The organism is Pseudomonas sivasensis (assembly GCF_052938085.1).
Genome location: NZ_CP176442.1, coordinates 4437491 through 4550383 on the forward strand (window position 1 = coordinate 4437491; position 112893 = coordinate 4550383).

Consider the following 112893-nt stretch of genomic DNA (forward strand, 5'->3'; position numbering starts at 1 on the left):
CAGATGTAGTGGTGGATCACCCACTGGAACTGCGCAAGGTGCTGGATAACGCACTGTGCAGTTGCTAATGGCTCACCGGCCTTAGTGATTGATAACGATCCAAATGTGGGAGGGGCGGTTCGACGATTCGACTTGCCCCCGATTGCAGTGTGTCAGTCACTGCATTTGCTGACTGATACACCAGTATCGGGGGCAAGCCCCTCCCACAGGGGATCTTCAGTGTTTTCCAGCTCGCTGTTTGTAACCTGCTGAATTCTGTCGAGGCTTTTTATGTTTGATTACTCTGCACGTCCAGAACTGCTCAAAGACCGGGTCATCCTGGTGACCGGCGCCGGTCGCGGGATTGGCGCGGCGGCGGCAAAAACCTATGCCGCCCATGGCGCTACCGTGCTGTTGTTAGGCAAAACCGAAGCCAATCTGGCCCAGGTCTACGACGAAATCGAAGCGGCCGGCAACCCGCAGCCAGTGGTGATCCCATTCAACCTGGAGACCGCCCTGCCCCATCAATACGATGAGCTGGCAGCCATGATCGAAAAAGAATTCGGCCACCTCGACGGCCTGCTGCACAACGCCTCGATCATCGGCCCGCGCACGCCCATCGAGCAGCTCTCCGGTGAGAACTTCATGCGGGTGATGCACATCAACGTCAACGCAATGTTCATGCTCACCAGCACCTTGTTGCCGCTGCTCAAGCTGTCCCAGGATGCGTCGGTGGTGTTCACCTCCAGCAGCGTAGGCCGCAAGGGCCGCGCGTATTGGGGCGCTTATGGGGTGTCGAAGTTTGCCACTGAAGGCTTGATGCAGACCTTGGCGGATGAGCTTGAAGATGTGGCAGCGGTGCGGGCCAACAGCATCAACCCTGGCGGCACTCGTACCAGCATGCGGGCCCAGGCGTATCCGGGGGAGAACCCGATGGAAAGGCCGGCGCCGGAAGAGATCATGCCGGTGTACCTGTACCTGATGGGGCCGGACAGTGCCGGCATCAATGGGCAGGCGTTTGATGCGCAGTAACATCTGACACCCAACTCGCTGTGTGAGTTGGCTTTTGTAGTGAGCGGGCTTGCCCCGCGCCGGGCTGCGAAGCGGCCCCAAAACCTGCCAGCGCGATCTCTCTGTCAGATCGCGCTGGCTGTACTGGGGGCTGCTTCGCAGCCCCGCGCGGGGCAAGCCCGCTCATCACAGGTCTCGCCCCACATTGGGTTTACTTAGTTCTTCACCACTTCCTCAAGGGTGAAGCGCCCCAGCGGGTTTTGCAGGAAATTGCTCACGTTCTTGCGTGAGATGTTGATGTAGGGGCTGTAGTACAAGTCGATCCAGTTCACATCCTGTTTCGCCAGTTTTTGCAGCTCGACATACATCTGCTCACGCTTGACCGGGTCCGCCTCAATCCGCGCCGCAGCCACCAGGTCCTTGACCTTGTCGTTCTTGTAGCGGGTCATGTAGTTCTGGTTGGTGTCGTGGCCCAGCACAAAGGTGGTCTTCTGGTCCGGGTCGAGGATGTCGTTGGTCCAGTACATCACGGAAATATCGTACTCACCGTCCACCAGCATCTGCCAGCTTTGAGTCGGGTCTACCTTCTGCAGGTTGGCGGTGACGCCGACTTTGGCCAACTGGTCCTTGATGATCACCGCGATCTGCTCGTCAGCCTCATTGCCGGCGTTGACCACATAGTTCAGCTTCAAGTCCTTGGCACCGGCAGCAGCCAGTAATTTCTTGGCTTCGGCCGGGTCGTACGGGCGTTGCAGGTTGTTGGCGTAGTGGTACAGCGAACCTTTTGGAATGTAGGAATAGGCCACGGTGCCCTGACCGTAGGTGGCGGTCTTGACCAGCGATTGTTTGTCGATGGCCATGTCCAGCGCCTGACGGACTTCCGGCTTGGCCAGCAGGCCATGGGCGTGGTTGATCAACAGGTGATCTTCACGGGTGGAAGGGTCGGCGTGGATCACCACGTTCTTGTCTTTCTTCAGCTCTTCAACCCGGGAGAACGGCACGAAGATCGCCGTGTCCAGCTCGTTGTTCTGCACCATGCGCATGCGCGTGTTGTCGTCGGTCACCGAGACCCACTCCACGCCATCCAGGCTCACATTCTTGGCCTGCCAGAAGTTCGGGTTCTTCTTCAGGATCACCCGATCGCCCTTGCGCCACTCCTCCACGGTAAACGCGCCGGATGTCACCGGGTTTTCCGAGTAGGCGTCTTCGCCCATCTTGGTCATGGCTTTTTCCGACAGGATCGAAACCGTCGGGGAAGCCAGTTGCGAGAGGAACGCCACGGCAGGCGTCTTCAAGGTGACGACCAGGGTTTTCGGGTCAGCGGCGTTGGCCGTGTTGATCAGGTTGAAAGGGTCCGCCCACAGCGAGGCTTTGTTATCGCGGATGCGCAGCAGGCTGAACGCCGCATCTTCAGCGGTGATCGGCGAGCCGTCAGAGAATTTCGCATCGCGCAGTTTGAAGGTGTAAGTCAGGCCATCCTTGGAAATCTCCCAGCTTTCGGCCAGGCCCGGTTCCATCTTGGTGCCCAGGTTATCCACGCGCACCAGGGTGTCGTAGACGTTGGCGAACACCCAGGTGTCGCGGTTTTGCGCGCTTTTGATCGGGTCGAACGTGGTGCTGTCTTCACGGCAGCCAATAGTCAGGACGCCAGCGGCCTGGGCCAACCCAGCGGTCAGCGACCAAGCCGTAAGCGTAGCGGCGGCGAGCAACTTCAAGTGACGGGATTGCATGTCATAACTCCTTGTTCATGAATGGCAGGAAAGGGTCAAACCAAAGGTGATTCAAGCACGCAACTGTATCGATGCTCGTGCAGGAAATGAGTAGGCGGCGACGCCACGGAACACATGGCTCGCGCATACCGGCAACGTGGATGAAAGGCACAGCCGGTGGGCAAATTCAGTGGGCTCGGTGGCTCACCGGGCAAAGGTTCTGCAGGCAATGGCCGATGCGGATCGATCTCCGGAATCGCCTGGATCAACGCCGCCGTATAGGGATGACGCGGCGCGCTGAACACTGCCTCAACGGGCCCTTCCTCGACGATCTTGCCCAAGTACATCACCGCCACGCGGTCGCACAGGCGCCGCACGATGGCCAAGTCATGGGCGATAAACAGGATGGCCAGGTTCATGCGCTGTTGCAGTTCCAACAGCAGATTGATGATCTGCCCCTGGATCGACACATCCAGCGCCGCCACGCACTCATCGGCGATGATCAGGCGCGGCTCCACCGCCAAAGCGCGAGCAATGCCGACGCGCTGGCATTGACCGCCACTGAGGGAGCCGGGTTTTCGACTGGCCAGTTCGGGGCGCAAGCCGACCAGCTCAAGCAGTTCGTTGACGCGCGCCGGGATGCGCTCTGCCGGGACTTTGCGCTGCACCCGAAGCACCTCGGCGATGGTTTCGCCGATGGTCTGGCGCGGGTTCAACGCGGCGTAGGGATCCTGAAAGATCATCGCCGTTTCATGGCGCAAACGCGCGATGTCGATCGCGCTGCCATGGGCCATGTCGATGCCATCGAACAACACCTGCCCGGCGCTGATCGGGTTGAGGCGCAGGATCGCCCGGCCAAGGGTGCTTTTACCGCTGCCGGACTCGCCCACCAACCCGAGGGTTTCGCCGGCCGCCAGGTTCAGCGACACACCGTTCACCGCCCTCACCCACTGCGTGTTCAGGCCAAAAAAACCGCTGCCGGACGCCGCAAAGCGCACCTCCAGGTCCTTGATCTGCAACAGGCTCATGGTCGCGCTCCCAGCGGATAGTGACAGGCTACGCGGGCACCTTCTGGCAGCACCTCGGTACATAAGGCACCGACCTGCGGGCAGCGCGGATTGAAGCGGCAGCCGCCGGGCAAGGCATCCAGCAACGGCGGCTGGCCGGGAATGGTGCGCAACAAGGCGTGGCCACTGCTGTGGGCCGGCTGGCAGTCAATCAGGCCAGCGGTGTACGGATGTTGCGGATGGGCCAGCAGGTCGTACTTACTGCCGTGTTCGCACAGGCGCCCCGCGTACATCACCGCGATGGAATCGCAGGTTTGCGCCACCACGCCCAAGTCGTGGGTGATCATGATGATCGACAAGCCACGCTGGTCGCGCAGGTCCAACAACAGACGCAGGATTTGCGCCTGGACGGTTACATCCAGGGCGGTGGTCGGCTCGTCGGCGATCAGTACCCTTGGGTTGCAGGCCAAGGCCACGGCGATCATGGCGCGCTGGCGCATGCCGCCGGAAAACTCGTGAGGATAGTTGTCGACGCGCGCCTGTGGATCGGGAATACCCACTTGGCGCAGTACGTCGACGGCGTGTCGTCGGGCGTCTTTTTTCGACGCGCCCTGGTGCAGGCGAATACCCTCGGCGATCTGCTCGCCGATGCGCATCAGCGGGTCGAGGTGGCTGCTGGGGTTCTGGAAAATCATGCCCAATTGCCCGCCGCGTATCGCACGCATGCCCGCGTCATCCAGTGACAGCAGATCCTGACCGGCCAGGCACACGGCACCGCCCTGCACGCGCAGATCAGGCGACGGCAGCAGCCGCATCAGGCCTCGGCAGGCCATGGTCTTGCCCGAGCCGCTTTCGCCCACCAAACCAAGGATTTCGCCTTCGGCCAGGTCGAAGGAGACGCGGTCGACCAAGGTGACATCGCGCCCCGCGTTATTGGCGATTACGCTGAGGTCTCGTACCTGAAGCAGACTCATGACCGATCCCCTAACACTTGCGCCACACCATCAGCCAACAGGCTGAAACCCATGGCTAGGGTCACGATGGCTAACCCCGGAAAGGTGCAGATCCACCAGGCCGTGGTAATAAACGCCTGCCCTTCGGCGACCATCGTCCCCCATTCGGCTGTCGGCGGTTGCACCCCAAGGCCCAGGTAGCTCACGGCGGCACCGTTGAGCAGCACCAGCACCGCATCGGACATGGAAAACACAATCGAGCCAAACATCGCATTCGGCAGCAAATGCCGGAACAGGATGCGCCCGTGACCAAAACCCAGGCTCTTGGCGGCCAGGGCAAAGTCGCTTTCCTTGAGCACCAGGATCTGCGAACGGATCAGCCTCGCATACGAGACCCAACCCACCAGCGCCATGGCGATGTAAAAGCTCTTCAGGCCCGGGCCGAGGATGGCCATGATCGCCAGCATCAGCACCAGGAACGGGAACGCCAGGATCACATCGATCACACGCATGCAGAAACTGTCGAAACGACCGCCGATGTAACCCGAGACCGCGCCCATAAAGGTGCCGATCATGAAGGGGAAAATGACCCCGATGATGGCCAACTGCAGGTCAATACGTGCGCCCCAGATGACCCTGGACAGAATGTCACGACCGTAGTTATCGGTGCCGAATGGATGGGCCAGGCTGGGACCGATCAAACTGATATCGGTGTTCTGTGCAATCGGATCAAAAGGCGCGATCCATGGCGCAAACAGCGCAAGGGTCAACCACACCAACAGTATCAATAGCCCCCACGCGGCCGTCAGCCGGCCATTGCGAAAACCAAAGCGCAGGCGCAAGCGCCATGGGGCAATCAGCGTGCGGCTGCTCATTGCATTTTCACCCGCGGGTCGAGGGCCACCGTCGCCACATCCGCGATGAAGTTGACCACCACCGTCGCGCAGGCCAACACCATGGCCACGCCCTGCACCACCATGTAGTCGCGGGTAAAAATGCCGCGCACCAATAACTGACCAATGCCAGGAATGGCGAACAGGCTTTCGATGACCACTGTGCCGCTGATCAGCCAGCCAATATTCACTGCCAGCAGGTTGACCGCTGGCACCAGGGAATTGGGCAACACATGGCGGCGAAACACGGCGGCTTCGGACAGTCCGCGCGCACGGGCGGCGGTAACATGGTCCGCCTGCAACTCCATCAACATGCTCGCCCGCAGGTTGCGCACCAGTACTGCCGACAGCGCCAGGGCAATAGTCAGGCACGGCAGGACCATATGGTGTGCCTTGTCCAGCCAGGTGCGACCGTAGCCGGACACCGGGAACAAGCCCCATTTCACACTCAGCAGCAGGATCAGCATCAAGCCCAGCCAGAACGCCGGCATGCCCAGGCCCACCGTGGTGAATACGCGGATCAGGTTGTCGGCCCAGCCGCCTTTATTGCGCGCAGCCCAGGTTGCCAGGGGCACCGCGATCAGCAGCGCCAGCACCACGCTGCCGAGTACCAGCACCAGGGTCGGCTCGATACGGGTGACGATCAGCTTCAGCGCGTCGACCTTGTACAGCAGCGATTGACCGAGGTCGCCCTTCAGGAGGTTCTTCAGAAAATAGAAATATTGCAGCCACAACGGCTGATCGAGGCCGTACTGGGCGCGGATTTTCAGCAACGCGTCCGGTGTGCTGCGCGAGCCGAGCAACGCACGCGCCGGGTCGCCGGGGATCGAGCGCACCAGCACAAAGGTAATCAGGCTGATGCCAAACAGCACCGGCAGCAATTGCAGCGGCCGGGACAGCACAAAACGGTAGCGCGCCAAGTTCATCCGTCAGCCTCGGTGGCGAGCAAGAAAGTCCAGCAGCACCGGGAAATACGCCTGGGGTTCTTCGTAGAACGGCATATGGCTGCTGTTGGGGAATACGTGCAGTTCGGCGTGTCTGGCCGCCATCTTCATGCGCATGGCACAGGCCGGGGTGAGTTCGTCGTGCTGGCCGGTGGTGATCAAGATCGGCATCTTGAAATCGGCCATCTCGGGGATGCGGTTCCAGTCCTTGAGGTTGCCGACATAGAGGAATTCGTTAGGGCCCTGCATGGTTTCGTAGGGGCCCATGTTCCAGTCGCCGAGGGAGCGTTTGACCGGCTCGGGCCATTCGTCCAGACGGCACACGTGGCGATAGTTGAGCAAGGTGATCGCGGCCTGGTACTGCGGGTGATCGAGAGTGCCCATGGCTTCATGGCGCTGCATCATGGCCACGGTTTCGCTGCCTAAGGCGCCGCGCAGGCGCTCCAGCTCCTGGGACAGGTGCGGAATGTCGCCGACAGTGTTTTCCAGGATCAGGCTTTTCAGCGCGTCGGGATAATGGATGGCGTATTCAATGCCCAGCCAGCCGCCCCATGAATGCCCGAGCAAGTGCACACGGCCCAGCCCCAGTGCCTGGCGCACGGATTCGACTTCTTCGACATAACGGCGTATTTCCCACAGGGAAACATCGGTCGGTCTGGCTGATGCCCCCGTTCCAAGCTGGTCGAATGCAACCACTCGCAGGTTATGCTCTTTGAGCCAGCCATGGGCGTCGCGCAAGTAGTCACACGGCAGGCCTGGCCCGCCGTTGAGGCACAACAGCACCTCATCGCCTTCGCCAAAGCTGTAGACCACGAGGTTATGGCCGTCGACTTGCACGTTGTACTGCTGGTCGGGGGCAATTTCACGCCACATGCATACATTCCTTGTGTTGTATCGGCCTGGCGAGTAGCGGCCGCTTGTCAGGCCAACACTACCGAGGATGCCGCGCGTCCATAACCTAGTAGTTCTTATAGGTTTGGCCTGGCAGTCCTTCGCCGGGGCGTGGCATTCTACTTGCCGCATGTCGAGATTCAAATGAATTCGGGAGCAGAACGGATGCTGACCAAGCTGACTGCCTTCAACAATCGTCTGATGCCGGGCAGGAGCCTGGATGAGCAGATGGACAACGCGTTTATCCTCGCTCAACAGTTAGGCTTCGATGCGCTGGTGTACGACTACTCCCCCGTGCCGATCGACCAGGACGGCGCATTGATCACCCCCTCGGTGCTGGAACTGCGCAATACACCACCCGACTGGCACGCATTATGGTGCAGCAAAGGGTTTTACCAGATCGACCCGGTGCAACACCTGGCCCTGAGCACGGTATCGCCGTTCGTATGGTCCTACGAAGCCAAGGCCGACACCCCATTGCAAAAAATCATCGATCCGTGCCACGCGCCGGTTTCATCCTACCTGCATGATCAGCAGCTGACCTGCGGCGTCAGCGTACCGATCCACCTGCCCCGTGGTGGCTTTGCTTCGCTGACCGGCCTGCGTATCGGTAGCGCGCACACGGTGTTGCAGGACGCGCAGCAAACTTTGTCGGATTTCAGTGTGATTTCCCATGCGTTGCAGGAAGCAGCCTACCCGCTGTTCAGCAAGGAACTGCGCACCTACCCCCATATTCACCTGACCAAACGCGAACGCGAGTGCCTGAAATGGGCCGCCGAAGGCCTGACCGCTGCTGAAATCGCCACGCAGTTGAGCCGTTCGCTGGCGGTGGTCACGCTGCACCTGGCTTCGGCGATGCACAAGCTGGGCGCCAAAAACCGAGTCCAGGCGGTGGTTCGGGCTACCCATTACCGCCTGCTGGAAGACTGATCCATCGGCAAAACCTAGCTGTTTTGCTAGTTACCTAAATTTCGCGCGCAGACTATCGTGTCCCTGGGCCTTTTTTCAGAGCAGGGTACGAAATGGAATTCATCGAAAAAATTCGCGAAGGGTATGCGGCCTTTGGCGCCTACCAGACCTGGTATCGCGTCACTGGCGACCTGTCCAGCGGCCGTACACCACTGGTCGTCATCCACGGCGGCCCCGGCTGTACCCATGATTATGTCGACGCCTTCAAGGACGTCGCAGCCAGCGGCCACGCGGTCATCCACTACGACCAACTGGGCAATGGCCGCTCCACGCATTTGCCTGAGAAAGATCCGTCCTTCTGGACCGTCGACTTGTTCCTCAAAGAACTGGATAACCTGCTGGATCACCTGCAGATCAGCGACAACTACGCGATCCTCGGCCAGTCCTGGGGCGGCATGCTCGGCAGTGAACATGCAATCTTGCAACCCAAGGGTTTGCGCGCGTTCATCCCGGCCAACTCCCCGACCTGCATGCGCACTTGGGTCAGCGAGGCCAATCGCCTGCGCCAATTGCTGCCGGAAGGCGTGCACGAAACCCTGCTCAAGCACGAAGCCGCTGGCACCTATCAGGACCCGGAATACCTCGCCGCCTCGCGGGTGTTCTATGACCAGCACGTATGCCGCGTGAACCCCTGGCCGGAGGAAGTGGCGCGCACTTTCGCCCAGGTCGATTCAGACCCTACGGTTTATCACGCCATGAGCGGCCCGACCGAGTTCCACGTGATCGGCAGTCTGAAGGACTGGAAATCCATTGGCCGCCTCTCGGCGATCAAGGTGCCGACCCTGGTGATCTCGGGCCGACATGACGAGGCCACCCCACTGGTGGTCAAGCCGTTTCTGGATGAGATCGCGGATGTACGCTGGGCGCTGTTCGAAGACTCCAGCCACATGCCCCACGTAGAAGAACGCCAGGCCTGCATGGGGACCGTGGTGAAGTTTTTGGATGAGGCCTGTTCAGTGCCGCACCCCGTTCGCAAGGCTGGTTGAGTTCCAAATGTGGGAGGGGGCTTGCTCCCGATCGCTGTGTGTCAGCCACTGTTTTTGTGACTGACCCATCGCTATCGGGAGCAAGCCCCCTCCCACATTTTTAGACCTCTGTGGTTTCAGCGTGGGCAGCTTTCCTTGGCACCTCCGCTACCAATGGAATCTCCTTGCCCTCGGCATCAAACAACTTGCCGCCCCTGAAGTAATCTCCATCCCGCAGCGCCGCGACATCGTGGAAGCACAAACTGCGCTCGGTCCCCGCCACGAACACCGACTGCTGATCCGAATTACCCGCCGTGAAGTGGTTAAACGCCAGGTTCAGCAGGATCGCCATGATCGCCGACGAGCTGATGCCCGAGTGGAAAATGGTCGCAAACCAGCTAGGGAATTGATCGTAGAAACTCGGCGCTGCAATCGGAATCATGCCAAAACCGATGGAGGTGGCGACGATGATCAGGTTCATGTTGTTGCGGTAATCCACTTTCGACAGCGTGCGAATACCACTGGCCGCCACGGTGCCGAACAGCACAATCCCGGCACCGCCCAGCACCGAGGTGGGCACCGCGGCGATCACCCGCCCCATGAATGGCAGCAGGCCGAGGATCACCAGGAACAGGCCACCGGTGGCAACCACGAAGCGACTCTTCACCCCGGTCACCGCCACCAGGCCGACGTTCTGGGCGAACGCACTCTGGGTGAACGAACCGAAGATCGGCGCGAACATACTCGACAGCATGTCGGCGCGCAGGCCATTACCGAGGCGTTTGGAGTCGACTTTGGTGTCGATGATTTCGCCCACGGCCAAAATGTCGGCCGAGGTTTCCACCAGGGTCACCATCACCACGATGCACATGGAAATGATCGCCGCGATGTGGAAGGTCGGCATGCCGAAATGGAAGGGCGTAGGGAAACCAAACATCGGGCCCTGGGTCACGCCGGAAAAGTCCGCCATGCCGAGGAACACCGCAATCACCGTGCCGATGACCATCGCCAGCAGGATCGACAGGCGCGAGATGGTTGCGCTGCCAATCTTGCTCAATAGCAGCACCAATACCAAGGTCAACGCCGCCAGGCCGATATTGGGCATGCTGCCGAAATCCGCAGCGCGGCTGTTACCGCCCATGGCCCAGCGCGCCGCCACGGGCATCAGCGTCAGGCCGATGGTGGTGATCACGATGCCAGTCACCAATGGCGGGAAGAACTTGGTAATCCGCGAGAACACTGGCGTGATCAGTAGCCCGATAAACGACGCGGCCATCACCGCCCCAAGAATCGCCGGCACCCCGCCAGCGCCGTCGCTGCCGACAATCGCCACCATCGTTGCCACACCGGCAAATGACACGCCCTGCACCAGCGGCAACTGACAGCCAAAGAACGGCAGGCCAAGGGTTTGCAACAGGGTGGCCAAGCCACCAGCGAACAGCGACGCGGCGATCAGCAGACCAATATCTGCCGGTGACAACCCGGCCGCCTGACCGACGATCAACGGTACCGCGACGATGCCGCCGTACATGGTGAGCACATGCTGCAGGCCGTAAGCCATGTTGGCGGCGACGCCGAGATTCTCATCTTCTGGCCGCTGCGGTGACGCCTTCGGGATAGTCATGGTGAGGGGTTCTCTGTTTTTGTTGTGCGGCCACTGTATGCAATGTTAGGACTAGATGTCCATAGAGTTGTATACAATCAATCGAACAAGATACCCTCCGCCGGCGTTACAAAAACAATCCGGCCGTGATGAGCCAGAACGCCAAAGGACCAGGACCATGAAAAAGGTATTACAGGGCGCCACCGTTGCACTCACCCTTCTCGGCGGCGGGGAGGCTGTCGCGGTGGAATGGATGAACAACAGCGTAGGCTTTCGCTACGGCCAGCAGTTCACCGACCCGAACAACCCCGATGAATTCAGCAAGCGCATCTACAGCTTCACCCACGCCAGCGGCTACCAGTACGGCAGCAATTTCCTGAACCTGGATGTGTTCCTGTCCGACAGCCGCGACCCGCGCAAGGGCACTGATCACGGTGGCAGCGAGGTGTACGCCGTGTATCGGCATCAGCTGTACGCCTCACGCGTATTTGATGTGCCGCTGGGCACCGGGCTGATCAAGGATTACGCGCTGACCTTGGGCTTTGATGCCAACCGCAACAACAACTTCGCCTCGGCCAAAAAGCGTGCGCTGGTGCTCGGCCCGACCTTGAAGTTCAACACCGTGGGCGTGCTGGACCTGAGCCTGATGTACTACAAGGAAAAGAATCACACCGGCATCACCGGCGCGCAGGAGTCGAACCACACCTTCGACGACACCTACATGCTTAACCTGACTTGGATGCGCCCATTCGAAATAGCCAACCACGCGGCAAAATTCCAGGGTTTTATCAATTACGTCGGGGAAAAAGGCGAGGACTACCATGGCCGTGACACTGCGCCGGAAGCCTTGATGCGCACCGCGTTGATGGTGGCGGTACGACCGGGTAAGAGCGTAAAGCCGAACCTGTACCTCGGCGTGGGTTACGAGTACTGGCACAACAAATTCGGTGTGGACGGCGGCCGGGGTAGCCGCACGTCAACACCGACGGTGAATATGGAGATCACGTTTTAGCCACTGACCCAGCCGAGTCAAAATGTGGGAGGGGCTTGCCCCCTCTCACAGTGATCGCACTGTCAGCCTAAACGCGCGACAGCTTCGAAGCCGTGTGCTTCGGCCGCGCCAGCCAGTAGCCCAACACCGCAAGTGGCGCGGTCGCCAGCATCACGATCACGGTGATCAGCAGCGGTTGGTCGATCATCGAAGACACCAGCAGGCTGCTGAGAAAACACAGGCCCAGTTGCAAGGTGTTTTGCAACGCGGCCGCCTTGCCGGAATTTTCCGCAAACGGCATCAGTGCATTCGCCACCACGATCGGATAACTCGCACCGTTGACCAACGCCATCAGACAGAACGGAATCAGCAAGGTGGTGAGGGTCGGCACGGTCATGGTCGCAACCAGATACAGCGCCACCATGCTGATGCAGTAGGCCGCCAGTAACCAAGGCAACAGCGTCTTGCCCTGGAAACGCTGCAAGGCGCTGCGGCAGCTGTAGCCGCCCACCAGAAACGCCAGTGTCGGCAACACGTAACTCAGGCCGATGTCATTCGGGCTGTAGCCCATGTCGCCAAGGATGAACGGCGAAGCCGTCAGCCAGGCAAAGAAACTGGCGGAGCAGGCAGCGAAGATCATCACGTTGCCGGTGAACACCCGGGAGGTGAGCAACTGCCCATAACCGAGGCGTGTCGGAGTTTCTGCCTGCCGTTTCGGCACGCTGCGCAGGAACAAGGTCGGCAGCAGCAACAGCAGTGATACGCCCAGCAAGACCCCAAAGATCGCCTGCCAACCGAAGTGATTCAGCACCATCGCGCCCAACAGCGGCGCCAGGGCAGGCGACAGCGACATCAGCGGCATGATGCTGGCGAACACCCGGTGAGCCTTGTCGGCCGGGTAGCGGTCAATGACCAGCGCCTGCCAGCTCACAGCAGCGGAGCACACGCCAATGGCCTGCATAAAGCGCAAGGCCAGCAACTGCGACGCGGTCTCGACCCAGAACATTCCGGCGCAGCCCAGCACAAACAGACTCAAGCCTGCGAGCAAGATCGGCTTGCGCCCCAGGCGATCGGACAACGGGCCCCACAGCAACTGCCCCAGCGCAAAGCCGGCGAGGAAAATACTCAAGCTGGCCCCCACCGCGCCAGCGCCAATCTGCAACTGCTCGCCCATGGCGCCGAACGCTGGCAAGTACATATCCATGGCCAGATAACCGAGCATGCTCAGCCCCGCCAGGTACCAGGTAAAACCAAAAGAATTTTTCATTGAAGCCTTGTAGATCTTGCCATCAAACTATTTGCTGACTGGCGGCCATTATGAGGCTGACAGATTTTGTGTGAAGCGATAATAATTGGACACTCTTATCAATAATTTTGAAGGCAGTCACCATGTGGTCTGAATACTCCCTGGATGTAGTCGATGCGGTGGCACGCCATGGCAGTTTCAGCGCTGCCGCCCAGGAATTGCACCGCGTGCCGTCGGCCATCAGCTACACGGTGCGTCAACTGGAAGAATGGTTGGCAGTGCCACTATTTGTGCGGCGCCATCGCGACGTAGAGCTGACCCCGGCGGGCCGTCTATTTATAGACGAAGCCCGAGGTGTGATGAAAAAGATGCTCGGCACGCGGCGTCTGTGTCAGCAAGTGGCGAACGGTTGGAGCGGTCAGTTGAAGGTGGCCGTGGACTCCATCGTCAAGCCCCAGCGTTGCCGGCAGTTGGTGCTGGATTTCTATCGACAGTTCCCCGAGGTGGAATTGTTGCTGGAATACGAGGTGTACAACGGCGTGTGGGACGCCCTTGCCGATGAGCGCACCGACATTGTGATCGGCGCCACCAGCGCGGTGCCGGTGGCCAGTCACTTCACCTTTCGCGACATGGGGTTGTTGAACTGGTTGTGTGTGGTCAGCGCCAAGCATCCACTGGCGGCGGTGCAAGGGCTGCTCAGCGATGACCAACTGCGCCCGTTCGCTTCACTGTGCATGACCGACACTTCACGCAACCTCCCCAAGCGCGACACCTGGACGCTGGATAACCAACGTCGGCTGGTGGTGCCGAACTGGGCGTCCGCCATCGATTGCCTGCGTGATGGTCTGTGCGTCGGCATGGCGCCAGCGCATCAGGTGTTGCCGTGGATCGAACGCGGTGAACTGGTGGCGCTGCAATTGACCCGGCCCTTCCCCGCCAGCCCGTCGTGCGTGGCCTGGGCACAGAACAAACTGTCCCCGGCCATGGCGTGGTTGCTGGAGTATCTGGGGGATAAAGAGACAATGAACCAGGAATGGCTCAATGGGCCTGATCCAATAAACGGGTGATGGCTCGCACGATCATTTCGACCTCCTTGGCATCCAGGGTCAACGGCGGCAACAGGCGAATGACCTTACCCCGCGTCACATTAATCAGTAGCCCATGCTCCTGGGCAGCGCGCTGGGCCAGTTCGCGGTAAGGGCTGGTCAGCTCGATGCCGATCATCAAGCCTTGCCCGCGAATCGCCATTACCTGCGGGTGTTCGTCCAATTCCATCCGCAACCGCGCCAGCAAGCGCTCGCCCTGCTGCGCAGCGTTCTGCAACAGGCCTTGCTCTTCGATAATGTCCAACACGGTGCAGCCCACGCGACACGCCAGCGGGTTACCGCCGAAAGTGCTGCCGTGGCTGCCCGGCGTGAATAACTGGGCCACCACCGCCCTTGCAAGGCAGGCGCCGATGGGCACACCGTTGCCCAGGCCTTTGGCCAAGGTCATCACGTCCGGCAGGATGCCTTCATGCTGGAAAGCAAACCAGGCGCCGGTACGACCGATGCCGGTCTGGATTTCATCCAGCATCATCAGCCAACCGTGGCGCGTGCAGTGATCGCGCAGCGCTTGCAGGTAACCCGGCGGCGCCGGCAGCACGCCGCTTTCGCCCTGGATCGGCTCCAGCAAGACCGCCGCGATCCGCGTACCAAACGTTTTGGTGAGCGCTTCGATGGCCGCCAGATCACCAAACCGGACCTTGAGAAAATCCCCCGGCAAGCGCTGAAAACCAAGGCGCACCGACGGCCCATCACTGGCGGCCATGGTGCCAAGCGTGCGGCCGTGGAAGGCATTCTCCATGACCACCACCAACGGCTCTTCGATGCCTTTTTTCCAACCATGCAACCGCGCCAGTTTCAGCGCGGTCTCGTTGGCTTCGGCGCCGGAGTTGTTGAAAAAAACGCGGTCCAGGCCGGACAGTTGCGTCAAGCGCTGGGCCAGCCGTTGCTGCCAATCAATGCTGTAGAGGTTGGAGGTATGCAGCAACAGGCCAGCTTGCTCGCTGATAGCCGTCACCAGTTTCGGGTGGGAGTGGCCGACATTGGTCACCGCCACACCCGCTACCGCGTCCAGGTATTCACGGCCCTGCTGATCCCATAGGCGTGTGCCCAGGCCACGGGTAAAACTCAAGGCCAAGGGTTGGTAGGTGGTCATCAGGCAGGCGGCGGTCATGGTGGCAGGCTCCGGTTGTGGTGATGGAAGTATCGTTAGCCACCTCAGCTGGATAAACTGTGCTTTCCTGCAATGACTTTAAATCAGGGATTGATAATGGACCTGTTCCAGGCAATGTCGGTGTACGTGAAAGTGGTGGAAACCGGCAGCATGACCGCTGCGGCACAGGCCTGTGGGATGTCGACCACCATGGTCGGTAACCATTTGCGCGCCTTGGAGCAACGCCTGGGCGTCAGCCTGCTCAAGCGCACCACGCGCAAGCAGAGCCTGACGGAATTCGGTGGCCAGTATTACCAGCGCTGCCTGGAAGTGCTGGGACTGGTCGCCGACTCCGAACAATTGGCAGAACAGGCCCACAGTGACGTTCCCAAAGGCACCCTGCGCATCACCGCGCCACCCGCCTTCGGCACCGAACGCCTGGCGCCGGCCTTGAGCGAATTCTCGCAACGCTACCCGCTGATCAAACTGTACGTGGTACTCAGCAATCAGCGCATGGACATGGTCGACAGCGGCTTTGACGTGGCGATCCGCCTGGGCGAACTGGAGCCGTCGAGCCTGATCGCCCGCCCCATGCAGGACTACACCATCACCCTGTGCGCCTCACCGCAATACCTGGAACGGCGTGGCACGCCACAGACGCCTGAAGACCTGCAGCACCACGACTGCCTGGCCTTCGCCTACCCATCCACCGACGACTGGCGCAATGCCGACAAGCTCTGGCGCATGACCGGCGCAGAGGGCGAAGTGGAAATCCCGGTGTCCGGTTCGCTGACCATCAACAGCTCCCAAGCCCTGCGCCAGGCGGCAGTGCAAGGCATGGGCATCGTCATGCTGCCCGACGCCCTGGTACAGCCCGACCTGCAGAGCAGCAAGTTGGTGGCATTACTGACCACTTACCAACTGCCCAGCCGTCCCATGCACTTGCTGTATGGCCAGGACCGCTATCGCCTGCCAAAGCTGCGCGCCTTTGTCGATTTCGCCATGGAGAAATGGGCGCGCTAGAAGCCCACACCCAACTCCCTCAGCCGAGCCGCCGTCTGTTCGGCTGACACATGGTGAATGCCTTGCCAGCCGAGGGCGATGGCCGCGTCGATATTGCCGGCAACATCATCGATAAATACGACTTCTCCTGGCTGGATATCCGGCAAATGGGCACGAACTTGACTAAGGCTGGCGTGGTAGATCGCCGGATCGGGCTTGATCAGCTTCAACTCGCCAGACACCACAATGTCGCGAAAACACTGCAGGAATGGATAGTGGGCACGGGCATAGGGAAAGGTTTCGGCTGACCAGTTGGTAAGCCCAAACAAGGGCATGTTGGCTGCATGCAGCGCCCTGAGAATCGCCACGCCTTCGGGCAACGGGCCACGCAGCATTTCATGCCAGCGGTCGTAGTACGCCGTGATCAGGGTTTTGTGGTGCGGGAATTGATTGATCAGGACGTGCGTGGCTTCGGCCAGCGGCCGACCCGCGTCCTGCTCGGTGTTCCAGGCCTGGGTGCAGATATTCTCGAGAAACCATTGCCGCTCATCATCATCGGCAATCAGCTTGCGGTACAGGTGTTGCGGGTTCCAATCGAACAACACACCGCCGAAATCAAACACTACTGCGCGAATCGTCATGGGGTCCTCCCGTGTGTGAAACGACATAACCATCACAGTCTGGCATGCCTGCGACCTGCAAGAGCATGTAAGAGCGAGTAGGAACGCTCTGAGAATTCGACCAGGCCCGGCGATGGGAAACAGCGGAGCTCCCGTGCAGTAAGCGGTTTTAACTGACTTGTGCGAGTTCAACTTCACACAGACAGTCACACTCGTTCTCTGCGATTGAGGGCGCTTTCACCTTAGTGTCGGTCGGACAATTCAAGGAGCTGGCGTTTGGAGGGAATCGTTCAACTTCGCAGTAGACATACGTGGAGAAACTTCAATGACAGGCATGATTTCCTCAGTGATTTCCCCTTGCGCGCACAGCCTTCATGCGCTGCAAAGCTACCGTGCCCAGGGCGCGAATGATCCCGCAGCCGATCTGGTCGGCCAAGTAAAAAACCAAACAGGCATCGTGACGAGCCATCTTGCCCCCTTGCAAGGCATCGCGGTAATCACCAACTCCATCATTGGCGTACGCCCGGTCGAAACCGTGGCAACAGGCCTGATAGAAGCCGGGCACCCCACCAAGGACTTCCATATCAAAGGGAAAAGCGCCAACTGGGGCCCCCAGGCAGGTTTTATCTGTACGGATCAGGCGCTCAGCAAGCTTGAGCAATTTGCTGAAAAAACGCCGGCCAAAGTGGCCAAGGCCAATGAGCAAATCCAGGCGTGCATCCAGGAAGGCCATGCAGTTGCAACCCCTGTGAAACTCTCGGGCCAGCGCATTGATGAGCTGCTCAAGCTCGGCCAGATAACCCAACTGGCAGCCCATGGACCTGACGGCACATTGCAGTTGAGCGCCTGCGGGCCCAGTCAACAGTCGTATACATTCGAAGGCCATCGCACGTCGCCTTCAAGTGACAGCTACCTCATCACTCATCAGGGCAAGCCCCTCGAAGTGCTGGCCAAGCAATCAGAAGGCAAACCGTTGACCGCCGATTACGACCTGCACATGATCGCGCCCCACATCAGCGACTTTGGTCCACAGGACAAACTCCCCGTGCCGGACGTGGCCCACCGTGTCTTCAGGGATCGAGTTGAGCGCTACAAGCAGGTTCCGAAAGAGCTACGCGCAGACTTTGAAAGTGCGGCGCACTTCTACCAGAAAGAAAATCCCCACCTCGGCAATGCGACACCGCGAATAGAGCAGATGATAGAACTCATCAATCAAACGTTGATAGGCGAGGGAGAGCGCGTGGTTCATCACAATGCGGACTCGGGCAGCCCGGCGACGGAAGTGGCCGACAATTACCCGGCGACGTTTTTCCTGCCGGCAAAACTGGGCCGATTCAATGAAATCAGCATCATCCGCGACAGTAGGGAAATGGCAGAACTGATAAAGACCGCCAAGGACAGCGGTTATCACGTACCGCTGAATCCACTCTGGGAGAAAGAAGTGACCACTGTCAGGCGGTCCGACTTTACCCTGGCAAAAAACCGTCTTTCTTGAATCAAGAAAGCGCTGACAGCGGCCTGATAACCCGGTTATCAAGGCCGCTGTCAATCACATCACTTACGCCTGGACCAGACCGTTGATCTTCACGGTCGGGTTCACGTCAGCGTCGTAGTCCACGCCATCCACTTCAAAGCCGAACAAGCGCAGGAACTCCGCCTTGTAGCCGGCAAAATCGCTGATCTCGTTGACGTTTTCGTCAGTAACCTGATCCCACAGTGCCGCAACGGCGTCCTGGACCTTAGGCTCCAACTCAGCCAGATCGGCACGCAGGCGGCCGTCGGCGTCAAGTTTCGGCTCGCTGCCGTACAGGCTGTCCTTGAACAAACCGTAGACCTGCTCGATGCAGCCTTCGTGGGTGCCCTGCTCTTTCATCACGCGGAACAGCAGCGACAAGTACAACGGCATGATCGGGATCGCCGAACTGGCCTGGGTCACCACGGCCTTGAGCACCGACACGCGGGCGTCGCCCTTCAGTGCGGCCAGGTTGTCGCGCAGGGTCAGGACTTTCTTGTCGAGGTCTTTCTTGGCTTCGCCGATGGAGCCGTTCCAGTAGATATCCTGGGTCAGCTTCTCGCCGAGGTAGGTGAACGCGGTGGTCTTGGCGCCTTCGGCCAACACGTCTGCATCACGCAGGGCGTCGATCCACAGCTGCCAGTCGGCGCCACCCATGACATTCACGGTGCCGTCGATTTCTTCCTGGGTTGCAGGCTCAAGGGTGGTGTCGACCACAACGCCTTTGTCGGTATTGATACCGCGCAGGGTCACAGCCTTGCCAATTGGCTTGAGGGTGGAGTTATAGACTTCACCGGTTTTAGGATCGGTACGGCGTGGCGCCGCCAGGCTGTAGACCACGAGGTCGATCTTGCCCAGGTCTTTCTTGATGGTTTCGATGGTCAGCCGCTTGATCTCGTCAGAGAACGCGTCGCCGTTGATGCTCTTGGCGTACAGGCCTTTTTCGACGGCAAACTTCTCGAACGCAGCACTGTTGTACCAGCCAGCGGAGCTGAGCTTGCCTTCTTCGCCTTCTTTCTCAAAAAACACGCCCAGGGTGTCGGCGCCGCAGCCAAACGCAGCACTGATACGCGCGGCCAAGCCGTAGCCGGTGGAAGCACCGAGGACCAGCACCTTCTTGGGGCCGCCTTCGATGACGCCGTTTTTAGTGACGTAGTCGATCTGCTCTTTGACGTTCGCTTCACAGCCAACAGGGTGAGCGGTCACACAGATAAAGCCACGAACCCGCGGTTTGATGATCATAAAAATTTCTGCCTCTTCCAAGGTGCCGAAGGCCAATGGTGGCCATTCAACTTCAATCGTACCGGTCTATGACGCCTGAAAAACCGAAGCGTCACGATAGACGTAAATCTTCCGTTTACAAAATTCAATCCACACAAGGCTGGCAAGGCTTAGAAACGATGTAAAGCCTGCACAAGGTCGCACGCCGTTGCGGTGTTGCCGTCGCTGCTCAACGCCGTGATCCCAGGGTTTTGCGGGATGGCCGTTACCCTGCGTCGGGTTTTCTACAAAAACTGGAAGCTGATTCGGTAAGTTCTGCGGCATGATGGGGGTGGACGGTATTTGCGCTGGGCCCCGCGCCTGAGGTAAATATTCGGCTCGTGCGACCGTTTACGGCGCCCACCATTCTCAAGCTATCGCGCCTCGTAGGGTGCGGTGGCTGTGCTTTCAAGGAATCAGAATGCCCCAACGCCAAGTCATCAATGCCTCCGTCAGCCCCAAGGGCAGCCTCGAAACCCTGTCCCAACGTGAAGTCCAGCAACTGAGCGAAGCCGGTACCGGCAGTATCTACACCCTGTTCCGCCAGTGCGCCCTGGCGATCCTCAACACCGGCGCGCATATCGATAACGCCAAGACCATCCTCGACGCCTACAAAGACTTTGAAGTGCGCATCCACCAGCAGGACCGTGGCGTGCGCCTGGAACTGTTGAACGCGCCTGCCGACGCGTTTGTCGATGGTGAAATGATCGCCAGTACCCGTGAGATGTTGTTCAGCGCACTGCGCGACATCGTCTACACCGAGAACGAACTGGACAGCCAGCGCATCGACCTGAGCAACTCCCAAGGCATCACCGACTACGTGTTCCATCTGTTGCGCAACGCCCGCACGCTGCGCCCGGGCGTGGAACCGAAGATCGTGGTGTGCTGGGGTGGGCACTCGATCAATACCGAAGAATACAAATACACCAAGAAAGTCGGCCACGAACTGGGCCTGCGCAGCCTCGACGTATGCACCGGTTGCGGCCCCGGCGTGATGAAAGGCCCGATGAAGGGCGCGACCATTTCCCACGCCAAGCAACGCATCACCGGCGGCCGCTACCTGGGCCTGACCGAGCCGGGCATCATCGCCGCCGAAGCGCCGAACCCGATCGTCAACGAGCTGGTGATCCTGCCGGACATCGAAAAACGCCTGGAGGCCTTTGTGCGTGTCGGCCACGGCATCATCATCTTCCCAGGCGGTGCCGGCACGGCTGAAGAGTTCCTGTACCTGCTTGGCATCCTGATGCACCCGGACAACCGCGACGTGCCCTTCCCGGTCATTCTCACCGGGCCGAAACAGGCTGCGCCGTACTTGCAGCAACTGCATGCCTTCGTCGGTGCCACCCTGGGCGAAGCAGCGCAGGCGCACTACCAGATCATCATCGACGACCCGGCCGAAGTGGCCCGCCAAATGACCGTCGGCCTCAAGGCGGTGAAACAATTCCGCCGCGAACGCAACGACGCGTTCCACTTCAACTGGCTGCTGAAAATCGACGAAGGCTTCCAGCGCCCGTTCGACCCGACCCACGAAAACATGGCCGGCCTGCAACTGAGCCACGCACTTCCACCCCACGAACTGGCGGCCAACCTGCGCCGCGCCTTCTCGGGGATCGTGGCCGGCAACGTGAAGGACAAAGGCATCCGCCTGATCGAGGAGCATGGGCCGTACGAGATCCACGGCGACCCGGCCATCATGAAGCCGCTGGATGAGCTGTTGCAGGCGTTCGTCGCCCAGCACCGCATGAAGTTGCCGGGCGGTGCGGCGTACGTGCCTTGTTATCGCGTAGTGCAGTGAGATAAAGGGGCTGGCCGGTCGGTCATCGTTTTTATCGCCTTGGCCCGTCGGCAAGGTTGTGAACACACCGCCACCTTTGACCTCAGTGCGGTCAAGGTGGCGGGCATCAAGCGCCTGACCTGAACCCGCGCGTTGCGGCGAAGGGCAGGCTTTGGTAAAAACCACCTCTGCCCCTGATCGAGAGAAAGCCCCACGTGCGCTCGTTTCTTCTTGCTGCCCTGGCCTTGTCGCCGTCCCTCGCCCTGGCCGATATCGCCTGGCCTGAGCTACCGAAAACCTGCTTCGTCAGCGGCCGTTCGGCCACCAGTACGGATGTCGACACTGGCTGCGCGGCGTTTCTGATCAATGTGAAGGGCAAGGCAGCGGGTACACCGATCAAGCTGGATATTCCCCAGTACGCGATGCACGTCGACGAAGCCACCGGCAAGGAAACACCGGTGATCATCATCCAGGCGGAAGAGAACGGTGAGGTTAAAGCCGTGGGTTACAAGGAGCTGGGCACCGATCAACTCGGCGCCGCGCTGTTACGGGAAGTCAGGCTCTTGGGTACGAAAAAGCCCTCTTAGGACGAGGCTCAGCGAATCCACCCACCAACCTGCCAGTGGTATCCATCATTGCGCTGCACCCAATGCGGATGCACATAACGATAGCCCTGGCGCACGGGCTCCCAATGGCCGTGTACCGCAACATAGCGCCCACCTTCCCAGCGCCAGTAACCACGCGACCATATGTAACCTTCGCGTACCGCAGGCTCGACCTCGATCACCTGCACCGGTGGCGGTTGTGGCGCAACCACCTCGACATACTCACGTTGTGGCGGTCGACGCTCATGCACGACACGCTCTTGCACACACCCGGATGCCGCAACGACCATGGCCGCCAATGCTGCGTAACGTAGCAACATATAACCCCCTCGGGCGCTGACGCCCAACACTTGCACAAGTAAAAAATGCCCCCGTATTTGAGCCACGCTCCTGCTAAGGCCTGGGTACTTTTTTAACAGGTGATGTCTGTCGGATTGCTGAACTGTTCTCACGGCCATGAAAAAGCCCGCTGACCGTCACCGGTTCAGCGGGCTTTTTTACAGTTGGACCTGAATCAGCGCCCTACCTGTTTTTACAGCGCCAGATCAGACGCCGGCTTGCTCGGCTCAGCCGCAGGCTTGGCAGCCTCGGTCGCCTTGGGAGCAGCCATTGCCGGGATCACCGGCGGTGTAGGCAGTTGCAGGATATTGGCGGTGTAGGCCCATTCCTTGGCAACGGCTTCAGGACTGTCGTTCAGCTTGGTGCCGTAGCTTGGCACGATCTGATGCAGCTTTTCCTGCCAGGCCGGAGTAGCCACCTTGTCCTTGAACACTTTCTGCAGCACGGTCAGCATGATCGGAGCCGCGGTGGACGCGCCTGGCGATGCACCCAGCAGGCCTGCGATGGTGTTGTCGGCGGAGCTGACCACTTCGGTGCCGAGTTTCAGGACGCCGCCCTGCTCTTCGTCACGCTTGATGATCTGCACGCGCTGACCGGCTTGCCACAGGCGCCAGTCGGATTGCTTGGCGTTCGGGAAGTACTCTTGCAGCGCCTTGAAGCGGTCGTCATCGGACAGCATCAGTTGGCCAGCAAGGTACTCAACCAGTGGGTATTCACGAATACCGACTTTGGTCATTGGCCAGATGTTGTGGGTGGTGGTGCTGGTCAGCAGGTCCAGGTACGAGCCTTCTTTCAGGAACTTGGTCGAGAAGGTGGCAAATGGGCCAAACAGAATTACGCGCTTGCCATCCAGCACGCGGGTGTCCAGGTGCGGAACCGACATCGGTGGCGCGCCAACCGAAGCCTTACCGTAGGCCTTGGCCAGGTGCTGCTCGGCAACGGTTGGGTTATCGGTCACGAGGAACGAACCACCCACCGGGAAGCCAGCGTATTCCTTGGCTTCAGGAATGCCCGACTTTTGCAGCAGGTGCAGTGCACCGCCGCCGGCGCCGATGAACACGAACTTGGCGTCGGTTTCAGTCTTGGTGCCATCTTTCAGGTTTTTGTAGCTGACACGCCACGAACCGTCGGCGTTCTTGGTGATGTCCTGCACTTCGCTCGACAGTTTCAGGTCGAACTTAGGTGTGGTTTGCAGGTGAGCAACGAACTGGCGGGTGATCTCGCCGAAGTTCATGTCGGTACCCAGCGGGCTCCAGGTGGCCGCGATTTTCTGGTTCGGGTCACGCCCTTCCATCATCAGCGGGACCCATTTGGCGATCTGCGCCGGGTCTTCGGAGTACTGCATGCCGGCGAACAGCGGGCTCGCTTTCAGGGCTTCGTAGCGCTTCTTGAGGAACTTGATGTTGTCATCGCCCCACACAAAGCTCATGTGCGGAGTGGTGTTGATGAACGAACGCGGGTTCTTCAGCACGCCCTGCTGGACCTGCCAGGACCAGAACTGACGGGAGATCTGGAACGCTTCGTTGATCTCGACCGCTTTCGGGATCTCAACGTTGCCGTTCTTGTCTTCCGGGGTGTAGTTCAGCTCGGCCAGGGCCGAGTGACCGGTACCGGCGTTGTTCCAGCCGTTGGAGCTTTCTTCGGCCACGCCGTCGAGGCGCTCGACCATTTCCATCGACCAGTCCGGTTCCAGCTCGTTAAGCCAGACACCGAGGGTTGCACTCATGATGCCGCCGCCGATCAGCAGCACATCGACTTTCTTTGCCTCTTCCGCATGAACGGACGTGATCCCCAGCGACAAAGCCAGCCCCAGCAGGGCAGTGTTTACTTTTTTAAACATCAGTAGCACCTATGATAAAACGCCATCCGCCCCACTGCCCCTGATCATGGGCAACCCTCAATCACGCTACGCCAGGCAACGTACCGCGGGGTTTGCACACTCACATGAAGGCCACAGGGTGGGCACACAAAGCCGACGTATCGACCTCACTTTTATGTCCCTTCTGCGCTGACTTTTTATCTTTATTGGCTTCAGCAACCTGGGCGACAGTCAACCGCTGGGACGTATACGGATGTACGTACCAAGGAAAGACTAGACCAAGACGGCGCGCAGAATATCACGCCCGGCGTCGGATATGGACTCACCGGTCGAACGGCCATCAGTAGGCCAGCTTTTAAGATCTGTCTCATGTGCCTCCAAATCCCAGCATTGCACTATGGATTGGCTTACCCAAGGGGGGTAAGCAGACAACCATCCATCTCGTAAAGGGCATTGCAATGCTGAACAAACTGAGCCAAATCACTCTCGCATGCGGCGCTTGCTGGCTGCTGGCCGGTACCGCACAAGCTGCGGACGGGCAGATCCAATTCACCGGTTCCGTGACCGACAACGCGTGCACCATCAAAACCGGCGACGAGAGCAAGTCCGTGACACTCGATCCGGTGCGCATCGCTGACTTCGGGAAAACAGTGGGCGCCACCGCCAAGCCGAAAGCGTTCTCGATCAGCCTGGACAACTGCAGCACCGCGACCAAGAAAAACGTCGCGATTACCTTCAGCGGCCAGGAAGACGCCAGCGACTCCACCTTGCTGGGCCTGACCGGTGAAAACCAGGTCACAGGTATCGCGATCAAGATCGCTGACGCGCGTACCGGAAACGCGGTTCCACTGAATACCGCGACCGCCGACTACGACCTGCGAGCGATGTCCAACACCTTCAACTTCACCGCCGCCTATGTGCGCACCGCCGCCGATGTGACTACGGGCACGGGCGACGATGCAGTGACCACGTCTGGCATCGGCACCGGTCAAGTCAACGCCCTGGCCAGCTTCGACGTTACCTACAAGTAATTGCTCGTCAACACCGTGGGCCTGGCGCCGCCGCGCCGGCCTACGGACTTTTAAAGGTCTCCCATCATGCGTTTGAAACTGTATTTTTTGCTCGCGCTCTTACCGCTCTGGCATGTCGCAGCAGCGGACGCCGCCGTGACCGTAGGCGCCACGCGCCTGATCTACAACGGCGCCTCCAACGAAGCCAATCTGAATGTGAGCAACCGCGAAGACACCTCGCCTTACCTGGTGCAGTCCTGGGTCAGCCGTTTCGGCGGCACCAGCGAAGAAAGCGTCGACAGCTTTATCGTCACCCCGCCGCTGTTCCGGCTCGACGCCAACAAGGAAAACATCCTGCGTGTGATCTTTGCCGGTGGCGCCGATGTGCCACAAGACCGTGAAAGCCTGTTCCTGATGAACGTCAAGGCGATCCCGGCCATGAGTGACGACCAGAAAGGCAAGAACGTGCTGCAGATCGCCCTCAAGACCACCATCAAGCTGTTCTACCGCCCCGCTGGCCTTAAAGGCGAACTCAAGGACGCGGTGGCGCAAGTGAACTGGAAGGCCAATGCCGGCGCGCTGATGTTCAACAACACGTCCAAATTCCATGTTGTGGTCAGCGAGCTGAAGCTCAACGGCCAGCCGATCACCCAGGCACCGGATGTGCTGCGCCCCGGCCAACAGCAGGAACTAGCGATCCAGGCCAAGCCCGGTGATGAAGTGCAAATGAGCTACATCGATGACTACGGCAGCGTCGTGACCGCCCCCGTCGTCCGCCTTCACTGATACCCAAGCGCCAACCTCGAAACGCCATTTCAGGAACGCCCATGCCCCGTTCACTCCCATTCATGCGCCGTTGCGCCATGAAGGCTTTCGGCTGCCCGCTCGCGGCGGCCTTGGCCTTGCATTTGGCCCCTGCACAGGCTGGCTACGAGTTCGATGCGTCGTTCCTCGAGATCGGCGGCGGGCAGAGTTCGGCCGCCGTGAAACAACAGGTCAGCGCCATGAGCGAAGGCCAGTTGCCGGGGATTTACCGGGTAGACGTGTTGGTCAATGAGCATTCGGTCGAGCAGCGCGATGTACGCTTTATTCGCGCCAACGGTACGTCGGACCGCTCCTCCACCGGGCTTTTCCCGTGCCTGGATACCGACTTTTTTCGTAGCCAAGGGGTTGCCGATACCGCCCTGCAAAACCGCAGCGACGCCGACGCTACCTGCATCGCGTTCGACCAGGGCCTGGCCGGGATGGTCTACGACTACGACTTCAACCGCCAAGTGTTGTCGATTGAGATTCCCCAAGCGTACCTGGGCAGCATCCCGTTTGAAGTACGCCGCCGGCAGTGGAGTGACGGCGAGCAAGTGGCGTTCACCAACTACAGCTTTTCCGGGAGTACGGTGGAGTCCGACACCGGCAGCCGCCAAGACCAGTTCGGCAGCCTGCGCAGCGGTATAAACGCCGGAGCCTGGCGGCTGCGCAATTTCTCCACCTGGCAGAAAGGCACAGGCGACACCGGGCGTTGGGAGTCGATGGAAACCTACGCCCAGCGCAACATGGGCAACATGATGGCGATTGCCACAGTGGGCGACTCCACCACCGAAGGTGACCTGTTCGACGCCATCCCCTATCGCGGGCTGGGCATTGCCTCGGACATGGACATGCTGCCCGACCAGGCCCGCCAATTCGCGCCAGTGATTCGTGGCATCGCCAACGGCCGCTCGCGGGTGATCATCCGCCAGCGCGGTTACGTGATCCATGAGCAGTGGGTGCCCTCGGGGCCGTTCGCGTTGACCGACCTGTACCCCACCGCCAGCAATGGCGACATTGAAGTCACCGTGGAAGGCCCCGATGGCCAGCGCCAGGTGTTTACCCAGTCGTTTTCGTCGGTGCCTTACATGCTGCGTGAGGGCCAACAGAGTTACTCGGTATTCGCCGGCCAGTACCGCCCGGCGCAAGCGACCACGCAGCAGGACACCCCGCGTTTTATCCAGGCGTCCCTGCGGCGCGGCCTGGCCGGCGGCACCACGCTGTTCGGCGGCAGCCTGCTGAGTGATCAGTACAGCGCCGGCCTGCTAGGGTTCGCCCACGACTTCGCCGGTTTCGGTGCGATTTCAGTGGACATGACCCACGCGCGCAGCGAAGCCATGGGCCCGGCAAAAACCACCGCCAGCGGCCAGTCGTTTCGCTTTCGCTACTCCAAAGCCCTGGCGGCCACCGACACCAACTTCAGCCTGATCGGTTATCGCTATTCCACCGGCGGCTACTACTCGTTCAACGAGGCGCTCAACAGCCGCACCAACGAGCAGTCGCTGGAGATGTACCGCAGCGGCCATATGAAGAGCAACTTCACCGCCAACGTGTCCCAGCAACTGGGCGGCTACGGCGGTGTGTATGCCAACGTGACGAAAACCAACTACTGGGACAAGAGCAATGCCGACACCTCGATTCAACTGGGCTACAGCGCCAGCGTCGGGGACATTTCCTATACTCTCGGCTTGAGCGCTAACAAAGGGGACAGCAGCAATGACCGCACGCTGTCCCTGAGCATCAGCATGCCGCTGGGCGGTACACGCAACCAGCGTGTATCGGTCAACGCGAACCAGAGCGCGCGGGGCACGGCCTCGCGCACGGCGACGTTGAGCGGCAATGCGCTGGAGGACGACACCCTGGCCTACAGCGCTGGCGTGTCGCAGCAAGTCAACGCTAATGACCGCGTGATGGGCAGCACGTTTACCGCGCGCTATGACGCACCCAACGCCATCGTGCACGGTGGCTATAACGAGACCTCCGGTAGCCGGCAGCTGGACATGGGCATCGAGGGCTCGGTGGTCGCCTATGACCGCAATCTGATTTTCAGTCAGCCTCTGGGCGAAACCAACGTGATCGTGGCCACACCCGGCGCCGCAGACGTGGGAATCGCCAACAAGCGGGGTGTGCGCACCAATGCCAATGGCTACACGGTGGTGCCGTCTGCCCTGCCCTACCGCAAGAACCGTATGTCGCTGGACACCCAGTCGATGCCGGCTGACGTCGACATCGCCCAACTGGTGCAGGAGGTCACGCCGAATCGCGGTGCCTTTGTGCTGGCGGACTTCGAGACCCGCAAAGGCCAACGCATTCTGTTCCGCATCATCGATGCACGCGGCGAAGCGGCACCGTTTGCCGCCAAGGCCGAACTGTTCGCCCCGGATGGGCGCTCTTTGGGTAGCACACTGGTGGCCGACAAGGGCCGTGCGTACCTGAGCGGCGTACCGGCGCAGTCACGCCTGTTGATCAGCGTGGATAACCAGCCGTGGTGCAGCCGCGAATTGAAACTGGACGATAAAGGGCCTGCCGAGGGTGGGATTACACAACTGAACATTCAATGTGAGCGCGCGGCCGGTGGGTCGGGTGCCAAGGATTCGTAAGTAATGATCATGAAAATCAAGCCTGGAAACTGCTTGCTGAAGCTCATGACACTGGTGGTGCTGGGTTGGCTGTCGCCTCAAGCACAGGCTTTCATCAGTGGAAGCATAAAATGCTCTCTCTCGGGCTATCCATCCAACGGTTACGAATTCGCCGCCGGAGCCGAGATGAAAGTCCCATTCAGCGGTACCTGCACAGCGGTACGTACCTACCCGTCTGGCGCAGGTACCAATTTGGAAATCACGGCGATTTCCGGAACGTCCCCCGCTAACCTGCAGGTCCTGGACCCCTATAGCAACACCTATATGCTTCAACTGCCGCTGGGCAGTTGGGGAGCCGCATGCTTGGGTGGGACTTGCGCGCCCATACTCGCCGGACGCTCGGTTTCTTACGTGTACTACGTAGTGGGAACCGCCCCGAGTACGCCGGGCCGGCGCACCGCGAGAGTGAAGCTTGGCGTGACCTCTACAGGTGGTTGGCAGGCCTATGCGGAATGGTTCCATGAGTGGCTATTCATCTACAACGTCCGCGCCGTCAGTTGCAGCTTGAGTTCTCCGAGCGCCGTCAACTTGAAATTCGGCACTATCAGCAGCGCTAATCTCAGCGCCGTTTCGCAGTCGACCAGCGTGTCACTCAATTGCCCGTCGTCGATGCGCGCCAACGTGACCTTGACGCCGAGCCAGTCAGTGGTCAACGCCAATACCGGAGTATCACGCACCACGCTTGCGGGGCTGAACATGCAGGCTATCTGGACCGACAGCGGCAACCCGGTGGTTTTTACCAGCCCGCGCGCGATGCAACTGAGGGCCGGCAGCAACAGCGTGAATTTGAGTTTCAAGCCGCAACTGGAGGCTGGGAAATCGCCTGCCGGTGCGTTCCAGAGCCAATACACCCTGAACATCAATTACCAATGAGGCTTTCATGAAAACGTCATTGCTCGCCCTGGTACTGCTCGGCACTGCCGCCCAGGCCGCCGACACCGTGAATATCACCGTAAGCGGCACCCTCACCCGACCGCCCTGCGTACTGACTTCTGGCACCTCCCTCACGGCAGCATTCGGTAATGTGCGCACCGACCAGGTCGCCACCACCGATACCGTAGCGGTTCCCGTGAAAATGACCTGCCCGGCTGGCTCATCGCTGAACGTAAGCTTCGCTTCCAGCAAAGGCACGCACACCGACACCGTGGCCAAGACCACGGCCGACAACCTCGGCGTTTCGCTGTTGTGGGCAGACAATACGGTGGCCAACCTCAAAGGCACCGCCAAGGCCTACAGCAACCTGAGCGGCAACGTCGACATCAGCCTCAAGGCGAAGCTGATCGCACAAGGCACCCTGACGCCGGGCGCGTTCACCTCGTCGATCGTCATGACCATCAACTACCTATGAAAGCGCTTATCTGGATACTGCTGGCGGTGACCGGCACGGCGGTTGCGCAACCGGCGGATGAGGCGAAGATCGATGTCAGCGGCAAGTTGATCGCGCCGCCCTGCACACCACGCTTTCCCACCTCGCAACAGTTGAAACTGGGTGACGCCAACCTCAACCAGTTGGTCGATGACAGCGTCGCCGCTACCGACGTACCGCTGATCTTCGATTGCCAAGCTGACAGCCAGGTGAGCCTGACGTTTTCAGCGGGGTTGGGCAGCGCTGACAACCAGACCCTGCTCACCAATCGCGTTGGTCTGGGACTGCGCCTGGGGCTGCTGAATAAAAGCGCGAAGGCCGATTTCAGTCTGGGAGAAACCAGCAACTGGACGGTGGAAAAAGAACCATTGGAACTGACCCTACGAGTCAAACCGGTGACCGTGGGCGAACTGCCCGAAGCGGGCAGCTACAGCGCAACGCTGTTGATGCAGATGACGTACCGCTAACCCCCCTACTGAAACTGCCGGGCCTCGATGCAATAGGTCAGCAGCGCCTGATCACTGTCCACATCCAGCTTGCGCATGGCCGAGATCTTCTGTGCGCTGACGGTCTTGTTGCTGCGGCTCAATTGCCTGGCAATGTCGCTGACACTCATCCCCGTGACGAATAAACGCAGCACCTCCATCTCCCGTGGCGACAAGCTCTGGAACCGCTCCTGCACCTGAAACCCGTTGCCCACCACCGACGTCGCCGCCGGCATCGGTGCCCGGTAACTGCGCTGGGCACTGATGGCGCCCAGGGCTTTCTCGATTTCACCGTGCAGGTGGTTCTTCTGGATCACGCCGGCCACGCCCAACTCCTGCAAACGCGTGAGGATCAGGCTGTTGGAGATCATGGTCAGCACCAACACTTGGGTCTCGGGGAAGTGGCGCAGGATGTACTCGATCAACTTCAGGCCATCGCCATAAGTGTCATCGCCGGGCATGTTGAAATCGGTGATCAGCACTTGCGGCCGATGGCTGCGCAACTGCTCGATCAACTGCGTCGAACTGACCGCCTCGCCCACCAGGCGGTAGCGGGCGTCGCGCTGCACGATTTCGCGCACGCCCACCAACACGATGGGATGGTCATCGGCTATGACGACGTTCATGTCTCGCATGGTTCAGCTCTCTTGTAGGGGGCGTTCATCAGGTGGATGACTCGGCCAGCAGGCACTGCGCGACGGCCGTCAAGCGCGCGCACAACACACGGATCTGCGTGGTGGCATGGCTGTCCAACGGGCCATCGTAGAGGGTGTTTTCCCATGTCTGACAGGCGTTGGACAACAGCCCGGCGCGCACGCTGGCCAGCGCGCCGTTGAGGCTGTGCAGGCGTTGGCGCACCCGATCGGAGTCGCCGGCGTCCAGGCCCTGTTCGATGAGTTGCACGTCGACCAGCAGGGTCTCGCCCATCAGTTTGCGCATGGACGGCGACAGCTCGATCCAGCCTTCCCGGTCGCGGTCCGGCGCCGGTGTCGTCAGGGCCGTGGCGCGCCTGCAGTGCGCCATCAACGCCTGGCGCAACATGCTCAGGCTCAGCGGTTTGACCACCCAGGCATTCATGCCCACCGCGAGGCAGCGTTCGCCTTCCTCGCGCAACGCATTGGCGGTGACGCCGATAATCGGCACCTGCACGCCCTGTTCGCGCAAGGCGCGGGCCAGGTCGTAACCATTGAGGCGCGGCATGTTGATGTCGGTGATCACCAGATCAAAAGGCTGCGAGCCCCAGATCTGCAACGCATGCTCGCCGTCCCGCGCCACGGTGGCCTGGGCCCCGAGCGCTTCGAGCTGCTCCTGCAATACTGCCTGGCTGACCGGGTTGTCTTCGGCCACCAGCACCCGCACGTTCAGGCACGGCGCATCCAGACAGGGCGAGGCCAGCGCCGGGCTGGTGGCTGAGGGCACGGGAGTGAGAATCGGCAAGGTAATGAACAGCGAAAAACTGCTGCCAAGGCCCGGTTCGCTGACCACGCGCATGCTGCCGCCCATCAATTCACTGAGACGCGAGCAGATCGACAGCCCAAGGCCCGCGCCATTGCCATCCTGGCCGCCAGCCACTTGGTAGAACGGTTTGAAGAGCTGTTCCACGGCCTTTTCCGGAATGCCCACGCCGGTGTCGGTGACTTGCCACTGCAAGGCGACTTCCTGCTCGAACAGCTGTTGCACGGTGAGGCGCAAACGCACGCGGCCGGAGTCGGTGAACTTGATCGCATTGCCCAACAGGTTGTGCAGGATCTGCCGAATGCGCCCGGCATCGCCGCGCAGTTGCTGCGGCACCTGCGGGTCGATCTCTGCGTCGATCTGCAAGCCTTTGTTGCGCGCCGTGGCGGTGAACGCCAGCACCGACTCGTCCACCAGTTGATGGGGATCGAAGGCAGCCGCCTCCACCGCCATTTGCCCGGACTCGATCTTCGACACGTCGAGCACGTTGCTGATCAACTGGAACAGCACAGTGGACGAGCCCTGGATGATTTCCAGGTACTGACGCTGGCGCTCGCTCATGTCGGTCAGGGCCATCAGCTCTAGATTGCCCAGCACGCCATATAAGGGGGTGCGGATCTCATGGCTCATGGTCGCGAGGAACACCGTCTTGGCCTCGTTGGCGGCGGTGGCTTCCTGGCGGGCCTGGTTCAGTAATTGGGCTTCGTCCACATGCCGCGTGATGTCGTTGCAGCCGCAAAGAAATACGTCGTCGCCCTCGTAGCGCGCGGCCACCACCACAACCTGCAAATAACGGCCGTCCACCGCCAGGCACATTTCGCCGGGGGTGTCGGCGCCGTCGTTGGCCTTGAGTACCGCCAGCAAGGACGCGGTGCCGCCCAACTGCAGGGCGCGTTGGTTCTCCAGCAGCAGTTGCGTGTCGCTGCGCCGCACCACGCACAGCCCGGCCGGGGCGTTGTGGAGCATGATGCGGTTGAACGCTTCGCTCTCGAACAGCCGCTCCTGAGCGCGCTGCGCCGGGCTGACGATGCGCGTCTTGTACCAATGATTGATCCACCAACCCAGCAGCATGGCGGCGAGGAACGTGAGGCCGAGACCGAGCAGCGGCCATTTGGCGTAGCGCAGGAAGTCCTGATAGGTGATGGCGTACAAGCCGGTCCAGCGTTCACCGCCCGCGCTGGTCATCTTGAAGCGCAAGCCCTGGCGGCTGAAGCTCAAGCCCATCGGCGCCATCTGTTCGTCGCCGAGGCTGCCGAGCAACACGTCGCCCTCGGGCGCGATCAGGGTGAACTGGTTGTAGACCGACAGTCGCAACACCCGCTCGAACTCATCGACCTGGGACGTATCCACCACCGCCGCCAAGGCCAGCAAGCCCTGGCCTTGAGCAGCCGGCAACACAGCGCCGGGCACATCAAGACCGATCATTGCGACCACGCTGCGGCTGTCGTGATACAGCTGCGACGGCGCGCGCATCCAGCGCACGCGACTGTCATTGAGCAAGGCGGCCTGGCGCTGTTGCAATTCATGCAAGCGCCCGACCACCTCGCGGTACTGTCCGGGCAACAACGGCTGATGCTGGCGTAGGCCGCCAATACCGGGCACGGCGAGGCTGGTGAGGTTGTCAGGGGTGAGCACGAACAGCTGTGGCGATGCATAAAACGAGCTGGCCCAATATCCGCCGTAGTAGTCGGTCAATTGCACGCCAAATGCCAGCGCGCGCCGTGTGTCATCCGCCGATAAGCCGGGATCGTGGGACAAGGTGAACGGCAGCGAGAGCGCAAACCCCTTGGCCTGCAACACCACCTGCCCTGCGTCGCGCTGCACCTCCACCACCGACGTCGATTGCACCGCCGGCAACGGCGCCGAGTTGCGCTGGCTGTAGCCGCTGGCCACATTGCGCAGAAACGCCTCATGCTCATGGATGATTTCCACCACACGGGCAAAGTGAAACTGGATCTTTTCCTGTTCGGCTTCCAACAAACGCGACACTGCCCAATAGCAACTGCTGGACAGCAGCAAGGCGAGCCCGGTGAGCAACAACAGGGCTTTGTTCAGGCGTTGAGAGCTTTGCGCCAGCTTGTCCAGGCGCAGACTTGCATGTTTCATCGTCAGTACCGCGAAAAGCCTGGAATCAGGACGTAGGGCCTATGCTTCATCCGGCATTGACCGATAACACCCGGCTGACCGGATGACCCTTCCTCTGGGCTTCTTGACTGTGTGACCCCGGCCGTTCAGATAAGTGCTGGCGCAGGGCCATCCTCGATCAACAGCGCGCTGAATTTTTCGGCAGCGACGCCGTGGGAAATCAAGAAGCCTTGCACCTGGTCGCAGCGAAAACGCCTCAGCACCGCCAGCTCAGCCTGGGTTTCGGCGCCTTCGGCGATGGTCGTCAGGCCGAGTTTGCGGCCCAGTTCGATGATGCTTTGCAAGGCCGACGCCAGGTGTTCGTTGTCTGCACAACCGTGCACCAGTGAGCGGTCGATCTTGACCTCGTTGAACGGCGTAGACACCAGGTTGAAGTAAGAACTGAAGCCCTTGCCAAAATCATCCTGGGCCAGACCGAAGCCCATCAGGCGCAGGCGACATGCTCCAGCGTAGTAGTTGCTGGCCAACTGTGTGGTGGAGCTTTCCATCAGTTCGAAGGTGATTTGCCGGGGCTCCGCGTCGCGCTGCAGTACTTGGGCCAGCAAGCGATCGACCAGGTCGCACTGGTCGAGCAGATGGGTTGGCAGGTTGATCGACACCGGCAGCCGGTAGCCGAGCTGCGCCCACTGGGCCTGGGCGGTCAGGGTCTGGGCGAGGATGCAGGACAGCAGTTGGGTTTCCAGGCCCTGGCGTTCGATCTCGCCGAGAAACTCGGCGGGCATCAGCAGGCCCTCCTGCGGGTGGACCCAGCGAGCCAGGGCTTCGGCGCCGACAATACGCCCGTCGTGCAGGGATTTCTTGGGCTGGAACCAGGCCTGGATCTCACCGTTGGTCAATGCGCGGGCCAGGGTGTCCCGCGCCAGGTTGACGCCGCGATGGCAACACGGCGTGCGCGCCTGTTCGGCCAGCCGGTCGAGGCAATCGCGCAGGCTGCGCACCTGCGGATCGCTGATCGGTTTGGACAGTAATCCAGCCACCGTCAGGCCCAAGTTGCCCGCGACCTCCCCGGCCCCCACCAACATGCGCCGCGAAGCCACACTCATCAGCGCCAACGCGGGCGGGGCCTGCAGGCCGGCCAGTTGCTGGATCAGTTGCACACCGTCCATCCCCGGCATCATCAGGTCGCTGAGCAACAGGTCGTAATGCTGGCTGGCCAGGCGCTGCAACGCGGTGGCGCCATCCCAGACCGCGTCGACGTCAAACCCGCCGATGGCCTGGAACACGTTGATCAGGTACTCATGCTGAAAGGGATGGTCTTCCACGATGAGCACGCGATAGGCACTCAAGGCTCGCTCCTTTGAAAGCGCTGCAGGCACTGATAGAGCGCGCGCAGGGTAAACGGCTTGACCAGGCAGTGGTCCATGCCGGCGCTGAGGCAACGCTCGGCTTCGTCGAGCATCGCGTTGGCCGTGGCGCCGATGATCGGCAGCGAACAGCCCAAGCGGCGAAGTTGTTCGGTGAGTTCGTAGCCGTTCATGCGCGGCATGTTGACGTCGGTGAGAACCATGTCGAACGGGCGTTCGCCCCACAACGACAGCGCTTCGATACCGTCGCCGGCGAGCACCACGGTGCAGCCGAGTTCTTCCAACTGGTCGCGCAGGATCAACTGGTTGATCAGGTTGTCTTCAGCCACCAGCAGACGCAGGTTCAGGCTGACCTCGGCGGGCGCCTCGCGGGGGATGGGCGACAGGTGTTCCTCGATGCCCTGGGCGCGGCTGACGGCACGATTGAGCGCGTGCAGGTTGTTCAAGCCGATCTGCCAACACGCGCCCGGTCCCAGCGAGACGCCATGCTCATCAGCCGATGCAACTACCCGTGGGCCCGACCAGCGAAGCCGCGCAGCATCGACCGCGCCAGGATAAAGCTCGACCAGCACCGCGCCGGGGTCTGTGGCGACGGATTCGGGCACGCCCAATTGCGCCCGCGCACCCCAGCGCCGCAACCAGCCGCCGATGCTCTCGGCCAGTTCGCGTACCGGTGACACCACATAGACCCGCTCGCCCAACAACGGCAAGGCCCAGGGTTGATCGTCGGTGACCTGCTCCAACGGCAAGTTGAAGGTAAAACTGCTGCCCAGGCCCGGCTCGCTGACCACACGCAACGTGCCGTTCATCAAGTGCACCAGGCGCTTGCAGATCGACAGCCCGAGCCCGCTGCCCGCCACCACATTGGCGTTGCCGCTGGCCTGGAAAAACGGCTCGAACAAATCGGGCTGATCGTGCGCCGCAATGCCTTTGCCGGTGTCGACCACCTGCCACTGCAACATGCTGCGCTCGCCCTCACGGCTTTCCAGGCGCAAACGCAGGACGATGCGCCCGCTCTCGGTGAATTTGAGCGCGTTGTTGAGCAGGTTGTTGAGGATCTGCCGAATCCGTGTGACATCGCCGCGCACGCGTTCGGGGGTGTGCGGGTCGAGGCAACTGAACAATTGCAGGCACTTGCTCTGGGCGGCACCGGCGTAGCCTTGAATCACTTCCTGCACCAGTTCCAGCGGAGAAAACACCGTGAGTTCCAGGGACAACTGCCCGGCTTCGATCTTGGAGACATCCAACACGTCGCAGATCAATTGCAGCAGGTTCGCGGAGGAACCTTCGATGGCATTCAAGTAGCCGCGCTGCTGGTTGTTGAGCTCGGTGCGGGCAAGCAACTCCAAGGTGGCCAGCACGCCATACAACGGCGTGCGGATCTCGTGGCTCATGGTTGCGAGGAACAGGGTCTTAGCCTCGTTGGCCGCATCCGCCAGGGTTCGCGCCTGCTCCAGCGCCAACTCGACCTGTTTGCGCTCGCTGATGTCGCTGAAGGCACAGATCAACACTTCTTCACGTTGGTAACGGGTGGGCGCAAAGCTCAGGAACAGGTGGCGACCATCGGCCATCTGCAACTCGTCGGTGCTGCCGTGTTCGGCATCATGGAAGGCACGGCGAACCCAGTCGAGACACAGTTGCCGGCGCTCCTGGCCCTTGCCCAGCCATTGGCGCGACAACGGGTTTTCCAGCACCACTTCGCCGTCACTGCGCCGCAGCACGCACAAGGCCACCGGGGCGATCCGAATGACCGCGCTGCTGAACGCTTCGCTCTCCACCAACGCTTCGATGCGATTGGCCGCCGGGATGATCAGGCGCTGGTCGATGCGCCGGACCAGTCGCACCATCAGCAGGCTCGCCAGAGCGCACAGCAGCAAGCAGACCAGCAACGGCAGCGCCAGGCTGGGCAACAGCGAGCTCAACTCCAGGCTGTAGACGATCTGCCAGTGCGAATAGCCCAAGTGCTTGCGGATCGCCAGGCGGTCGGGCAACCAGCGGCTGCCTTCCCAGCCGAAACTGGCGGTGGAGTGATACTGGCGCAACACCTGCGCCGCCGCCGGTTGATGGGGCGCGCTGCTGAAAATCAGTTGGCCCGCACCGTCGAGCAACATGAAGTCGCCGGCCTTCTCATGCTGCAAGGCGTTGATCAGGTCCGGTCCGTCTACCTCTAATCCAAGCCAGCCCGATGAAGGACTGCGCTCGTCCAGGCGCGTAAAAATGTACAGCGATGAATCCAGGCGACTCTGCTCGGTCAGCCACAACTCATCGCTGACCGACACCTTGCCGGTATCCACCGCCATCAAGCGTTTCAACACCGACTCCGGTACGGCTCCCGGCGCTTCGCCCACGGTAAACAGGCGCTCGACCAGCGGCGTGGCACGCTGCGGCACGTAAATCAGGTTGACCTGGTTGGCCTGCAAGTAATCGAGCATGCGTCGGGTCAGCCACAGGCTCCAGATATTGCCTGCTTCACCGAGGGTGATATGCACTTCTTCGGCCGGCACTTCATTGAGATTGCCCACAGGCGGCGTCTTATGGCTGACGGTGGACAGGCCGAGGCTCTTCAACAGCGTCTGGCGGCTGACGAAAAAACTCTGTGCGTCGGAAATCGCCTCGTTCATATAACTGCGCCGCAGCGAAATTTCCTCGCTGAATGCCGCACGCAGATAACTGTAAGCCCCCACATAAACGCCGAGCACCAACGCAAAGGCAAACAAACGCAACAACTTGCGGGCTGCCTTGGGCGTCGAGAAGGTTGAATCGAGGGGTTGCAGGAAATGTTTGAGTTTCATCGCCCAAAGGTTAGGGATGAGCAGGAGCCGGGTGAATAAGACGGATCTCAAAGGCCGGCGCCGCGATGGGATGGAACTCAGGCGTAATCCGCTGTTCTAGACTCCTTCGTGGCCGCCTCGTTAGGATCGGCGGCTCGTCTTTCCCTACTGCACAGAGCGATCCATGTCTATCCAGCAAACACCCGGGCACGTATTGCCCGCGCGCAGCGCCGCCAAAATGGAAGCCGCCATGGCCGTGGGCGCTTTCGCGATCGGTACCGGCGAATTCGCGATCATGGGCCTGATGCCCGACATCGCCCAGAACCTGGGGTTGAGCGAACCTCAGGTCGGCCACGCCATCAGCGCCTATGCGCTGGGCGTGATGGTCGGCGCGCCGCTGCTGGCGATCCTCGGCGCCAAGCTGCTGCGCAAACATATGTTGTTGCTGTTGATGGGCTTGTACGCGCTGGGCAACTTCGCCACGGCATTCACGCCCACCTTCGGTTCGCTGGTGGCGTTCCGCTTTATCAGTGGCCTGCCCCACGGCGCCTATTTCGGCATCGCCGCCGTAGTCGCCTCCAGCATGGTGCCGAACGACAAACGCGCCGGTGCCGTCGCCCGCGTCATGATGGGCCTGACCTTGGCCATGCTGCTCGGCAACCCCATCGCCACCTTCCTCGGCCAACACCTGGGCTGGCGCTCGGCGTTCGTGCTGGTCAGCGTGATTGCGCTGTGCACCATCGCCCTCGTCTGGCAATTCGTGCCGCACCGCCATGACGAAGAACGCAGCGACCCACGCAAGGAACTGCGTGCCTTCACCAAACCCCAGGTGTGGATGGCACTGTCCATCGGCGCAATCGGGTTTGCCGGGATGTTCTGCGTGTTCAGCTACCTGGCACCGACCATGCTCGAAGTGACCAAAGTCTCGCCACAGTGGATTCCCTTCGGCCTCGCCGCGTTTGGCGTGGGCGGGATCATCGGCAATATCGCCGGCGGCAAGCTGTTTGATCGCATGCAGTTTCGCGCGGTGGGTTGGATCCTGGTGTGGTCGATTGGCGTATTGCTGTTCTTTCCGTTCGCAGCGGCATCGCTGTGGGGCGTGCTGCTGAGCATGGGCCTGGTCGGCACCATGGTGGCGTTGGCTGCACCGTTGCAGATCCGCCTGATGGACATTGCCCACGAAGCGCCAAGCCTGGCGGCAGCGTCCAACCATGCGGCATTCAACTTGGCGAACGCGCTGGGCCCGTGGTTTGGCGGCATGGCGATCACGGCCGGGTTGGGTTGGACCAGCACCGGCTATATCGGCGCAGTCACAGCGTTGGCCGGGTTGGGGATCTATCTGATTGCACGACGGATGAAAGGCGGGGAATAAACGAATAGAACCCGTTGAAATCAGGCATCAACGCCAGGAAACGCTCAGAAAACCCTACGTGAAAAATATTTCATTTCCAGACAGGTTACGTTCAGGTTGGATCCAATAGATCGTGCATGTAACATATCTGTAATACTTTTCCGAATGACAAGGATGTGTTTTGAGCTTTCCCGATAGAAATGTGCTTGAGAATTTTCCCGCAACGCTCAATCACGGCAACGCGACGGTGTTCACCACACACACCAGCGACGACGGAGTCCACCAAGCGATTCAGGACCTGATCGACACTCGCCATCAACTCAAAAACCGCATCAGCGCGCCGTTGAAAGGCATGGAGAACGATCTGTTCGCCAAGTCCCAGCCGTTGGACAGCCTGCGTCCAAAACTGCGCGTCACCTTCGGGCGCTCCAAACGCGACGGCACATTCGACTGGCCCGTTGAGGAAGTCATCAACACCCTGGGCGCGCAGAAGCGCGGCGCACCGGTCGCCGGACTGCGTGGTTTCGGTTACAGAAAATCTGCGCTTGGCCTAATCCAGGAATTCTTCATCTTCACCGAGATGCTCGACGGCTACCTCAGCGGCCTGGAATGGCTCAAGCAGGAACGCGGCGTCCTAAGCCTGATCACTGCGTCATTCAAACTGCTGCGCGCCCTGCACAGCAAACACATCATCCACATGGACTTCTGGGCCAACAATGTGATGGTTGACCCGCAACACCCCACGTGCGCCAAGGCGATTGACCTGGAGAACTGCTTCCTCACCCAGACTGACTACCTCACCGAAGTGCTGGCCTTTCAATTCGGCTTCTATTATCGACGCGAGGTCTTCCGCTTTGTGATCGAGCAGGATTACGACCGCATGGTGATGGAAGAACTGGTCAACTATCCCGGTATCGACCGTGCGCGTTTTGACGAGATGTACACACTCAGCAAGCACGAAAACATCAGCCGCCGGGCACGGCGTGAGATTTTCCATAAAGGCACTGTCGAAGTGGGCTGACACAGCCCTGCCTGTAGTAGCAGGCTTGCACAGGGCCGGGCGAGAAAGTGCGGGAAATTTCCTGAGGGATTTAGCGGTCTGAGCTGCACAGCCGCCTCAATCTGTATTTACTGATTCCCAAACTGTGTCGAAGGGCCCACTGTGAAATTCATTTGTGCAATCACGCTTCTATTGCTCGCCCAGGCTGCCTATGCGGCCGAGTCCCCCGCGAACCCTGATCCCTACGGCGGCCCTGATAAACGCCCAGAGAACAGTGAAAATGTCACAACGTACTTGAACGAAGATGGCTCCTCCACTACCTCGGCAGTGATGGTTTATGGCGATGGCCATAAGGAACACTGCATTATCCAAATGGCACCGCCTGCAGCGACACATCGGCTACCCAAAGTCACCAGCAAGACGTGTACAAGGATTCGCTCGTACTTTAAATAGCGGGCTCGCTGACAACGCTCAGCTTGGTAAAGGCAAGCCAGGCGCTGCGGGTTGGGTCATGCCTGGCCGACAGCTGAGATACATCCCTGATAATCTGCGCGCCATTCGCCTCGTTGGCTCAGATTTCCATGTTGTTACAAATCGCTCTACTTACCCGCCGTTTTTCCGTTGTTCTGATGATGGATTGGAACAACTAATCCTACAGACCCTACAAAACAAGCACCACAGCACCCACGCCACCCACCCGTACCACTTTCGTACCAATACTACTCCCCCGCACTTCCCCCCTTGCCCGCTTTTTCGCTGGCTTTCGCAAATCCGAGAGCTGCTACTGCTATTCTTGATTTTTTTCAAATCGAGCCGCAAACCATGGCAAGCGAGTACTCACTCACGGACGTGCTGGAACGGCTTTATCAAAATCAATTGGCACTGGAAGCGGCTGTGATGGGAGCTGCCTCTTTGGGCTGAGCAGCAAAACGCTTTTGAGGTAGGTGAGAATGTTCGAGGGGCACTTCACACGATTGGTGAAAACGCGGGCCATATCAAGCAAGGCCTGGCTCCATTGGGAAGGGCAGACCTCACCTAAATGTCAGTTATCGGCCAAAAACGCACAACCATTGGTTAAGGGGCAGCACAGTCACGCTTAAAGGTACCGACAATTTCTAAGGTCAGCTTGAAAACTAAAAAAACACACTACTAAAAACTAGCAACCGCAAAAATCAATTAGACATGGATGACTTCATGAAAAAAACTCAACCCAGCAAAGCAATAGAAAACACATCCAATCTAACCATAAGCAAATCAGCACATTCTGCTGAAGACCTGTGGAAAAGTGACCCTGAAATAATACGGCAATTCTTGAACGTTCGTCACGAATACGAACAACTCTGTGCAGAAGTTGAATATATACTTAAGAAAAAAATCACCCACAATAAAGTTGAGACTTCATTTATTGGCTCTCGCGCCAAAACGCTGAACAGCTTTGTTGAAAAATTGCAACGCAAAAGCTACGGAAATCCACTAAATGAATTGACCGATTTAGCTGGTGCTCGCGTAGTATGCTTATACAGCAGTGACTTAGCAGTTGTGGCGGAGATCATTAGAAACGAGTTTACGATAATTGAAGAAATAAACAAACTAGCAGAGTTTGATCCTAATCAATTCGGATATAGTGCAATGCACTTTATAGTAAAATTGGGAAAAACCTCCTCCGGAGCTAGATATGACGACTTAAGAAACTACGCATGTGAAATTCAAGTACGCACAGTAGTACAAGATGCGTGGGCAATTATCCAGCATCATATGGCATACAAGAAGGAGTCTCAGATTCCGTCCCAACTGCATAGAAAGCTGAATAGCCTGGCAGGCTTGTTTGAGACCGTGGATGATCAATTTAACTCAATTAGAAGCCAGCGCGATAGTTACCTCTTGTCGATAAGAGAGAGCGCAAATACACAGAAAGACTTTTTAGAGAACGAATTAAATTATGACAGCCTATTGGAGTACCTTAAATGGGCATTTCCAGACCGAAACCCTGGCGAAGCTGGCGCCGCGATTGTGTTGGATGCGTTAAAAACGCTTAATTACAAATCTCTTCGAAACGTCAATGATGCATTAGAAGCAACGAAGGAGGAAAGAGAGCAGGTAATGAGTGAAATGATGATCCATATTCCCGAGAAGAGAATGCCAATGGACGCAAATTTTGAAATTGCAATTGCAGTCTCAATACTAGATGAACAAGGTATGGACGCAATACCCTGGGGACCAACGTGGCAAGAAGTTTTAAAAAGATATCAGCGCTATAAAACGCCGAAATAATAAAAGCCCTGCACATTCATGACTCACTCTATCGGAAAGGGTATCGAAAAAAACGATACCCGATGTAATAATTGTTTAAATATCTTGTCGATTTCCTTACCGAATGATATGAAAAATTTAGCGAATTACAAATTTACAGGACTGAAAACTACATACCAATGTATTTCGCTTTCCGCCAAATTAACTCTATAATTTTTATCAAAATAGCTTTACTTCTCCCCCCCTCATCACGCCGCTGATGGATCGGACTGACTCTTCTTTTACCTCCCGCAAATAAAGGCCCAAATGCCTCGCCACCACCCCGCGTACCAGTTGCGTACCAGCTTTGTTTGACTCCCTCCTTGTCCCATCCCCTCTGCCGACCGCTTTAGCAAATTTGAAGCAGCGGTTCTCGGCTCCAATCCTGGCACTGTCTATCGTCGGCTCAAGCGAGTTTTGTGAGAGCTAAAACCGCGTGCATGGAAGGCGGGAAAACCTCCTCGTCTATGCTTGTCCCGTTTTCAGGTTGACCCCTGGGAAAAAGGTAATATTGGTAATATTCTGTTTTAACGTCGAATAAACCTAATAAATTCAGTATGTTAAGAAGAATCTACAAAGGTAATAATAGGGTAGGAAAAAGGTTAGAAAATTACCTTTAGTGGTAGTAATTTCACCCACCTGAGAACCCCTTTAAAATCAATCCCTTGTCAATATATTACCTCCCTCCTTACCAAATATTACCTTCGAAGGTAATACGCCCAAGCCACGTTCTATAAGGGCTGCAGTCCATTTTTTACACCGGCTTACCAAAATTACCTTTTTCCCAGCCTCGAGCTGAAATCAGCCCCCAAATGCCCTGCTATGCTTCCTGCTTTCCGAACGGAGTCGAACCATGGCCAACGAATATTCCCTTTCCGTCGTCCTCGAAATAATGTACGAGAATCAGCTCGGCCTCGAAGCTGCACTGATGGAATTGGTGCTGTTGGTCGAACAGCAGGGACACGAGACCGTTGGAGAGAATGCTCGAGTTGCACTTGAACGAATTGGGGAGAATGCGGGGTTTATCCATCAGGGTTTGGCAAGATTAAGAAATCTGGAAAAAGACTAGCTTGTATCACGCCTCTCAATGGCAAAAAACGTCATACGGCATAAGTATCCGAAAGAATCGGCCCATTGCTGCCCCAACCATTAAGTTCGATTATCGAACGATCAAAGTGCGGTATAGCAGACACATATGAAACACTGGACTGAGCCAAACGGGATACTTTTAATTCAAGTTCCAATTGATTGGCAGTACCTTAACTCGGGCCTTAGCGACTATGAACAAAAGTCGCCTTACGGTTTTCGGCCTTATGAAGACTCCATAGGCTGCTTTCAGTTAAGTTGCTATCCGCTATGTGAGCTAGCCCCTAACATCGCCAAAGCCAATCCTAACGGAGTCAGAAAACTAAGCTGGAAGGAGTCCAGGGAAGATGATACCAACTTTTGCACTCACCTGTACTTCGGCGCTTATCATGATCAAGCATTAATTGGGAAATATATCTACGATGCGTGCCTTGAAGGCGACAAGAGGATTACCGAGCAGCTTGCTATCGTTAAGAACATCTTAAACTCAGTTGTGATAGTCCCAGAGAGCGATCGTAAGCTGGCTGCTAATCTTGACAAGCTTGATCGATTCACTGGCTCCCTCGCGGCTTCATATGACCTTCTCTACACAGCAATAGACGCAGGGACATGCATTGAAATCATTGCGATTACAGCAAATCAAATAGACGCGCACTTAAGATTAAGCCTGGTAATTGCTAAACAGTTAGAGAGCAATACAGACGATATCGAAATTAGATACCTTTTCCAAGCTGACGGTGAAAAGGGAATAATGGAGAGAACGGTCTTCGAAGATGCTTTAAAATCTCAAGTGATCGATCTAGAGACCTTTAATCTTTTAAACGACCTATACAACCTTAGAAATCGTGTTATTCACCGATACATAATCTCAGACATTAGATCACGTGACCTCGTAGAGATCGCTGAAAAATATTTGAATGCTTCGGAAAATACACGATTAATCCTTCGCACCTTAGAGCAAAAACAAGCGAACGTTCCGTATGGATTGTACGGAACGAAACTTGGAAAAACATCTATCACAAAGGATACTATAAAACGATTATATGCAAGTACAAATGACAAGCATCTTCTCCAAAAATATAAAAAGAAGATTTAGCGACAGAAAATTTTAAAAATATTCAAAAAATCACACTCAGCCCGCTGCGCGCTCGCCTCCTAACACTAAACAAATCCCCACTACTTCCTCTTTCTTATCAGCAACCACGTCACCTTTCAACGATGAAAAGGTTTGAAAAGACATCAAAAAAGTGAGAAATTGGCGACCTCGTTTATCATGGATAGTAATCCGAAGGAAATTTAGATGATTGTGACAGCAGCAATGACTACCGCAGCCATTCGGAGCCTAACACCTCTAATCGGTGCAGCTTATAAGGGAGCGAGCAAAAGCCTTAAGGCCAATTTCTCTAACTGGTCAAACGTTAGCAACCTAGAAGATGTAGCAAAAAATCTTTTACAGGTTGGTATAGTTAAAACTATTTGGTCCTCTGGAAAAAGCAAATTCATCAAAGACTTTTACTACCCTTCAAGAATTAACAACGTAAACCAGGACGTTGGAATTGATCACATAGATCAACTCCCCAATGGAAACATTGTTATACAGGGGATAGTTGGCCAGGGAAAGTCAATGTTCATGCGGCATCTTGCATGTTCTGCAATATCCGAGACTGGACGATCTTATATACCTGTATTTATAGAGCTCCAGAAAATAAATCAGAAAAAAGGTTTAAAACAACTAATATTTGAAAATCTTGACCTTCTCGGAATTACAGTTACAGAGGAAAGCTTCAAATATTTAGCGTCGAAAGGTTATCTAGCGCTCCTACTAGATGGTTTTGATGAGATTGTCGACACATGCATTAACGACGCCATTGAATCACTAGATGAATTGCAGAGACGCTACCCAAAACTCAAAATTATAGTTTCATCTCGCCCTGGAAGCGGCATCCAACAGATGGTAGGGTTCGACGTTTTAGATTTAACACCTTTAAATGAAGATGATTACGAGCCATTTTTGAAATGTCTGCAATTGGATTCTGTGAAAAGAGAATCATTGATAGCTGCTACTGTTTCAGCGCCAGAGTCAGTAAAAGAGATCATCAGCACCCCATTAATGCTAACGTTGGTGGTATGGGTTTATGAGTCAGAGCAGGAAATACCTTCTACCCTTAGAGATTTTTTTGAGAAGTTATTTCACGTCGTATTTACTAGGCATGACAGCTTAAAGGTTGGATTCACTAGACAGCATTACAGCGGCTTATCAGAAACAAAACTTCTTCGACTCTTCGAAGCCTTCTGCTTTATGATTGTTCAGGAAAGCTTTGGAAGAAGTTTAACCAGATCCGAATTCAACACTGCTTTCACCAATGCACTTGAGTATTCGGATGACACAAACTGCGATGTGGACAGCTTTAGAAAAGACATTGTAAAAGTCGCATGTCTGATGTTAGATGATGGTCTTGACCTAACAACCTTCTTGCACAAAAGCATATTAGACTATTACGCTGCAGCATTCATACTTCATAGCGAAGAAGATCTGTCCGCATTATTCTATGCAGATGCTTTTGAAGCATACAGCCAATGGCAGCATGTACTGTTTTTTTTAGCAGACGCTGATAAATATAGATATTCCAAATACTATATACTTGAACACTTCCAAGCTAGTGCTGATGAATTCAACAAAATAAAAATAGCGAAAAATGACCAGAGCCTATTACGCTTATTTAATCAAAAACTTGGAAACTTCCACTACCTCATTAACAATGAAGGTGAGATGATGGGATGGTCTGGGCGTCCGGCTTCAGCATCTCAACTGGATGTGTTAATTGAACGCAGGCTGGTTTTTGCTGGCCAGAGCATATTCAAAGAAAACATGCCAGAAAGCCAACTATCTCAAACACTCAATTTAGCAACACCTAGGGGAAAACCAGACCTTAAAGGAAGAAATTATTATAATATTGATATAAACCAAGTCATCAGTATATTCGGCACTGATGAAATTTGGGATGAGCTCGGCATTCTTGATTTAGAATTACACAGAAAAATAGAGGACGCTCGACTTGCAGTAGCACTTCAGACTAAAAAGAAAAAAATATTTGGCAAAAAAATACGAACCGGAAATTAGTATAAAAGCAAAAACTGAACTAATGCTAACACTGTCCGACGCATTTTTTACACCTTCTTTACCGGCAACCTACTAGTACCTCAAGTCCCAAACCCTCGTTATCGGGTTCTTAAACTGATAACGAGGTTCGATTCCTTTTACCCGTTCTACTATTTTGAAGGCCTTCAGCGGTGTCGAACCTGTGTCAGGCGAAACTGGTGACGGTTACACGATTTGTGTGTAAACGCCGGTCAGTTTCCCCTGTACTTCTTCCCAACCGATTTTTTAAGCTCCTCCTAAATCGACGCGCAAAATGCGGCTCAGTTGTAGTCAATCCATGCAATTGGATGTGTAACCAAGAAGCCAGTCGGGCCGGGGGCTTTCAGGCATATCGATGCTGTTCCTAGTGGACGCCAATCTCTCACCTGGTGCGAGCCATTCAGAAAATGAAAACTCAGCAAAACATCTGTTTTCAGAGGCCCTCCCCTTGTAAACCGCGGCCCTCAGGAAACTGCTACCGATACCCTCCGCCCTGAGACCTCTGCGAAGTGCCTTCACTTCTTCGCAAAACCTTGCACATCGTGCAATTGCCAAAAACGGCATAGCCCACCCAGCGGTCCTTGGCGGGGGCATCGTTTCATCTCCACCGTTGTTTGCAAAAAAAAGGGACCCAGATCCCGTCGGCGGGAGGGGGATAAGTGCTTTTTCGTGTGTTTTTTTTGACTCATGAGACTTTTCGCGATTGCCCAGCCAAACTGAGCGCGGGTTGCCATGAAGGCGACATTGCGAGGAGTAGCTATGGTTAACAATGAGGTAGTTGGATTCTTATCCGCCCAACTGAGTGATAAACACCAGACAGAAGATCTTCGTGTCGCTGCCGCAGATGGTTTGGGTTATAGCGGCTTTTCAAACGGGCGAAATGCTCTACTCAAGATTGCCCAGGATGAGAATGAGTCGACGGTCTTGCGCCAAGCAGCCATGCGAGCCCTGGGCAAGTCGCTGCACTGCAAGTGACTCCACCAAGTCAAAATTTTGAGGATCTAGATAATGAGCGCCAAACAGAAAGGCCTGCTGGCCATCGTGCCCTCCGAGGCAATCCAAAGACTGAATATTGATTTCTATATTAGCTACACGTCCAAGAAGCCGCTAGAGGACCTAACCTTCCGTTATATCTACCTTACGAGCAAACAAGATGGCTTCGGTCGCGAATTGAACGCCGGTTTAATCTGCACAGTTGAAAGCGTAAATATCTCAAAATACGAGGACACCTGGAAATATACTTTTGAACTAGGTGAAGCCTTGTCCAGGATTAAGAACCCAGGAAACTTGTTTTTCGAAGTTGAGAAAAAACACAATTGGGAAATTTTCGAATGGGACTTTGAGAAATACTTTACCGAGAGAGACTCGGGGGTCGATGATTACTGTAAAACAACTCGAAAAAGACCCTCACTAGACATCCCTCTGACGATTGAAGATGCGATCAGTCAGCTGGCTGGCACCTACGGAATAGAACGTTCCAAATTAACAATATCGATCACAGGGTAACTTCCGGTTAAGCTAGAAAGTAACTGTAACAGCCGCAAGCTATCCGGCTGTTACTTTAAAAAGTAATCAGCTTTAACTTAGTCGAGAGAAACAGCGCCGATGCACCGGCCTGGGTGAAGGCTGCTGCATTACTCGGCGTTGGTATTGGCCCGTGTGTATGAACTGCCAGCTGGACGTTCATCTCCTGCACCAGGTTGAGCAGATCGCACAATACCTGGAGCACGTTGACCTCTTCCGACCCCAACCAAGTCTTTGGTGCCTGCAGGCGCTGACTGATCCCGGCCACGCTCTTGTGCATTCCCTGAATCCTTTCCTCCATATCGCCGCCCACCGTGGCGTTATGCTTCTGCCCCACCACCAGGTTCAAGTCACGCCCGGTCGCCTGGTGCAGATCGTCCACCGCAGCCAGACTCGCAGATCCGCCCGAAAGTAGCTTGAGCGCGCCCAGCGCCTCGATCTTCTTGATCCCACCCACCGACTCAGTTGAATGGTCGTCCACCGTCCTGGTGTGGCTCTGGAAGCTCTCAGTGTTCGCCATCGCCTCCACTTCACGCTCGATCGCTTTGTCCTGGATCTTGCCGTCGGTTTGGCGCAGCCAGTTGCCGTCGGCGTCGACGCGCTGCTGGCAGGCCTCACTGTGCTGCCACACTTGGTCACCCTTCGGCACCCGGGGCAGGCTCAAGCCGTGGGGCAGGATCTGCGTGATAAAGGGCTTGTGTGGCAGCCCATAGGCAAAGCTGACCACCACAGTGGTGCCCTCCTCCGGGAAGCCGAACATGCCAGCCTCTTGCCCGCCCATTGGTGCCGGCAACGGCAGGCCAGTCAGTATCGGCAGCGCGGGATCTGGCTCGCCGTCAGGCAGCAGCACTTCCACGTCGACGCCAAAGCGCGGCCGGAAGTCGTCGCACAGGCCAGGTGCGGCCGGCGCATCAGGCACGGCTACTACTCGGCCAAAGCGTGGCAAGTGGTAGCCACCGGTGAGTTCGGGGAATTGCCGCTCTACGCTGCGACGGATTGCGTCGTCCATTTGATCGCCATTTGGTTGCCGGCGAGGGTCACACTGGTGATCCTCTCGCCCTGGTTGATGGTGGCGCCTGGGCGCAGTCCTGGAAGGGCCGCGATCATTGCGCTCTGGTTGCCCTGGTAGCCGTCGAACAGTTCGACGGGCAGATCCAGCGGCGGGCGGATGCCAAAGAAGCTGTCAGCCCAACTGCCCACAAACACATCACCGTCGCCCTGCTGCTGCCAGATGAAGTCGGGGATGCTGAACACGCTGGCCAGGCTATCCATGGCCAGGTAGCCGGCGGCCAGGCTGTAGAAAAACGGAGCCTTGACCTTGGCGTAGGCCTTGTCCGGCACCCGGAAACGCAAGCCGGTCTTGTCGCTGACCTCAGCCAGCACGCCCTGCAGGTCGACGTGGCGCAGGTTCAGCGGCAGAGGCTGCGATAGGATCGCCGCCAGTTCACGGCAGACCAGGATCTGCTGCACGCTGTTGATGGCCGTGGAGCGCTCTACAAAGCCAATGAAGTGACGCTGCAGCGTGCCGTCGTTGTAGCCGACATCGAGCGTCACCAGGCCTTTGACTGCTGCGTCTGCCTGGATAGTGAAGGTCGCCCGGCCGGGGTTTTTGATATCCAGCCGCACTTCGCCCTTGATCATCGGATACGGCGTGCCGCTGATGGTAAGTACCTGGTGCAGTTTCATGGTGTCGGAGCCAGCCAGTTATCCACCTTTTTCAAGGTTCGTTCGAAGCCGCTCAGTTCGTCGGGGCTACCGGTGCCGTCAGCACCGCCGGCGCCGACGGCCGATCCCGGGCCAGACTGCGACGTGACGCTGTTGCCGGCGCGGCGACTCTCCACCCGCTCAGGGTTGGACAACTTCTCTGACAGGGTGAACTGCACCAGCCATTGATTGAGGGTGTCGTCTTCCCGGGCGCTCACGCCGTCGGAGAACTGCACTTCGCGGATACCGAACGCGGCGGCGGTGTCGTTAACGATGCGGTACATGTGGAGCTGACCACCGCCGGCCGTGGCTTCCGCCAGGCGCATAAGGCTGCGCAGTTGCGGCGCGTCAACAAACGGAATAGCAAGACTCACGGTTAGGGTTTTGGGCTTGAACCCCTTGTGCGCGGTCTGGCTGTTGCTGGTCTGCCCCGACAGGTCGTCGCTTTCGATACGCAGATTGGCTGTGATTTTCAGGCGTTTGCCCAGGACCTGCTGGCCATCAAGTAGAAGCGTCATAGGCCCACCAGCTCTCGAACAAAGCTCAAACCATCCCGCGAGCCCACCAGCAGCACGCCGGCGCACAGCACCCATTCGTGACCAGGTGCATCGCCCTGCAGCAACGCACGGCGTAATTCGTTGTTGTCGCCTGGCCCCAAGATCCGCGCGCGCATGCTGTGGTCGGCGTTGCCGTCGGCCAGCAGGGCTTTCAGATCATTCAGCTGTTTGTCGCGGTCCTGCTGCTGGGCTGCTTTACGACCGGCCAATGCGGCCAGGTCGCCCATGGGCGAGCTGTCGGCCGCGTAGCTCTCCAGGACGGCGATCTGCCCGCCCATGGATTGCTTGGCCGCTTTGACCACCGTGCAGCGCTCAAGGGGCAGCGCAGACCAACGCGGCAAGGGCCCTGCGCTGGGGATCTCCCACTTTTCGGCCTCAAGGCGCGACAGGCTGCGCGCCCGACGTTCGGCGCGCACCAGGTCAGGGATCGGTAGCAGCGCATTGAAGCGCGCCAGGGTTTCGGCGAACTGATCCAGGCGCGTGCCCAAGAACATCAGCGACAGTGCATATTGAGGGCCGGCTGGTCGGCCGCTGTCACTGGTGTCGACCAGTTTGGCGGCCAGCTGCTGCAGCAAGTTCGGCGCCGACAGAAACCGCTGGTGGCCACGGCCCTGCCCTACCCCGCTTTGAAATGGCGTCACCGCCAAGCACGCCGGCGCCTCGCCCATCTGCCCGGCCAGTGCCGCACGGCCGGCCGCGATCGCGCCTTTCGCGGCACCACCCACCGGCCCCGGGTTAGTGCTGGTCATGCCATCCAGTCCCACCAGGCGTTGGCTGGTGCTGGCCAACTCACTACCAGCCAGTTCCTGGGCCGCTGCCAGGTCGCCCATCCATTGGGTGGACTGCTCGGGCCAACGCATCGTCACCGGTGCCCAGGTCACGTGCGGGCATCCCAGGCCACGGCCTGCAGCGCGGCCAAATCCTCGGCAGCCAATGCTTGATCCAGGGCTTGTTTGAGCGCGTTGGCTTTCTGCAGCTGCACCTGCCTGAACGCTGTGAGGTCGTCACCCACCTGGCGGATCTGCTCCACGGTGTGGGGTCGGTAGTCTTTGGCGCCGGCCTCGTCACGGCATGCGTAGAGCGTGTCCCGGCCAGCCAGGATCACGCCGATCAGGTTTAGTTGATCATCGGTCTGGCTGCCGTAGCGGTGCATTGCGCCCAGGGCGTTCGATCCGAAGCCGCCGACCAGGGCTTTTTCGCACTGCACATTGATACGTTCGGTTTGCTCCTGGTGTATCCGGGCCAGCGTGGTGGGGATGTCGTCCACCCATTCGCCCTGGCGCCACACTTGACCAGGTGCGGGCACGCTCAGGGTGTAGCCACTCGGCAGGTCACCGCTACGCTCGATCACCAGGGCCTCGCCGGTGCGGGTGTTGTACACCGTCAGCCCTTGGTAGGAACTGATCAGCTCCCACCGTTTGCCAGTCCAGCGCGGCACCTGGTGCTTGCCAGCGATCGGGGGCACATCCTCCACACACCCGCCGGGAATCAGCCATTCGCCTTCCTGCAATGGGCAAGGATCTGCCAGCGCAGTGCCGATCAGAATGCCGATGCGGTCAGTTTGATAGACAGTCTTGGTTGTCATGAAAACCTCAATACTTGATGCAATACAGGGCCGCGACATTGCGCGGTCGGGCTTCGTTGCCGCCGTCCTGGCTCAGCGTGACGGTGTGGCTGTGGGTGCCTGACGCCGCTGCAGTTGCCGTGATGGTGTGGGTGTGTTCGCCGGCACTGTCCACGGCGACCTTTGCCGTGCCCTCGGAGCCTGTCCGACCAGGTGGCATATCGAGCACCCGGTGGTCGGCACTGGAACCCTGACGGTTGATGTTGAACGTGTGGCTATGCGCACCGGCCGCTTCGGCTGTACCCGTCACCACGTGGCCGTGGTTACCGGCATCGCCGGTGGTGGCAGTGTGGGTGTGCTGTAGGTTCTGGCTGCCCTGTCCGCTGCCCAACCCACGGCCGGAATCAACACCTCGACTGTCGTCCAGACCACGGATGAACTCGCCGCGCATGTCGGGCAAATTGAACGTCTTGACCCCATCCCCAGCGCCGAACGTCGTGCCGATGGCCGTAAACAGCTCGGCAAATGTGGTACGGCTTACAGCGGCGCCGTTGGCTTTGAGCCAGCCATAAGGGGCAGTGCTGCGGGCAAACGCCGCAATCATCCCAGCGAGCGGGTTCACGACTTGAACCATGGCCGCGTTCACGGCCGCTGTGGTCGCCAGGATCTCGCTGTCGTTGACGGTTGGGTCGTCGCTCTTGGCGTTGGGCAACACGCCCAGGCCCACGTCTTCCTTGGTCGTTGCCCGGGCCCGCAAGTGGCCATAGTCGCCGGCGCGAAAGGCGAACATGCCAACCAGTGGCCCGGTGACGGGCTCCACCGAGCGGGCATCCGTAATGCTTGAGCTACTGGGCAGCGTCGCAATTTTTTCGCGGTAGTGGCGCACGCCCAGGCTATCCACGTAGTCAGCTTCATCAGCCCCCCACACGACGGACCAGGACGCGACCACGTCATTCAGCTCACGCTGCAGGCACACGTCCAGCCAGGCCGTGGCGGGGAACTCCGGCGGCGCGACAGGGAACGGTTCGGCCCTCGCCAAGCGGATGCCCTCGATGTAAGCGGTGCCCGGCTTGAGCTGATAGGCCCCGTCGACTTTCTCCAGCTGCAGGCTGCTGCCGAAGAAACACGCCCGGCCGAACACATCCCGGTTGCTCAGGCGCTCGCGCTCATCGATCCCGGCCAGACGCAGGGTGAAGTCGTGCTGCCAGGTACTGGCGTCGACGGTGATACCGGTCAGCGCCTGGGCACCATCAAACACCACCAGGAAATTGCGGGTCAGGTTGTTGCCGACCTGGACGGGCGGAATGTTGCGGCGCTTTTGCTGCAGGGCGACCGTGGCCACAGCAAATAGCACGCCTTCATCGGTTTCCAGGCCGATCCAGTTGAAGTCCCAATCACCAATATCGGAACCAATCTGCGCGCTGTAAACCACCTGGCTGGGGTTTACATACCCGCCCTCGTCGGCGCCGATCGGGTGAACGTAGACGATCTGGCCCGCAGCCGGTTTGGCCGCTGCACGGTCGACCGGCTTGGTAGGGTCAAGCCCTGGAACATTGGCGAAGACAAAGCGCGACACCACCAGGCTTTGCTGGGCGGCTTGTTTGCGTGCGATCAGGTCTTCACCTGCAAGGGTAATACTGGCGCCCATTGGGACTCCTACAGGCTGGCGATCAGCGTTTGCTGGTCATCGTTGAAATGGATGGTGGCGAGAGCCATTGGCACGGCGGTGATGATCAGAAAGTCATACCGGCGACAGGTGCGCCCGTATTGCTGGATCAGCACGCGTACCAGCTCGGGGTTCTCGGCCAACTGGCTGTTGGTGACGCGCAGCAGGATCACGTCCCAGTCACGGCCGGGCTGACGCTCTTCGATCTGCACGAATCCCACGCCGAGGCGCATAAAGATGCGCTGCAGTCCTGCCGTGCTGCCGGCGTCCACCGCGTTGATAAAGGCGTACTTAACCCGCAGGCGATACAAGCCCTCGGGTTCGCCCTTGAAGCGGGTGATATCGCGCTGCCAGGCCAACAGGTCCAACACGGTGAGGTGGCAGGTATCCGCATCCATCTGCAGCAGTGGCCAGCGCAGCCAGCCTTCCACCCTCGTCCACCAGGACTGAGCCGCTGCCTTGAGCTTGGCCAGTTCGGTCCCGTCCAGCCAAAACGGCAGTTCGAGCTTAATCATGCAGCAGCACCTCCAAGGTCTGGATCCGCGGAATGTTCAGCTCGCTGATGATGTCGGCCGTGGCAAAGCGCAACGACTCGATGCCGGTGAACTGCTGGTGAAGCTCTTCACCCAGGCGGCTGAATGAAAACCTCGACTGGGGGTAGGTCAGCGTCGGCTGGAAGTCGGTGGCCGTGCTGTCGCGAAAAGCGGCGCGCACGAACAGCGCGGCGTTGTCTTTGAGGTTTTCCCGCTGCTCGATCGTCAGCGTGGAGCGCGGCCAGATCTCCAACTGCACCGTGTGCAAGGTTTCGGGCATGACCATCACCAACAGGTCATCGCCGTGGCCGTGGTTGCCCTGGTCGCGGATATGCGCGTTGATTTGCTCCAGGTACGGCGCGGCCGGAACATCTGCCTCAAACAACACAAAGGCATTGGCACTGCCTGGGCCACGCGGGGCGTCATGTTCGAAATACACGCCATCAGGGCGCACGCCCGGGAAGGACGAAATCATGGCGCGATACACCGCGTCGGTGTGCCACTGGTTGACCGCTGAAAACTGATTGCGGGTGCGCAAGCGCAGCTCGTCATTGGGTTCAGGATCTGCACCTGGTGTGGTCAACCAACCGTCGCTGTTCACCACCTGGACAATGCCCGGCACCGGTACCGGCAGGATCGCGTAATAACCCGGGGCCAAGTTGAAGCCGGCGCCGGTGTCGATCGCCTCGACCGGGATCTGTAGTTGCATCAGTCCATCGGCAAAAACGCCTGCGGCCGTCGTCACCACCTGGTACACATGGCCGTTGATTGACCCGGACTGCACCACTGTCCCGGCCGGGACTTCCAGCGCGCCGCCGGCGGCTTCGCGAGTGAACAGCAAAAAGCCCTTGGCCTTGGTCGCACCTTTACGCTCGACGTTTACCGCCCAGGCCAGCATATCGAGCCAGGCACCTGCAGCGGTTTTGACGAAAAAGTTGGGCAGGACCGTGGCCACGAAAAAATCCAAAATCCACATCACCGGCTTGGTCACCAGGGCACGCACGACCCGCCAGAACGGCGAATAGGCGCTGGTGTTGCTCAACTTGCTGCCCTGGGCGGCCACTTCCTTTTCCCACGCCTGCAGCAGCCCAGCCTCGGTAGTGGGAATGCCGGCGTCGGCCAACGCCTGCTTAAAATCTACGTCGCTCACAAATCCACCTCGATGTTGCCGAATTTCAGGGTTGTCGCCGTGACCAGGTACTGGCCAGGCAGCAGCTGGGTGATCTGCGCCGTGCCCGGTACCAGGCGTTCGTCCGCCTCCACCAGCAGCTCAAGTTGCTGGATACAGTCGCGCTGCTTGAGCCGGTCGCGCTCGGCCACGAGGGTGACCAGCAGGCCGCTGTCGCGGATCATGTGAGCGATGTCCTGGGCGATGCTGGCCCGGCCATCAATCAGCAGCGGCTGACGCGATGGGTCCAGCACCATGTCGTTGCCGGCAATCAGCAGATCGATGTATTCGCTCATCCGCCCACCGACATGGCGACCATGTTTTCCATCTCCAGGGACGTCATAGGCTTGCTGTTGTGGATCTCGACTTTCTCCACGTGCATGCCTCTGTTCTGGCTGCTGTTGTTGTTTTGGATGCTGGTTAGCAGCCCGCCCTGGGGCACGGCGTTAGGGCGCGCCGGCGACAGGCTCGGAATGGCCGCGTTGATGGTCTGCTGGGCCTTTTGCGCAGCTGCAGTGGCGTCCACGTTGTTGACACCGATGTCGGTACCGGGAACCTCGGGCATAGCGCCAAAGCGGGTTTCAATGTCCACGCCCGGGATCTTGTTCAGCATTTCGATCAGGCCGTTGATGGCCGTGTGAAAGATGGCGACGATCCCGTCCCATGCGGCCTTGGCCATCCCGGACCAACCGCCCATTGAGGCGAACCACTCCGAAAGCGCGCTGAGTTGATCGCTGACCCACTTGAACGCCTCGCTGTTCATCAACGCAGCCGTCCACTCGTCCCAATAGACAATCGCCAACGTAATGACAGCAATAAGCGCCAACACGCCCGCGACGATGAGCAACACAGGGTTGGCCCACATAGCGGCATTGACCAACCAGATAGCTGCCTGCCAAAGCAGCATCCCGCCTCGAATGATCCCCATCGTGGTGTACAGCAGCGTGAGGCCAGCCACATACACCGCAATGACAGCCACTTGTAGCAAGAAGCCGGCGATGCTGCGCAGGTTGAGCATCTGCACCACTTTCCAGACAGTCACCATGGCCAGCCAGGCCATACGTCCGGCGCCGACGGCAAATGTCAGCAGGGACATGGTGGCAATCAGGGCCAGGATCGTCAGCGTGACAATGCCGATCACTCGGGTGATGTTCGGGAACATCTGCGTCCAAAGGGTCATGGTGCCGGCGATGCCGGACAGCTTGGCCATCAGCGGCGTCAGGATCGGAATGAGCGCCTGGCCAAAGGCAATACGTAACGCTTCGATCGCCGCCGCGAACTGTTGCCACGGGTCGACCATCGACATGGCCATGTTCTTCGCGTCCTCAAGACCACGCACCTTGCCCAGCTTGTCCATGCCGTTGCGAAGGCGATCGGTGTCCTTGGCCAGGGAGCTGATCACCTGGGCGCCCTCCCCGCCGAACGCATCCATCAGCTTGGCATTGGCCGACGCGCTGGTCAGGTCACCCAGCTTGCCCTGCAGCTTGTCCATGATCTGCAGCATGGGCAGCGCTTTACCGTTGGAGTCGGTGAACTTCATCCCCATTTTTTCGGACGCGGCGCCCAGGTTTTCAAAAAACGCCTTGTAGCGCCCGCCGGCGTCGCCGCCTTCCATGGTGCTGCTCAGCGAGCCGATCACCGCGAACTGCTCGGCGATATCGACGCCGGCAGCGGTTGCGATCGAGCCGACTTCCTTAAAGGCGTCCTTGAGCTGGGCGCCGTCAGTGCGGAACAGTTGCACGGCCAGGGCGGTCTGCCCGCCGAGTTTTTCAACCCATTCGCCCTTGCCCATGGCGTCTGCCTGGCCTTTGAACAGGTTGTACATGGTGCCCACGTAGGCGCCCATGGTGTCGGCGTCGGACTTAGTAGCCTTGGCCAGCAGGTTGCTGGTGTTGGTGAACGTGGCCAGCTGGCTGCCGGTCAGGCCCTTGATAGCGCCCTCGATGCTGTAGGCCGACGCCACAAAATCCCTGGCGTTCTCGCCATAGTTCACCGAGAACTCCAGGGCTTTCTGATTCAGCGCGGTCAGCGCGTCTTCGGCTACTCCCAAGGATTTGACCTCGCCCAGGGCGCGGTTCATTTCCAGCGCAGGCTGCAACGATTGGTTGATGCCGACAAAAGCGCCCGTCACACCGGCCAGGCCCATACCCATGGTCTTGATGTTCTTTTCGCTTTGCTCGGTCAGCTCGGAAAAGCCCATCTTCACCTTGCCCAAAGGTGCGGTCACCTTGTCGGTCAGGGCGAGGATGAAGTCCAGGCGGGCGCTACGATCGGCCATGTGGTTCCTATCCGCTAAACGCATGGGCAATGCCGTTTGCGACGGCAAATTCCATGCGTTTCCAGTGTTCGTCTTCCAGCCACTTGGCCGTGCCCATGTTCTCGATGCTGGGCTCGGCACCAGGTAGCCAACGGTTGGTCAGGGCCAGCAACTGGCCCAGGCCGTCCTCGGTCAGGCGCTCAGCGTACTCAAGGGCTTTTTTACGATGATCCCGACGTCAGGCGCGTATTCCTCAAGGAGCGCGCCGGCGATTTGCATGGTGTTCACCGGGTTGGCCATCAGCTCGCGCAGAGCGGCTTTTTCAGCGGGCAGCACGGTGCTGCTCAGCAGGTTGAAGGACGGCGCCACCTTGTTGTTGGCGGTCATGGCGTTGAAATACTTGGTCACGTCCTGGGGGGTCAGGGTGAAGGTAAATTCCTGGGCGCCGATTTCCAGGGTGATTTCGCGGGCTTGGGTCTGGCTCATGTTCGTATCCGTTGTAGTGGTTGGTTTGAAGGGGGTTCAGGTCAGCGCAGGCAGACCTGTTGCACGTAGTCCTGCAGGCCCAGGATCATTTGCTTGCTGCGGGCGAGCTGATCTCTGAGGGTGAAATAATCTGGTCGAGCGTTTGCTGCGAGTTCGGCGGTGGCTGCATCAGCCATGCCGCCGGCGCTGGCTTTTTCGGTGCCGGCGGCGCTGCAGGTGGCGTTGATGCGCAGCCGCTGACGGCGAGCGTCAACAGCGCGCTGCAGCTCAAGGTTTGAAGCACGTTCATGGTCCAGCTCCAGGGTTCGTTTAAGGTCTATTGCGTCACGGTCGGCCAGCATCTCGCCGCTGACTCGGGCCGCTTCGCGTAGACCGCTGACCTCATACAAAGCGGCGTCACGCTGGCCACGGACGGTGTCGAGTTGCTCGTGCAATCCGTAAAACCCCAGCAGGACTGCCAGGCTTAAAAGGAGCCGCCAGGAAAGCTCGATCATCGCAACCCATCCGCGCACATCGCCGCTTCGGCTCGCCGGCGAGCGTGCAACCCAGGTACAAACCGCTTGCGACCCTGGGCGTCGGTAACCGACGACCACACCGGGCTCTTGCCATCGGGGCCCCATGCCAGCGCCTTGCAGCCCTCGGCGATCCTGCCGGCGTTGATCAGGCCAACGGCGCGACTGGCGCACGTGCTGGGCACGCCGAAGTTGTGGCCATGACTGCTCAGCGCGTCGAAGGTCTTCTGCCCGATCGCCGGGTTGGTTAGGCAGTCAGCCAGTGCCAGTTGGCCTTTCTCGACCACCAGTTGCTCCACCTCGGCGCAGCGCGCCGGCGACCAGTAGTCACCGACGACCAGCGGGTACGGGCTGGTAAACCGGGTGATGCCCTTACACACGGTGGGCAAGCCACGGGCGAGTTGATCGGCGTAAACGATGTTCTGTCCCTCCCCTTCCCACTTGCCCAGGAAGGCGACCAAGGGCGCGCTGACCAGCACCAGGGCGCCGGCGGCGATCTTGTTGCGCAGGCTCATGGGAACAGGATCCTCAACAGCGCCGGCCCGACCATTTGCGCAATCACGCCCAGCACTGTCAGCACCGCCAACATGCGGGTGACCTTGGTGCCGATGTCGGACACGGTGGCAGTCAGTTCGCGCTGGCCGTTGTTCAGATCCGAGAGCTGCACGGCCATGTGTTCGAATTCGCCTTCCAACCGGGTGACGCGAGTCGGCACGGTTTCATGACGTTCTTCCAAGTCGCTGACACGGTGTTCAAGCACGGCGTAACGGCTTTCGAGGGTTGCTTTGGGCTTGGCGCGTGCGGTCATCGGCGCTGTCCTTGCTCAATAAGGGATTGGCACGGCACGCAGCGGGTGATGCCGCCCAGTACCTGGCGCTTCTCCGGGATCGGCTTATCGCAATCTTTGCAATGGGTCAGGCTTTGCCCGCTCGGCCGTGCGGTAGCACGTGCGGCTGCGATCGCAGCATCACGCTGACGTTGTTCCAGTGCCTGGGCGCGATCGAACGGGCAAACCATCAGCGCAGGCCCTCGATCTCAGCGGACGCCAGGTACGGCACGCCGTTGACGCGAATAAAGTCCGGGCTGGTGACGTCAAACGGCACCTTGTGCTTGGACTTCTCGCCGCCTTTAGGGTCGACACTCAACAGGCTGGACACCTTCAACTTGCAGCCGAAGGCTTCAATGCGCAGCTCTTCCTCGCCGGCCTTGGCAAAGAACACCGAGTCGAAGGGCTCCAGCTGGCGGAAGCTGCCGGCAGTGCGTGCGGCCTCGATCAGCAGGTTGAAGTTGCTGGTGTCGAACTCAAATTCACCGCTGGCCGCCACGTCACCATCGACATGGCCGTTGGGCACGCCCCGGCTTTGTGCCACGGCAGTGTTGTCGGTGATATCCAGGGTGCAGCTTTCGACGTGGACCTGCAGGTCGCCCAGGTTGATGTCGAAGTTTTTACCGCCAATACGGGACATACGGGATTACTCCGAATCGTCGTTGGAAAGGTCCAGGGCGATGTTCGCCGTGAGGTCTTTCGGGCAATTGAGGGGCTTGATCTTGATGTACACCTCGACCTTGGTTTTGGTGTTCCAGACCAGCTGGATGTCGCCGTCTTTGGGGGACTCGATCTCGCCCGGGAACAACTGGCCCGCAAACGTCGTGGACTTGGCCATCACGCGCAGCGGCTTCATAAAGGCGCTGACAGCGGCCGCCATGCTGTTGGCCGTGTTGTTCAAACGCCGATCGGCAACACGCAGGATCAACAGCGGGCGCACCTGGCGGGCGGCCTTGTCGGCCAGTCGCAGGTACTCGACAGCCTGAAAGTCGCTCGCTGGGGCGTCGAGCATGTTGCCGTCACCCCAGAACACGCCTGGGTAGTCCGGGTAGGTTTGCGAAACCGAAAAGCGGGCCTTGTCGAGTTCCGAGCGGACTGCCGATGGCAACGGTACGCCGTCTTTGTCCTTGGGTACGCTACCCAGGGCCATAACGGCACCGGTGGCCACACGCATGGGGCTGTCAGCGATGCTGACGCCGGCATTGGCCAGGCGTCCCGCCAAGACGCCCAAGTCATTGCCGTGCAACTGGGGCACAACCAGGACACGCGGCGCGGCCAAGTCTTTGGTGATCGCTTTCTGCTCTTTCACGTAGTCGGACCAGGACTGCTCCGCGACGATGCCGGCAGTGCTGGCCATCACGAACATCCGACGGCCGTACGTGTTGCTGACCGCAATTGCCGCGTCGTGCATCGCGGAGAGTTCAGCACCAGTGGCCACGGGTTTGGTGATCACCACCGCTTCAACGGAGTAACCCTGCTGTTGCGCGGCTTCCAGCGCTTCGGCCCAGGTGCCATCTGCAGCGATAGGCGCCGCCAGACATGCCCAGCGATCGCCGCCATTGGCTTTGGCGGTTGCGACCTGGGTTTTCAGGTCACTGACCGGCTGACCCAGCATTTCGTCCAGGTCGCTGTCGGTATTCAGGGCGATCAGGCTGCCGACGCTCTTTGCGCCGGGGCCGATGAACAGGAAATAGCGCTCGATCTCGGTCACGGCGCCTTGGCCGAGGTTGAGATTGTTGACGCTGACTTTGCCAAGTGCCATGCAGGGCCTCGTTATTTGGGGGAGTTGAGGATTTGTTCCAGCACCTGGTTAACCAGCAAGCTGGTATCCCGATCGGAGCTGACGCCCAAGAACTGGCGCTTTGGCAGGGTGATTTCCCAGCTTTGCGCGCCGTTGCCCTCGGCTTTTTCGTCGGACAGGATGCGTATCAGCAGGCCTGCCTTGGCGTAGTTCACGTGTTCTTGAATCCAAGCTACGGATGGCCGGGCCAGGCTTTTCTTGCCCTTTTGGCGCACCTTGAAACCCAGTCGGCGCAAGCGTTTTGCCTGTTTGTCCGTCGCCGCGAGGCCCTCGGGCACCTTGTTCCACCGGCGCATCTGCGCTGCAGTACGGCGCTCGGTTGCGCCGTGGTGTTGCTGTGCAGCCACCCAGCCGGTCAGGCCGTTACGCCAGCCCAAAGTCGCGGCATCCGCGCTCACGCTGGTGACCTGGAGCAACTTGCCCAGGCCGGCTTCCATCTTCTTTTTGCCCTTGCCGTCGCCCTTGCGTGCCTCAAAGGGGGTGCCGTTCAAGTTGCGCTGCTCACGAATGCGCTTACGGCTCATGGTTCGTACGCGCTTGGTGACGTTATTCAGCAAACGCCGGCGCAGCTGCGGGGGCAGGCTCAACAGGGCCAGTTGCTCGCGAACGCCAAGGTGGCCACGGACGTCCAGCTCGAAAGTGCTACGCGACACGGTTTTGCACCTCGCCGTGTTCAGCGGTCCACAGATCGAATGCGACCAGGCCCCACTTTTTCCCGAACGCGTCGACCAGGCCGTTGGGGTCTTCGGCCAGGTGCTGCGGCTCGACAAACTCCAAAGTCAGTTCCAAGTCCGCTTCATCAGGGGTCACCTGGTCGACAGCGAAAGTCGGCGCCGGCAGATCGTCGTCCCGGTCGGGATCGTTGGATTCCAGCCAGCCGCCCAGGAGCGCCATCAACAGCGCCGGGTTGCCGGCGAAACGCTCGATCACGAACACGGCGCGATAGCGCATATCGCCCATGTGCAGGCCCTGGGTGGTGTCCTTCCAGATCAGATCCAGGTTGACCTGCTCGGCCCAGCTGTCGATTTGCTCTGGCAGCACCAGGTTGAGGCCGATTAGGTAGGCGGTCAGGGCGCGCAGCTTGTTCATAGCAACGCCGCCGTGATGCGGCCACGGCCCTGCAGCGAGCGCACGGCCTGTTGGCTGAACGCCAGAAAGGTTTCCGGGCGATCGGGCAACTCCTTGCCCAGGTTCTCCGCGCTGTCACGGCGGATGATGGTTGCGAACTGGGTCAACAAACTGGCCTTGGCTCGGCAGTACACGGCACGCTTGTACGTCGCCGCTTGAAAGGTGCGCTCCGGCAGGACCGTGGTGTCTGCAGACTCAACGTTTGACACTCCACGGCCCTGCCAGCGCGCTTTTAACTCGGCCAGGTCGGCATTTACCTCGGTCATCGCTGTGGTCAGGTCAGCGCCCAGCATGTCCAGCACATACTCCGCCGGCAGGCGATACCCCTTCTGGAATTCAGACACGGAGAGGTTCGGCCAAAAGCCGTCGTTCTCGATCTGCTGTTCCACCAGGGTGGTGGGTCTACCGGAAAAGCTCATTGCTGGGCGCTCAAATAGGGCGGGGAGCCTGTTTTCAGTGGGACGGTCCATAAATGGGCGGCTCACTTCCACAAGTCCCCGCTGGGGGGGGGTAGTCGGTTACTCGGTGGCCGGGGTAGCGGCCGCTTGTTTTGCCAGGGCCTTACGGACCTTTTCGATACGGGTGTCATTGCCCGCCTGGGCGTACAGTTCGGTCGAACGCTCCAGGTGCTTGAGCGCGGTTTCCAACTGGCCCGCTTCCATGGCGCGCATACCGATCAACTTGTGGTATTTGCTCGGGATCTGCTCCGTCAGCTGCCACTTACCGTCAACCAGCGGCAGCAAGTCGGAGAGGTAAGGCTCCGGGCTGCGATTGGCTTTGTATTCGGCGTAGGCCCACTCGCACACCGCATCGGCGACAAAGGTCTGGATGTCACGGCGCTTGAAGCGCTCCGGCATCTGCTGGCCCTGCTCGATCAGCACGTCTGCCAGCTCCAGGGCGTCTTCGAATTGGGCGGTGTCGAACAGCCAAACCAACACCTGCACCGCAACGCGATTCGGGAAAACCAGCCCCGACTCGCAGTAGCGCTGGACGTATTCCTGGTACTTGGGCAGCAGCTCATCGCGCTTGAGTGCCTGGCGCCCGGCCAAGCCATTGATCGCGCTGATGCGCTCCAGGTCCTGGTCCAGTGCGGCTTCCTGCAGCAGCAGATGCTTGCGTGCATTGGCAGGGCTGCTAAGCGCATCACCTGGTGTGTAGGCCATGCCTGCAGTGGCGGCGAGTGCCGCTACTGCAGTAGTGCCCAAGGCCTGGATGCGACGTTTATGCGCCAGGGCCAGGCTCACGCGACCACCAACTCAACGTTTTCAGTGAACGCGATCTTTTCCAATTGCTCGATCACGTAACCTTCGTTGCGGCTGTTGTAGTCCTCGACGCGAGAGCGTTTCGGGTTCTCGATCGTCTGCTTGCGCCAGCTGGTGTCCTGGTAGTAAATCGACAGGTTGTCCCAGCTGGTGACAAGCACTGCGTTGACCGGGAAGTTCGGCACGCTGAACGCGGGCAGGCCGCCATAGGTCGCAATGACCTGAGCGTTTTCGATGCGCTCTTTTTCAGTCGGCGTGTCGCCTTGCTTGGTGTAGAGCTTGGCTTTGTCAGCGGCGAGCAAGTCGGTGCCTATGATTGCCACCAGGTCGCCGTCTTCGCGCAGGATCTCGTCCACCATTTGCTTGGTGTCGTGCACCAGGGCGTCAAGGTTGGCGTAGTCACCACCGGCACCCAGCGTGATCTTGCCGGCAGTAGCGCCCTCTTTCAGAACCTGCTGCGGGGCCTGCTCGCGCAGTTGCTGCAGCCAGCCCTTGTTCACGTCCTGCAGCTTGGGGTACTTGTCCAGGTCGGTCTGCACGGCCGCTTGGGTGCCGTGGAAGCCGATAACGATCCGATCCTGCGCAATGCGCTTTTGCACGGCAGCGGAATAGCGCTCTTTGAAGTCTGGAAACTTCGCCCAGGCGTCAATTTTGGCGTACGGCAAGCCTACGTCCGACTGAGTATCAGCCAGCTCGTAAGTGGTGTTGTCGAGCGCCGACGCGTCCTTGGCTTCGCGATCGGTGGTCTTGGTGTTGGTACGGCCGGTAACCGGGCCGTTCACGCCAATGAAGACCTTTTCACCCTTGATCTCACTCACCGGAACGACGTTGATACGCTCCAGGAAGTCAGCTTTCGCAGTGATAGCGTCGTTCAGTTCCTGAGCAATCGTCGGGTCCACACTGAACATGCGGCTCGATCGCTCGACGCCGTACGCTTCGGCCATTGCTTCCTGCAGTTCGGCATATTGTTTGGCGCCACGGGCGCTTAATGGCTGGGCCATATCAGAGCACCCGCTTTTTGGTGGTGGTCACCGGACCGGCGTTACGCGGCAACTGGCGACCGGTCGAGGTGTCCTGCAATGCGGAGAACTGCTTTTGCAGCTTCTCCAGCTGAACCAGAACGGCCTTGTTCGACCCGCCGCTACGGCGGAACTCACGTTCTTCCTCGGCGGCAGTGACGATCTCGTCTACGGCCGCGCTCACGTCGTCGATGGGTGCTTGTTCGGGTTCTGGCGCATCTGCGGCGGCGGGTTCAATCACAGCCTGAATGCCGGCAGCGACGACAAGCAGCTGCTCCAGAAGGGCTTTGAGGGCCGTTGCGGTAGCTTCATCCATTGGGGTTTTGCTCTCAGTTGGGGTGGTGGGTTCGGCGGGCTCGGCGTCCGTGGCAAAGCGCTTGAACAGGCCAGTGAGCAAGCCGATCAGCTTGCCGACCTCGCTCTGCGGTTCGGCTTCAAAGGAGCCCAGCTCGACGGAGGCGGCATAAAAGGAGTTTTGGTGGGTCTGCTTCGAAAAATAGAGTTCCTGAGTACCCAGGCTGGCCGGCTCATCGGTGACGCCAAGACCTGTCAGGTAGGCTTTTCCGCTGCCGGCGAAGTTCGGGGTGATCTCGATGCTGGAGAAGAGCTTTTGACCCTGATCATTTAGCTGCAGTAGGCGATCATTCGGCTTGAGCTGTGCCTCCAAGGCGATCTGCCCAGGCTCCAGATCTTCGCCCTCTTCCACCAGGCGCACCGCAAACACGGTGCCGTGGGAGCCACTCCAGCGTTCGTGGTCGCACCAGATGACTGCCGTGTATTTGGACGGCTTGTAGGTTTCAGCGATATCGCGCAGTTCCTGGGGAAGGATCTCGCGACCATCGGCGGTGGTGCCGCTGGTGGCGACACGTTTCCAGTACGAAACAAGGGAACGGGGCATGGACGTTAACTGCGCTCAATCGGTTGAATGAGCCGCCACGATAGGGAGCCGACAAGCCCCAAACAAACGGTTCAAATGCGCGTTTCTCCTAGATTCGACATCTAGGAGAATCACGGAATTTAACCTCGCGTTTCCAGCGTTTTCGCCGCATAGACTGCGGCCCATGTACTACTCGACCGAAGTTAAAGAAGCCGCCAAACGCCTGTTTCTGCGCCGCTGTAAGGCCAAGGAAATTCAGGCGCAGCTCAACCTGCCCAACATCCGCATCGTCTATTACTGGATACGCCAGGGCGGATGGGAGGACATGCTGTCGGACGAAGAACCGCTGACCGCCGTTGGCCGGCGAATCACCCTCCTCCTGGACAAAGCCAGCAGTCTGACCAAAGACGAGCTCAACGAGCTGGACCGGCTGACCACTGTTCGCGAGCGACTGCTAAAGCAAGCGATCAAACCGTTGCCGGCGCCCGCCGGGGAATCTGCCGGCGAGCCCCAGGAACGTCGCCCTGGTGCGCGTGGCGATCGTTCAGGCCGTGGCGAGGGTGGCGGGAAGAAAAAAGAAAAGAAGGCCAAGAACGACATCAGCGGGCTGACCGAAGTCGACTTCCTGGATAAGTTCATCAGCAAGATGTACCGCTATCAGCAGGAGTTGTTCGCAGCCAAGCAAAACCCGCTGACGAGCCGGATCCGCAACATCCTCAAAAGCCGCCAGGTCGGTCTGACCTACTACTTCGCCGGCGAAGCGTTCATGGACGCGGTACTGACTGGCGATAACCAGGTGTTCCTGTCGGCCAGCCGTTCGCAATCGGAGATCTTCCGCAGCTACATCATCCAATTTGCCAAGCAATGGTTCGACATCGAGCTGACCGGCAACCCGATCACGCTCAGCAACGGCGCCGAACTGCGCTTCCTGTCGACCAACAGCAGCACCGCCCAGGGCTACCATGGCCATGTGTACGTGGATGAGTACTTCTGGATCCGCGACTTCGAAAAACTCAGCACCGTGGCCAGCGCCATGGGCACCCACAAGAAGTGGCGCAAAACCTACTTCTCGACACCTAGCGCGGTGTCGCACCAGGCGTACCCGTTCTGGTCGGGCGAAGAGTTCCGCAATAGCAAGCGCGGTAAGAAAGCCGGCGGCACCTGGCCCACCGAGGCGTCCTACACCCAGGGCGCGCTATGCCCCGACGGCCAATGGCGCAAGACCATCACCATCCAGGACGCGATCGATGGCGGCTGCGACCTGTTCGACCTCGAGCAGCTGCAGCTGGAGTACGACGAAGACAAATTCCAGCAGCTGTTTTACTGCAAGTTCATTGACAGCAGCCAGAGCGCGTTCGGCCTAAAAGACCTGGAGCGCTGCTACTCCGACCTGTCATTGTGGGAGGACTACAACCCCGAACTGGATCGGCCTTTCGGCAACAGTCCGGTGTGGCTTGGCTACGACCCGAGCCGCACCCGCGACGACGCCACGTGTGTGGTGGTCGCCCCGCCACTGGAGCCCGGGGCGAAATTCCGCATCCTGGAGAAGCACAGCTGGCGGGGGCATTCGTTCAACTACCAGGCCGCCCAGGTCAAGAAGCTCACCGAGCGTTTCAACGTCCAGCACATCGGTATCGATATCACAGGCGTGGGCTATGGCGTGTTCGACCTGGTGCGCGACTTCTACCCTAAAGCGACGCCTATCCATTACAGCCTTGAAACCAAAAATCTGCTTGTACTCAAGGCCCAGGACACGATCCAAGGCAGCCGTATCGAGTGGGACGCCGGATGGACCGACATCGCCCAGGCATTCTTGACCATCAAGCGCGGCACCACCAACAGCGGCCAAGTCACCTACAGCGCTTCGCGAACTGACGCCACAGGCCACGCCGATATCGCCTGGTCGATCATGCACGCGCTTTTCAATGAACCCCTCAACACCAACAAGCGGCGCCGTAGCCGCTACGTCACGAGCGGAACCAATGCCCAAGCCACGACACAAAAAAACCCAAGCCAGCCAACAGGTGCAGCAGCCACAGCCCATGCGGGCGTTCACCTTCGGAGAACCGGAACAGGTGCTGTCCGGCAACATCGGCGAGTACCTGGGGGTGTTTCTCAGCGACGACGGCGAAATCTACAAGCCGCCAGTGTCGCGGGCGGGCCTGGCCAAGCTGCTGCGCGCCAACGCGCACCACGGCGCCATTCCCAAGTTCAAGCGCAACCTGCTGCTGCGTGAATTCATCCCGTCCGAGGGCTGCAGCACGCAAACCATGGGCCGGGCCAGCCTGGACTACATGGTGTTTGGTGAGGCGTATTTTTACCGCGACACCAACGCCTTCGGCGAAGTCCTGGAGATGCAGCACCTGCCGGCGATCAACATGCGGGTGAAGGTCGATGGCGGTTTCAGAATGCTGCTTCCCGACAGCAAGTACATGGACTTCGACCAGGACGAAATCGAACACGTCCTGGACTACGACGTGGAACAGAACATCTACGGCGTGCCCGACTACCTGGGCGGCCTGCAGGCGCTGTTGCTAAACGAAGCCGCAACCCTATTCCGCCGGCGCTACTACAGCAACGGCGCGCATGCGGGTTACATCTTCTACACCAACGATCCGGACCTGACCGAGGAAGACGAAGACAACCTGCGCTCCCAAATCAGCGCCAGCAAGGGTGTGGGTAACTTTCGCTCGATGTTCGTCAACATCCCCAATGGCAAGGAGAACGCGATTCAGATCATCCCCGTGGGGGATTTTCAGGCTAAGGACGAGCTGGAGAAGGTGAAGAACATCACGCGCAACGACGTGATCGCAGCATGGCGGATGAACCCTGCCCTTGCCGGGATCATCCCAGAAAACAACGGGGGCTTTGGTGATATCGAGAAGATTGACCGGGTGTACACCAGTAACGAAATCAGGCCGATCTGCCAGCTGTTTAGCCAACTGAATGACAGCCTAAGACGTGACAGGCGTATCGACTGGAGAAGACTCGATAACGCAGTGGAAAGCACTATCTGACGTCGCGAAAATAGAGAAATATTCTGCATTGCGTGCGAAAATAGTGGCAATTTGCTGCACCCTGGGGAGGGAACATGAGAGTTACTTGTAAATGCGGACACAAGGGTCGAATAGCATCACGTGAGGTGCTTTCAGCGGACTTTGCGAAACTCTATTGCCAGTGCCTCGACGCAAGGTGCGGACACAGCTGGGTCGCCAATCTCACGTTTTCCCACACGCTTAGCCCGTCCGCACAAACGTTCGACAGGCTCCTGATTGATCGACTGCGCGACATGCCCAGGGCCCAACAGCGGGAGCTGTTTGAAAAGCTCGGATCCCAGGCAGTCGCATGAAACGAAACGCCGACAACGACGTGCCGGCGGCTAATAAATTAATCTGCGTCGGACTGATCCGGGTTACTTATCAGGGCCTCCGTAAGTCTGCGCAACTGCTCCTGGTCACGGCGGGGCAATTGGCGATAGAAACCGATCAGTCGACGCTCGGTATGCGAAAGCTCGTGCAGCGCAGATGCCGCCATTTCAACGTAACCGACATCGGCGTTTGTGCGATCCAACATGCTTACCACTCCATAAAATGCATTGCTGATGCACTTATATGGGGTCTGGTCCGCTATAGATCAGGAACGCCTGCCTCAATTCACGCCCTTGGAAGTGTCATCAGCTATGGCTTTGAGGAAGCGTCTAATCGCTCTTTGATCATCCTCAGAAATACTTCGGTACTGCTGAATAATGCCATCTTCAACATCGGACAAAGCATCCGCATTGAGCGTGGTTCGGACCCCTTTCACGATGTAAAGGACATCGAACCCAAGCATGCTCGCAGCCATGCTCAAGTAAGACGCGGGGGCATCACTCGCGCCGGATTCGTAGTTTCCCTGCGTTCTTTTCGAGACACCAAGATGTTCCGCAAGCTGATCTTGCGTCAGCCCTGCCTGGGCGCGTTGTTGGCGCAACCGCGCGCCAATCTCTTCGGAGAGTGTCAATATTTTTCCATCCAGATATTTACATTGGCAGATTTTTGCCACATCCTGCGCTCGTCATCACACGAAAACGCAAGGTATTGCACTATGCCCAACTCCACCATCACCGAGCAAGCTCGCCAGCTGGCACGCGCATCCTTAGAGAAGCGTGGTCAGACGGCGAAAAACTTTGCCGCTCTACACAACCTGAACGCCAGCACCGTGTACGCAGTACTGAATGGCCAAAGCCAATGTCGTCGTGGAGAGGCACACCGCGCTGCCGTTCTGTTGGGTGTTAAAGAAGGCGTGATCGGACAGTAATGGCCAGTGCACTGAGGGAACAGCAGAAGATGAAAAGCCAGGTTCTAAGAACTCGCCGCGAAGTGGTGAAAGCAATTATTTGCACCTTCGAAGGTGGGCGCGAATGTGCCGCTGCCCGGATCGGCCTCCCGCTCAAGAAGTTCGATAACCACGCCTATGAGAACAACAACTGCCGCCCGTTGACGGACATGCAGATTTTTCAACTTGAGCAAGTGACTGGCACCCAGCACTTGGCCAACTACGTAGCGGCAATGTACGGCGGCATGTTCGTACCCGTGGCTCACCCCGAGAGCCTGGACAACGTGGAGATGTATGCGCGGGCTATGCAAAGTTCGGCAAAAAAGGGAACGGTCGATCAGATCATCGCCCAAGCACTGGAGGACGGTGTGATTACCGATACCGAAGCCGAGTTGATCCAAAACGCACACACGCTGCACATGGCGGCACGGACTGCCGAGGTGTATGCCGCGATCGATCTCTACCGCGTCAAATCGGGGAACGTCCAATGAACACCCAAACCAACACGCCGGACTATCAGGAGTGCATGCAGCGCGCCGCGCTGGCATTTCTTGAGCGTCATCAAGCTGAACACCTAGGCGATTTTTCGACCCTTCTAAACCGTACGGTCAATCACCTGGTGAACAGCCTGGACGTGGCAGAGCCAGTGGCAATCAAACTGACCTCCTTGGCCCACGTTGAGCTGGTCGACATCGCATTCCGCCAACGCCTCGATCTGGATTTCAGCAGCGATACCGTTGTGGTGATTAAAGATCCGGTCAAAGGGTTTTGCTGGTCCGTTCCCGTCAGCCTGATTTACGAACGCATTCTAAACGCCCCTGACAACGTGCGTTTGCGCTCTACCCACTCGTAACACCAACCCAACCAATCGCCGGTCCCACAGCTCGTGGGTATGGGTGAGCTGCGCCTGAAATAGAGGTTTAACGATGGCCAACGCCGTAATTGTCACCGCTCAACTGCCATCTGCCGAGGCCAAGGCGCTGCTGCTCGCTCTGCGTGAACAGTATCGCTTGAGCCTCAATGAGCTTTGGTACGACGACCAATTTCGCTTTGTTGCTGATGGCCAGCGCCACGGCGCAATTCTCGCCCACTTCCCGGTGATGGCTGCGCAAAAACGCCTTATGGCAGCCCTGTCCCACAGCCTCAAAGCAGTGAAGTAACCCCATGAAAGAAGATCTTCGCCACGACGTGTTGCAACGCCTGCAGTCCGATTTCGGGCTCAAGCACCGCACGGGCACCGACTACATGCGCGGCGGCACCTGCCCAAAGTGCAAGAAGAAAGAACTGTATTCCCGGTTCGACACGCCATGGATGGTGATCTGTGGTCGCCCTGAAAAATGCGGCCACACCCTGCACGTAAAAGAGCTGTACGACGATTTGTTCGAAGACTGGAGCAAGCGAGCGCCGGCAACGGAACAGCACCCGAATGCCACTGCGCGCGCTTACTTGGAGTTCGCCCGGGGTTTCCGGTTTGAGCTGATCCAGGGCTGGTTCACCCAGGAAAGCTTCTATTCACCGGAACACAACGCCGGCAGCGCCACCGTGCGCTTCGCCCTGGACAAAGGTGGCTGGTGGGAACGCCTGATTGATCAGCCGCACCGCTTCGGCAAGATGAAAGCGCGCTTCAAGTCCAAGGACAGCTACCGCGGCGTCTGGTGGTGTCCACCTTGTGTTGACCTGCTTGAAGCCAAGGAAATCTGGATTGTCGAAGGGATTTTCGACGCCATCGCCCTGGTGCATAACGACATCGCAGCCGTATCTGCCATGTCATCCAATGCGTTCCCTGGCGACTCGCTCAAAGCCCTGGTTAAAACCCGGGAAGGCGGCAAGCTGCCCAAGCTGGTTTGGGCCTTGGATAACGAACCCAGCGCCAATGCCTACACCCGACGGTGGGCGCGTGAAGCCCGTGCCCTGGGCTTCGTCTGCGAGTCAGCACAGATCCCGCAACGTGACGGCCGCAAGGCAGATTGGAACGATCTGCATCAGCGCTGGAACTTCATCCAGGACGAAACTAAACGCGCCGATCAAATCGCCACGGACCTCAAGCAAGCGCGCCACCAAGGCGCCCTGCTGCTGGCCGAGAGCGCAGCAGAAAAGGCCTTGCTCATGTACGACTGGAACAAGCGCGGTGAATTTCACTTGGGCTTCGGCAACCGTTTGTACTGGTTCAAGTTGGACATGGAGAAATTCAACCGTGCCATGTCCGACATCGAGGACAGCGAGAACCACGACGATCAGTTGCTCAACCAGACGCAACAGCGCGAAAAGGCACTGCAGCAGTCCGGCAGCGTTGTCGAGATTGCCAACTGCTACCCCCAGGCCCTCTATTTCCAACGCAACGAGGTAACGGACGAGTCCTGGTACTACATGCGCGTGGACTTCCCCCACGACTCCGAAAGCGTGAAAAACACGTTCACCAGCGGCCAGCTGTCGGCAGCAAGCGAATTCAAAAAGCGGCTGCTCGGTATGGCGGCGGGTGCAATGTTTACCGGCAGTGGCCAGCAGCTCGACAAGCTCATGAAAGATCAGCTGTTCGGCATCAAAACCGTTTCGACCATCGACTACGTGGGCTACAGCAAGGAGTACGCCTGCTACGTCTACGGCGACATCGCGATCAAGGACGGCACCACATACAAGGTCAACAGTGAAGACTATTTCGAGTTCGGCAAGCTGCGCCTGAAAACCCTGCAGAAAGGCGTTCCGATCAAGCTGCAGCGTGAAGCAAAGGGCTTTGACGAGAAGTGGGTGCAATTGCTGTGGACCTGCTTCGGCGCCCAGGGCTTCGTCGCGTTGGTGTTCTTCTTTGGTTCGCTGTACTGCGAACAGATCCGCGCTCGTTACCAGTCCTTCCCGTTCCTGGAAGCCACGGGCGAAGCCGGTGCAGGCAAAACAACCCTGCTGAACCTCCTTTGGAAACTGCTCGGCCGCGAAGGCTATGAAGGATTTGACCCGATGAAATCTACCAAGGCTGGGCGCTCTCGCCTGATGGGCCAGGTCTCCGGCATGCCGGTAGTGTTCCTAGAGGCGGATCGCCACGGCGATGATCGGGCGCACGCTAAAACCTTCGAATGGGACGAGCTGAAAGACTTCTATGGCGGCGGCACCCTGGCTACGAAAGGCGTCAAGACCGCCGGCAACGAGACATACGAGCCACCATTCCGGGGAACGATTGCTATCAGCCAGAACGCGGCAGTGGTTGCACACGAAGCGATCATGACGCGCATTGTGAAGCTGCACTTCGTGCGCCCGACCGTCACACCTGAGAGCCGTGCTGCAGCGGATCAACTCAACGCCCTGGACGGTGGCACCCTCAGCCACTTTTTGTTGCGGGCCGTGGGCAAGGAGTCCGCGGTGCTTGAGCTATTCGCCCAGCGAATGCCCGAATACGAATCGAAGCTGCGTCGTTTGCACACCCATTGCTTCGCCTGCAGCACGGCCTATGCCAGTGACCAGGGCAATTGCACCAGCTGCGGCTATGACCTGCGGGGCTACATCCGCGTGGAGCGCATCAGCAAAAACCACGCACAAATGCTCTCGCTGTTGGACGGTATTCGCCTGGTCCTGAAATTGAGTGATCCCCAGGTCGCCGCCACCCAGCGCCAGATCGTGAGGATGGCCATCGAGCGCCAGTCGTCGATCAGCTCCGACCATGCGGCCGTGGCCGAGTTTTGGGAGGTTTACGACTACCTCGAATCCTTGAGCGAAGACCCGGTGGTGGACCACAGCAGCGACCCCACCGTTATCGCTATCAACCTCAACGAATTCTGTGAGCGTGCCGCTGAACACAAACAGAAGCTGGCCGACGTGGCCACGTTGCGCGACCTGCTCAAAGAGTCCCGTTCCCACAAGTTTCTGGACAGCAACAAGGCCGTACACAGCGCCGTGCGTGCTGCGTTCAACGGCCGCAACCCGTGTTCACAACCCCGGCCGACCACAGTGAAGTGCTGGACATTCAAGGCGTAAAGGAGAGCAAGACCGATGCAGATCCAAGTGTTTATGGGCAATGCCAGCGACGGCAAAACATGCAAGCTGCAGTGCGTGCAGGACCGCCTGGAATTCACCGGCGAGAACGCGCCGATCATCCAGGCCGGTGCTTATGGGGAAGATGGTTTGTTGGAGATCCTGGAAGTTCGGGCAGACGGTGGCCAGCGCGAAATCCTAGTGGACGACTGCAGCAGACAACAGATTTTGAGGGTATTGGAGTGGCAAGCATGCGCAGAGGAAGAACCTGATTACGCCGACCTGATTATCCACCTGGCCCGCAAGGACTAACGGACAAGAGAGGCGATGCTGAGGAGTTGGCGCTCCTCAACATCAACCACCACCGAGGGCAACACCATGCAAGCACGGCACCAAAGTAGTAGCGATTCGAAGGCTAACACATTGGCCAACATTGACGCCCAGTCCGTCCGGCATCTGATGGCTGTTCGAATAGTCGGCACGGCGTTGTTCGAATACCAGGTGCGGAAAACCGACGATGCGCGGATCCGCCTTGAATGCCTTACCGGGTTCGCCAAAGAACTTGGCGATATTGATGACGCGGAATTCGCCGTTGTGGCTCAACTGTTGGCAGGCCATTCGTCGACTAAGCAGGACACGACTGCTAATACTTTCCCACTTGTAGGAGCAACACTATGAAAACGTTATTTGTCCTCATGGCCCAATACAACGCTCAAGTAGTTATTCCCTTAGAGCGAGTCTGTAAGGATTACTTCACTCATCTCACCACGGACATGTTCCAGCGCAAGGTGGGGGCCGGGCAAATTAAGATTCCCATTACGCGCATGGAGCCAAGTCAAAAGAGCGCAAAGGGCATTCACATTACGGACCTTTCTGAATACCTGGATGCTCAGCGCGCCGCTGCCGTTAAAGAACACAATCAGCTAAATAGCGCGCCACGCGGTAGCTAATTCACTTCAGTGTCCTGGCGCCCAGCTTTACGGGCGCCTGTAGGACTTTCTCCAACCATTTCCAGTTTTCGTAGGCGTCACCGCGTCCGCGAAGGTGGGTATAGCGCCGCATTGAGTTCCAATCGCGATGTCCCGATACACTCGCTACCCGAGGAATGTCCCAGTCCATTTCGAACAGGCGGCTTACCCCGTCGTGGCGCAAGTCATGAAAGTGCAGATTCTCGATACCAAGTATCTGACACGCCCTGGTCCATGACGTGGATACAGACTCTGCACTGTACGGAAATATCTCCGGCAGCACCTTCGGCATGGTTTGGAGAATGGCCCAGGCTTCTGGCGGTAAATGGCACCACACGTCGTTACCAATCTTCTGGCCAGGATTTTTCATGTCACGTACCAGTACCCGCTGGCTCACCTCATCGAGATCCGTCCACTGAATCCGCGTAATTTCCTCCTGCCGGCGTGTTGAAAACAACGCGAACCCGGTCATCTTGAGCATGTTGATCGACGTTGGGCGGCGCGTTTGGATACCCTGAAAGTGCGTAAGTAGCTTGTCGAGTTCATCCATAGTGGGGCGTCGGTCGCGCTCGCGACTTTTCATGTTGTACCCCAGCTTTTTCAAGACCCGGCGGGCATCCGTCATTGCGTGCGGGTCGACTGCATAGCCCCAGGCAGGCCGAGCAATAGACAGCACTGCGCCCAGATGCGCCAGATCATTGCCAGCCGTCTGTGGTTGTACGTTCCCGCCCTCCTTGCCCATGCGCCACAGCGCATACTCCACCAGCACCTGACTGTTAATGTCTTGGTCGTTCAATTTGCCTAGGTACGACTCGCTAATTGCTTTGAGCGTAGCGAGCTTGGTCTTACCCAAAGGCCGGACCTTCTCCATCTCACTCAAATAACGGTCAATCATCTCCTTGACCGTCGCGGCTTTACGGTTTGCGCGCTCGATCGCACCTGGCTCCGCCAGCTCCGTTTCGCGCTTGCGAGCCCACGCTTGGGCAGCCTGTTTCCGGGCGAAGGTCTGGCACTCTTGGTAGACTAAGACCCCTTTGTTTTTAAGGCGGATCTGGACCGTATAACTGACCGATCCGTCGGCCTTCTTTCTTGCTCTAATGGTTGCCATTGTTCCAGTGGTACAAATGAGAAAGTGAGTGGTACATTTTACCACTAGCCTTTAAAAAACGTCTGAAAACGCCTAAAAACGGCCCAGAATTCGCAGAGAAAAATGCTAGCTAAAACAGTCACTAAACCACAGAACACAAGCCCTGCACTGTCTCGGCGGTTTAGCGTTGCGCCCATGATGGATTGGACCGACCGCCACTGCCGGTTCTTCCTGCGTCTGCTCTCCAAACACGCCCTGCTCTACACCGAAATGGTCACCACTGGGGCGATCCTCCATGGCGACCATGAGCGTTTCCTGCGTCACAGCGAGGCCGAGCACCCGCTTGCGCTGCAATTGGGCGGTAGCGTTCCGGCGGATCTGGCGGCCTGCGCGCGCATGGCCGAGGCCGCCGGTTACGACGAAGTGAACTTGAACGTCGGCTGCCCCAGCGATCGGGTGCAGAACAATATGATTGGCGCGATCCTAATGGCTCATCCGGCGCTGGTGGCCGATTGTGTGAAGGCGATGCGTGATGCGGTGTCGATTCCGGTGACGGTGAAGCACCGTATCGGGATCAATGGCCGGGACAGTTATGCGCAGTTGTGTGATTTCGTCGGGACGGTGAAGGACGCCGGTTGCACCAGTTTCACCGTGCATGCGCGGATTGCGATTCTGGAGGGGTTATCGCCTAAGGAGAATCGGGACATTCCGCCCTTGCGCTATGACGTGGCGGCGCAGTTGAAGCAGGACTTCCCTGAGTTGGAGATTGTGCTCAACGGGGGCATCAAGACGCTGGAGCAGTGCCATGAGCACTTGCAGACGTTTGATGGCGTGATGTTGGGGCGGGAGGCTTATCACAATCCGTATTTGCTGGCGGAGGTGGATCAGCAGTTGTTTGGCAGTGCACAGCCAGTGATCAGTCGAGCGGACGCGTTGGCGCAGTTGCGGCCTTACATTGCTGAGCATTTGGCCGGTGGCGGGACGATGCATCATATTACGCGGCATGTGCTGGGACTGGGCACTGGGTTCCCCGGGGCACGCAAGTTCAGGCAGTTGCTGTCGGTGGATATTCATAAGGCCGCGGATCCGTTGGCATTGTTGGATCAGGCTGGGGCTTTGTTGGAAGGGCGTTGATTGGGTGGCTTCCAGGGGAGTCCGTTGATTATTGGCTGAGCTGGCACACCGTCATCGGGGGCAAGCCCCCTCCCAAATTTGGTGCGGTGTGTGCCGGGGAAGGCATCAGTAGGCATGAAGGCGATATCCAAGTGTCATCGGGCAGTTGGGTTGAACCTGCTGGCGAATTTGCCCTCCTATTTAGCACCACGGCCGGTCATTCAAACGGCCGTTTTCAGGTTGTTGCCCTCGCAAACGATCGAACGCATTTGCGCCCTTGAGCGCCTCTCGGCGCTCGGGTAATGTCATCAGACCCATAGGACAGAGCACGCTCATGACTTCCAAGCTGGAACAACTCAAGCAATTCACCACTGTCGTAGCCGATACCGGCGATTTTTCCACCCTCGCCAAGCTCAAGCCGCAGGATGCAACCACCAACCCTTCCCTACTGCTCAAGGCCGCGTCGATTCCGGGCTATGCCAAGCTGCTGGACGAGTGCGTGCAGGACTGCAACGGTGATGTGGGCCTGGCCAGCGACCGTTTTGCGGTCGCTGTGGGGCAAGAGATTCTTAAAGTTGTGCCGGGCCGCATTTCCACCGAAGTGGATGCCCGCCTGTCGTTCGACGAGGCCGCCATTCTCAAGCGTGCGCACCGTCTGATTGACCTGTACGAAAAAGCCGGCGTTGGCCGCGACCGTGTACTGGTCAAGATCGCCTCTACCTGGGAAGGCATCCGCGCGGCAGAGAAGCTGGAGAAAGAAGGGATCCAGACCAACCTGACACTGTTGTTCTCCTTTGCCCAGGCTGTGGCGTGTGCTGAGGCTGGGGTATTCCTGATTTCGCCGTTCGTGGGCCGCATATACGATTGGTACAAGAAGGCCAACGGTAACGACTACACCGGCTCCGATGATCCGGGCGTGCAGTCGGTTACGCGCATCTACAACTACTACAAGGCCAATGGTTATAAAACGGTAGTGATGGGTGCGAGCTTCCGTAACCTGAGCCAGATTGAAGAATTGGCCGGGTGTGATCGCCTGACCATCAGCCCGGACCTGCTGGAGAAGCTGGCGGCGGATGAAGGCAAGCTGGAGCGTAAGCTGTCGCCTGGCCATGCCGGTGAAGCGCGAGTGCATATGACTGAAGCGCAGTTCCGTTGGGAGTCCAACGAAGATGCGATGGCGACTGAGAAGCTGGCGGAGGGCATTCGTCAGTTTGCCCGTGACCAGGAAAAACTTGAGGCGCTGTTGTCCGCCAAGCTGTAAACAGCGGGGACGGCAAAAAGGGCGGTACCTGTGAGGGTACCGCCCTTTTTTTGTGCCTCAAACCGATCTCAGTTCAACTGCGGGAGCGGCTGCTCCTGATAGCGGTGAGTCAGCTGTGAATGTGCTGACTGAAACTGCGCTATCGAGGCTCCTCCGACATTTGGAATGTGTTCGACAGAAGGATCAGTGACGCTCGAGGGCGTTGACGAGGTCGTGAAACGCTTCGCGATTGGACTCATTGAGGCCCATCAGGATCTTGTGCGCTTCCAGCACCTTCACCCGCACCATTTCTTCGGACTGATCCTGGGACGGCAGGTCGGTAAGACATTCCGGGCAAGGAATCGGACGATCAACGATGTTGAACACCTGATCAAAGCCCATGGACTGCAGCAGCCGGGTGATGTCTTCGTGGGTGGTGACGACGGTCGGCAACAGGCCAACCTTCTGCCGAGACAGAATGGACAACTTGGCTAATAGCCCAAGGGTGGTGCTGTCAATGCTGCGAGTTTCAGTCAGATCGATCACGATCGCCGAGAAGTTCAGCGCAGTGAAGATCCGCTCAATCGTCGCATCCAGCGCCGAACATAAGGTCAGGCGCACTTCACCGACAAACTTCAGGACGAAGGTCCCGTCTTGCTCAGCGAATTGGATTCTTCCGGTACTCATCAAAGATTCCTGCTCAACACCAATAGGGCGATATCATCCGGCATCTCCCCTAGCGTGGCCAATCCAAAAACCTGCCGCAGGCCATCCAGGCTGCCGCCAGCTGCCTTGACCCGTTGGGGCAAGGCGGCTTCTTTCTCTTTGAGTGTAGGCTCTGGAAGAAGGTCCAGGATGCCATCCGACATCAGCGTCAGGCTGAAGGTCGGCGGCAGTTCCAGAATGTGGTCTTCGTAGGTGGCTTCATTGAACAAGCCGACGGGCAGACCACGCCCTTCCAGGTAACGCACACTGTCTGGAGTGTATAAAACAGGCATCGGCAGGTGACCGCCAATGCTGTAGGTCAAAAGACCGGTTTCTTCATCGATCACGCCGCCTACCATCGTGACGTGCTTGCCCAGCTTGCAGCTGATCAGGCCTCGGTTGATGTGGCCCAGCACCTCGGAGGGAGTGAACTCCGGCAAGGTGCCATTGCGCTTGGATTCAAACAACAGCCGTGTGGTCATGAACTTCAACAACACGGTGACAAAAGCAGAGGAAGCACCGTGGCCCGAAACGTCGGCCAGATAGAACGCCACACGTCGCTCATCCACACGGAAGTAGTCGACAAAATCACCCGACAGGTACAGCGAAGGGATGATCTGGTGCGCAAACTTGAACTCGTCGATGGTCCATGGGCTGACCGGCAGCATGTTCATCTGTACCTGGCGACCGGCGTTCTGGTCTTCCTGGAGCAGGTTCAGGCTGGCTTCGAGCTCGCGGTTGGCGGTTTCGAGCTTTTCGCGGTAACGCTGGTTCTCGACCAGCAGACGTGCACGATCCAGCGCGCGGCGCACTGAGTGCTCCAGCACCGCAAGGTCTTCCAGGGGTTTGATCAGGTAGTCGGCGGCGCCCAGGCGCAAGGCCTCAACGGCGTCGTTCATCACGCCGGCACCGGACACAACAATCACCGGAGTCTGCGGGGCAAGCTCAGTCACCTGGCGAATCAGCTCCAGGCCGCCCATCTGGGGCATGCGCAAGTCGCAGATCACGAGGTCGGGCTGGTCGCGCTCGAATACCTGGAGACCCTGTTGGCCATTACTGGCCTGCAGGACGCTGAAGCCACTGTCTTCCAAATAGGCCGCGAGACTCGCGCGCACTACTTCGTCGTCATCGATTATCAGCAGCGTGGCACTGGTTTTTTGCATGTGGGCAAACGGCGCCAGAATTAGGTTGGCGTAGGCAACTCGGCAATGGCCGGGGTCACACTACTGGATTCGCTTTCTAGCCTCTCTGTCCTACAAAAGCGTAGGCGTTTTGCCCACGCACAACTGTAAAGCAGAGGTGCCCTTCTAAGGCGCAGACGGTACTCCCATCCGCCAGGTGTTTCAAGCTCATGCCGATGGTCGCCAGGCGTCTTTACATCGCAAATCACCGGGAGTTATAAGAACAGCCACGACCACAACACAAAGTAAGGATGGAACCCATGAGCGAACACGAGCGCGACTACGCCGAGAAACGCGATTTCATCCGCATGCGAGTGGATGCCGATGTGTCTTTGATCCACGAAGGCCAAGAGATCGCCGGGGTTTGCGTGGATCTTTCCAGCTCCGGAATGCAAGTGCAGGCACCGCGCCAGTTCAACGTAGGAGACCTGCTGAGCGTGCGGATTGATTCAGAACATCCGGCCCTTAAAGGCCTGGAGGCAGATACCAAAGTGGTGTGGGCCAAAACGGTGGGCAATGATCAGCAATTGGGCCTCAGCATCCTGAAAATGCGCTGAAACCCGCGCACAAAAAAGGCGATCACTCAGGATCGCCTTTTTTCATTTCAAACGATCACCTCTTAAAAGTCGTCGACGACCTTGCCATCTTTGACCTTGAACTCACGGTTCTGCAGGTAGGCGTTACGAATGAAGGTGTATTTGTCGCCGGTGATCAGCTTCTCACTGTCGAGCAAGCTGGCACGGGCGTCGACGATGCCAAGGCCCATGACGCTGTTACGCAGGGACACATCATCCATATAGCGATAAGGCTGGGTGTAGCTGTCGACGTACTTGGACGGCGCATCACGCAGGGTGCTTGGACCCAGCAGAGGGATCATCACGTACGGACCGCTGCCAACGCCCCAGTAGCCGAGTGTCTGGCCGAAGTCTTCATCGCTGCGTTGCAGCCCCATTTTGGTGCCTACGTCGATGAAGCCCAGCACACCAAACGTGGTGTTAACCAGCAAACGGGCAGTATCGACACCTGCATTGTGAGGTTTGAGCTGCAGCACATTGTTGGCCAGGTTGCCGACGTCGCCGATGTTGCGGAAGAAGTTGTGGATACCGTCTTCAACAAATTGCGGAGTGATCCATTGATAGCCTTGGGCCAATGGCTTGAGGGCATAGGTATCAACAGTGTCGTTGAAGGTAAAGATCGGGCGGTTGACGCTTTCCCATGGATCATCTTCCGACGCAGCTTGCACAGCGAACGGGGCCAGCAGAACGGTGGCACACACCGACAGCTGAGCGAAGTAGTGGCTCCAGCGCATAGCTTTTGCTCCTTGAATGGTCTGTCATGGGCGCTATGCCCTGAATAAGGTAGCCAGTATATGACGGAAGTGCCCAATTAGGCAGCCGCCGGGAAAACTCATACCGCAAATGGACAAAATTCCTACAATTGAGCCAACTGTCATCGGACTGTCATCCTGCCTCGATAGCGTCACAGCTATTTCAGGGATGTCGACATGCCTCAAGCCGAGATTGCAATCACCAGCGCACCCGCCTTGACCGCCGTGCTGTTTGGCCTGAGTGGCTGCCTAGTGGATTTTGGCTCACAGGCGCGCACCGACTCTCCTTCCCCGGATTCACAAGCCACGCCGGGCGCCCTGAAAATCCTGCGCAACCTCAAAGAGCTGGGCGTGCCCTGCGCTTGGCTGGATGAGCTGCCGCCTGCGGTGACCACTCCTTTGGCCGCCACCTTGCCCACCTGGCTCAAAGCAGCCTCGCCCTCCTCCATCCGCTGGCCCGCCCCCCACGCGTGCTGGCAAGCGCTGATGGAATTGAATATCGAACGCCTTGAAGGCTGCGTCCTGGTCAGCGGCGAGCCGCGCTTGTTGCAATCGGGACTTAACGCCGGGCTGTGGACCATCGGTCTGGCCTCCTGCGGTTCGCTGTGTGGCTTAGCGCCCGAGCAATGGCAAGCACTGAGCGACAAGGAACGCGAACACAAGCGCGGCAAGGCCACCGTGACGCTGTATGGGCTGGGAGTGCATTCTGTGATCGATCACTTAGGCGAACTCGGCACCTGCCTGGCAGACATCAGCCGGCGCCAGCTCAAAGGCGAGAAGCCCTGATCGAGATCATGCACAGTCGGCGCCGGTGGATTAATCTACAGTTCATCCCGTAGACCTTTCTCAGCGTGCCGTGGTCTATGCCAGTGCCTATCGATAAAAGGAAGAACGTCATGCCTGATCGCAAAAAACTGGAAGAACAGGTCAATATCCTGCGCGGGCAATTGGAGCAGGAGCCACCGCTATCGGAAGAAAAACGTGAAGCGCTGGAAGGGTTGATTGCCAAATTCGAAGTGCAACTTGAATTGGAACCGGCCACCCAGACACCGAGCATCGCCGATGATGTGAACCGTGCAGTGGAAGGTTTTGAACTGGACCATCCGGGCATTGCCGGGACACTGCGCAATATCGTGATCACCCTGGGCAACATCGGCATTTAACCCGAACCCAAGCCAGACACAGAACCAGAATGTGGGAGGGGGCTTGCCCCCGATTGCGGAGTGTCAGTCACCGAACCTGTGCCTGAACCTCTGCTATCGGAAGCAAGCACCCTCCCACATTTGTTTTACTGGCGGGCCAGGCGCACGTTCTGGAACGCCACATCCTCGGTACTGCGATAAGGGTTGATATCCAACCCGCCGCGCCGCACATACCGTGCATACACCGTCAATTTCTCCGGCTTCAGCAGGCGCTGCAGGTCGAGGAAGATGCGCTCCACACACTGCTCATGGAAGTCCGAGTGCTGGCGAAAGCTCACGATGTACTCCAACAGGCTGGCGTGATCCAACGCTTGACCACGGTACTCCACCACTACGCTGCCCCAGTCCGGCTGACTGGTAACCGGGCAATTGGACTTGAGCAGGTGGCTGTGCACGCTCTCCTCGACAATCCGCGAGTCGTCGCAACGCAACAACTCGGGGCGCGGGTGTTCGTAGCTGCTGACGTTGATATCCAGATCGTCAATGCATAAGCCCGGCAATGCCATCACACCCTCGGCCTCGATCTCTGCAAGCCTGCGGATGCGTACGGTCACTGGTTTGCCGGCGGCGGCACTTAGGTCAGCGCGCAGTGTCGACTCAAGGCTTTGCGTATCGGCAAAGGCGGTCTGGTTCAGCGAGTTGAGGTACAGCTTGAATGACTTGGACTCGATGATATTCGGCGAGTCGGCCGGGATACTGAACTCACCAATGGCCACCACCGGCTTGCCCGACGGCAACAGCCAGGACAGTTCGAAGCAGTTCCAGAAATCCACGCCCTTGTAAGGCAGGGTCTCGGCACTCAGACCCAGCTCGGCCCACTTGGCGGCGCGAGGAATCGGGAACAGCAACGAAGGCGTGTACGTGGAGATGTATTCACTGGACTTGCCCAGCGGCGAATGTTCGGCTGCGGGATGCATGGCGGAAACCTGGCTAAATAAACCGCGCCAGTCTACCAGCCTTTGCCCCCGCCCTTAAGAAACGCCTTACTCAACGGTCAGCTTGCCGACCATGCCTGCCTGGTAATGCCCGGGCAGGTTACAGGCGAACTCCAGACCGGTGGCCTGGGTGAATGTCCACGTCAGCTCAGCAGTTTTACCGGGCTCGACCAGCACACTGTTCGGGTCATCGTGCTTCATTGCACCATGGCCCATGGCGCTGTGGTCCATCTTGCCCATGCCGGTAGACGTGAGCATGCCACTGGCCTGCATCTGCAACATTTCCTTCTGATGCGCCGCGTGCATCGCCGCGTCACCGAGGTTGAATTCATGCAGCAACTGGCCCTTGTTGACCAGCACGAAGCGCACCGTCTCACCGGCTTTTACATCCAGGGACTTGGGCGCAAAGGCAATATCCTGCAGCGTCACTTCTACGGTGCGCGTGGCCTTGTCAGCCGCTGCTGGTTGACCAAATGCATAGCTGTGGGATGCATCAGCCATTGCATTGAAACTCAACGCCAACAGGCAACCCGCCAACAACTGGGGTGTACGCAACGTCATCTCTCTTCTCCAAAATGTATAACCGGCTTGAGCCGCACTCTAAGATTACGCCGCTGCCAGCCAACTGACTGCTAGATTACAACTTTGTCAGGTTGCGCCCCGCACCTGGTCCCCACGGTATAAAGCCCCCTCGCCACCCGTTGCCAAGAGCTACCCCATGAAATTGCTGATCGTCGAAGACCAACCGAAAACCGGCCACTATCTGCGTCAAGGCCTGGCCGAGGCTGGCTTTACCACCGAACTGGTGGCCGACGGCACAAGCGGCCAGCACCTGGCGCTGACCGGCGATTATGACCTGCTGATCCTGGATGTAATGCTGCCCGGTCGCGACGGTTGGCAAATCCTGCAAGCGGTGCGCAGTGCCGGTCTGGAGATCCCGGTGCTATTTCTGACCGCCCGGGATGCCGTAGAGGACCGCGTGCATGGTCTGGAATTGGGCGCCGACGATTACCTGGTCAAACCCTTCGCCTTCTCCGAATTGCTGGCGCGGGTGCGCAGCCTGCTGCGCCGTGGCAGCAGCACGCCCCTGGAAACCGCCCTGCAAGTGGCCGACCTGCGCTTGGACCTGATCCGCCGCCGCGTCGAGCGCGACGGCCAACGTATCGACCTGACCGCCAAGGAGTTTTCTCTACTGGAACTGCTGCTGCGCCGCCAGGGCGAAGTGCTGCCCAAAACGCTGATCGCCTCCCAGGTGTGGGACATGAATTTCGACAGCGACACCAACATCATCGAAGTAGCGATCCGCCGCCTACGCCTCAAAGTCGATGACAACTTCCCTAATAAGCTGATCCACACCGTTCGCGGCATGGGCTATGTGCTGGAGGAGCGGTGCAATTGATCAAGCGCCTGTCCCTCGCCAGCCGCCTGGCACTATTGTTTGCGGCTTGTACGGCAGTGGTCTCACTGATTGCAGGCGTGCTGTTCAACCAAGCCAGTGAGGCGCACTTTGTCGAGTTGGACCAGCAGCAACTCGACAGCAAACTTGTGGCGTTGCGCAGCACCTTGCAGGGTGTCGACTCACCTCAAGCGTTCAACCAACGCGAGGCGCAACTGCGCGTCGAACTCAATAGACAGCCCGACCTTGCACTGCGCATCACTTCAGCCGGCCAGCGCTGGCTGGACGATGCGCCGAACGTCGCCCTGCCCACCGCGCCCGGCCTGCATAGCCTACAAAATGCCGGCACCGATTACCGCGTCTACAATGCGCCACTGAACGCTGGCCAAGCTGACTCACCGCAACTGAGCCTGATACTCGACATCACCCACCACCAGCACTTCCTGCAACGCATGCAGCGTTTGATCTGGCTCACCGTTGGCCTCTCTGCCCTCGCCACCGCGCTGCTGGGTGCCTGGGCCGCACGCAGCGGCTTGCGCCCATTGCGGCGCATGGGCGAAGTGGCTGCCAGCGTATCGGCCCACTCCTTGACCCAGCGCCTGCCTCAGCAACACATGCCGGCGGAACTGGCTGAACTGGCCCAGGCCTTCAACGCCATGCTGGGACGATTGGACGACGCGTTCCAACGCCTGTCGGCCTTCTCCGCCGACATTGCCCATGAACTGCGCACGCCGCTGTCGAACCTGCTGACCCAGACCCAAGTCATCCTCACCCAGCCACGCCCGCTGGAGGATTACCGCGAGGCGCTGCACAGTAATTTGGAAGAGCTGCAATGGATGGCCCAACTGGTCAACGACATGCTGTACCTGGCCAAGGCGGACCACGGTTTGCTGATGCCCAAGCGTGAGCCATTGGCCCTGGCCGATGAAGTGGAGGCGTTGCTGGAGTTCTTTGCGTTGCTGGCCGAGGACGCGCACGTATCGCTGGTACGAGAAGGCAGCGCTCATACAGCCGGGGATCGCGGCATGTTGCGCCGGGCTTTGTCGAACTTGCTGGATAACGCCCTCAGGTTCACCCCGGCAGGCGGCGAAGTGCGGGTAAGAATAACCGAAGGCGCAATGGGCGTGACGCTAGCGGTGGAGAACACCGGTGAAGGCATCCCCGGGGCGTTGCTACCGAGGCTGTTTGATCGGTTCTATCGGGCCGACCCGGCGCGCCATGAAGGCAGCAGCGAACATGCGGGGCTGGGGCTGGCGATTACCCAGTCGATCGTGCGCGCCCATGGGGGGAGGATTTTTTGTGAGTCCGGGGCTGGATGGACGCGGTTTGTGATTGAGCTGCCAGCTGTAGATTGATGCAAGCTGCACCGGCCCTATCGGGGGCAAGCCCCCTCCCACACTTTGATCTATGAATACCTCAAATGTGGGAGAGGGCTTGCCCCCGATAGCGGTCTCAATAATTACGAGTATCTCAGCGCATGCGCCGGTTCAATCTTCGCCGCCCGATACGCCGGATACAGCGTCGCCAAAAAGCTCAACACAAACCCGGCAGTGCAGATCAGCACCACATCGCCACCTTGCAGCTCCGAAGGCAGGTTGCTGACGAAGTACACATCCGAACTAAAGATATGCTGCCCGCTCACCCGCTCGACCCAGCCCACCAACTCGCTCACGTTGAGCGCTGCAATCACCCCCAGTACGCCGCCGATCAAGGTGCCGACAATGCCGATCACCGTGCCCTGCACCATGAAGATCGCCATGATCTGCCGGGGCGTGGCGCCGATGGTGCGCAGGATCGCGATGTCCGCGCCTTTGTCATTCACTACCATGATCAAGGTGGCGATGATGTTGAACGCGGCCACGGCGACGATCATCAGCAGCAGCAGGCCGATCATGGTCTTTTCCATTTTCATCGCGCTGAACAGGCTGCCCTGGGTGTGGGTCCAGTCATCTGCCTTGTAAGCCGCGCCGAGGCTGGTAGCAATGTCCGTGGACACCTTGGGCGCTGCGTACAAATCTTTAACCGCCAAGCGCACACTCTGCACCTGGTTCGGCTGCCAATGCTGGATTTCCGCCGCGTCGGCCATGTGTATCAAGGCCATGGAACCATCCAACTCGGCGCCGACCTTGAAAATCCCCACCACGTTCAACCGCTGCATACGCGGGGTGATGCCGCCCGGTGCAGTGCTGATTTCCGGCACGATCAGGGTGAGCTTGTCGCCCACGTTCAAGCGGAAACGCCGGGCGGTGATTTCACCGACCACCACGCCGAACTCTCCGGGTTTCAGGTCGTCCAGTTTGCCCTGAACGATGTGCTGGGCCACGATCGACACCTTGCCTTCCTGGGCCGGGTCGACGCCGCTGATCTCGATCGGCTGCATCGCGCCCTTGTAGGAGAACATGCCGTCCATCTGCGTGAACGGTACTGCAGCGGTCACTTGCGGATTCTTCATCGCCGCCGCGGCCACCGGCTGCCAATCATCAATCGGCTTCACGCCGACGATGGTGGCGTGGGGCACCATGCCGAGGATGCGCGAGCTCATTTCGCGCTGGAAGCCGTTCATCACCGACAGCACTACGATCATCGCCAATACGCCCAGGGCGAGGCCGATCATCGAGGTCATCGAGATAAACGAAACAAAACGGTTGCGGCGCTTGGCGCGGGTATAGCGCGTGCCGATGAAAATCGATAACGGTCTGAACATTCGCTTGCACCGCCTGAAAAATTAAAAAAGCCCGACGCCAGGCGCCAGGCTTGAAACGGGTCAGATGGCGACCAGATGACCTTCCTGCAGGTGCAGCACGCGGTCCATCTGGCGGGCCATGCTCATGTCATGGGTCACTACCAGGAATGCAGTGCGCATCTGGGTGCTCAGTTCCAGCATCAAATCCTTGATGCCCTGGGCGGTGTGGGAGTCGAGGTTGCCGGTGGGCTCGTCGAGCATCACCAGGCCTGGGTTGTTCACCAGGGCGCGGGCGATTGCCACACGCTGGCGCTCGCCGCCGGACAGTTCGGCCGGCTTGTGCTCAAGGCGATGGCCCAAGCCGACACGCTCCAGCAAGGCCTTGGCACGCTGGCGTGCTTCCGGGATTGCGGTCTTGCCGATCAGCAGCGGCATGCAGACGTTTTCCAGTGCGGTGAATTCCGGCAACAAGTGGTGAAACTGGTACACAAAACCCAACGAACGGTTGCGCAACTGGCCACGGGCCTTTTCATTCAAGGCTGACAATTCTTCGCCAGCCAGCCAGACGCTGCCCTGGGACGGCGTGTCGAGGCCGCCCAACAGGTTCAGCAAGGTACTTTTGCCGGAACCGGAACTGCCGACGATCGCCACGCGTTCGCCCGGATGGAGCTCAAGTTGCAGGTTGGACAGCACCACCACTGACTCAGGGCCTTCCTCGTAGGATTTGCCCAGGTTGCGGCAGCTCAGGATTGCTTTTTCACTCATGCCCGATTCACTCATAACGTAAGGCCTGTGCTGGCTGGGTACGTGCCGCGCGCCAGGCTGGATACAGGGTGGCAAGGAAACTCAGGACCAACGCAGCGCCGCCCACCATCAACACGTCCTGGGCCTGAACCTGGGACGGCAAGTAGTCGATGAAGTAGACGTCTGCATTGAGAAACTTGTGGCCGATTACTTTCTCAAGCAAGGCGATGGCTGCGCTGACGTTAAGCGCGGCCAGGATGCCCACGGCGGTGCCGATCAAGGTACCCACCACGCCGATCACGGTGCCCTGCACCATGAAGATCGCCATGATCTGCCCAGGCGTGGCGCCCAGGGTACGCAGGATGGCGATGTCGCCTTTCTTGTCATTTACCACCATCACCAGCGTGGAGATGATGTTGAACGCGGCCACAGCGACGATCAGCAGTAGCAGCAGGCCGATCATGGCTTTTTCCATGCGGATGGCCTGGTACAGGTTGCCGTGGGTACGGGTCCAGTCACGGGCGTAATACTCGGTTTCACCCAAGTGCTGGGCGATATCCCAGGCACCGCGCGGGGCGTCGAACAAATCGCTGAACTTCAGGCGCAGGCCCTGCACCTGATCCGGCTGCCAGCGCTGGAGGCGGGCCAGATCGGTGAGATTGGTCAGCCCGAGGTAGCCGTCGATTTCGCCGGCGCCCACATGGAAGGTGCCGACCACGGTAAAGCGTTTCATGCGCGGAAACATGCCCGCCGGGGTCAGGGTGACTTCCGGCGCGACGAAGGTCAGCTTGTCGCCGAGGCCAACGCCGAGCTTGGCTGCGGCCTTGTCGCCGATCACGATGCCGAAATCACCAGGCGCCAGATCGTCGAGTTTGCCCTGCAACATGAACTTGTCGATGATCGACACGTTGCGTTCCTGGGCGGGGTCGATGCCATTGAGCAAGATCTTCTGCACCTTGCCATCATGGGTCAGCAGCCCCTGCATCTGGGTAAAAGGCGCAACGGCCACGACCTTGGGGTTCTGCTTGACCTTGGCGGCCAGGTTTTGCCAATCGTTGATCGGCTCGCCCGACTCGATGGTCGCGTGGGGCACCATGCCCAGCACGCGGGTGCGCATCTCATGATCGAAGCCGTTCATCACCGACAGCACCACAATCATCACGACTACGCCCAAGGCGAGCCCGATCATCGAGGTCAAGGAAATGAACGACACAAAATGATTGCGGCGCTTTGCACGGGTATAACGCGTGCCAATAAATACGAAGAGAGGTCTGAACATGTCGGGGCTTGTTCGGAGGAAAAGAAGACGTCCCGGTGGCGGGGTCTGGTAAGCAGCTTTACACTCTGACCATTACCGTTACCTGGGGTTCGCCATGTCGACATTAGATGAAGAAGAGCGCCGCGAATACTACCGTATCGACGACATGATCGCACTCCAAATCAAAAACCTGTCGGCCCCCGAAGCGGCGAGCAAGGAAGTGTTGCTGGATGATTCACCGCTGTTCAACCTGCTCAGCGAATTGCACCTCAGCGAATTCGAAGCCCAGCACCTGCTGCGCCAACTGAGCGAGAAGGACCGCACCCTCGCCGCCTTCCTGCGCGTGCAGAACAAGCGCGTAGACCTGCTCAGCCAGATCATGGCACGCGGCCTGCTCGATGAGGTGGGCGCACCGCAGCCGGTGATCATCTCCGAAGGCGGTATCGACTTCCAACACCCTACCTCACTGGCCACCGGCGCTCACTTGGCCGTCAAGCTGGTGCTGATGCCCCAGGCGCTCGGCCTGCTGTTGCGGGCGCGGGTCACCCATTGCGATCCCAAGGGCGATGGCTTTGACGTGGGCACGGAATTCGAGTCCATGACCGATACCCAACGCCAACTGCTGGCGCGCTACATCCTGCAAAAGCAGGCCCAGGAACGCCGCCTGGCGCGGGAACAAAGCGACGACATCTGAATTCGTATTCACTACGCCAGCCAGCCTGGCGCAAAGGAGCAACTGTGACCCTGATTTACGGCCACCGCGGTGCCAAAGGCGAAGCACCGGAAAACACCCTGACCAGCTTCCAGGAGTGCCTCAAGCACGGTGTACGCCGCTGCGAACTGGATCTGCACCTGTCCATGGACGGCGAGTTGATGGTCATCCACGACCCGACCCTCAAGCGCACCGCTGACCGGCGCGGCAAGGTCGTCGAGTATTCGGCGGCGGACCTTGTGAAGATGGACGCACGCAAAGGCGGCCCAGGCTGGATCAAACCGTGCCCGATCCCGCGTCTGGAAGAGCTGTTCGAGCAGTGCGACTTCGATCACTGGCAACTGGAAGTCAAAAGCGCTTCGCGCACCCGCGCCGCGACCACCGTGCTGGCAATCCGTGAGATGGCGGTACGTTTCGGCCTGATGGACAAAGTCACCGTGACTTCAAGCTCGCGGGAAGTATTGAAAGCGGCGGTTGAACTCACCCCGGACCTGTCACGCGGACTGGTCGCCGAATACGCCTGGCTCGACCCGCTGAAGGTCGCGCAAAACTACGGCTGTGAGTATCTGGCATTGAACTGGACGCTGTGCACCCCGGAGCGTCTGGAAAAAGCCCAGCGCCAGGGTTTGCACGTGTCCGTATGGACGGTCAACGAACCTGCGCTGATGCGCAGGCTCGCCGACTTCGGCGTAGATAGCCTGATTACAGACTTTCCCGGTTTGGCCACTGCCACCCTCGGGAATTACTGAAATCGGTCTCCCCGGCCGGCTCAGGCCACCGGCCGGAGCCGCTCAAAAAAGCCGGTTGAGGCCGTCGTAGGCCGCTACCCGATAGGCTTCAGCCATGGTCGGGTAGTTGAACGTGGTGTTCACAAAGTACTTGAGGGTATTTTGCTCGCCCGGCTGGTTCATGATGGCCTGGCCGATGTGCACGATCTCCGACGCCTGGTAGCCGAAGCAATGCACACCGAGCACCTCAAGGGTCTCGCGGTGGAACAGGATCTTCAGCATGCCTTGGGGCTCACCAGCGATCTGCGCACGCGCCATGCTCTTGAAGAACGCCTTGCCGACTTCATAAGGCACCTTGGCCTTGGTCAGTTCGTGCTCGTTCTTGCCAATCGAGCTGATCTCGGGAATCGTGTAGATCCCGGTCGGCACGTCGTTCACGTAGCGCCAGCTGCCGTTGTCGACGATGCTGCCAGCAGCCGAACGGCCCTGGTCATGCGCAGCACTGGCCAGGCTTGGCCAGCCGATTACGTCACCAGCGCCGTAGATGTTGGTTACACAGGTGCGGTAGTTCTCGTCCACCTCGATCTGGCCACGGTTGTTGACCTTGACCCCGATGTTTTCCATGCCCAGCTTGTCGGTGTTGCCGGTACGGCCGTTGCACCACAACAAGGCGTCGGCCTTGATCTTCTTGCCGGACTTGAGGTGCAGGATCACACCGTTGTCCAGGCCTTCGACCCGCTCGTACTCTTCGTTGTGGCGCACGGTGATGTTGTTGTTGCTGAAGTGGTAGCTCAACGCCTGGGAAATTTCCGAGTCGAGGAAGCTCAGCAATTGGTCGCGGTTGTCCACCAGTTCCACCAATACACCCAGGCCGCTGAAGATCGAGGCGTATTCACAGCCGATCACGCCGGCGCCGTAGATGATCAATTTGCGTGGGGTGTGGCCCAGGCTCAGGATGGTGTCGCTATCGTAGATACGCGGATGGTGGAAATCGATATCGGCCGGGCGATACGGGCGCGAACCGGTGGCGATGATGATGTGCTTGGCCACCAGCTTCTCGACCACGCCGTTGGCGCACACCACTTCGACGGTTTGCTCGTCGGCGAAGCTGCCGGTTCCGAAGAACAGGTCGACACGGTTACGGGCGTAGTAGCCGGTACGCGAAGCCACTTGTTTGGAGATAACTTTCTCGGCGCTCTTGAGCACGTCCGGGAACGAGAACCAGCGCGGCTCACCAATGGCCCGGAACATCGGGTTGGTGTTGAACTGCATGATCTGGCGGACCGAGTGACGCAAGGCCTTGGACGGGATGGTACCCAGGTGGGTGCAGTTACCGCCGACCTGGCGACGGCTATCGACCATCGCCACCTTGCGCCCTGCCTTCGCGGCGTTCATCGCCGCACCTTCTCCAGCCGGGCCGGAACCCAGTACCACCACGTCGTAGTTGTAGACAGCCATGCGTACTCCTCAGAACAGGCCAGGCGTACGGTTGGACGCCTGGCTAAATCATGCCGCGGCCAGCGGTCATGAAGGACAATTTGGCTCAAGTGTGTGAACCGGGGCACAGTCTATATAAGGCTCAACGCCGCGCACATTAACCCTTGGTCGCGTCGTAGGCCAGTATTGCCTTTACTACACGGCGCAGATTACCGCTAAATCCTGACACGGCCAGAAATTGAATTACCCTGTAGGCACGTACGTTTTTCAGGACGGGGCATTATGCGACATATAGTTATCTGTTTGATGATGATGCTGTCGATCACGGCGCATGCTAATGAGGCGGATCGATTGAAGCAGGCCGATTTCCCGGCACAGTCCCAGGAACTGGTCCTGAAAAACCAGGCGGTGCTCACGTACCTCTGGGCGGACGTGTACGCGGCGGCGCTATATGCCCCGGCGACGCTGAGCGCCAGACAGGCCTGGGACCAGCAAAAGGCGCTGCGCCTGGTGCTTTATTACTATCGCGACATCGACCGCTCCGACGTAATCAAGGCCGCCACCGCTACGCTGGAGCGCCAGCAAGCCAGCGCACGCTTGAAGCCCGAGCTGGATCAACTGCATGCCAGCTTTCGCAACATACGCAAAGGTGATCGATATGCCTTGGACTTTCATCCAGGGCGCGGCTTGAACCTTGAGATCAATGGCCAAGTGGTGTTCAGCAGCCGCAATGAGGCACTGGCCAGGGCCTACCTGGGTATCTGGCTGGCGCCCAAAGGGCTGTCTGATGAGTTGCGCGGCAAATTGTTGAAATGAAAATGGCCTGCCGTGGGGTATGCATCCACTGATGCGACCGCTATCGGGGGCAAGCCCCCTCCCACATGTCGACTTGTGAGTACATTCAAATATGGGAGAGAGCTTGCTCCCGATGAGGCCCTGATCGACAACACACAACCTGCAGCCATAAAAAAGCCCCGAACCAGTCGGGGCTTTTTCATTCAACGCAGAGGCTTAGCGCGGAAACGCAGGCGGGTTAACCCCAGCCATGTCTTCCATCACGCGAACCACCTGGCAGCTGTAGCCGAACTCGTTGTCGTACCACACGTACAGCACAACACGGTTGTCCTGGGTAATGGTCGCTTCCGCGTCCACCACACCGGCGTGGCGCGAGCCAACGAAGTCGGTGGACACCACTTCCTGGGAATTGACGTAGTCGATTTGCTTGTGCAGATCGGAGTGCAGCGCCATGTAGCGCAGGTACTCGTTCATCTCTTCACGGGTGGCGGCTTTCTCAAGGTTCAGGTTGAGAATCGCCATCGACACGTTAGGCGTCGGCACACGGATCGCGTTACCGGTCAGCTTGCCGGCCAGCTCAGGCAAAGCTTTGGCAGCAGCGGTGGCAGCACCGGTCTCGGTGATAACCATGTTCAGCGCGGCGCTACGACCACGGCGATCGCCTTTGTGGAAGTTGTCGATCAGGTTCTGGTCGTTGGTGTACGAGTGAACGGTTTCAACGTGGCCGTTAACGATGCCGAACTTGTCGTTCACAGCTTTCAGAACCGGCACGATGGCATTGGTGGTGCAGGAAGCGGCGGACACAATCTTGTCGTCAGCAGTGATTTCACCGTGGTTGATGCCGTGCACGATGTTCTTCAGCTTGCCTTTGCCAGGCGCGGTCAGAACAACACGGTCGACACCCGGGCAGGCCAGATGCTGGCCCAGGCCTTCGGCATCACGCCATACGCCGGTGTTATCCACCAGCAGAGCGTCCTTGATGCCGTACTGGGTGTAATCCACCTCAGACGGGTTCTTCGCGTAGATCACCTGGATCAGGTTACCGTTGGCGGTGATGGTGTTGTTTTCTTCATCGATGACGATGGTGCCGTTGAACGGACCGTGTACCGAATCGCGACGCAGCAGGCTGGCGCGTTTGGTCAGGTCGTTGTCGGCGCCTTTGCGCACGACAATGGCACGCAGGCGCAGGCCGTCGCCGCCACCGGTTTTTTCGATCAGGATGCGTGCCAGCAGGCGGCCGATACGACCGAAGCCGTACAGAACCACATCAGTGCCTTTACGGGCAGCGGCGTTTTGCTGGCCAACCACATCGGCCATTTCTTCACGCACGAACTGCTCGGCAGTGCGGCCCGCGCCTTCTTTGCGGAATTTGTACGCCAACTTGCCCAGATCTACCGAGGCCGCACCGAGCTTGAGCTCGCTCATGGCCTTGAGCAGTGGGAATGTTTCGTGGACGGAGAGTTCGCTGTCGTCGGCAGAGCGATGGCGCGCAAAACGGTGCGCCTTGAGAATCGCGATGACGGACTGGTTGATCAGGCTGCGGCCATAGATCGAGCTCACCACATTGTTATTGCGGTACAGCTGACCGATAAGCGGGATCATCGCTTCTGCGAGTGCTTCACGGTCGATCCATTCACCAAGACACTGGTCGGGCTTCTGAGTCACGGGAACCTTCCACATGTAGGGGCTGAAAAAAGGGGCTACATTATGCCGCCCGACTGTCCTCGTCGCAATGCGCGCCAGGCAACAAAAAGTCCTTGCTAAAAAATACCGCCCCGCTGCAGCCCAGTAAATACGCGGGTTCCAGAAGGCCACTAGTTCAACGAGTCGGCCGACTTGTCCGTAACCCTCCTAAACATTCACGCTTTTTGGCACTACATATTGAGTCAAAACACGCCATTGTTTGTCTTAGCCACTACATTTCCTACAAACCGTAATAGGCTCAGTCAGCAACTGACAGGCGGCACCTCGGGCCGTTACAATTACCGACTTTGTCGCAACGCTTGGAGCTCAACCTTCCGTGCCCGTTCTGCGTCTACCGCTACTCCCTGCCGCGGCAGGTAAACAGCACTGGGGCAACCTGCCCGGTGCCGCCCTGAGCCTGGCCATTGCCGAGGCTGCCAGCGCAGCCAAGCGCTTTACCCTGCTGCTCACCGCCGACAGCCAAAGCGCCGAACGGTTGGAGCAGGAGCTGAGCTTCTTCGCCCCCGATTTGCCGGTGCTGCATTTTCCCGACTGGGAAACCCTGCCCTACGACCTGTTCTCGCCGCACCAGGACATCATTTCCCAGCGCATCGCCAGCCTGTACCGCTTGCCGGAACTGGCCCACGGTGTGCTCGTGGTGCCGATCACAACGGCCCTGCACCGTCTGGCACCGACCAAGTTCCTGCTGGGCAGCAGCCTGGTGCTGGATATCGGCCAGAAACTCGATGTGGAACAAATGCGCACGCGCCTGGAAGCCAGTGGCTACCGCTGCGTCGACACGGTGTATGAGCACGGTGAATTCGCGGTGCGCGGCGCCCTGATTGACCTGTTCCCGATGGGCAGCAAGTTGCCGTACCGCATCGACCTGTTCGATGACGAAATCGAAACCCTGCGCACCTTCGATCCGGAGAACCAGCGCTCTATAGACAAGGTCGACTCGGTCAAACTGCTACCCGCGCGGGAATTCCCGCTGCAAAAAGACGCGGTGACCCGCTTCAAGGCGCGCTTCCGAGAGCGCTTCGATGTCGACTTCCGTCGCTGCCCGATCTTCCAGGACTTGAGCAGTGGGATTACCCCCGCCGGTATCGAGTACTACCTGCCGCTCTTTTTCGACGAAACCTCCACGCTGTTCGATTACCTGCCCCAGGACACCCAGGTGTTCTCGCTGCCGGGTATCGAGCAAGCCGCGGAAAACTTCTGGAACGACGTGCGCAACCGCTACGAAGAGCGCCGCGTCGACCCGTCCCGTCCTTTATTGCCACCCGCCGAGCTGTTCCTGCCGGTGGAAGACTGTTTCGCGCGCCTGAAAAACTGGCCGCGCGTTGTCGCCAGCCAGCAGGACGTGGACGCCGGCAGCGGCCGCGAACGCTTCCCAGCCGGAACGCTGCCGGATTTGGCGATTCAAGCCAAAGCCACGCAGCCCCTGGAGGCTTTGTCCAACTTCCTCGGCGACTTCCCCGGCCGCGTGCTGTTTACCGCCGAATCCGCCGGCCGTCGTGAAGTGCTGCTGGAGTTGTTGGAACGTCTGAAACTGCGGCCAAAAACCGTCGACAGTTGGCCGGACTTTGTAAAAAGCAAAGAACGCCTGGCGATCACCATCGCACCGCTCGACGAAGGCCTGCTTCTGGATGATCCGGCCCTGGCACTGATCGCCGAGAGCCCCCTGTTCGGCCAGCGCGTGATGCAGCGGCGCCGTCGCGAAAAACGCGCCGACGCCAACAACGACGCCGTGATCAAGAACCTCACCGAGCTGCGCGAAGGCGCGCCGGTGGTGCATATCGACCACGGCGTGGGTCGCTACCTCGGTCTGCAGACGCTGGAGATCGATAACCAGGCCGCCGAATTCCTCACCATGGAGTACGCCGAGGGCGCGAAGCTCTATGTGCCGGTTGCCAGCCTGCACCTGATCGCCCGCTACACCGGCAGCGACGACGCACTGGCGCCGTTGCACCGCCTGGGGTCCGAGACGTGGCAGAAAGCCAAGCGCAAGGCCGCCGAACAGGTGCGCGATGTCGCCGCTGAACTGCTCGACATTTACGCCCGTCGCGCCGCCCGCGAAGGCTATGCCTTTGCCGACCCAAAAGCCGACTACGCCACCTTCAGCGCCGGCTTTGCCTTCGAAGAAACGCCGGACCAGCAAACCACCATCGAAGCCGTGCGCGCCGATATGCTCGCGCCAAAGCCGATGGACCGCCTGGTGTGCGGCGACGTGGGTTTCGGCAAGACCGAAGTGGCGATGCGCGCAGCCTTCATTGCCGTCCACGGCGGCCGACAAGTTGCGATCCTGGTCCCGACCACACTGCTCGCCCAGCAGCACTACAACAGCTTCCGCGACCGCTTTGCCGACTGGCCGGTGACCGTCGAAGTGATGAGCCGCTTCAAGTCCGCCAAGGAAGTGAACGCCGCGATCGCCGACCTGGCCGAAGGCAAGATCGACATCGTGATCGGCACGCACAAGCTGCTGTCGGACGATGTGAAGATCAAGAACCTGGGTTTGGTGATCATCGACGAAGAACACCGCTTCGGCGTGCGTCAAAAGGAACAGCTCAAGGCCCTGCGCAGCGAAGTCGACATTCTTACGCTCACTGCGACGCCGATCCCCCGCACCCTGAACATGGCGGTGTCGGGCATGCGCGACCTGTCGATCATCGCCACACCGCCGGCACGCCGGCTGTCGGTGCGCACCTTCGTGATGGAGCAGAACAAAAGCACGGTCAAAGAAGCACTGCTGCGTGAACTGCTCCGTGGTGGCCAGGTGTACTACCTGCACAACGACGTAAAAACCATCGAGAAATGCGCCGCCGACCTCGCCGAACTGGTACCGGAAGCACGCATCGCCATCGGCCACGGTCAGATGCGCGAGCGTGAACTCGAACAGGTGATGAGCGACTTCTACCACAAGCGCTTCAACGTACTGATCGCCTCGACCATCATCGAGACTGGCATCGACGTACCGAGCGCCAATACCATCATCATCGAGCGCGCTGATAAGTTCGGCCTGGCGCAGTTGCACCAACTGCGTGGCCGCGTCGGCCGTAGCCACCACCAAGCTTACGCCTACCTGCTGACTCCGCCGCGCCAACAGATCACTTCCGACGCCGAGAAGCGCCTGGAAGCCATTGCTAACACCCAGGACCTGGGCGCCGGATTTGTGCTGGCCACCAACGACCTGGAAATCCGTGGCGCCGGCGAACTGCTGGGCGACGGCCAGAGCGGGCAGATACAGGCCGTCGGCTTCACCTTGTATATGGAGATGCTTGAACGCGCGGTGAAAGCCATCCGCAAGGGCGAGCAGCCGAACCTCGATCAACCCCTGGGCGGCGGCCCGGAAATCAACCTGCGCTTGCCGGCCTTGATTCCCGAAGATTACCTGCCGGATGTGCACGCACGGTTGATCCTGTACAAACGCATCGCCTCGGCCACCGACGAAGAAGGCCTCAAGGATTTGCAGGTTGAAATGATCGACCGCTTCGGCCTGCTGCCGGAACCGACCAAGAACCTGGTGCGCCTGACCTTGCTTAAATTGCAGGCCGAGCAGCTGGGTATTAAGAAAGTCGACGCAGGGCCACAGGGCGGACGCATCGAGTTCGAAGCGCAAACGCCGGTAGACCCGTTGGTGCTGATCAAGCTGATCCAGGGCCAACCCAACCGCTATAAGTTCGAAGGGGCTACGCTGTTCAAATTCATGGTGCCAATGGAACGTGCCGAAGAACGCTTTAATACCCTGGAGGCGCTGTTTGAGCGCCTCATCCCGAAATCTGTTTGAAGGACGCCCCAATGCGCCTGTTCCGCATTTTGAGCTTGTTGTTGGTGGTACTGGCGCCTTCGGCATTTGCCGACAGCCCTTACCAGGTAGAAATGATCCTGGTGCGCCAAAACGCGGAGCCGGTGATCAACAGCCGCGCCGCGCCGGAAAACTGGGATGCAGGGGCTGTGCGCCTGGGCGACAAGATGAGCCCGCCGCGCCTGAACAATATCGTCGACAAGCTCAGGGCCGATAACAGTTACACCGTGTTGGCGCACAAGGCATGGGAACAGAACCTCGGTGAACAGCCGGTCAAAATCGCGATCACCGACGGCGAGGAGCAGTTCGGCCAGTTCCCTATCGAGGGCACGCTGAACCTGCAACTGGGGCGCTTTACCGATATCGATGCGCAATTCTGGATCAACCAGTTCGACAGCAAGGGCAGCGTGATTGCCAGCGAGCACCTGAACCAGACCGACGTGCGCACCAAGAACAACCAACTCAACTATCTGGACGGCGGCCACCTGGCACTGCTGATCAAGATCACTTCGCTGACCGCCAAGCCACCCAGCGCACCACCGCCCGACATTCAGGACTGATCCAGCGCCATGCCCCTGACATCGTCGCTGACCAAACCCCTGGCCCCTTCGTGGGCCAATCGCTTCAAAGAGCAGAGCCTGGAGCGCGGGCGACGTTACGCGCTGGAGAACCGGGTGCGCATCGTCGAATCCGGTGACAGCACTATCATCGCCAGTTGCGAAGGCTCGGGCGGCAACGTTTACCGACAAACCATCTCGCTGCGCGAATCGGCCAAGGGCTCGCTGATTCTGGTAGACAGCCGCTGCACCTGCCCGGTGCACACCAATTGCAAACACATCGCTGCAGTTTTGCTCAAGGTCCAGGAAACACTGGCGTATCCGGCAGCCGCCCAGGACGCCGAATTGCTGGAAAAACTCCAGGCCGTACTGGATAACCGTGTGGTGTTGCCGCAGGTGGTGATGGAGGACGTGCTGCCGGTCCCGCGCCTGTGGCTGGCGAGTGTCGAGTTCAGTGCGTTCGAACCGCGCAATGGCAAGATGCAGCGCTATATCCAGCACCGTGCCGCGCTCTCGTTCAATTACTTGGGCAACTATGTCAGCGGGCAAAAGAACGCCGACATCATCGTGCGCCAGGAAACCCAGAGCCTGCGCATCAAGCGCCATCCGGAGCTGGAACAACCCTTTCGTGAACGACTGCGCCTGCTTGGTTTCAAGATCGCCACCCGCCAGAGCAAGGCACTGCCGGAAAGCGCTGGCGAGCTCTTCGAAATGGTCAATGACAGCGCCTGGCTGAACTTCACCCTTAACGTCTCACCCACCCTGCGCGCCGAAGGCTGGGAATTGCAGATCGATGAGGATTTCGGTTTCGACCTGAGCCCGGTGGACGACTGGTACGCCACTGTCGATGACGGGCCTGAGCGCGATTGGTTTGACCTGGAACTGGGCATCATCGTCAACGGAGAGCGGCTGAGCCTATTGCCGATCCTGCTGAATCTGATGCGCTCCCACACCGAGATCCTCAACCCGGAGAAACTCGCTCGGCGCCGCGATGACGAACTGATCCTGGTGAATATCCCCGGCCTGCCCAACGGCCACGGCCCACTACAAGTGGCATTACCTTACGGCCGCCTGAAACCGGTTCTGGCAACGCTTGGCGAGTTTTACCTACAGGACCCTGGCACCACCACGCTGCGTTTGGCCAAGGCCGATGCAATTCGGTTGAACCCGCTGGAAGACCTGACACTGCAATGGGAAGGCGGCGAGAAGATCCGCAACTTTGCCCAACGCCTGAGGGATATCAAGGACTTCACCTGTGCGGCGCCCGAGGGTTTGAACGCGACGTTGCGCCCGTATCAGTTGGAAGGCCTGAGCTGGATGCAGTCGCTGCGCCAATTGGACGTCGGCGGGATCCTTGCGGATGACATGGGCCTGGGTAAAACCCTGCAGACCCTGGCGCATCTGCTCAGCGAAAAGATCGCCGGACGCCTGGACCGGCCCTGCATGGTGGTGATGCCCACCAGCCTCATCCCTAACTGGCTCGACGAAGCCGCGCACTTCACACCGCAACTCAAGGTATTGGCGCTGTACGGCGCGGGTCGCAAGAAGCACTTCGCCAACCTGCAGGACTACGATCTCCTGCTCACTACCTACGCCCTGTTACCCAAGGATATCGACCACCTCGCCGCCCTGCCCTTGCACGTACTGATCCTGGATGAAGCCCAGTACATCAAGAATCCCTCCAGCAAGGCGGCCCAAGCGGCGCGCGAGCTGAATGCTCGGCAGCGCCTGTGCCTAAGCGGAACGCCCTTGGAAAATCATCTGGGCGAGCTGTGGTCACTGTTCCACTTCCTGCTGCCAGGCTGGTTGGGCGACGTAAAAAGCTTCAACCGTGATTACCGCGTGCCCATCGAAAAGCGCGCCAGTGAGGTGCGATTGCAGCACCTCAACGGCCGGATAAAACCCTTCCTGCTGCGCCGAACCAAGGAACAAGTGGCGACGGAGTTGCCACCCAAGACCGAAATCATCCACTGGGTCGACCTCAACGAGGCCCAGCGCGACGTGTACGAAACCATGCGCCTGGCCATGGATAAAAAGGTCCGCGACGAGATCACCCGCAAGGGCGTGGCGCGCAGCCAGATCATCATCCTTGAAGCGCTGCTCAAGCTGCGACAGGTCTGCTGCGATCTACGCTTGGTCAACGACGCCACTCTGCCTGCCCGCGGCAGCAGCTCGGGCAAGCTCGACAGCCTGCTGGAAATGCTCGACGAGTTGTTTGCCGAAGGTCGCCGGATCCTGCTGTTTTCCCAGTTCACCTCAATGCTGAGCCTGATCGAGGTCGAACTGAAAAAACGCGGCATTGCCTACGCGCTGCTCACCGGCCAGACCCGGGATCGGCGCACGCCGGTGAAGGACTTCCAGAGCGGCAAGTTGCAGATTTTTCTGATAAGCCTGAAGGCCGGTGGCGTGGGGCTTAACCTGACGGAAGCCGATACCGTGATCCACTACGATCCGTGGTGGAACCCGGCGACGGAAAACCAGGCCACTGACCGTGCGTATCGCATCGGGCAGGAGAAGCCGGTATTTGTCTATAAGCTGATTGCCCGAGGGACGGTGGAAGAGAAAATCCAGCACCTGCAGAAGGAAAAATCCGACCTGGCGGCGGGTGTGCTGGATGGACGAACCACCGGGGATTGGCAGTTGGGCAATGAGGAAATTGAAGCGTTGTTTGCGCCGCTGCCTGATAAGCAAGAGAAGCGCTGACCGTTAGATTGTTTGGTAGGCAAGCCACACACCCGGAATGAACACCCTGTGAGAGCTGACTTGCCTGCGATGGCCTCGCAGCGATGTTCAGCCGATCAACTGAGCCTTTCGCAACGCAGTGAGCGCCGCCAACCAACGCGGATCCTGCTTGTAATCGGTCGAAGCAATCGCCTTACCACGCATGTGCGCAATTCGGGGCGATGGAGTGACTTTCATCCGCTGCGCCGCAGTGAGGGCAAGCTCCGCAGCAGCACGGTCATTGCACACCAGCCCCATGTCACAGCCGGCCGTCAATGCCGCTTCGATACGACTGGCCGCATCGCCGACCACATGGGCACCGGCCATGGACAGGTCATCACTGAAAATCACCCCGTCAAATTGCAGCTCGCCGCGCAGGATGTCCTGCAACCAACGGCGCGAGAAACCAGCAGGCTGGGCGTCGACTTGCGGGTAGATGACGTGAGCCGGCATCACCGCCGCCAATTGCTTGCTCAGACGTGCGAAAGGCACCAGATCATTGGCGCGAATCTGTTCCAGGCTACGTTCGTCATTGGGAATGGCGACGTGGGAATCAGCCTCTGCCCAACCATGTCCAGGGAAGTGTTTGCCGGTCGCAGCCATGCCAGCGCTGTTCATGCCACGAATAAAGGCACCTGCGAGCACCGCAGCACGCTCGGGGTCGCCCTCAAAGGAACGGGTGCCAACCACCGCGCTGCGTTGGTAGTCCAAGTCCAGCACCGGGGCGAAGCTTAAATCCAGGCCGACAGCCAACACTTCGGTGGCCATTATCCAACCGCACTGCTCGGCCAGGTATTCAGCGTTGGGGTTATCCGCCAGCGCACGCATAGCCGGCAGGCGCACGAAGCCTTGGCGCAAACGCTGTACACGACCGCCTTCCTGATCGACGGCCAGCAGCAAATCCGGGCGCACTGCGCGAATCGCCGCGCTCAGTTCACGCACTTGGCGCGGATGCTCGATATTGCGCGCAAAAATAATCAGGCCACCCACTTCAGGCTGACGCAACAGGTGGCGATCCTCGGCCGTCAGCCAGGTACCGGCAACGTCGACCATCAAAGAACCTTGCACGGCAGCAGTCATAAACCTTCCTTAAATAACGCACACAACCCGGTGCACTTGCTTCGCGCGATACGCGCGGCAAGCACAACGGGTTGCGAGTAAATAGCTGAATTCGGCATGGCGGCTAGCTTAGCGGATGCAAGCAGCCGCGCACACCCGGCGTAGTCAAACCTTGGCAGGAACCGGCGCAGTTTTGCTGCGTGGACGCAACTGGGCAGCGGCCATGCCCGGATCGGTCACACCGGTTTCGGCGCGCATGCCGGCGGCGAGGAACGGCACCATCAGGCGCATGACCTGTTCGATGGAGGTGTTGACGCCGAAATCGGTCTCGGCAATCGCACGCAGTGCCTTGATGCCCGACATGCTGAACGCCGCCGCACCCAGCATGAAATGCACGCGCCAGAACAGTTCGATAGGCGGGATACGCGGCGCCGCTTCGTTGACCAGCAACATATAGCGGCGGAACACCTTGCCGTACATGTCTTCCAGGTAACGCCGCAAGTGGCCCTGGCTTTGGCTGAAAGCCAGGCCCAACAGGCGCATGAAAATCGATAGGTCGTTGCCACTGCGAGGTTGGACCACCAGAGCTTGCTCGACGAGGATCTCCAGCAGCTCTTCCAAGCTGGGCTTGTTGTCGGCCTTCGCCTGACGGCGCTCTAGCTCACGATCGAGACTTGCGCAAAACGGCCCCAGGAAGCGAGAGAACACCGCCTGGATCAGGGCTTTTTTCGAGCCGAAATGGTAGTTCACAGCGGCGAGGTTGACCCCTGCCTTGCTAGTGATCAGCCGCAATGAAGTTTCAGCAAATCCTTTTTCCGCGAACAATTGCTCGGCAGCATCGAGAATGCGTTCAACGGTTTCCGACTGGGCCATGACTACTCCGCCTGACAAACACTTGTTTGAAACATACGTTTCAGGGTGTGTCTTGTCAAGCCTGCGGGTTCGCTTTCCGGCCGGTCAGTCATCTATTTCATCGCTATTTAATCACATCCCTTCAGGTCTGTAGGCAGTGCCATACCTGCGTTGTAGGAAGGATGGCGAATGACCGTCCAGCGGAGCCACAGAAAAGGATGATTGCCAAGTGCAGTTCACTGTATATAATCCCAGTCACTGTATAAAAAGACAGAGCGATCAACATGCTAAAACTGACGCCACGCCAAGCTGAGATTCTGGCTTTTATCAAGCGCTGCCTCGATGACAACGGCTACCCGCCGACACGAGCTGAGATTGCGCTGGAACTGGGGTTCAAGTCCCCCAACGCCGCCGAAGAACACCTCAAGGCACTCGCCCGCAAAGGTGCGATCGAGATGACCCCCGGTGCCTCGCGCGGTATTCGCATCCCTGGCTTCGAAGCCAAGGCCGACGAATCGACACTGCCGATCATTGGCCGCGTTGCCGCTGGTGCGCCGATCCTGGCACAACAGCACGTCGAGGAATCCTGCAACATCAACCCGACTTTTTTCCATCCGCGTGCCGACTACCTGTTGCGGGTGCACGGCATGAGCATGAAAGACGTGGGCATCTTTGACGGCGACCTGCTAGCCGTCCACACCACCCGCGAAGCCCGTAATGGCCAGATCGTCGTCGCCCGCATCGGCGATGAAGTCACCGTAAAACGCTTCAAGCGCGAAGGCAGCAAGGTCTGGCTCCTGGCCGAGAACCCTGAGTTCGCCCCGATTGAAGTAAACCTGAAAGATCAGGACCTGGTGATCGAAGGCTTGAGCGTCGGCGTCATTCGCCGCTAAAGGAGGCATCATGCAGCTCGTACACACCCCACAACACACACAACTGTCGCTGTTCGAGGCCTTTATGGCTCAACCCCTTGCGCCCATCCTCAAGGAAACGGTAGAGGCGCCCTGGAGCGCTGAACCCGAGGCGTTCAGTGAACTGTCGTTGCGCGGTGCGGCCGGGAGCTGCCTGAGCCTATTGGCACCTATCCTGCGTGATCTGAGCGAAGATCAGGATGCACGCTGGTTGACCCTGATTGCCCCGCCCGCCAGCCTTACACAGGCCTGGCTGCGGGACGCCGGCCTCAATCGTGAGCGCATCCTGTTACTGCAACCGCGCGGCGCGCAAAGTGCCCAGCAGTTGACATGCGAAGCGTTGCGCCTGGGTCGTAGCCATACGGTGGTGAGCTGGTTGAATCCGCTGAATGCGTCGGCCAAGCAGCAATTGATCAGTGCCGCACGCACGGGTGATGCACAGAGTTTGAATATTAGATTGGGATAAAAAGCTGGGTTTGATGAGGGCGCGAAGAGGGCTGATTGTAGTGAGCATGCTCATTATGCTTAGCGAACTTCTGTGGCGAGCGAGCTTGCCCCGCGCTGGGCTGCGAAGCGGCCCTGAATAGATTGATGCGGTATATCGGATAATCCACGGCGCCTGGTTTTAGGGCTGCTTAGCAACCCAGAGCGGGGCAAGCCCGCTCACCACAACAAGTACACTCATCAAAAAATCCGCTCGCAATAAGCAGCGCTCGGCACAGACTCAGTGAAGAACCCGCGACCCATCCTCTTTCTCCGGCTCGCCTTCCGCCAGGCGACCAGCCATCTGCACACCTACGCTCAACATGGCTTTTGCCACTTCCACGTGCTGGCCTTGCAGGAACGCTTTTGCGTCCTCTGAAAAGTCCAGAATAACCAGAGAACCCTCGTCCTCAGCCCGACGCAGCTCGATTCGGCCGTCAGGCAACTCAACAATTTCCAGAAAGGACGTCGGCATAAAAGTCTGTTCTCCACGAAAGGCCGGGATTATATCAGTCATCCACCCAGCCTCGCTGAGGATCTAGGGAGGTTTCTTTACAGCTTGATGAACGGTGCTTTCTAAACCTACTCGGGGTTTAGCACTCGTTCAGGCCCTCACGAAAGCGCAGCGCCATCTTCTTCAGCTCCTGTCGCCAGCCCTCCAACTCCTCCCGGCTCAACGACTTAGGCTCGTCCTCCTCCAGCGCAACTGCCAAGATCAATGGTTGCCTCACGTCACCCTTAGGCACATGGGGAACACGCGGCGGCTGAAACATATCGGCATGGGCCTTGAGCAGGCGCGCCACCCAGCTGTCTGGGCTCTGGGCCATCTCTACCAGTTCCGCCAGCTCAGGAATCGCCATGGTCTCCAGCACTTCACGGCTCATGATCATTTCCGCACGGGGCGAACCGGCCTGGGGCAAGCGGTAGAACCCGGCGATTTCATGGCACAGGCCCAGCAAGGCGCCGTACAGGTGGAATAAGGCTGCTTCACGCCCCGCCTGAACCAGCGCGATAGCATTCATCTCCTTCCCTTCCTCGGCACGACCAAGGGCTTCCAGGGACAAACCCGCGAAGTAAATTTTCTGATTGGTACGGGTATAGAGTTCGTTGGCCATGACGGCAATCTCCACAACGAATGAGGCGCGATGCTGGCTTAACAGTGTCACGGATCAACCGAGCCCGCTGCAAGCGCAAAAAAAGGCCGCCCATACAGGCGGCCTTTGTCTATCGCAAATTAGTCGTTCAAGCGCCTTGGCGCTTGTCTTCGACCTTCCACTTGCCGCCGTCGTAGAACGCTTTCCAGCCGGTAGGCTTGCCGTCTACTTCGGTCTGTACGTACTGCTCCTTGGTCTTGCGGCTATAGCGGATCACGGCTGGACGACCATCCGGGTCCTTCTTCGGCGCTTCACACAGGAAGTGGTACTTCGGATCGATCTCGTCCTTGTGCGGAACGATTTCCAGCACCAACGGCGCGCGGGTCTCGCGGTTTTTCGGGAACTGGCTTGCCGCCAGGAACAACCCCGAAGCGCCATCACGCAGGATGTAGGTATCGTTGACCTTCTCGCACTTGAGCTCCGGCATCTTCACCGGATCCATCTTCGGCGGCGCCGCATCACCGCTTTTCAGCAGTTTGCGAGTGTTCTTGCAGGTCGGATTGGTGCAACCGAAGAACTTGCCGAAACGACCCGTCTTGAGCTGCATCTCGCTGCCGCACTTGTCGCATTCCAGGCTCGGCCCTTCGTAGCCCTTGATGCGGTAGGTGCCCTCTTCAATCTCGTAGCCGTTGCAATCCGGGTTGTTACCGCAGATGTGCAGCTTGTGCTTCTCGTCCAGCAGATAGGCGTCCATAGCCGTGCTGCAGATCGGGCAGCGGTGCTTGCCACGCAAGACCAGCGACTCGGACTCACCTTCGTCATCGGCGGCGATTTCATCACCCGGCACCAGATTGACCGTGGCCTTGCAGCGTTCTTTCGGCGGCAAGCTGTAGCCCGAGCAACCAAGGAACACGCCGGTGGATGCCGTACGAATCTGCATCGGGCGGCCGCACGTCTGACACGGGATATCGGTCATAACCGGCTGGTTGGCACGCATGCCGCTCTCAGGGCTCTCAGCTACTTCGAGTTTCTTCTTGAAGTCGCCGTAGAACTCGTCGAGTACATTTTTCCAGTCGCGCTCACCTTGGGCCACGTCATCGAGGTTCTCTTCCATGCCGGCGGTAAAGCCGTAATCCATCAGGTTGGAGAAGCTCTCGGACAGACGCTCTGTAACGATGTCGCCCATCTTTTCCGAATAGAACCGACGGTTGTGCAGCGCTACGTAACCACGGTCCTGGATGGTGGAGATGATCGCCGCGTAGGTCGATGGACGACCGATACCGCGCTTTTCCATTTCCTTGACCAGGCTGGCTTCCGAGTAACGCGCCGGTGGCTTGGTGAAGTGTTGGGACGGGTCGAGCTTGATCAGCTTCAACGTATCGCCCTGGGCCATGTCCGGCAGTACATCATCGTCACCAGGCTTGGCGATTTGCGGCATCACGCGGGTGTAGCCATCGAACTTGAGGATACGGCCCTTGGCACGTAGTTCGAAGTCGCCAGCACCCACGCTGACGGTTGTCGACAGATATTGCGCCGGCAGCATCTGGCAAGCGAGGAACTGGCGCCAGATCAGCTCGTAGAGGCGCTCAGCGTCGCGCTCCATGCCACTCAGCTTGCTTGGCTCGGTGTTGGCATCGGAAGGACGAATCGCTTCGTGAGCCTCCTGGGCGCCTTCTTTGCTGCTGTAGACGTTCGGCTTCTCCGGCAGGTACTTATTGCCGAATTCGCTTTCAATATAGGTACGCGCCATTGCCACCGCGTCTTGCGACAGGTTGGTGGAGTCAGTACGCATATAAGTGATGTAGCCGGCTTCGTACAGACGCTGGGCCATCATCATGGTTTTCTTCACGCCGAAGCCCAGGCGGTTGCTCGCGGCCTGCTGCAGGGTGGAGGTGATGAACGGTGCCGACGGTTTGCTGCTGGTCGGCTTGTCTTCGCGCTTGACGATGCTGTAGCTGGAGGCCTTGAGCTTTTCCAGCGCGGCCATGGCCTGAGCTTCGTTCAGCGGCTTGAAGGCTTCACCTTTCTCGCGGGCCACTTCAAAGCGCACGTTGTTGCCCTTGGCAGTGCCCAGGTCGGCGTGGACTTCCCAATACTCTTCAGGGTTGAACGCACGGATCTCACGCTCACGCTCCACCACCAGCTTGACCGCTACCGATTGCACACGACCGGCGGACAGGCCACGGGCGATCTTGGCCCATAGCAGCGGCGAGACCATGTAACCCACGACGCGGTCGAGGAACCGACGGGCCTGCTGCGCGTTAACACGATCGATATCGAGCTCGCCCGGCTTGGAGAAGGCTTCCTGAATGGCTTTCTTGGTGATTTCGTTGAACACCACACGCTTGTAGCGGCTGTCGTCACCGCCAATGGCTTCCCGCAGGTGCCAGGCAATGGCTTCCCCTTCGCGGTCCAAGTCCGTCGCGAGATAGATGGTGTCGGCATCTTTGGCGAGCCGGCGCAGCTCTTCGATGACCTTTTCCTTGCCCGGAAGGATTTCGTACTTGGCCTTCCAGCCATGATCCGGGTCCACACCCATGCGCGAGACTAGCTGCTTGCGCGCTTTCTCTTTAGGCGTGAGCACCGGACCTTCGCCCGCAGCTGCCTTGCCGCGCTTGGCGGCAGGCTCCTTGCTGGCGCTAGCCGAACCGCTGGTGGGCAGGTCTCGGATATGGCCGATACTCGACTTCACCACGTACTCGTTACCCAAGTACTTGTTGATGGTCTTGGCCTTAGCCGGGGATTCCACAATGACCAGCGATTTGCCCATGGATCGGAAAATTCCTGAATTCGAGAAGTGAAAGGCGGTTGGCGCCTGACGCGGCAACGCTATATATAGTGGCAACAAGGTGAGGTCAAGCGCAGCATTCTGCGCCGCCTGCCGTTATTGCCCTGAAAAAAGACTGGGTTCGGCCTGGACCAAAGCAAAGCGCGGGACCTGCTCGCCGTCAACTTCGACGGTCTCCAGGAACATGCTCAAGGGACGCACCCAAAAGCCGTAATCGCCATACAGTGCTTGGTAGAACACCACTTCTTCTTCGGTCTCGGAATGCCGTGCCACGCTGAAAACGCGGTACTGCGGACCTTTATAATGTTGGTAGAGCCCTGGTTCGACTTTCATGCTCTGGCCCCCTTACAAAATTTGTTGAAAAAAAATATTAAAAATTCCAAAAAACAAAAACCGGGGCACTTGGCCCCGGCTTCCGTCAACTCAACGCTTAGACGCGTTCGAAGACGGTGGAAATGCCTTGGCCGAGACCAATGCACATGGTTGCAACCCCAAGGTTACCGCCATTTTGCTTCATCACGTTAAGCAAAGTGCCGGAAATACGCGCACCGGAACAACCGAATGGGTGGCCCAGGGCAATCGCACCGCCGTGCAGGTTAACCTTCTCGTTCATCTTGTCGAGTACTTTCAAATCTTTCAGCACCGGCAGGGCCTGTGCGGCGAAAGCTTCGTTGAGCTCGAAGAAATCGATATCGGAGATAGTCAGGCCCGCGCGCTTCAACGCTTTTTGTGTGGCCGGTACAGGACCATAGCCCATGATTGCCGGGTCCACACCCGCCACTGCCATCGAACGGATCACTGCCAGCGGCTGGATGCCCAGGTCCTGGGCACGCTGCGCCGACATCACGATCATGCACGAAGCACCGTCGGTGATTTGCGACGAAGTACCCGCTGTCACGGTGCCGCCCTTTGGATTGAATGCCGGCTTCAGGGCCGCCAAGCTTTCCAGGGTGGTGTCCGGACGAATGGTTTCGTCGTAGTCGAACAGTTTCAAAAAGCCGTTCTCGTCGTAACCGTTCATCGGGATGATTTCATCCTTGAACTTGCCTTCCACAGTCGCCTTTTGGGCGAGTTGGTGGGAGCGCAAGCCGAACGCGTCCTGGGCTTCGCGGGTAATGCCGTGCATCTTGCCGAGCATTTCTGCAGTCAAGCCCATCATGCCAGAGGCTTTCGCCGCGTAGAGCGACATGTGCGGGTTTGGATCGACGCCGTGCATCATGCTGACGTGGCCCATGTGCTCCACGCCACCGACTACAAACACATCCCCGTTGCCAGTCATGATCGCCTGGGCGGCGGTGTGCAGCGCGCTCATGGACGAACCGCACAAGCGGCTCACGGTCTGGCCAGCAGCTGTGTGCGGGATCTGAGTCATCAGCGAGGCCATGCGCGCGATGTTCCAGCCCTGCTCCAAGGTCTGGTTGACGCAGCCCCAGATTACGTCTTCGACTTCGTTCGGGTCGACCTTGACGTTGCGTTCCAGCAATTTGCTGATCAGGTGCGCGGACATGTCTTCAGCGCGGGTGTTGCGGTGCATGCCGCCCTTGGAGCGGCCCATCGGTGTGCGACCGAAGTCGACAATCACCACGTCTCTTGGATTCAAGCTCATAAATATTCTCGCTCTAGTCGTCTGGGCGCTTAACCGAAGAAGCTCTGGCCATTTTTGGCCATTTCACGCAGCTTCGCGGTCGGGTGGTACAGCGGGCCCAGATCAGCGTATTGATCAGCCAGGGCAACGAATTCGGCCACACCGATCGAGTCGATGTAACGCAGCGCACCGCCACGGAATGGAGGGAAACCAATACCGTACACCAAGCCCATATCGGCTTCGGCAGCGGTTTCAACGATACCGTCTTCCAGGCAGCGTACGGTTTCCAGGCACAGGGCGATCATCATCCAGTTGATGATGTCCTCATCGGACACCTCACGCTGTTCGTAGATGACAGGTGCGAGCACTTCGTGAACCGATGGATCGGCGACTTTTTTCTGCTTGCCCTTCTTGTCGGTCTCGTAGGCGTAGAAGCCCTTGCCGTTCTTCTGGCCCAGGCGCTTGGCTTCATAGAGAGCATCGACAGCGGAGCGGCGGTCGTCTTTCATGCGGTCCGGGAAGCCTTCAGCCATCACGTCACGACCGTGGTGGCCGGTGTCGATGCCGACCACGTCCATCAGGTACGCCGGGCCCATCGGCCAGCCGAATTTTTCCATGACTTTGTCGATGCGCACGAAGTCAACACCGGCGCTCACCAGCTTGGCGAAACCACCGAAGTACGGGAACAGCACGCGGTTGACCAGGAAGCCAGGGCAATCGTTGACTACGATCGGGTTCTTGCCCATTTTCTTGGCGTAGGCAACGGTGGTGGCAATAGCCAGCTCGCTGGACTTCTCGCCACGGATCACTTCCACCAACGGCATCATGTGCACCGGGTTGAAGAAGTGCATGCCGACGAAGTTTTCCGGACGCTTGAGGGCCTTGGCCAGCAGCGAGATGGAAATGGTCGAGGTGTTCGAGGCCAGGATGGTGTCGTCTTTGACGTGGCCTTCAACTTCAGCCAGTACCGCCTGCTTGACCTTCGGGTTCTCGACAACGGCTTCGACCACCAGGTCGACATGGCCGAAATCGCCGTAGGACAGCGTAGGACGAATACCGTTAAGTACTTCAGCCATTTTCGCTGCGGTCATGCGACCTTTATCAACACGCCCCACGAGCAGCTTGGCGGCTTCGGCCAGACCTTGCTCGATACCGTGTTCATTGATGTCTTTCATCAGGATCGGCGTGCCTTTGGACGCCGACTGATAGGCAATACCGCCGCCCATGATACCGGCGCCGAGTACGGCAGCCTGTTTCACGTCCTTGGCGATTTCGTCGTAGGCCTTGGCCTTTTTCTTCAGTTCCTGATCGTTCAGGAACAGGCCAATCAGGCTTTGGGCAGCCGAGGTTTTCGCCAGTTTGACGAAGCCTGCCGCTTCCACTTCCAGGGCTTTATCGCGACCGAAGCTCGCAGCTTTCTGGATGGTTTTAATCGCTTCAACCGGCGCCGGGTAGTTCGGACCGGCCTGGCCAGCGACGAAACCTTTGGCGGTTTCGAACGACATCATTTGTTCGATGGCGTTGAGCTTGAGTTTTTCCAGCTTCGGCTGACG

Annotated in this window: 110 protein-coding genes and 2 pseudogenes (2 of these 112 only partly in view); 51 read left to right on the forward strand and 61 right to left on the reverse strand. The window is 58.8% G+C overall.

What is annotated here, in order from left to right; translation table 11 throughout:
- Both mupP and ACKZ62_RS20400 read left to right on the forward strand, forming a co-directional pair.
- Positions 1-68 carry the end of an N-acetylmuramic acid 6-phosphate phosphatase MupP gene (gene mupP, locus ACKZ62_RS20395; protein ID WP_032888903.1) on the forward strand. The gene continues 604 nt to the left of window position 1, outside the view, so 68 of the gene's 672 nt are visible here — the last part of the coding sequence; the start codon falls outside the window, past its left edge; its stop codon occupies positions 66-68.
- 202 nt (positions 69-270) lie between these two features.
- A complete protein-coding gene (locus ACKZ62_RS20400) occupies positions 271-1011 on the forward strand; it encodes a YciK family oxidoreductase (protein WP_032888901.1) in 741 nt (246 codons plus the stop codon).
- Positions 1012-1205: 194 nt separating this feature from the next.
- On the opposite strand, the gene ACKZ62_RS20405 is transcribed toward ACKZ62_RS20400, so the two are convergent.
- From ACKZ62_RS20405 to ACKZ62_RS20430, 6 genes are read right to left on the reverse strand one after another with little or no spacing between them, the layout of a single operon-like run.
- A complete protein-coding gene (locus ACKZ62_RS20405) occupies positions 1206-2720 on the reverse strand; it encodes an ABC transporter substrate-binding protein (protein WP_095184187.1) in 1515 nt (504 codons plus the stop codon).
- A 35-nt stretch (positions 2721-2755) separates the two neighbouring features.
- On the reverse strand, positions 2756-3727 hold the full coding sequence (locus ACKZ62_RS20410) for an ABC transporter ATP-binding protein (protein WP_447095729.1): 972 nt from the start codon (positions 3725-3727) through the stop codon (positions 2756-2758).
- Positions 3724-4680 carry an ABC transporter ATP-binding protein gene (locus ACKZ62_RS20415; protein ID WP_447095730.1) on the reverse strand — a complete coding sequence of 319 codons (957 nt, stop codon included), beginning with the start codon at positions 4678-4680 and terminating at the stop codon, positions 3724-3726. Before ACKZ62_RS20415 ends, ACKZ62_RS20410 begins: the two co-directional genes overlap by 4 nt.
- Complete coding sequence (locus ACKZ62_RS20420) at positions 4677-5534, reverse strand: ABC transporter permease (protein WP_447095731.1); 858 nt, start codon at positions 5532-5534, stop codon at positions 4677-4679. The genes ACKZ62_RS20415 and ACKZ62_RS20420 overlap by 4 nt, the downstream gene beginning before the upstream one ends.
- Entirely contained in the window at positions 5531-6478 is a 948-nt protein-coding gene (locus tag ACKZ62_RS20425) for an ABC transporter permease (protein WP_032888892.1), read from the reverse strand. The genes ACKZ62_RS20420 and ACKZ62_RS20425 overlap by 4 nt, the downstream gene beginning before the upstream one ends.
- A 3-nt stretch (positions 6479-6481) precedes the next feature.
- On the reverse strand, positions 6482-7369 hold the full coding sequence (locus ACKZ62_RS20430) for a proline iminopeptidase-family hydrolase (RefSeq protein WP_095184185.1): 888 nt from the start codon (positions 7367-7369) through the stop codon (positions 6482-6484).
- A 183-nt stretch (positions 7370-7552) separates the two neighbouring features.
- Between ACKZ62_RS20430 and ACKZ62_RS20435 the strand changes: the two genes are divergently transcribed.
- Together ACKZ62_RS20435 and ACKZ62_RS20440 are read left to right on the forward strand one after the other, a co-directional pair.
- The gene (locus ACKZ62_RS20435; protein ID WP_032888888.1) at positions 7553-8317 is read left to right on the forward strand and encodes a LuxR family transcriptional regulator; all 765 of its coding nucleotides are present in this window, start codon (positions 7553-7555) and stop codon (positions 8315-8317) included.
- A 92-nt stretch (positions 8318-8409) separates the two neighbouring features.
- Positions 8410-9342 (forward strand): proline iminopeptidase-family hydrolase, encoded by a 933-nt coding sequence (locus ACKZ62_RS20440; RefSeq protein WP_032888886.1) that lies wholly within the window; start codon positions 8410-8412, stop codon positions 9340-9342.
- 100 nt (positions 9343-9442) lie between these two features.
- Here the strand turns inward: ACKZ62_RS20440 and ACKZ62_RS20445 are convergent, their stop codons facing one another.
- Positions 9443-10945: a nucleobase:cation symporter-2 family protein gene (locus ACKZ62_RS20445; RefSeq protein ID WP_032888883.1), complete on the reverse strand. Its 1503-nt coding sequence runs from the start codon at positions 10943-10945 to the stop codon at positions 9443-9445.
- 157 nt (positions 10946-11102) lie between these two features.
- Here ACKZ62_RS20445 and ACKZ62_RS20450 point away from each other — a divergent pair, with 157 nt between their 5' ends.
- The gene (locus tag ACKZ62_RS20450) at positions 11103-11936 is read left to right on the forward strand and encodes a nucleoside-binding protein (RefSeq protein ID WP_447095732.1); all 834 of its coding nucleotides are present in this window, start codon (positions 11103-11105) and stop codon (positions 11934-11936) included.
- A gap of 67 nt (positions 11937-12003) precedes the next feature.
- On the opposite strand, the gene punC is transcribed toward ACKZ62_RS20450, so the two are convergent.
- A complete protein-coding gene (gene punC / locus ACKZ62_RS20455; RefSeq protein WP_032888880.1) occupies positions 12004-13182 on the reverse strand; it encodes a purine nucleoside transporter PunC in 1179 nt (392 codons plus the stop codon).
- Positions 13183-13304: 122 nt separating this feature from the next.
- Between punC and punR the strand changes: the two genes are divergently transcribed.
- Positions 13305-14228, forward strand: coding sequence for a DNA-binding transcriptional activator PunR (gene punR, locus ACKZ62_RS20460; RefSeq protein WP_095184183.1), 924 nt, complete (start codon positions 13305-13307; stop codon positions 14226-14228).
- Here punR and ACKZ62_RS20465 read toward each other — a convergent pair.
- Positions 14200-15378, reverse strand: a complete 1179-nt coding sequence (locus ACKZ62_RS20465; protein ID WP_447095733.1) for an acetylornithine transaminase — start codon at positions 15376-15378, stop codon at positions 14200-14202. The two genes, punR and ACKZ62_RS20465, sit on opposite strands and share 29 nt — an antisense overlap.
- Before the next feature lie 96 nt (positions 15379-15474).
- Here ACKZ62_RS20465 and ACKZ62_RS20470 point away from each other — a divergent pair, with 96 nt between their 5' ends.
- Entirely contained in the window at positions 15475-16380 is a 906-nt protein-coding gene (locus ACKZ62_RS20470; RefSeq protein ID WP_122764941.1) for a LysR family transcriptional regulator, read from the forward strand.
- On the opposite strand, the gene ACKZ62_RS20475 is transcribed toward ACKZ62_RS20470, so the two are convergent.
- Positions 16377-17000, reverse strand: coding sequence for an HAD family hydrolase (locus ACKZ62_RS20475; protein WP_095184180.1), 624 nt, complete (start codon positions 16998-17000; stop codon positions 16377-16379). The genes ACKZ62_RS20470 and ACKZ62_RS20475 overlap by 4 nt on opposite strands.
- A gap of 304 nt (positions 17001-17304) precedes the next feature.
- On the opposite strand from ACKZ62_RS20475, the gene ACKZ62_RS20480 reads away from it, so the two are divergent.
- Complete coding sequence (locus ACKZ62_RS20480; RefSeq protein ID WP_447095734.1) at positions 17305-18474, forward strand: anthrax toxin-like adenylyl cyclase domain-containing protein; 1170 nt, start codon at positions 17305-17307, stop codon at positions 18472-18474.
- 63 nt (positions 18475-18537) lie between these two features.
- Here the strand turns inward: ACKZ62_RS20480 and fabV are convergent, their stop codons facing one another.
- Positions 18538-19734, reverse strand: a complete 1197-nt coding sequence (gene fabV / locus ACKZ62_RS20485; RefSeq protein ID WP_032889283.1) for an enoyl-ACP reductase FabV — start codon at positions 19732-19734, stop codon at positions 18538-18540.
- 192 nt (positions 19735-19926) lie between these two features.
- Here fabV and ACKZ62_RS20490 point away from each other — a divergent pair.
- The 3 genes and pseudogenes from ACKZ62_RS20490 to ACKZ62_RS20500 form a co-directional block, all read left to right on the forward strand.
- Positions 19927-20025 (forward strand): annotated as a pseudogene (locus ACKZ62_RS20490) (aspartyl/asparaginyl beta-hydroxylase domain-containing protein); the annotation flags it as partial.
- A 148-nt stretch (positions 20026-20173) separates the two neighbouring features.
- Positions 20174-21547, forward strand: a complete 1374-nt coding sequence (ppnN, locus tag ACKZ62_RS20495; protein ID WP_032888871.1) for a nucleotide 5'-monophosphate nucleosidase PpnN — start codon at positions 20174-20176, stop codon at positions 21545-21547.
- 194 nt (positions 21548-21741) lie between these two features.
- A complete protein-coding gene (locus ACKZ62_RS20500) occupies positions 21742-22113 on the forward strand; it encodes a hypothetical protein (RefSeq protein WP_032888869.1) in 372 nt (123 codons plus the stop codon).
- Positions 22114-22121: 8 nt separating this feature from the next.
- On the opposite strand, the gene ACKZ62_RS20505 is transcribed toward ACKZ62_RS20500, so the two are convergent.
- Entirely contained in the window at positions 22122-22451 is a 330-nt protein-coding gene (locus ACKZ62_RS20505; RefSeq protein ID WP_095184329.1) for a YXWGXW repeat-containing protein, read from the reverse strand.
- Positions 22452-22663: 212 nt separating this feature from the next.
- Positions 22664-24310: a malate dehydrogenase (quinone) gene (gene mqo, locus ACKZ62_RS20510; RefSeq protein ID WP_032888867.1), complete on the reverse strand. Its 1647-nt coding sequence runs from the start codon at positions 24308-24310 to the stop codon at positions 22664-22666.
- A gap of 437 nt (positions 24311-24747) precedes the next feature.
- On the opposite strand from mqo, the gene ACKZ62_RS20515 reads away from it, so the two are divergent.
- The 6 genes from ACKZ62_RS20515 (at position 24748) to ACKZ62_RS20540 (ending at position 30575) form a co-directional block, all read left to right on the forward strand.
- Entirely contained in the window at positions 24748-25320 is a 573-nt protein-coding gene (locus tag ACKZ62_RS20515; RefSeq protein ID WP_032888865.1) for a fimbrial protein, read from the forward strand.
- Between the two features lie 66 nt (positions 25321-25386).
- Positions 25387-26085 (forward strand): fimbrial biogenesis chaperone, encoded by a 699-nt coding sequence (locus ACKZ62_RS20520; protein WP_032888863.1) that lies wholly within the window; start codon positions 25387-25389, stop codon positions 26083-26085.
- Positions 26086-26126: 41 nt separating this feature from the next.
- A complete protein-coding gene (locus ACKZ62_RS20525) occupies positions 26127-28703 on the forward strand; it encodes a fimbria/pilus outer membrane usher protein (RefSeq protein ID WP_447095735.1) in 2577 nt (858 codons plus the stop codon).
- Positions 28704-28706: 3 nt separating this feature from the next.
- A complete protein-coding gene (locus ACKZ62_RS20530) occupies positions 28707-29615 on the forward strand; it encodes a fimbrial protein (RefSeq protein ID WP_241149719.1) in 909 nt (302 codons plus the stop codon).
- 7 nt (positions 29616-29622) lie between these two features.
- Positions 29623-30090: a fimbrial protein gene (locus ACKZ62_RS20535; protein ID WP_095184177.1), complete on the forward strand. Its 468-nt coding sequence runs from the start codon at positions 29623-29625 to the stop codon at positions 30088-30090.
- Complete coding sequence (locus ACKZ62_RS20540) at positions 30087-30575, forward strand: fimbrial protein (protein ID WP_032888857.1); 489 nt, start codon at positions 30087-30089, stop codon at positions 30573-30575. The genes ACKZ62_RS20535 and ACKZ62_RS20540 overlap by 4 nt, the downstream gene beginning before the upstream one ends.
- A gap of 5 nt (positions 30576-30580) precedes the next feature.
- On the opposite strand, the gene ACKZ62_RS20545 is transcribed toward ACKZ62_RS20540, so the two are convergent.
- From ACKZ62_RS20545 to ACKZ62_RS20560, 4 genes are all read right to left on the reverse strand, one after another.
- Positions 30581-31228: a response regulator gene (locus ACKZ62_RS20545; protein WP_032888855.1), complete on the reverse strand. Its 648-nt coding sequence runs from the start codon at positions 31226-31228 to the stop codon at positions 30581-30583.
- Positions 31229-31256: 28 nt separating this feature from the next.
- Positions 31257-34154 carry a hybrid sensor histidine kinase/response regulator gene (locus ACKZ62_RS20550; protein ID WP_099601420.1) on the reverse strand — a complete coding sequence of 966 codons (2898 nt, stop codon included), beginning with the start codon at positions 34152-34154 and terminating at the stop codon, positions 31257-31259.
- Positions 34155-34279: 125 nt separating this feature from the next.
- Positions 34280-35479, reverse strand: coding sequence for a response regulator cyclic di-GMP phosphodiesterase PvrR (locus ACKZ62_RS20555; protein ID WP_032888851.1), 1200 nt, complete (start codon positions 35477-35479; stop codon positions 34280-34282).
- Entirely contained in the window at positions 35476-38289 is a 2814-nt protein-coding gene (locus ACKZ62_RS20560) for an ATP-binding protein (RefSeq protein ID WP_447095736.1), read from the reverse strand. Before ACKZ62_RS20560 ends, ACKZ62_RS20555 begins: the two co-directional genes overlap by 4 nt.
- A 163-nt stretch (positions 38290-38452) precedes the next feature.
- Between ACKZ62_RS20560 and ACKZ62_RS20565 the strand changes: the two genes are divergently transcribed.
- From ACKZ62_RS20565 to ACKZ62_RS20605, 9 genes and pseudogenes are all read left to right on the forward strand, one after another.
- Positions 38453-39640, forward strand: a complete 1188-nt coding sequence (locus ACKZ62_RS20565; RefSeq protein WP_447095737.1) for an MFS transporter — start codon at positions 38453-38455, stop codon at positions 39638-39640.
- A 181-nt stretch (positions 39641-39821) separates the two neighbouring features.
- Positions 39822-40640, forward strand: coding sequence for a lipopolysaccharide kinase InaA family protein (locus ACKZ62_RS20570; RefSeq protein WP_286838224.1), 819 nt, complete (start codon positions 39822-39824; stop codon positions 40638-40640).
- Positions 40641-41441: 801 nt separating this feature from the next.
- Positions 41442-41658 (forward strand): annotated as a pseudogene (locus ACKZ62_RS20575) (hypothetical protein).
- 155 nt (positions 41659-41813) lie between these two features.
- The gene (locus ACKZ62_RS20580) at positions 41814-42890 is read left to right on the forward strand and encodes a GTP pyrophosphokinase (protein ID WP_447095738.1); all 1077 of its coding nucleotides are present in this window, start codon (positions 41814-41816) and stop codon (positions 42888-42890) included.
- A gap of 871 nt (positions 42891-43761) precedes the next feature.
- Positions 43762-43977, forward strand: coding sequence for a hypothetical protein (locus tag ACKZ62_RS20585; protein ID WP_447095739.1), 216 nt, complete (start codon positions 43762-43764; stop codon positions 43975-43977).
- Positions 43978-44103: 126 nt separating this feature from the next.
- Entirely contained in the window at positions 44104-45090 is a 987-nt protein-coding gene (locus ACKZ62_RS20590; RefSeq protein WP_447095740.1) for a hypothetical protein, read from the forward strand.
- Between the two features lie 204 nt (positions 45091-45294).
- Positions 45295-47115, forward strand: a complete 1821-nt coding sequence (locus ACKZ62_RS20595) for an NACHT domain-containing protein (RefSeq protein WP_447095741.1) — start codon at positions 45295-45297, stop codon at positions 47113-47115.
- A 777-nt stretch (positions 47116-47892) separates the two neighbouring features.
- Entirely contained in the window at positions 47893-48108 is a 216-nt protein-coding gene (locus tag ACKZ62_RS20600; protein ID WP_447095742.1) for a HEAT repeat domain-containing protein, read from the forward strand.
- Between the two features lie 33 nt (positions 48109-48141).
- Positions 48142-48639: a hypothetical protein gene (locus ACKZ62_RS20605; RefSeq protein ID WP_447095743.1), complete on the forward strand. Its 498-nt coding sequence runs from the start codon at positions 48142-48144 to the stop codon at positions 48637-48639.
- Positions 48640-48694: 55 nt separating this feature from the next.
- On the opposite strand, the gene ACKZ62_RS20610 is transcribed toward ACKZ62_RS20605, so the two are convergent.
- The 24 genes from ACKZ62_RS20610 to ACKZ62_RS20725 form a co-directional block, all read right to left on the reverse strand.
- Positions 48695-49666: a hypothetical protein gene (locus ACKZ62_RS20610; RefSeq protein WP_447095744.1), complete on the reverse strand. Its 972-nt coding sequence runs from the start codon at positions 49664-49666 to the stop codon at positions 48695-48697.
- Positions 49639-50343, reverse strand: coding sequence for a hypothetical protein (locus ACKZ62_RS20615; protein ID WP_447095745.1), 705 nt, complete (start codon positions 50341-50343; stop codon positions 49639-49641). The genes ACKZ62_RS20610 and ACKZ62_RS20615 overlap by 28 nt, the downstream gene beginning before the upstream one ends.
- The gene (locus ACKZ62_RS20620; protein WP_447095746.1) at positions 50340-50879 is read right to left on the reverse strand and encodes a baseplate complex protein; all 540 of its coding nucleotides are present in this window, start codon (positions 50877-50879) and stop codon (positions 50340-50342) included. The genes ACKZ62_RS20615 and ACKZ62_RS20620 overlap by 4 nt, the downstream gene beginning before the upstream one ends.
- The gene (locus ACKZ62_RS20625; protein WP_447095747.1) at positions 50876-51799 is read right to left on the reverse strand and encodes a hypothetical protein; all 924 of its coding nucleotides are present in this window, start codon (positions 51797-51799) and stop codon (positions 50876-50878) included. Before ACKZ62_RS20625 ends, ACKZ62_RS20620 begins: the two co-directional genes overlap by 4 nt.
- Positions 51796-52503, reverse strand: coding sequence for a DUF4376 domain-containing protein (locus tag ACKZ62_RS20630; protein ID WP_447095748.1), 708 nt, complete (start codon positions 52501-52503; stop codon positions 51796-51798). The genes ACKZ62_RS20625 and ACKZ62_RS20630 overlap by 4 nt, the downstream gene beginning before the upstream one ends.
- A gap of 7 nt (positions 52504-52510) precedes the next feature.
- The gene (locus tag ACKZ62_RS20635; protein ID WP_447095749.1) at positions 52511-54130 is read right to left on the reverse strand and encodes a phage tail-collar fiber domain-containing protein; all 1620 of its coding nucleotides are present in this window, start codon (positions 54128-54130) and stop codon (positions 52511-52513) included.
- An 8-nt stretch (positions 54131-54138) separates the two neighbouring features.
- On the reverse strand, positions 54139-54663 hold the full coding sequence (locus tag ACKZ62_RS20640; protein WP_447095750.1) for a phage tail protein: 525 nt from the start codon (positions 54661-54663) through the stop codon (positions 54139-54141).
- Positions 54656-55831: a baseplate J/gp47 family protein gene (locus ACKZ62_RS20645; RefSeq protein ID WP_447095751.1), complete on the reverse strand. Its 1176-nt coding sequence runs from the start codon at positions 55829-55831 to the stop codon at positions 54656-54658. The genes ACKZ62_RS20640 and ACKZ62_RS20645 overlap by 8 nt, the downstream gene beginning before the upstream one ends.
- A complete protein-coding gene (locus tag ACKZ62_RS20650; RefSeq protein WP_447095752.1) occupies positions 55828-56145 on the reverse strand; it encodes a DUF2590 family protein in 318 nt (105 codons plus the stop codon). The genes ACKZ62_RS20645 and ACKZ62_RS20650 overlap by 4 nt, the downstream gene beginning before the upstream one ends.
- Positions 56142-58127 (reverse strand): phage tail tape measure protein, encoded by a 1986-nt coding sequence (locus ACKZ62_RS20655; protein ID WP_447095753.1) that lies wholly within the window; start codon positions 58125-58127, stop codon positions 56142-56144. The genes ACKZ62_RS20650 and ACKZ62_RS20655 overlap by 4 nt, the downstream gene beginning before the upstream one ends.
- Positions 58128-58134: 7 nt before the next feature.
- On the reverse strand, positions 58135-58278 hold the full coding sequence (locus ACKZ62_RS20660; protein ID WP_447095754.1) for a DUF6890 family protein: 144 nt from the start codon (positions 58276-58278) through the stop codon (positions 58135-58137).
- 20 nt (positions 58279-58298) lie between these two features.
- Positions 58299-58592 carry a putative phage tail assembly chaperone gene (locus tag ACKZ62_RS20665; protein WP_122512771.1) on the reverse strand — a complete coding sequence of 98 codons (294 nt, stop codon included), beginning with the start codon at positions 58590-58592 and terminating at the stop codon, positions 58299-58301.
- Positions 58593-58633: 41 nt separating this feature from the next.
- Positions 58634-59086 carry a lysis system i-spanin subunit Rz gene (locus ACKZ62_RS20670; RefSeq protein WP_447095755.1) on the reverse strand — a complete coding sequence of 151 codons (453 nt, stop codon included), beginning with the start codon at positions 59084-59086 and terminating at the stop codon, positions 58634-58636.
- Entirely contained in the window at positions 59083-59619 is a 537-nt protein-coding gene (locus ACKZ62_RS20675) for a lysozyme (protein ID WP_122487787.1), read from the reverse strand. The genes ACKZ62_RS20670 and ACKZ62_RS20675 overlap by 4 nt, the downstream gene beginning before the upstream one ends.
- Entirely contained in the window at positions 59616-59912 is a 297-nt protein-coding gene (locus ACKZ62_RS20680) for a hypothetical protein (protein ID WP_122487786.1), read from the reverse strand. The genes ACKZ62_RS20675 and ACKZ62_RS20680 overlap by 4 nt, the downstream gene beginning before the upstream one ends.
- Positions 59909-60121 (reverse strand): TraR/DksA C4-type zinc finger protein, encoded by a 213-nt coding sequence (locus tag ACKZ62_RS20685; protein WP_447095756.1) that lies wholly within the window; start codon positions 60119-60121, stop codon positions 59909-59911. The genes ACKZ62_RS20680 and ACKZ62_RS20685 overlap by 4 nt, the downstream gene beginning before the upstream one ends.
- Positions 60121-60570 carry a phage protein gene (locus ACKZ62_RS20690; protein WP_116626004.1) on the reverse strand — a complete coding sequence of 150 codons (450 nt, stop codon included), beginning with the start codon at positions 60568-60570 and terminating at the stop codon, positions 60121-60123. Before ACKZ62_RS20690 ends, ACKZ62_RS20685 begins: the two co-directional genes overlap by 1 nt.
- A gap of 6 nt (positions 60571-60576) precedes the next feature.
- Positions 60577-61692 (reverse strand): DUF2586 domain-containing protein, encoded by a 1116-nt coding sequence (locus ACKZ62_RS20695; RefSeq protein WP_447095757.1) that lies wholly within the window; start codon positions 61690-61692, stop codon positions 60577-60579.
- Positions 61693-61703: 11 nt separating this feature from the next.
- Entirely contained in the window at positions 61704-62384 is a 681-nt protein-coding gene (locus ACKZ62_RS20700; RefSeq protein ID WP_447095758.1) for a phage virion morphogenesis protein, read from the reverse strand.
- The gene (locus tag ACKZ62_RS20705; protein ID WP_447095759.1) at positions 62374-62820 is read right to left on the reverse strand and encodes a phage tail protein; all 447 of its coding nucleotides are present in this window, start codon (positions 62818-62820) and stop codon (positions 62374-62376) included. Before ACKZ62_RS20705 ends, ACKZ62_RS20700 begins: the two co-directional genes overlap by 11 nt.
- Positions 62817-63278, reverse strand: a complete 462-nt coding sequence (locus ACKZ62_RS20710) for a head completion/stabilization protein (RefSeq protein ID WP_122512766.1) — start codon at positions 63276-63278, stop codon at positions 62817-62819. The genes ACKZ62_RS20705 and ACKZ62_RS20710 overlap by 4 nt, the downstream gene beginning before the upstream one ends.
- Positions 63279-63377: 99 nt before the next feature.
- Positions 63378-64103, reverse strand: coding sequence for a phage terminase small subunit (gpM, locus tag ACKZ62_RS20715; protein ID WP_447095760.1), 726 nt, complete (start codon positions 64101-64103; stop codon positions 63378-63380).
- Positions 64100-65122 (reverse strand): phage major capsid protein, P2 family, encoded by a 1023-nt coding sequence (locus ACKZ62_RS20720; protein ID WP_122512764.1) that lies wholly within the window; start codon positions 65120-65122, stop codon positions 64100-64102. Before ACKZ62_RS20720 ends, gpM begins: the two co-directional genes overlap by 4 nt.
- A 1-nt stretch (position 65123) precedes the next feature.
- The gene (locus tag ACKZ62_RS20725) at positions 65124-66038 is read right to left on the reverse strand and encodes a GPO family capsid scaffolding protein (protein WP_116625997.1); all 915 of its coding nucleotides are present in this window, start codon (positions 66036-66038) and stop codon (positions 65124-65126) included.
- 163 nt (positions 66039-66201) lie between these two features.
- On the opposite strand from ACKZ62_RS20725, the gene ACKZ62_RS20730 reads away from it, so the two are divergent.
- The 9 genes from ACKZ62_RS20730 (at position 66202) to ACKZ62_RS20770 (ending at position 74603) form a co-directional block, all read left to right on the forward strand.
- Positions 66202-68253: a terminase large subunit domain-containing protein gene (locus ACKZ62_RS20730; RefSeq protein ID WP_447095761.1), complete on the forward strand. Its 2052-nt coding sequence runs from the start codon at positions 66202-66204 to the stop codon at positions 68251-68253.
- A complete protein-coding gene (locus tag ACKZ62_RS20735) occupies positions 68165-69034 on the forward strand; it encodes a phage portal protein (protein ID WP_447096973.1) in 870 nt (289 codons plus the stop codon). Before ACKZ62_RS20730 ends, ACKZ62_RS20735 begins: the two co-directional genes overlap by 89 nt.
- A 74-nt stretch (positions 69035-69108) precedes the next feature.
- Positions 69109-69366 (forward strand): ogr/Delta-like zinc finger family protein, encoded by a 258-nt coding sequence (locus ACKZ62_RS20740; RefSeq protein WP_116625994.1) that lies wholly within the window; start codon positions 69109-69111, stop codon positions 69364-69366.
- Positions 69367-70100: 734 nt separating this feature from the next.
- On the forward strand, positions 70101-70313 hold the full coding sequence (locus ACKZ62_RS20745; protein ID WP_447096974.1) for a helix-turn-helix domain-containing protein: 213 nt from the start codon (positions 70101-70103) through the stop codon (positions 70311-70313).
- A 29-nt stretch (positions 70314-70342) separates the two neighbouring features.
- The gene (locus tag ACKZ62_RS20750) at positions 70343-70822 is read left to right on the forward strand and encodes a YmfL family putative regulatory protein (protein WP_447095762.1); all 480 of its coding nucleotides are present in this window, start codon (positions 70343-70345) and stop codon (positions 70820-70822) included.
- A complete protein-coding gene (locus tag ACKZ62_RS20755) occupies positions 70819-71184 on the forward strand; it encodes a hypothetical protein (protein WP_447095763.1) in 366 nt (121 codons plus the stop codon). The genes ACKZ62_RS20750 and ACKZ62_RS20755 overlap by 4 nt, the downstream gene beginning before the upstream one ends.
- Positions 71185-71257: 73 nt before the next feature.
- Positions 71258-71491 (forward strand): hypothetical protein, encoded by a 234-nt coding sequence (locus ACKZ62_RS20760; protein ID WP_116625988.1) that lies wholly within the window; start codon positions 71258-71260, stop codon positions 71489-71491.
- 4 nt (positions 71492-71495) lie between these two features.
- Positions 71496-74294: a toprim domain-containing protein gene (locus ACKZ62_RS20765; protein ID WP_447095764.1), complete on the forward strand. Its 2799-nt coding sequence runs from the start codon at positions 71496-71498 to the stop codon at positions 74292-74294.
- 15 nt (positions 74295-74309) lie between these two features.
- Entirely contained in the window at positions 74310-74603 is a 294-nt protein-coding gene (locus ACKZ62_RS20770) for a hypothetical protein (protein WP_447095765.1), read from the forward strand.
- Between the two features lie 42 nt (positions 74604-74645).
- On the opposite strand, the gene ACKZ62_RS20775 is transcribed toward ACKZ62_RS20770, so the two are convergent.
- Positions 74646-74909, reverse strand: a complete 264-nt coding sequence (locus ACKZ62_RS20775) for a hypothetical protein (RefSeq protein ID WP_447095766.1) — start codon at positions 74907-74909, stop codon at positions 74646-74648.
- A gap of 56 nt (positions 74910-74965) precedes the next feature.
- On the opposite strand from ACKZ62_RS20775, the gene ACKZ62_RS20780 reads away from it, so the two are divergent.
- A complete protein-coding gene (locus tag ACKZ62_RS20780) occupies positions 74966-75241 on the forward strand; it encodes a pyocin activator PrtN family protein (protein ID WP_447095767.1) in 276 nt (91 codons plus the stop codon).
- A 1-nt stretch (position 75242) separates the two neighbouring features.
- Here the strand turns inward: ACKZ62_RS20780 and ACKZ62_RS20785 are convergent, their stop codons facing one another.
- Positions 75243-76367 (reverse strand): tyrosine-type recombinase/integrase, encoded by a 1125-nt coding sequence (locus ACKZ62_RS20785; RefSeq protein ID WP_447095768.1) that lies wholly within the window; start codon positions 76365-76367, stop codon positions 75243-75245.
- Between the two features lie 102 nt (positions 76368-76469).
- Between ACKZ62_RS20785 and dusA the strand changes: the two genes are divergently transcribed.
- Together dusA and tal are read left to right on the forward strand one after the other, a co-directional pair.
- Positions 76470-77480, forward strand: coding sequence for a tRNA dihydrouridine(20/20a) synthase DusA (gene dusA / locus ACKZ62_RS20790; RefSeq protein ID WP_447095769.1), 1011 nt, complete (start codon positions 76470-76472; stop codon positions 77478-77480).
- 313 nt (positions 77481-77793) lie between these two features.
- Positions 77794-78720 carry a transaldolase gene (tal, locus tag ACKZ62_RS20795; protein WP_032888840.1) on the forward strand — a complete coding sequence of 309 codons (927 nt, stop codon included), beginning with the start codon at positions 77794-77796 and terminating at the stop codon, positions 78718-78720.
- A gap of 183 nt (positions 78721-78903) precedes the next feature.
- Here tal and rssC read toward each other — a convergent pair whose 3' ends face one another.
- Both rssC and rssB read right to left on the reverse strand, forming a co-directional pair.
- Positions 78904-79386, reverse strand: a complete 483-nt coding sequence (rssC, locus tag ACKZ62_RS20800; RefSeq protein ID WP_032888838.1) for an anti-sigma factor antagonist RssC — start codon at positions 79384-79386, stop codon at positions 78904-78906.
- A complete protein-coding gene (rssB, locus tag ACKZ62_RS20805) occupies positions 79386-80567 on the reverse strand; it encodes a two-component system response regulator RssB (RefSeq protein ID WP_032888836.1) in 1182 nt (393 codons plus the stop codon). The genes rssC and rssB overlap by 1 nt, the downstream gene beginning before the upstream one ends.
- 278 nt (positions 80568-80845) lie before the next feature.
- Between rssB and ACKZ62_RS20810 the strand changes: the two genes are divergently transcribed.
- Positions 80846-81142, forward strand: coding sequence for a PilZ domain-containing protein (locus tag ACKZ62_RS20810; protein WP_447095770.1), 297 nt, complete (start codon positions 80846-80848; stop codon positions 81140-81142).
- Between the two features lie 62 nt (positions 81143-81204).
- Here ACKZ62_RS20810 and ACKZ62_RS20815 read toward each other — a convergent pair whose 3' ends face one another.
- Positions 81205-81894 (reverse strand): MlaA family lipoprotein, encoded by a 690-nt coding sequence (locus tag ACKZ62_RS20815; RefSeq protein WP_032888832.1) that lies wholly within the window; start codon positions 81892-81894, stop codon positions 81205-81207.
- Positions 81895-82089: 195 nt separating this feature from the next.
- Here ACKZ62_RS20815 and ACKZ62_RS20820 point away from each other — a divergent pair, with 195 nt between their 5' ends.
- Complete coding sequence (locus ACKZ62_RS20820; RefSeq protein ID WP_032888830.1) at positions 82090-82698, forward strand: HAD superfamily inactivated hydrolase PcrP; 609 nt, start codon at positions 82090-82092, stop codon at positions 82696-82698.
- Between the two features lie 110 nt (positions 82699-82808).
- A complete protein-coding gene (locus ACKZ62_RS20825) occupies positions 82809-83075 on the forward strand; it encodes a DUF4404 family protein (protein ID WP_032888829.1) in 267 nt (88 codons plus the stop codon).
- Positions 83076-83200: 125 nt separating this feature from the next.
- On the opposite strand, the gene queF is transcribed toward ACKZ62_RS20825, so the two are convergent.
- Both queF and copI read right to left on the reverse strand, forming a co-directional pair.
- Positions 83201-84031, reverse strand: coding sequence for an NADPH-dependent 7-cyano-7-deazaguanine reductase QueF (gene queF, locus ACKZ62_RS20830; protein WP_442117862.1), 831 nt, complete (start codon positions 84029-84031; stop codon positions 83201-83203).
- Between the two features lie 66 nt (positions 84032-84097).
- A complete protein-coding gene (gene copI / locus ACKZ62_RS20835; RefSeq protein WP_032888825.1) occupies positions 84098-84610 on the reverse strand; it encodes a copper-resistant cuproprotein CopI in 513 nt (170 codons plus the stop codon).
- A gap of 157 nt (positions 84611-84767) precedes the next feature.
- On the opposite strand from copI, the gene ACKZ62_RS20840 reads away from it, so the two are divergent.
- Both ACKZ62_RS20840 and ACKZ62_RS20845 read left to right on the forward strand, forming a co-directional pair.
- Complete coding sequence (locus ACKZ62_RS20840; RefSeq protein ID WP_447095771.1) at positions 84768-85448, forward strand: heavy metal response regulator transcription factor; 681 nt, start codon at positions 84768-84770, stop codon at positions 85446-85448.
- A complete protein-coding gene (locus ACKZ62_RS20845) occupies positions 85445-86800 on the forward strand; it encodes a heavy metal sensor histidine kinase (RefSeq protein WP_099601502.1) in 1356 nt (451 codons plus the stop codon). Before ACKZ62_RS20840 ends, ACKZ62_RS20845 begins: the two co-directional genes overlap by 4 nt.
- Positions 86801-86904: 104 nt before the next feature.
- On the opposite strand, the gene ACKZ62_RS20850 is transcribed toward ACKZ62_RS20845, so the two are convergent.
- From ACKZ62_RS20850 to ACKZ62_RS20860, 3 genes are read right to left on the reverse strand one after another with little or no spacing between them, the layout of a single operon-like run.
- A complete protein-coding gene (locus ACKZ62_RS20850) occupies positions 86905-88149 on the reverse strand; it encodes a lipoprotein-releasing ABC transporter permease subunit (RefSeq protein WP_032888822.1) in 1245 nt (414 codons plus the stop codon).
- 60 nt (positions 88150-88209) lie between these two features.
- Positions 88210-88893, reverse strand: a complete 684-nt coding sequence (gene lolD, locus ACKZ62_RS20855) for a lipoprotein-releasing ABC transporter ATP-binding protein LolD (protein WP_024074097.1) — start codon at positions 88891-88893, stop codon at positions 88210-88212.
- A gap of 7 nt (positions 88894-88900) precedes the next feature.
- A complete protein-coding gene (locus ACKZ62_RS20860) occupies positions 88901-90151 on the reverse strand; it encodes a lipoprotein-releasing ABC transporter permease subunit (RefSeq protein ID WP_447095772.1) in 1251 nt (416 codons plus the stop codon).
- Between the two features lie 94 nt (positions 90152-90245).
- Here ACKZ62_RS20860 and ACKZ62_RS20865 point away from each other — a divergent pair, with 94 nt between their 5' ends.
- Complete coding sequence (locus ACKZ62_RS20865; protein WP_447095773.1) at positions 90246-90824, forward strand: PilZ domain-containing protein; 579 nt, start codon at positions 90246-90248, stop codon at positions 90822-90824.
- Positions 90825-90868: 44 nt separating this feature from the next.
- Positions 90869-91591 carry a glycerophosphodiester phosphodiesterase gene (locus tag ACKZ62_RS20870; RefSeq protein WP_032888815.1) on the forward strand — a complete coding sequence of 241 codons (723 nt, stop codon included), beginning with the start codon at positions 90869-90871 and terminating at the stop codon, positions 91589-91591.
- A gap of 42 nt (positions 91592-91633) precedes the next feature.
- Here the strand turns inward: ACKZ62_RS20870 and sthA are convergent, their stop codons facing one another.
- The gene (gene sthA / locus ACKZ62_RS20875; RefSeq protein WP_032888814.1) at positions 91634-93028 is read right to left on the reverse strand and encodes a Si-specific NAD(P)(+) transhydrogenase; all 1395 of its coding nucleotides are present in this window, start codon (positions 93026-93028) and stop codon (positions 91634-91636) included.
- Between the two features lie 261 nt (positions 93029-93289).
- On the opposite strand from sthA, the gene ACKZ62_RS20880 reads away from it, so the two are divergent.
- Entirely contained in the window at positions 93290-93823 is a 534-nt protein-coding gene (locus ACKZ62_RS20880) for a chalcone isomerase family protein (RefSeq protein WP_032888812.1), read from the forward strand.
- Between the two features lie 195 nt (positions 93824-94018).
- Here ACKZ62_RS20880 and ACKZ62_RS20885 read toward each other — a convergent pair whose 3' ends face one another.
- Positions 94019-95482: a glyceraldehyde-3-phosphate dehydrogenase gene (locus tag ACKZ62_RS20885; protein WP_032888810.1), complete on the reverse strand. Its 1464-nt coding sequence runs from the start codon at positions 95480-95482 to the stop codon at positions 94019-94021.
- Between the two features lie 340 nt (positions 95483-95822).
- Here ACKZ62_RS20885 and mfd point away from each other — a divergent pair, with 340 nt between their 5' ends.
- Genes mfd through ACKZ62_RS20900 form a run of 3 tightly spaced genes read left to right on the forward strand, consistent with a single transcriptional unit; the run spans position 95823 to position 102550 of the window.
- Complete coding sequence (gene mfd, locus ACKZ62_RS20890; RefSeq protein ID WP_032888809.1) at positions 95823-99272, forward strand: transcription-repair coupling factor; 3450 nt, start codon at positions 95823-95825, stop codon at positions 99270-99272.
- Positions 99273-99283: 11 nt separating this feature from the next.
- Complete coding sequence (locus tag ACKZ62_RS20895) at positions 99284-99850, forward strand: CsiV family protein (protein WP_032888806.1); 567 nt, start codon at positions 99284-99286, stop codon at positions 99848-99850.
- A 9-nt stretch (positions 99851-99859) separates the two neighbouring features.
- Positions 99860-102550 (forward strand): DEAD/DEAH box helicase, encoded by a 2691-nt coding sequence (locus ACKZ62_RS20900; RefSeq protein ID WP_095184116.1) that lies wholly within the window; start codon positions 99860-99862, stop codon positions 102548-102550.
- 87 nt (positions 102551-102637) lie between these two features.
- Here the strand turns inward: ACKZ62_RS20900 and nagZ are convergent, their stop codons facing one another.
- Both nagZ and ACKZ62_RS20910 read right to left on the reverse strand, forming a co-directional pair.
- Positions 102638-103648 carry a beta-N-acetylhexosaminidase gene (nagZ, locus tag ACKZ62_RS20905; protein WP_447095774.1) on the reverse strand — a complete coding sequence of 337 codons (1011 nt, stop codon included), beginning with the start codon at positions 103646-103648 and terminating at the stop codon, positions 102638-102640.
- A gap of 144 nt (positions 103649-103792) precedes the next feature.
- Positions 103793-104500 (reverse strand): TetR/AcrR family transcriptional regulator, encoded by a 708-nt coding sequence (locus ACKZ62_RS20910; RefSeq protein WP_032888800.1) that lies wholly within the window; start codon positions 104498-104500, stop codon positions 103793-103795.
- Positions 104501-104763: 263 nt separating this feature from the next.
- Between ACKZ62_RS20910 and lexA the strand changes: the two genes are divergently transcribed.
- Both lexA and sulA read left to right on the forward strand, forming a co-directional pair.
- Positions 104764-105372 (forward strand): transcriptional repressor LexA, encoded by a 609-nt coding sequence (gene lexA / locus ACKZ62_RS20915; protein ID WP_003172575.1) that lies wholly within the window; start codon positions 104764-104766, stop codon positions 105370-105372.
- 10 nt (positions 105373-105382) lie between these two features.
- Positions 105383-105856 carry an SOS-induced cell division inhibitor SulA gene (gene sulA, locus ACKZ62_RS20920; protein WP_099601405.1) on the forward strand — a complete coding sequence of 158 codons (474 nt, stop codon included), beginning with the start codon at positions 105383-105385 and terminating at the stop codon, positions 105854-105856.
- 258 nt (positions 105857-106114) lie between these two features.
- On the opposite strand, the gene ACKZ62_RS20925 is transcribed toward sulA, so the two are convergent.
- The 6 genes from ACKZ62_RS20925 to fadB form a co-directional block, all read right to left on the reverse strand.
- Complete coding sequence (locus ACKZ62_RS20925; RefSeq protein ID WP_032889274.1) at positions 106115-106348, reverse strand: hypothetical protein; 234 nt, start codon at positions 106346-106348, stop codon at positions 106115-106117.
- 118 nt (positions 106349-106466) lie between these two features.
- Positions 106467-106988 carry a DUF6586 family protein gene (locus ACKZ62_RS20930; protein WP_095184113.1) on the reverse strand — a complete coding sequence of 174 codons (522 nt, stop codon included), beginning with the start codon at positions 106986-106988 and terminating at the stop codon, positions 106467-106469.
- Between the two features lie 127 nt (positions 106989-107115).
- Entirely contained in the window at positions 107116-109737 is a 2622-nt protein-coding gene (topA, locus tag ACKZ62_RS20935) for a type I DNA topoisomerase (RefSeq protein ID WP_032888794.1), read from the reverse strand.
- Between the two features lie 114 nt (positions 109738-109851).
- A complete protein-coding gene (locus ACKZ62_RS20940) occupies positions 109852-110088 on the reverse strand; it encodes a DUF1653 domain-containing protein (RefSeq protein ID WP_010212074.1) in 237 nt (78 codons plus the stop codon).
- A 97-nt stretch (positions 110089-110185) separates the two neighbouring features.
- The gene (fadA, locus tag ACKZ62_RS20945; RefSeq protein ID WP_447095775.1) at positions 110186-111361 is read right to left on the reverse strand and encodes an acetyl-CoA C-acyltransferase FadA; all 1176 of its coding nucleotides are present in this window, start codon (positions 111359-111361) and stop codon (positions 110186-110188) included.
- 29 nt (positions 111362-111390) lie between these two features.
- Positions 111391-112893 carry the 3' portion of a fatty acid oxidation complex subunit alpha FadB gene (gene fadB / locus ACKZ62_RS20950; protein WP_032888792.1) on the reverse strand. The gene runs 645 nt beyond the window's last position, so 1503 of the gene's 2148 nt are visible here — the last part of the coding sequence; its start codon lies beyond the right edge, outside the window; the stop codon is at positions 111391-111393.

Excerpts from the sequence above, each read along its gene's own strand:
- ACKZ62_RS20400 (WP_032888901.1), top strand. The coding sequence starts at position 271 with ATGTTTGATTACTCTGCACGTCCAGAACTGCTCAAAGACCGGGTCATC.
- ACKZ62_RS20405 (WP_095184187.1), bottom strand. The coding sequence starts at position 2,720 with ATGCAATCCCGTCACTTGAAGTTGCTCGCCGCCGCTACGCTTACGGCT.
- ACKZ62_RS20410 (WP_447095729.1), bottom strand. The coding sequence starts at position 3,727 with ATGAGCCTGTTGCAGATCAAGGACCTGGAGGTGCGCTTTGCGGCGTCC.
- ACKZ62_RS20415 (WP_447095730.1), bottom strand. The coding sequence starts at position 4,680 with ATGAGTCTGCTTCAGGTACGAGACCTCAGCGTAATCGCCAATAACGCG.
- ACKZ62_RS20420 (WP_447095731.1), bottom strand. The coding sequence starts at position 5,534 with ATGAGCAGCCGCACGCTGATTGCCCCATGGCGCTTGCGCCTGCGCTTT.
- ACKZ62_RS20425 (WP_032888892.1), bottom strand. The coding sequence starts at position 6,478 with ATGAACTTGGCGCGCTACCGTTTTGTGCTGTCCCGGCCGCTGCAATTG.
- ACKZ62_RS20430 (WP_095184185.1), bottom strand. The coding sequence starts at position 7,369 with ATGTGGCGTGAAATTGCCCCCGACCAGCAGTACAACGTGCAAGTCGAC.
- ACKZ62_RS20435 (WP_032888888.1), top strand. The coding sequence starts at position 7,553 with ATGCTGACCAAGCTGACTGCCTTCAACAATCGTCTGATGCCGGGCAGG.
- ACKZ62_RS20440 (WP_032888886.1), top strand. The coding sequence starts at position 8,410 with ATGGAATTCATCGAAAAAATTCGCGAAGGGTATGCGGCCTTTGGCGCC.
- ACKZ62_RS20445 (WP_032888883.1), bottom strand. The coding sequence starts at position 10,945 with ATGACTATCCCGAAGGCGTCACCGCAGCGGCCAGAAGATGAGAATCTC.
- ACKZ62_RS20450 (WP_447095732.1), top strand. The coding sequence starts at position 11,103 with ATGAAAAAGGTATTACAGGGCGCCACCGTTGCACTCACCCTTCTCGGC.
- punC (WP_032888880.1), bottom strand. The coding sequence starts at position 13,182 with ATGAAAAATTCTTTTGGTTTTACCTGGTACCTGGCGGGGCTGAGCATG.
- punR (WP_095184183.1), top strand. The coding sequence starts at position 13,305 with ATGTGGTCTGAATACTCCCTGGATGTAGTCGATGCGGTGGCACGCCAT.
- ACKZ62_RS20465 (WP_447095733.1), bottom strand. The coding sequence starts at position 15,378 with ATGACCGCCGCCTGCCTGATGACCACCTACCAACCCTTGGCCTTGAGT.
- ACKZ62_RS20470 (WP_122764941.1), top strand. The coding sequence starts at position 15,475 with ATGGACCTGTTCCAGGCAATGTCGGTGTACGTGAAAGTGGTGGAAACC.
- ACKZ62_RS20475 (WP_095184180.1), bottom strand. The coding sequence starts at position 17,000 with ATGACGATTCGCGCAGTAGTGTTTGATTTCGGCGGTGTGTTGTTCGAT.
- ACKZ62_RS20480 (WP_447095734.1), top strand. The coding sequence starts at position 17,305 with ATGACAGGCATGATTTCCTCAGTGATTTCCCCTTGCGCGCACAGCCTT.
- fabV (WP_032889283.1), bottom strand. The coding sequence starts at position 19,734 with ATGATCATCAAACCGCGGGTTCGTGGCTTTATCTGTGTGACCGCTCAC.
- ppnN (WP_032888871.1), top strand. The coding sequence starts at position 20,174 with ATGCCCCAACGCCAAGTCATCAATGCCTCCGTCAGCCCCAAGGGCAGC.
- ACKZ62_RS20505 (WP_095184329.1), bottom strand. The coding sequence starts at position 22,451 with ATGTTGCTACGTTACGCAGCATTGGCGGCCATGGTCGTTGCGGCATCC.
- mqo (WP_032888867.1), bottom strand. The coding sequence starts at position 24,310 with ATGTTTAAAAAAGTAAACACTGCCCTGCTGGGGCTGGCTTTGTCGCTG.
- ACKZ62_RS20515 (WP_032888865.1), top strand. The coding sequence starts at position 24,748 with ATGCTGAACAAACTGAGCCAAATCACTCTCGCATGCGGCGCTTGCTGG.
- ACKZ62_RS20520 (WP_032888863.1), top strand. The coding sequence starts at position 25,387 with ATGCGTTTGAAACTGTATTTTTTGCTCGCGCTCTTACCGCTCTGGCAT.
- ACKZ62_RS20525 (WP_447095735.1), top strand. The coding sequence starts at position 26,127 with ATGCCCCGTTCACTCCCATTCATGCGCCGTTGCGCCATGAAGGCTTTC.
- ACKZ62_RS20530 (WP_241149719.1), top strand. The coding sequence starts at position 28,707 with ATGATCATGAAAATCAAGCCTGGAAACTGCTTGCTGAAGCTCATGACA.
- ACKZ62_RS20535 (WP_095184177.1), top strand. The coding sequence starts at position 29,623 with ATGAAAACGTCATTGCTCGCCCTGGTACTGCTCGGCACTGCCGCCCAG.
- ACKZ62_RS20540 (WP_032888857.1), top strand. The coding sequence starts at position 30,087 with ATGAAAGCGCTTATCTGGATACTGCTGGCGGTGACCGGCACGGCGGTT.
- ACKZ62_RS20545 (WP_032888855.1), bottom strand. The coding sequence starts at position 31,228 with ATGCGAGACATGAACGTCGTCATAGCCGATGACCATCCCATCGTGTTG.
- ACKZ62_RS20550 (WP_099601420.1), bottom strand. The coding sequence starts at position 34,154 with ATGAAACATGCAAGTCTGCGCCTGGACAAGCTGGCGCAAAGCTCTCAA.
- ACKZ62_RS20560 (WP_447095736.1), bottom strand. The coding sequence starts at position 38,289 with ATGAAACTCAAACATTTCCTGCAACCCCTCGATTCAACCTTCTCGACG.
- ACKZ62_RS20565 (WP_447095737.1), top strand. The coding sequence starts at position 38,453 with ATGTCTATCCAGCAAACACCCGGGCACGTATTGCCCGCGCGCAGCGCC.
- ACKZ62_RS20580 (WP_447095738.1), top strand. The coding sequence starts at position 41,814 with ATGAAAAAAACTCAACCCAGCAAAGCAATAGAAAACACATCCAATCTA.
- ACKZ62_RS20585 (WP_447095739.1), top strand. The coding sequence starts at position 43,762 with ATGGCCAACGAATATTCCCTTTCCGTCGTCCTCGAAATAATGTACGAG.
- ACKZ62_RS20590 (WP_447095740.1), top strand. The coding sequence starts at position 44,104 with ATGAAACACTGGACTGAGCCAAACGGGATACTTTTAATTCAAGTTCCA.
- ACKZ62_RS20595 (WP_447095741.1), top strand. The coding sequence starts at position 45,295 with ATGATTGTGACAGCAGCAATGACTACCGCAGCCATTCGGAGCCTAACA.
- ACKZ62_RS20600 (WP_447095742.1), top strand. The coding sequence starts at position 47,893 with ATGGTTAACAATGAGGTAGTTGGATTCTTATCCGCCCAACTGAGTGAT.
- ACKZ62_RS20605 (WP_447095743.1), top strand. The coding sequence starts at position 48,142 with ATGAGCGCCAAACAGAAAGGCCTGCTGGCCATCGTGCCCTCCGAGGCA.
- ACKZ62_RS20610 (WP_447095744.1), bottom strand. The coding sequence starts at position 49,666 with ATGGACGACGCAATCCGTCGCAGCGTAGAGCGGCAATTCCCCGAACTC.
- ACKZ62_RS20615 (WP_447095745.1), bottom strand. The coding sequence starts at position 50,343 with ATGAAACTGCACCAGGTACTTACCATCAGCGGCACGCCGTATCCGATG.
- ACKZ62_RS20620 (WP_447095746.1), bottom strand. The coding sequence starts at position 50,879 with ATGACGCTTCTACTTGATGGCCAGCAGGTCCTGGGCAAACGCCTGAAA.
- ACKZ62_RS20630 (WP_447095748.1), bottom strand. The coding sequence starts at position 52,503 with ATGACAACCAAGACTGTCTATCAAACTGACCGCATCGGCATTCTGATC.
- ACKZ62_RS20635 (WP_447095749.1), bottom strand. The coding sequence starts at position 54,130 with ATGGGCGCCAGTATTACCCTTGCAGGTGAAGACCTGATCGCACGCAAA.
- ACKZ62_RS20640 (WP_447095750.1), bottom strand. The coding sequence starts at position 54,663 with ATGATTAAGCTCGAACTGCCGTTTTGGCTGGACGGGACCGAACTGGCC.
- ACKZ62_RS20650 (WP_447095752.1), bottom strand. The coding sequence starts at position 56,145 with ATGAGCGAATACATCGATCTGCTGATTGCCGGCAACGACATGGTGCTG.
- ACKZ62_RS20655 (WP_447095753.1), bottom strand. The coding sequence starts at position 58,127 with ATGGCCGATCGTAGCGCCCGCCTGGACTTCATCCTCGCCCTGACCGAC.
- ACKZ62_RS20665 (WP_122512771.1), bottom strand. The coding sequence starts at position 58,592 with ATGAGCCAGACCCAAGCCCGCGAAATCACCCTGGAAATCGGCGCCCAG.
- ACKZ62_RS20670 (WP_447095755.1), bottom strand. The coding sequence starts at position 59,086 with ATGATCGAGCTTTCCTGGCGGCTCCTTTTAAGCCTGGCAGTCCTGCTG.
- ACKZ62_RS20675 (WP_122487787.1), bottom strand. The coding sequence starts at position 59,619 with ATGAGCCTGCGCAACAAGATCGCCGCCGGCGCCCTGGTGCTGGTCAGC.
- ACKZ62_RS20680 (WP_122487786.1), bottom strand. The coding sequence starts at position 59,912 with ATGACCGCACGCGCCAAGCCCAAAGCAACCCTCGAAAGCCGTTACGCC.
- ACKZ62_RS20685 (WP_447095756.1), bottom strand. The coding sequence starts at position 60,121 with ATGGTTTGCCCGTTCGATCGCGCCCAGGCACTGGAACAACGTCAGCGT.
- ACKZ62_RS20690 (WP_116626004.1), bottom strand. The coding sequence starts at position 60,570 with ATGTCCCGTATTGGCGGTAAAAACTTCGACATCAACCTGGGCGACCTG.
- ACKZ62_RS20695 (WP_447095757.1), bottom strand. The coding sequence starts at position 61,692 with ATGGCACTTGGCAAAGTCAGCGTCAACAATCTCAACCTCGGCCAAGGC.
- ACKZ62_RS20705 (WP_447095759.1), bottom strand. The coding sequence starts at position 62,820 with ATGAACAAGCTGCGCGCCCTGACCGCCTACCTAATCGGCCTCAACCTG.
- ACKZ62_RS20710 (WP_122512766.1), bottom strand. The coding sequence starts at position 63,278 with ATGAGCTTTTCCGGTAGACCCACCACCCTGGTGGAACAGCAGATCGAG.
- ACKZ62_RS20720 (WP_122512764.1), bottom strand. The coding sequence starts at position 65,122 with ATGGCCCAGCCATTAAGCGCCCGTGGCGCCAAACAATATGCCGAACTG.
- ACKZ62_RS20725 (WP_116625997.1), bottom strand. The coding sequence starts at position 66,038 with ATGCCCCGTTCCCTTGTTTCGTACTGGAAACGTGTCGCCACCAGCGGC.
- ACKZ62_RS20730 (WP_447095761.1), top strand. The coding sequence starts at position 66,202 with ATGTACTACTCGACCGAAGTTAAAGAAGCCGCCAAACGCCTGTTTCTG.
- ACKZ62_RS20740 (WP_116625994.1), top strand. The coding sequence starts at position 69,109 with ATGAGAGTTACTTGTAAATGCGGACACAAGGGTCGAATAGCATCACGT.
- ACKZ62_RS20745 (WP_447096974.1), top strand. The coding sequence starts at position 70,101 with ATGCCCAACTCCACCATCACCGAGCAAGCTCGCCAGCTGGCACGCGCA.
- ACKZ62_RS20750 (WP_447095762.1), top strand. The coding sequence starts at position 70,343 with ATGAAAAGCCAGGTTCTAAGAACTCGCCGCGAAGTGGTGAAAGCAATT.
- ACKZ62_RS20755 (WP_447095763.1), top strand. The coding sequence starts at position 70,819 with ATGAACACCCAAACCAACACGCCGGACTATCAGGAGTGCATGCAGCGC.
- ACKZ62_RS20760 (WP_116625988.1), top strand. The coding sequence starts at position 71,258 with ATGGCCAACGCCGTAATTGTCACCGCTCAACTGCCATCTGCCGAGGCC.
- ACKZ62_RS20765 (WP_447095764.1), top strand. The coding sequence starts at position 71,496 with ATGAAAGAAGATCTTCGCCACGACGTGTTGCAACGCCTGCAGTCCGAT.
- ACKZ62_RS20770 (WP_447095765.1), top strand. The coding sequence starts at position 74,310 with ATGCAGATCCAAGTGTTTATGGGCAATGCCAGCGACGGCAAAACATGC.
- ACKZ62_RS20775 (WP_447095766.1), bottom strand. The coding sequence starts at position 74,909 with ATGGCCTGCCAACAGTTGAGCCACAACGGCGAATTCCGCGTCATCAAT.
- ACKZ62_RS20780 (WP_447095767.1), top strand. The coding sequence starts at position 74,966 with ATGAAAACGTTATTTGTCCTCATGGCCCAATACAACGCTCAAGTAGTT.
- ACKZ62_RS20785 (WP_447095768.1), bottom strand. The coding sequence starts at position 76,367 with ATGGCAACCATTAGAGCAAGAAAGAAGGCCGACGGATCGGTCAGTTAT.
- dusA (WP_447095769.1), top strand. The coding sequence starts at position 76,470 with ATGCTAGCTAAAACAGTCACTAAACCACAGAACACAAGCCCTGCACTG.
- tal (WP_032888840.1), top strand. The coding sequence starts at position 77,794 with ATGACTTCCAAGCTGGAACAACTCAAGCAATTCACCACTGTCGTAGCC.
- rssC (WP_032888838.1), bottom strand. The coding sequence starts at position 79,386 with ATGAGTACCGGAAGAATCCAATTCGCTGAGCAAGACGGGACCTTCGTC.
- rssB (WP_032888836.1), bottom strand. The coding sequence starts at position 80,567 with ATGCAAAAAACCAGTGCCACGCTGCTGATAATCGATGACGACGAAGTA.
- ACKZ62_RS20810 (WP_447095770.1), top strand. The coding sequence starts at position 80,846 with ATGAGCGAACACGAGCGCGACTACGCCGAGAAACGCGATTTCATCCGC.
- ACKZ62_RS20815 (WP_032888832.1), bottom strand. The coding sequence starts at position 81,894 with ATGCGCTGGAGCCACTACTTCGCTCAGCTGTCGGTGTGTGCCACCGTT.
- ACKZ62_RS20820 (WP_032888830.1), top strand. The coding sequence starts at position 82,090 with ATGCCTCAAGCCGAGATTGCAATCACCAGCGCACCCGCCTTGACCGCC.
- ACKZ62_RS20825 (WP_032888829.1), top strand. The coding sequence starts at position 82,809 with ATGCCTGATCGCAAAAAACTGGAAGAACAGGTCAATATCCTGCGCGGG.
- queF (WP_442117862.1), bottom strand. The coding sequence starts at position 84,031 with ATGCATCCCGCAGCCGAACATTCGCCGCTGGGCAAGTCCAGTGAATAC.
- copI (WP_032888825.1), bottom strand. The coding sequence starts at position 84,610 with ATGACGTTGCGTACACCCCAGTTGTTGGCGGGTTGCCTGTTGGCGTTG.
- ACKZ62_RS20840 (WP_447095771.1), top strand. The coding sequence starts at position 84,768 with ATGAAATTGCTGATCGTCGAAGACCAACCGAAAACCGGCCACTATCTG.
- ACKZ62_RS20850 (WP_032888822.1), bottom strand. The coding sequence starts at position 88,149 with ATGTTCAGACCGTTATCGATTTTCATCGGCACGCGCTATACCCGCGCC.
- lolD (WP_024074097.1), bottom strand. The coding sequence starts at position 88,893 with ATGAGTGAAAAAGCAATCCTGAGCTGCCGCAACCTGGGCAAATCCTAC.
- ACKZ62_RS20860 (WP_447095772.1), bottom strand. The coding sequence starts at position 90,151 with ATGTTCAGACCTCTCTTCGTATTTATTGGCACGCGTTATACCCGTGCA.
- ACKZ62_RS20865 (WP_447095773.1), top strand. The coding sequence starts at position 90,246 with ATGTCGACATTAGATGAAGAAGAGCGCCGCGAATACTACCGTATCGAC.
- sthA (WP_032888814.1), bottom strand. The coding sequence starts at position 93,028 with ATGGCTGTCTACAACTACGACGTGGTGGTACTGGGTTCCGGCCCGGCT.
- ACKZ62_RS20880 (WP_032888812.1), top strand. The coding sequence starts at position 93,290 with ATGCGACATATAGTTATCTGTTTGATGATGATGCTGTCGATCACGGCG.
- ACKZ62_RS20885 (WP_032888810.1), bottom strand. The coding sequence starts at position 95,482 with ATGTGGAAGGTTCCCGTGACTCAGAAGCCCGACCAGTGTCTTGGTGAA.
- ACKZ62_RS20895 (WP_032888806.1), top strand. The coding sequence starts at position 99,284 with ATGCGCCTGTTCCGCATTTTGAGCTTGTTGTTGGTGGTACTGGCGCCT.
- ACKZ62_RS20900 (WP_095184116.1), top strand. The coding sequence starts at position 99,860 with ATGCCCCTGACATCGTCGCTGACCAAACCCCTGGCCCCTTCGTGGGCC.
- nagZ (WP_447095774.1), bottom strand. The coding sequence starts at position 103,648 with ATGACTGCTGCCGTGCAAGGTTCTTTGATGGTCGACGTTGCCGGTACC.
- ACKZ62_RS20910 (WP_032888800.1), bottom strand. The coding sequence starts at position 104,500 with ATGGCCCAGTCGGAAACCGTTGAACGCATTCTCGATGCTGCCGAGCAA.
- lexA (WP_003172575.1), top strand. The coding sequence starts at position 104,764 with ATGCTAAAACTGACGCCACGCCAAGCTGAGATTCTGGCTTTTATCAAG.
- sulA (WP_099601405.1), top strand. The coding sequence starts at position 105,383 with ATGCAGCTCGTACACACCCCACAACACACACAACTGTCGCTGTTCGAG.
- ACKZ62_RS20925 (WP_032889274.1), bottom strand. The coding sequence starts at position 106,348 with ATGCCGACGTCCTTTCTGGAAATTGTTGAGTTGCCTGACGGCCGAATC.
- ACKZ62_RS20930 (WP_095184113.1), bottom strand. The coding sequence starts at position 106,988 with ATGGCCAACGAACTCTATACCCGTACCAATCAGAAAATTTACTTCGCG.
- topA (WP_032888794.1), bottom strand. The coding sequence starts at position 109,737 with ATGGGCAAATCGCTGGTCATTGTGGAATCCCCGGCTAAGGCCAAGACC.
- ACKZ62_RS20940 (WP_010212074.1), bottom strand. The coding sequence starts at position 110,088 with ATGAAAGTCGAACCAGGGCTCTACCAACATTATAAAGGTCCGCAGTAC.
- fadA (WP_447095775.1), bottom strand. The coding sequence starts at position 111,361 with ATGAGCTTGAATCCAAGAGACGTGGTGATTGTCGACTTCGGTCGCACA.